At 60.8% G+C, this 113,778-nt stretch carries 108 protein-coding genes and 1 tRNA gene (1 of these 109 running past the window's edge); 43 read left to right on the forward strand and 66 right to left on the reverse strand.

What is annotated here, in order from left to right; all coding sequences use genetic code 11:
• Positions 1-206: 206 nt before the first annotated feature.
• The 17 genes from KW403_RS06455 to KW403_RS06535 all read right to left on the reverse strand — a co-directional run bounded on the left by KW403_RS06455 (position 207) and on the right by KW403_RS06535 (position 18,477).
• The gene (locus tag KW403_RS06455; protein ID WP_223021902.1) at positions 207-815 is read right to left on the reverse strand and encodes a dihydroxyacetone kinase subunit L; all 609 of its coding nucleotides are present in this window, start codon (positions 813-815) and stop codon (positions 207-209) included.
• A 9-nt stretch (positions 816-824) separates the two neighbouring features.
• On the reverse strand, positions 825-1,820 hold the full coding sequence (locus KW403_RS06460; RefSeq protein WP_223021903.1) for a dihydroxyacetone kinase subunit DhaK: 996 nt from the start codon (positions 1,818-1,820) through the stop codon (positions 825-827).
• Positions 1,821-1,857: 37 nt separating this feature from the next.
• The gene (locus tag KW403_RS06465) at positions 1,858-2,874 is read right to left on the reverse strand and encodes an ABC transporter permease (RefSeq protein WP_223021904.1); all 1,017 of its coding nucleotides are present in this window, start codon (positions 2,872-2,874) and stop codon (positions 1,858-1,860) included.
• On the reverse strand, positions 2,871-4,385 hold the full coding sequence (locus tag KW403_RS06470; protein ID WP_223021905.1) for a sugar ABC transporter ATP-binding protein: 1,515 nt from the start codon (positions 4,383-4,385) through the stop codon (positions 2,871-2,873). Before KW403_RS06470 ends, KW403_RS06465 begins: the two co-directional genes overlap by 4 nt.
• A 154-nt stretch (positions 4,386-4,539) precedes the next feature.
• Positions 4,540-5,538, reverse strand: a complete 999-nt coding sequence (locus tag KW403_RS06475) for an autoinducer 2 ABC transporter substrate-binding protein (RefSeq protein WP_223021906.1) — start codon at positions 5,536-5,538, stop codon at positions 4,540-4,542.
• Between the two features lie 54 nt (positions 5,539-5,592).
• Complete coding sequence (locus KW403_RS06480; RefSeq protein ID WP_223021907.1) at positions 5,593-7,107, reverse strand: FGGY-family carbohydrate kinase; 1,515 nt, start codon at positions 7,105-7,107, stop codon at positions 5,593-5,595.
• Complete coding sequence (locus KW403_RS06485; protein WP_223021908.1) at positions 7,107-8,207, reverse strand: M42 family metallopeptidase; 1,101 nt, start codon at positions 8,205-8,207, stop codon at positions 7,107-7,109. The genes KW403_RS06480 and KW403_RS06485 overlap by 1 nt, the downstream gene beginning before the upstream one ends.
• The gene (locus KW403_RS06490) at positions 8,204-9,187 is read right to left on the reverse strand and encodes an ABC transporter permease (RefSeq protein WP_223021909.1); all 984 of its coding nucleotides are present in this window, start codon (positions 9,185-9,187) and stop codon (positions 8,204-8,206) included. Before KW403_RS06490 ends, KW403_RS06485 begins: the two co-directional genes overlap by 4 nt.
• Positions 9,188-9,212: 25 nt before the next feature.
• Positions 9,213-10,022, reverse strand: a complete 810-nt coding sequence (locus KW403_RS06495) for a BtpA/SgcQ family protein (RefSeq protein WP_223021910.1) — start codon at positions 10,020-10,022, stop codon at positions 9,213-9,215.
• Positions 10,023-10,057: 35 nt separating this feature from the next.
• Complete coding sequence (locus tag KW403_RS06500; protein ID WP_223021911.1) at positions 10,058-10,822, reverse strand: DeoR/GlpR family DNA-binding transcription regulator; 765 nt, start codon at positions 10,820-10,822, stop codon at positions 10,058-10,060.
• 432 nt (positions 10,823-11,254) lie between these two features.
• Positions 11,255-12,394: a mandelate racemase/muconate lactonizing enzyme family protein gene (locus KW403_RS06505; protein WP_223021912.1), complete on the reverse strand. Its 1,140-nt coding sequence runs from the start codon at positions 12,392-12,394 to the stop codon at positions 11,255-11,257.
• A 4-nt stretch (positions 12,395-12,398) separates the two neighbouring features.
• On the reverse strand, positions 12,399-13,385 hold the full coding sequence (locus KW403_RS06510) for an NAD(P)-dependent oxidoreductase (RefSeq protein ID WP_223021913.1): 987 nt from the start codon (positions 13,383-13,385) through the stop codon (positions 12,399-12,401).
• Positions 13,378-14,280: a fumarylacetoacetate hydrolase family protein gene (locus KW403_RS06515; RefSeq protein ID WP_223021914.1), complete on the reverse strand. Its 903-nt coding sequence runs from the start codon at positions 14,278-14,280 to the stop codon at positions 13,378-13,380. The genes KW403_RS06510 and KW403_RS06515 overlap by 8 nt, the downstream gene beginning before the upstream one ends.
• Complete coding sequence (locus KW403_RS06520; RefSeq protein ID WP_223021915.1) at positions 14,280-15,419, reverse strand: mandelate racemase/muconate lactonizing enzyme family protein; 1,140 nt, start codon at positions 15,417-15,419, stop codon at positions 14,280-14,282. The genes KW403_RS06515 and KW403_RS06520 overlap by 1 nt, the downstream gene beginning before the upstream one ends.
• Before the next feature lie 10 nt (positions 15,420-15,429).
• Positions 15,430-16,947 carry a tripartite tricarboxylate transporter permease gene (locus tag KW403_RS06525; protein ID WP_223021916.1) on the reverse strand — a complete coding sequence of 506 codons (1,518 nt, stop codon included), beginning with the start codon at positions 16,945-16,947 and terminating at the stop codon, positions 15,430-15,432.
• Between the two features lie 5 nt (positions 16,948-16,952).
• Entirely contained in the window at positions 16,953-17,444 is a 492-nt protein-coding gene (locus tag KW403_RS06530) for a tripartite tricarboxylate transporter TctB family protein (protein WP_223021917.1), read from the reverse strand.
• A 64-nt stretch (positions 17,445-17,508) separates the two neighbouring features.
• The gene (locus KW403_RS06535) at positions 17,509-18,477 is read right to left on the reverse strand and encodes a Bug family tripartite tricarboxylate transporter substrate binding protein (RefSeq protein ID WP_223021918.1); all 969 of its coding nucleotides are present in this window, start codon (positions 18,475-18,477) and stop codon (positions 17,509-17,511) included.
• A gap of 117 nt (positions 18,478-18,594) precedes the next feature.
• On the opposite strand from KW403_RS06535, the gene KW403_RS06540 reads away from it, so the two are divergent.
• On the forward strand, positions 18,595-19,299 hold the full coding sequence (locus tag KW403_RS06540) for a GntR family transcriptional regulator (RefSeq protein ID WP_223021919.1): 705 nt from the start codon (positions 18,595-18,597) through the stop codon (positions 19,297-19,299).
• A gap of 67 nt (positions 19,300-19,366) precedes the next feature.
• Here the strand turns inward: KW403_RS06540 and KW403_RS06545 are convergent.
• Positions 19,367-19,456: transfer RNA gene (locus KW403_RS06545), tRNA-Ser, on the reverse strand.
• Positions 19,457-19,714: 258 nt separating this feature from the next.
• Between KW403_RS06545 and KW403_RS06550 the strand changes: the two genes are divergently transcribed.
• The 13 genes from KW403_RS06550 to KW403_RS06610 all read left to right on the forward strand — a co-directional run bounded on the left by KW403_RS06550 (position 19,715) and on the right by KW403_RS06610 (position 31,426).
• Positions 19,715-20,368 carry a 50S ribosomal protein L21 gene (locus tag KW403_RS06550; RefSeq protein ID WP_007009232.1) on the forward strand — a complete coding sequence of 218 codons (654 nt, stop codon included), beginning with the start codon at positions 19,715-19,717 and terminating at the stop codon, positions 20,366-20,368.
• 83 nt (positions 20,369-20,451) lie between these two features.
• On the forward strand, positions 20,452-20,721 hold the full coding sequence (rpmA, locus tag KW403_RS06555) for a 50S ribosomal protein L27 (RefSeq protein WP_223021920.1): 270 nt from the start codon (positions 20,452-20,454) through the stop codon (positions 20,719-20,721).
• 123 nt (positions 20,722-20,844) lie between these two features.
• Positions 20,845-21,438, forward strand: a complete 594-nt coding sequence (locus KW403_RS06560; protein ID WP_223021921.1) for a GNAT family N-acetyltransferase — start codon at positions 20,845-20,847, stop codon at positions 21,436-21,438.
• Positions 21,439-21,542: 104 nt separating this feature from the next.
• Complete coding sequence (gene obgE / locus KW403_RS06565; RefSeq protein WP_223021922.1) at positions 21,543-22,580, forward strand: GTPase ObgE; 1,038 nt, start codon at positions 21,543-21,545, stop codon at positions 22,578-22,580.
• An 11-nt stretch (positions 22,581-22,591) separates the two neighbouring features.
• Positions 22,592-23,746: a glutamate 5-kinase gene (proB, locus tag KW403_RS06570; protein WP_223021923.1), complete on the forward strand. Its 1,155-nt coding sequence runs from the start codon at positions 22,592-22,594 to the stop codon at positions 23,744-23,746.
• On the forward strand, positions 23,747-25,033 hold the full coding sequence (locus tag KW403_RS06575; protein WP_223021924.1) for a glutamate-5-semialdehyde dehydrogenase: 1,287 nt from the start codon (positions 23,747-23,749) through the stop codon (positions 25,031-25,033). It abuts the gene before it with no gap.
• Positions 25,034-25,095: 62 nt separating this feature from the next.
• On the forward strand, positions 25,096-25,689 hold the full coding sequence (locus tag KW403_RS06580) for a nicotinate-nucleotide adenylyltransferase (RefSeq protein ID WP_223022466.1): 594 nt from the start codon (positions 25,096-25,098) through the stop codon (positions 25,687-25,689).
• Between the two features lie 159 nt (positions 25,690-25,848).
• Positions 25,849-26,223 (forward strand): ribosome silencing factor, encoded by a 375-nt coding sequence (gene rsfS, locus KW403_RS06585; protein WP_223022467.1) that lies wholly within the window; start codon positions 25,849-25,851, stop codon positions 26,221-26,223.
• 60 nt (positions 26,224-26,283) lie between these two features.
• Positions 26,284-26,766 carry a 23S rRNA (pseudouridine(1915)-N(3))-methyltransferase RlmH gene (rlmH, locus tag KW403_RS06590; protein WP_223021925.1) on the forward strand — a complete coding sequence of 161 codons (483 nt, stop codon included), beginning with the start codon at positions 26,284-26,286 and terminating at the stop codon, positions 26,764-26,766.
• Positions 26,767-26,924: 158 nt separating this feature from the next.
• Positions 26,925-28,232, forward strand: a complete 1,308-nt coding sequence (locus tag KW403_RS06595) for a murein hydrolase activator EnvC family protein (protein ID WP_223021926.1) — start codon at positions 26,925-26,927, stop codon at positions 28,230-28,232.
• The gene (locus KW403_RS06600; protein WP_223021927.1) at positions 28,222-29,547 is read left to right on the forward strand and encodes a S41 family peptidase; all 1,326 of its coding nucleotides are present in this window, start codon (positions 28,222-28,224) and stop codon (positions 29,545-29,547) included. Before KW403_RS06595 ends, KW403_RS06600 begins: the two co-directional genes overlap by 11 nt.
• Before the next feature lie 149 nt (positions 29,548-29,696).
• On the forward strand, positions 29,697-30,887 hold the full coding sequence (locus KW403_RS06605) for a divergent polysaccharide deacetylase family protein (RefSeq protein ID WP_223021928.1): 1,191 nt from the start codon (positions 29,697-29,699) through the stop codon (positions 30,885-30,887).
• A 17-nt stretch (positions 30,888-30,904) separates the two neighbouring features.
• A complete protein-coding gene (locus KW403_RS06610) occupies positions 30,905-31,426 on the forward strand; it encodes an RNA pyrophosphohydrolase (protein WP_223021929.1) in 522 nt (173 codons plus the stop codon).
• 72 nt (positions 31,427-31,498) lie between these two features.
• Here KW403_RS06610 and KW403_RS06615 read toward each other — a convergent pair whose 3' ends face one another.
• The 8 genes from KW403_RS06615 to KW403_RS06650 all read right to left on the reverse strand — a co-directional run bounded on the left by KW403_RS06615 (position 31,499) and on the right by KW403_RS06650 (position 40,555).
• Positions 31,499-32,503, reverse strand: a complete 1,005-nt coding sequence (locus tag KW403_RS06615) for a M23 family metallopeptidase (protein ID WP_223021930.1) — start codon at positions 32,501-32,503, stop codon at positions 31,499-31,501.
• Between the two features lie 118 nt (positions 32,504-32,621).
• Entirely contained in the window at positions 32,622-33,026 is a 405-nt protein-coding gene (locus tag KW403_RS06620; RefSeq protein ID WP_223021931.1) for a F0F1 ATP synthase subunit epsilon, read from the reverse strand.
• A 65-nt stretch (positions 33,027-33,091) separates the two neighbouring features.
• Positions 33,092-34,642 (reverse strand): F0F1 ATP synthase subunit beta, encoded by a 1,551-nt coding sequence (gene atpD / locus KW403_RS06625; RefSeq protein ID WP_223021932.1) that lies wholly within the window; start codon positions 34,640-34,642, stop codon positions 33,092-33,094.
• A gap of 23 nt (positions 34,643-34,665) precedes the next feature.
• A complete protein-coding gene (locus tag KW403_RS06630) occupies positions 34,666-35,541 on the reverse strand; it encodes a F0F1 ATP synthase subunit gamma (RefSeq protein WP_223021933.1) in 876 nt (291 codons plus the stop codon).
• Between the two features lie 12 nt (positions 35,542-35,553).
• A complete protein-coding gene (gene atpA, locus KW403_RS06635; protein ID WP_223021934.1) occupies positions 35,554-37,083 on the reverse strand; it encodes a F0F1 ATP synthase subunit alpha in 1,530 nt (509 codons plus the stop codon).
• Positions 37,083-37,643: a F0F1 ATP synthase subunit delta gene (locus KW403_RS06640; RefSeq protein WP_223021935.1), complete on the reverse strand. Its 561-nt coding sequence runs from the start codon at positions 37,641-37,643 to the stop codon at positions 37,083-37,085. Before KW403_RS06640 ends, atpA begins: the two co-directional genes overlap by 1 nt.
• A gap of 226 nt (positions 37,644-37,869) precedes the next feature.
• Complete coding sequence (locus KW403_RS06645) at positions 37,870-38,265, reverse strand: AGROH133_08824 family phage infection protein (protein WP_223021936.1); 396 nt, start codon at positions 38,263-38,265, stop codon at positions 37,870-37,872.
• 103 nt (positions 38,266-38,368) lie between these two features.
• Complete coding sequence (locus KW403_RS06650) at positions 38,369-40,555, reverse strand: primosomal protein N' (protein ID WP_223021937.1); 2,187 nt, start codon at positions 40,553-40,555, stop codon at positions 38,369-38,371.
• 106 nt (positions 40,556-40,661) lie between these two features.
• Here KW403_RS06650 and fsa point away from each other — a divergent pair, with 106 nt between their 5' ends.
• Positions 40,662-41,315: a fructose-6-phosphate aldolase gene (fsa, locus tag KW403_RS06655; protein WP_223021938.1), complete on the forward strand. Its 654-nt coding sequence runs from the start codon at positions 40,662-40,664 to the stop codon at positions 41,313-41,315.
• 178 nt (positions 41,316-41,493) lie between these two features.
• On the opposite strand, the gene KW403_RS06660 is transcribed toward fsa, so the two are convergent.
• The 3 genes from KW403_RS06660 to leuS form a co-directional block, all read right to left on the reverse strand.
• Positions 41,494-42,399: a GNAT family N-acetyltransferase gene (locus KW403_RS06660; RefSeq protein ID WP_223021939.1), complete on the reverse strand. Its 906-nt coding sequence runs from the start codon at positions 42,397-42,399 to the stop codon at positions 41,494-41,496.
• Between the two features lie 211 nt (positions 42,400-42,610).
• On the reverse strand, positions 42,611-43,156 hold the full coding sequence (lptE, locus tag KW403_RS06665) for an LPS assembly lipoprotein LptE (protein WP_246637913.1): 546 nt from the start codon (positions 43,154-43,156) through the stop codon (positions 42,611-42,613).
• Positions 43,157-43,202: 46 nt separating this feature from the next.
• Positions 43,203-45,818 (reverse strand): leucine--tRNA ligase, encoded by a 2,616-nt coding sequence (gene leuS, locus KW403_RS06670; protein WP_223021941.1) that lies wholly within the window; start codon positions 45,816-45,818, stop codon positions 43,203-43,205.
• Positions 45,819-45,929: 111 nt separating this feature from the next.
• On the opposite strand from leuS, the gene KW403_RS06675 reads away from it, so the two are divergent.
• Positions 45,930-46,592: a YggS family pyridoxal phosphate-dependent enzyme gene (locus tag KW403_RS06675; protein ID WP_223021942.1), complete on the forward strand. Its 663-nt coding sequence runs from the start codon at positions 45,930-45,932 to the stop codon at positions 46,590-46,592.
• Between the two features lie 4 nt (positions 46,593-46,596).
• Here the strand turns inward: KW403_RS06675 and KW403_RS06680 are convergent, their stop codons facing one another.
• A complete protein-coding gene (locus KW403_RS06680) occupies positions 46,597-46,980 on the reverse strand; it encodes a hypothetical protein (protein ID WP_223021943.1) in 384 nt (127 codons plus the stop codon).
• A 130-nt stretch (positions 46,981-47,110) separates the two neighbouring features.
• On the reverse strand, positions 47,111-48,019 hold the full coding sequence (locus KW403_RS06685; protein WP_223021944.1) for a LysR family transcriptional regulator: 909 nt from the start codon (positions 48,017-48,019) through the stop codon (positions 47,111-47,113).
• A gap of 120 nt (positions 48,020-48,139) precedes the next feature.
• Between KW403_RS06685 and KW403_RS06690 the strand changes: the two genes are divergently transcribed.
• Together KW403_RS06690 and KW403_RS06695 are read left to right on the forward strand one after the other, a co-directional pair.
• Positions 48,140-49,327: an MFS transporter gene (locus KW403_RS06690; RefSeq protein ID WP_223021945.1), complete on the forward strand. Its 1,188-nt coding sequence runs from the start codon at positions 48,140-48,142 to the stop codon at positions 49,325-49,327.
• A gap of 38 nt (positions 49,328-49,365) precedes the next feature.
• Positions 49,366-50,400 (forward strand): aldo/keto reductase, encoded by a 1,035-nt coding sequence (locus KW403_RS06695; protein ID WP_223021946.1) that lies wholly within the window; start codon positions 49,366-49,368, stop codon positions 50,398-50,400.
• A gap of 103 nt (positions 50,401-50,503) precedes the next feature.
• On the opposite strand, the gene KW403_RS06700 is transcribed toward KW403_RS06695, so the two are convergent.
• The gene (locus KW403_RS06700) at positions 50,504-50,776 is read right to left on the reverse strand and encodes an usg protein (protein WP_223021947.1); all 273 of its coding nucleotides are present in this window, start codon (positions 50,774-50,776) and stop codon (positions 50,504-50,506) included.
• A gap of 296 nt (positions 50,777-51,072) precedes the next feature.
• On the opposite strand from KW403_RS06700, the gene acs reads away from it, so the two are divergent.
• The 3 genes from acs to KW403_RS06715 all read left to right on the forward strand — a co-directional run bounded on the left by acs (position 51,073) and on the right by KW403_RS06715 (position 54,269).
• Positions 51,073-53,028 (forward strand): acetate--CoA ligase, encoded by a 1,956-nt coding sequence (acs, locus tag KW403_RS06705; protein WP_223021948.1) that lies wholly within the window; start codon positions 51,073-51,075, stop codon positions 53,026-53,028.
• Positions 53,029-53,386: 358 nt separating this feature from the next.
• Positions 53,387-53,857, forward strand: a complete 471-nt coding sequence (locus KW403_RS06710; RefSeq protein ID WP_223021949.1) for a Panacea domain-containing protein — start codon at positions 53,387-53,389, stop codon at positions 53,855-53,857.
• Complete coding sequence (locus KW403_RS06715; protein WP_223021950.1) at positions 53,850-54,269, forward strand: hypothetical protein; 420 nt, start codon at positions 53,850-53,852, stop codon at positions 54,267-54,269. The genes KW403_RS06710 and KW403_RS06715 overlap by 8 nt, the downstream gene beginning before the upstream one ends.
• Positions 54,270-54,297: 28 nt before the next feature.
• On the opposite strand, the gene KW403_RS06720 is transcribed toward KW403_RS06715, so the two are convergent.
• Together KW403_RS06720 and KW403_RS06725 are read right to left on the reverse strand one after the other, a co-directional pair.
• Complete coding sequence (locus tag KW403_RS06720; protein WP_223021951.1) at positions 54,298-54,753, reverse strand: thermonuclease family protein; 456 nt, start codon at positions 54,751-54,753, stop codon at positions 54,298-54,300.
• A 42-nt stretch (positions 54,754-54,795) separates the two neighbouring features.
• Positions 54,796-55,002, reverse strand: a complete 207-nt coding sequence (locus tag KW403_RS06725; RefSeq protein WP_223021952.1) for a DUF1674 domain-containing protein — start codon at positions 55,000-55,002, stop codon at positions 54,796-54,798.
• A 122-nt stretch (positions 55,003-55,124) separates the two neighbouring features.
• On the opposite strand from KW403_RS06725, the gene htpX reads away from it, so the two are divergent.
• The 3 genes from htpX to KW403_RS06740 all read left to right on the forward strand — a co-directional run bounded on the left by htpX (position 55,125) and on the right by KW403_RS06740 (position 59,326).
• Complete coding sequence (htpX, locus tag KW403_RS06730; protein ID WP_223021953.1) at positions 55,125-56,123, forward strand: zinc metalloprotease HtpX; 999 nt, start codon at positions 55,125-55,127, stop codon at positions 56,121-56,123.
• On the forward strand, positions 56,120-57,499 hold the full coding sequence (locus KW403_RS06735) for an RsmB/NOP family class I SAM-dependent RNA methyltransferase (RefSeq protein WP_223021954.1): 1,380 nt from the start codon (positions 56,120-56,122) through the stop codon (positions 57,497-57,499). The genes htpX and KW403_RS06735 overlap by 4 nt, the downstream gene beginning before the upstream one ends.
• 105 nt (positions 57,500-57,604) lie before the next feature.
• On the forward strand, positions 57,605-59,326 hold the full coding sequence (locus KW403_RS06740; RefSeq protein WP_223021955.1) for a heparinase II/III family protein: 1,722 nt from the start codon (positions 57,605-57,607) through the stop codon (positions 59,324-59,326).
• Positions 59,327-59,528: 202 nt separating this feature from the next.
• Here the strand turns inward: KW403_RS06740 and KW403_RS06745 are convergent, their stop codons facing one another.
• Positions 59,529-60,548 carry an alpha/beta hydrolase family protein gene (locus KW403_RS06745; RefSeq protein ID WP_223021956.1) on the reverse strand — a complete coding sequence of 340 codons (1,020 nt, stop codon included), beginning with the start codon at positions 60,546-60,548 and terminating at the stop codon, positions 59,529-59,531.
• Between the two features lie 216 nt (positions 60,549-60,764).
• Here KW403_RS06745 and KW403_RS06750 point away from each other — a divergent pair, with 216 nt between their 5' ends.
• On the forward strand, positions 60,765-61,763 hold the full coding sequence (locus KW403_RS06750; RefSeq protein ID WP_223021957.1) for an AraC family transcriptional regulator: 999 nt from the start codon (positions 60,765-60,767) through the stop codon (positions 61,761-61,763).
• Here KW403_RS06750 and KW403_RS06755 read toward each other — a convergent pair.
• Genes KW403_RS06755 through KW403_RS06765 form a run of 3 tightly spaced genes read right to left on the reverse strand, consistent with a single transcriptional unit; the run spans position 61,754 to position 63,272 of the window.
• Complete coding sequence (locus KW403_RS06755) at positions 61,754-62,377, reverse strand: LysE family translocator (RefSeq protein ID WP_223021958.1); 624 nt, start codon at positions 62,375-62,377, stop codon at positions 61,754-61,756. The two genes, KW403_RS06750 and KW403_RS06755, sit on opposite strands and share 10 nt — an antisense overlap.
• Positions 62,378-62,381: 4 nt before the next feature.
• Positions 62,382-62,834, reverse strand: coding sequence for an Lrp/AsnC family transcriptional regulator (locus KW403_RS06760; RefSeq protein ID WP_223021959.1), 453 nt, complete (start codon positions 62,832-62,834; stop codon positions 62,382-62,384).
• A gap of 24 nt (positions 62,835-62,858) precedes the next feature.
• Positions 62,859-63,272, reverse strand: coding sequence for a hypothetical protein (locus KW403_RS06765; protein WP_223021960.1), 414 nt, complete (start codon positions 63,270-63,272; stop codon positions 62,859-62,861).
• 143 nt (positions 63,273-63,415) lie between these two features.
• On the opposite strand from KW403_RS06765, the gene purH reads away from it, so the two are divergent.
• Positions 63,416-65,032: a bifunctional phosphoribosylaminoimidazolecarboxamide formyltransferase/IMP cyclohydrolase gene (gene purH / locus KW403_RS06770; protein WP_223021961.1), complete on the forward strand. Its 1,617-nt coding sequence runs from the start codon at positions 63,416-63,418 to the stop codon at positions 65,030-65,032.
• Positions 65,033-65,050: 18 nt separating this feature from the next.
• On the opposite strand, the gene KW403_RS06775 is transcribed toward purH, so the two are convergent.
• Together KW403_RS06775 and KW403_RS06780 are read right to left on the reverse strand one after the other, a co-directional pair.
• The gene (locus KW403_RS06775) at positions 65,051-66,451 is read right to left on the reverse strand and encodes an MFS transporter (protein ID WP_223021962.1); all 1,401 of its coding nucleotides are present in this window, start codon (positions 66,449-66,451) and stop codon (positions 65,051-65,053) included.
• A 28-nt stretch (positions 66,452-66,479) separates the two neighbouring features.
• A complete protein-coding gene (locus KW403_RS06780) occupies positions 66,480-71,264 on the reverse strand; it encodes an NAD-glutamate dehydrogenase (RefSeq protein ID WP_223021963.1) in 4,785 nt (1,594 codons plus the stop codon).
• A gap of 124 nt (positions 71,265-71,388) precedes the next feature.
• On the opposite strand from KW403_RS06780, the gene KW403_RS06785 reads away from it, so the two are divergent.
• Positions 71,389-71,970 carry a peroxidase-related enzyme gene (locus KW403_RS06785; protein WP_223021964.1) on the forward strand — a complete coding sequence of 194 codons (582 nt, stop codon included), beginning with the start codon at positions 71,389-71,391 and terminating at the stop codon, positions 71,968-71,970.
• Positions 71,971-71,995: 25 nt separating this feature from the next.
• On the opposite strand, the gene KW403_RS06790 is transcribed toward KW403_RS06785, so the two are convergent.
• Entirely contained in the window at positions 71,996-72,544 is a 549-nt protein-coding gene (locus tag KW403_RS06790) for a L,D-transpeptidase family protein (RefSeq protein ID WP_223021965.1), read from the reverse strand.
• Between the two features lie 156 nt (positions 72,545-72,700).
• Here KW403_RS06790 and KW403_RS06795 point away from each other — a divergent pair, with 156 nt between their 5' ends.
• Together KW403_RS06795 and KW403_RS06800 are read left to right on the forward strand one after the other, a co-directional pair.
• Entirely contained in the window at positions 72,701-73,384 is a 684-nt protein-coding gene (locus KW403_RS06795; protein ID WP_025031550.1) for a response regulator transcription factor, read from the forward strand.
• 55 nt (positions 73,385-73,439) lie between these two features.
• On the forward strand, positions 73,440-73,895 hold the full coding sequence (locus KW403_RS06800; RefSeq protein WP_223021966.1) for a cyclic nucleotide-binding domain-containing protein: 456 nt from the start codon (positions 73,440-73,442) through the stop codon (positions 73,893-73,895).
• 88 nt (positions 73,896-73,983) lie between these two features.
• Here KW403_RS06800 and KW403_RS06805 read toward each other — a convergent pair whose 3' ends face one another.
• The 6 genes from KW403_RS06805 to tesB form a co-directional block, all read right to left on the reverse strand.
• Complete coding sequence (locus KW403_RS06805; protein ID WP_223021967.1) at positions 73,984-74,793, reverse strand: exodeoxyribonuclease III; 810 nt, start codon at positions 74,791-74,793, stop codon at positions 73,984-73,986.
• 135 nt (positions 74,794-74,928) lie between these two features.
• Positions 74,929-75,564 (reverse strand): outer membrane lipoprotein carrier protein LolA, encoded by a 636-nt coding sequence (locus KW403_RS06810; protein ID WP_223021968.1) that lies wholly within the window; start codon positions 75,562-75,564, stop codon positions 74,929-74,931.
• Positions 75,565-75,670: 106 nt separating this feature from the next.
• Positions 75,671-78,220 carry a DNA translocase FtsK gene (locus KW403_RS06815; protein WP_223021969.1) on the reverse strand — a complete coding sequence of 850 codons (2,550 nt, stop codon included), beginning with the start codon at positions 78,218-78,220 and terminating at the stop codon, positions 75,671-75,673.
• Between the two features lie 210 nt (positions 78,221-78,430).
• Positions 78,431-79,774: an ammonium transporter gene (locus KW403_RS06820; protein ID WP_223021970.1), complete on the reverse strand. Its 1,344-nt coding sequence runs from the start codon at positions 79,772-79,774 to the stop codon at positions 78,431-78,433.
• Positions 79,775-79,802: 28 nt separating this feature from the next.
• Positions 79,803-80,141, reverse strand: coding sequence for a P-II family nitrogen regulator (locus KW403_RS06825; protein WP_223021971.1), 339 nt, complete (start codon positions 80,139-80,141; stop codon positions 79,803-79,805).
• A gap of 218 nt (positions 80,142-80,359) precedes the next feature.
• Positions 80,360-81,226, reverse strand: a complete 867-nt coding sequence (gene tesB, locus KW403_RS06830) for an acyl-CoA thioesterase II (RefSeq protein ID WP_223021972.1) — start codon at positions 81,224-81,226, stop codon at positions 80,360-80,362.
• Between the two features lie 126 nt (positions 81,227-81,352).
• Here tesB and KW403_RS06835 point away from each other — a divergent pair, with 126 nt between their 5' ends.
• From KW403_RS06835 to KW403_RS06845, 3 genes are all read left to right on the forward strand, one after another.
• Positions 81,353-82,597 carry a ubiquinone biosynthesis hydroxylase gene (locus KW403_RS06835; protein WP_223021973.1) on the forward strand — a complete coding sequence of 415 codons (1,245 nt, stop codon included), beginning with the start codon at positions 81,353-81,355 and terminating at the stop codon, positions 82,595-82,597.
• Positions 82,598-82,643: 46 nt separating this feature from the next.
• Positions 82,644-83,081, forward strand: coding sequence for an OsmC family protein (locus KW403_RS06840; protein ID WP_223022468.1), 438 nt, complete (start codon positions 82,644-82,646; stop codon positions 83,079-83,081).
• A 129-nt stretch (positions 83,082-83,210) separates the two neighbouring features.
• Entirely contained in the window at positions 83,211-84,332 is a 1,122-nt protein-coding gene (locus tag KW403_RS06845; protein WP_223021974.1) for a Glu/Leu/Phe/Val family dehydrogenase, read from the forward strand.
• Positions 84,333-84,387: 55 nt separating this feature from the next.
• Here the strand turns inward: KW403_RS06845 and msrA are convergent, their stop codons facing one another.
• The 7 genes from msrA to KW403_RS06880 form a co-directional block, all read right to left on the reverse strand.
• Entirely contained in the window at positions 84,388-85,029 is a 642-nt protein-coding gene (gene msrA, locus KW403_RS06850) for a peptide-methionine (S)-S-oxide reductase MsrA (protein WP_223021975.1), read from the reverse strand.
• Between the two features lie 151 nt (positions 85,030-85,180).
• A complete protein-coding gene (locus tag KW403_RS06855) occupies positions 85,181-85,963 on the reverse strand; it encodes a succinate dehydrogenase iron-sulfur subunit (RefSeq protein ID WP_223021976.1) in 783 nt (260 codons plus the stop codon).
• Between the two features lie 12 nt (positions 85,964-85,975).
• The gene (gene sdhA, locus KW403_RS06860; RefSeq protein ID WP_223021977.1) at positions 85,976-87,826 is read right to left on the reverse strand and encodes a succinate dehydrogenase flavoprotein subunit; all 1,851 of its coding nucleotides are present in this window, start codon (positions 87,824-87,826) and stop codon (positions 85,976-85,978) included.
• 8 nt (positions 87,827-87,834) lie between these two features.
• Positions 87,835-88,218 (reverse strand): succinate dehydrogenase, hydrophobic membrane anchor protein, encoded by a 384-nt coding sequence (sdhD, locus tag KW403_RS06865; RefSeq protein WP_223021978.1) that lies wholly within the window; start codon positions 88,216-88,218, stop codon positions 87,835-87,837.
• A gap of 2 nt (positions 88,219-88,220) precedes the next feature.
• Entirely contained in the window at positions 88,221-88,628 is a 408-nt protein-coding gene (gene sdhC / locus KW403_RS06870) for a succinate dehydrogenase, cytochrome b556 subunit (RefSeq protein WP_223021979.1), read from the reverse strand.
• Between the two features lie 227 nt (positions 88,629-88,855).
• Positions 88,856-89,221: a hypothetical protein gene (locus KW403_RS06875; RefSeq protein WP_223021980.1), complete on the reverse strand. Its 366-nt coding sequence runs from the start codon at positions 89,219-89,221 to the stop codon at positions 88,856-88,858.
• Between the two features lie 10 nt (positions 89,222-89,231).
• A complete protein-coding gene (locus tag KW403_RS06880) occupies positions 89,232-89,723 on the reverse strand; it encodes a GNAT family N-acetyltransferase (protein WP_223021981.1) in 492 nt (163 codons plus the stop codon).
• 134 nt (positions 89,724-89,857) lie between these two features.
• Between KW403_RS06880 and KW403_RS06885 the strand changes: the two genes are divergently transcribed.
• Complete coding sequence (locus KW403_RS06885; protein ID WP_223021982.1) at positions 89,858-90,223, forward strand: hypothetical protein; 366 nt, start codon at positions 89,858-89,860, stop codon at positions 90,221-90,223.
• Positions 90,224-90,232: 9 nt separating this feature from the next.
• Complete coding sequence (locus KW403_RS06890; protein WP_223021983.1) at positions 90,233-91,024, forward strand: COG3904 family protein; 792 nt, start codon at positions 90,233-90,235, stop codon at positions 91,022-91,024.
• Positions 91,025-91,093: 69 nt separating this feature from the next.
• Here KW403_RS06890 and leuC read toward each other — a convergent pair whose 3' ends face one another.
• The 9 genes from leuC to KW403_RS06935 form a co-directional block, all read right to left on the reverse strand.
• Positions 91,094-92,509, reverse strand: coding sequence for a 3-isopropylmalate dehydratase large subunit (leuC, locus tag KW403_RS06895; RefSeq protein WP_223021984.1), 1,416 nt, complete (start codon positions 92,507-92,509; stop codon positions 91,094-91,096).
• A gap of 261 nt (positions 92,510-92,770) precedes the next feature.
• Entirely contained in the window at positions 92,771-93,292 is a 522-nt protein-coding gene (locus KW403_RS06900; RefSeq protein ID WP_223021985.1) for an MgtC/SapB family protein, read from the reverse strand.
• Positions 93,293-93,335: 43 nt separating this feature from the next.
• Positions 93,336-94,088: an amino acid ABC transporter permease gene (locus KW403_RS06905; protein ID WP_223022469.1), complete on the reverse strand. Its 753-nt coding sequence runs from the start codon at positions 94,086-94,088 to the stop codon at positions 93,336-93,338.
• 132 nt (positions 94,089-94,220) lie between these two features.
• Positions 94,221-95,027 carry a transporter substrate-binding domain-containing protein gene (locus tag KW403_RS06910; protein ID WP_223021986.1) on the reverse strand — a complete coding sequence of 269 codons (807 nt, stop codon included), beginning with the start codon at positions 95,025-95,027 and terminating at the stop codon, positions 94,221-94,223.
• Positions 95,028-95,200: 173 nt separating this feature from the next.
• Positions 95,201-95,725, reverse strand: coding sequence for a 50S ribosomal protein L19 (gene rplS, locus KW403_RS06915; RefSeq protein WP_223022470.1), 525 nt, complete (start codon positions 95,723-95,725; stop codon positions 95,201-95,203).
• 196 nt (positions 95,726-95,921) lie between these two features.
• Positions 95,922-96,620, reverse strand: coding sequence for a tRNA (guanosine(37)-N1)-methyltransferase TrmD (gene trmD, locus KW403_RS06920; RefSeq protein ID WP_223021987.1), 699 nt, complete (start codon positions 96,618-96,620; stop codon positions 95,922-95,924).
• Positions 96,617-97,180: a ribosome maturation factor RimM gene (gene rimM / locus KW403_RS06925; RefSeq protein ID WP_223021988.1), complete on the reverse strand. Its 564-nt coding sequence runs from the start codon at positions 97,178-97,180 to the stop codon at positions 96,617-96,619. Before rimM ends, trmD begins: the two co-directional genes overlap by 4 nt.
• 50 nt (positions 97,181-97,230) lie before the next feature.
• Complete coding sequence (locus tag KW403_RS06930; protein WP_223021989.1) at positions 97,231-97,593, reverse strand: cell division protein ZapA; 363 nt, start codon at positions 97,591-97,593, stop codon at positions 97,231-97,233.
• An 8-nt stretch (positions 97,594-97,601) separates the two neighbouring features.
• Entirely contained in the window at positions 97,602-97,874 is a 273-nt protein-coding gene (locus KW403_RS06935; protein WP_223021990.1) for a DUF4164 domain-containing protein, read from the reverse strand.
• 444 nt (positions 97,875-98,318) lie between these two features.
• On the opposite strand from KW403_RS06935, the gene tkt reads away from it, so the two are divergent.
• The 5 genes from tkt (at position 98,319) to KW403_RS06960 (ending at position 105,874) form a co-directional block, all read left to right on the forward strand.
• A complete protein-coding gene (gene tkt, locus KW403_RS06940; RefSeq protein WP_223021991.1) occupies positions 98,319-100,313 on the forward strand; it encodes a transketolase in 1,995 nt (664 codons plus the stop codon).
• 136 nt (positions 100,314-100,449) lie between these two features.
• On the forward strand, positions 100,450-101,457 hold the full coding sequence (gene gap / locus KW403_RS06945) for a type I glyceraldehyde-3-phosphate dehydrogenase (RefSeq protein WP_223021992.1): 1,008 nt from the start codon (positions 100,450-100,452) through the stop codon (positions 101,455-101,457).
• Positions 101,458-101,596: 139 nt separating this feature from the next.
• A complete protein-coding gene (locus KW403_RS06950) occupies positions 101,597-103,390 on the forward strand; it encodes a potassium/proton antiporter (RefSeq protein WP_223021993.1) in 1,794 nt (597 codons plus the stop codon).
• A 149-nt stretch (positions 103,391-103,539) separates the two neighbouring features.
• Complete coding sequence (locus tag KW403_RS06955) at positions 103,540-104,742, forward strand: phosphoglycerate kinase (RefSeq protein WP_223021994.1); 1,203 nt, start codon at positions 103,540-103,542, stop codon at positions 104,740-104,742.
• Between the two features lie 109 nt (positions 104,743-104,851).
• Entirely contained in the window at positions 104,852-105,874 is a 1,023-nt protein-coding gene (locus tag KW403_RS06960) for a class I fructose-bisphosphate aldolase (protein WP_223021995.1), read from the forward strand.
• Between the two features lie 82 nt (positions 105,875-105,956).
• Here the strand turns inward: KW403_RS06960 and KW403_RS06965 are convergent, their stop codons facing one another.
• Positions 105,957-106,118, reverse strand: a complete 162-nt coding sequence (locus KW403_RS06965) for a hypothetical protein (RefSeq protein ID WP_223021996.1) — start codon at positions 106,116-106,118, stop codon at positions 105,957-105,959.
• Between the two features lie 149 nt (positions 106,119-106,267).
• Between KW403_RS06965 and KW403_RS06970 the strand changes: the two genes are divergently transcribed.
• From KW403_RS06970 to KW403_RS06980, 3 genes are all read left to right on the forward strand, one after another.
• Positions 106,268-108,169 carry a propionyl-CoA synthetase gene (locus KW403_RS06970; RefSeq protein ID WP_223021997.1) on the forward strand — a complete coding sequence of 634 codons (1,902 nt, stop codon included), beginning with the start codon at positions 106,268-106,270 and terminating at the stop codon, positions 108,167-108,169.
• A gap of 82 nt (positions 108,170-108,251) precedes the next feature.
• Entirely contained in the window at positions 108,252-109,046 is a 795-nt protein-coding gene (locus KW403_RS06975; protein ID WP_223021998.1) for an SDR family NAD(P)-dependent oxidoreductase, read from the forward strand.
• A gap of 614 nt (positions 109,047-109,660) precedes the next feature.
• Positions 109,661-110,371 carry a helix-turn-helix transcriptional regulator gene (locus KW403_RS06980; protein WP_223021999.1) on the forward strand — a complete coding sequence of 237 codons (711 nt, stop codon included), beginning with the start codon at positions 109,661-109,663 and terminating at the stop codon, positions 110,369-110,371.
• Positions 110,372-110,417: 46 nt separating this feature from the next.
• Here the strand turns inward: KW403_RS06980 and KW403_RS06985 are convergent, their stop codons facing one another.
• On the reverse strand, positions 110,418-111,131 hold the full coding sequence (locus KW403_RS06985; RefSeq protein WP_223022000.1) for a DUF1013 domain-containing protein: 714 nt from the start codon (positions 111,129-111,131) through the stop codon (positions 110,418-110,420).
• Positions 111,132-111,359: 228 nt separating this feature from the next.
• On the opposite strand from KW403_RS06985, the gene KW403_RS06990 reads away from it, so the two are divergent.
• Positions 111,360-113,558, forward strand: coding sequence for an esterase-like activity of phytase family protein (locus tag KW403_RS06990; RefSeq protein WP_223022001.1), 2,199 nt, complete (start codon positions 111,360-111,362; stop codon positions 113,556-113,558).
• Positions 113,559-113,618: 60 nt separating this feature from the next.
• On the opposite strand, the gene KW403_RS06995 is transcribed toward KW403_RS06990, so the two are convergent.
• Positions 113,619-113,778, reverse strand: the end of a protein-coding gene (locus KW403_RS06995; RefSeq protein ID WP_223022002.1) for an NAD(P)H-quinone oxidoreductase. Its footprint extends 851 nt past the window's final position; the window shows 160 of its 1,011 coding nt (coding positions 852-1,011); the start codon falls outside the window, past its right edge — the gene reads right to left on this strand; the stop codon is at positions 113,619-113,621.

A 113,778-nucleotide genomic window follows, 5' to 3' on the forward strand; every position in this document is an offset into this window, starting at 1 on the left:
CGTCAGCTACTGGCAGTAACGATCGAGCGCGCCGTCTGAAGCACAGGGTCTTCCAGACTGTCCTTCAGCTCGGCGAAAACAAGCCGTGCGGGAGCGGCAGGCGCGATTGTTCGTTCATGAGATGAGGAAACCTCCGAGCGGCAATGTCATATGGATGACATTGCGCTCTTCTCCCATGAGGACACGGGTGACGAAGAAAACCGGATCTAGCCCTGGTGAGCCTCGCTTCGCAGTCCTTCCACAATGCGAAGAAATGCGAGCTGTCCAGGATCCGGCAAACCGACGCTCTTCTCACCAAACATGCGCGCGCGCCCCAGCTTGTTCGGCAGATCCCGATAGCGCTCCACAGTGTGCTCGGCTGCTTTGATCGTCGTCTCGACCATCACTTGCGGTGAAGTTCCCTCAAGCGCGCTGGCAACGGCATCGAGACTGTCGAGCACCGTTTTGTCACCCAGATTGCCCTTTCCGCGTGCCATCATGGCGTCACGCGCGGCAGCAACAAGGCCCGGTATCTCCTCGAGCTCTATCCCGGGTTTTCCTTTTTCACGTTTCGCCGCCGCCATGAATCCCGTGGCGAGCAGCGTACCGTAGGAGGACGATGAGACGCGCTGAAACGCCTTTGCCACTTCAAGGAGCGCCATGCCCACATCATCGGGAAGCTCTGCCGTTGCAGCCTCCGCAAACCCTTTTGACACGGTGATCCCAAGATCGCCGTCCCCGAGCGCACCGTCCGCAGCGCAAAGCTCGTCGCTAGCCGCAGCGGTATGGGATGCGATGCCTTTGAGAGCCTCTGAAATCGCCTTGCTGTCGATCATCGCCTGCTCCTAGACACGCCAGAAGGCGCATTCGGCCGGAGCCTTGAGCAAACCTTCCAGTTCATCGTCCAGCTTGATCACCGTGATCGTTGCGCCGGTCATTTCCATGGAGGTCGCATAACGGCCCACCAGCGGCATCACGATCTCGACGCCCAGAGCATCGAGCTTCTGCTTCGCATGCCGGTAGAGAATGTAGAGCTCTTCGGCCGGCGTCGCACCCAATGAGTTCACCAGAATCGAGATGCGGTCGCCTTTTGCGAGAGGCTGATCGGCCATGAGACGGTCCAGCATCTCTTCGGCGATCTCGTCGGCAGGCTTGATCGCATCGCGCCAGATGCCGGGCTCGCCATGGATGCCCATGCCCATTTCCATTTCCGTCTCGCCGATCTCGAAGGTCGGTTTGCCGGCCTGCGGAATCGTACAGGGCGTAAGCGCCATTCCGATGGATCGGCAGGCATCCGCCGTCTTCTGGGCGATGCGGGTGACTTCATCCAGGTCATCGCCGCGTTCGGCGGCCGCACCCGCAATCTTGAACGCGTAGACCATGCCCGCCACGCCGCGCCGCTTCTCGGCCTCTTCCTTTGGGGCCGACACGACATCGTCCGTCAGAAGCACGGTGGTGGTGCGGATGTCGTGTTCCATCTCGGCCATTTCACCGGCCATGTCGAAATTCATGACATCGCCGCCATAATTGCCGTAGAGGCGCAACACGCCCGCGCCGCCATCGGCCAGGCGGATCGCCTCGGCCATTTGTTCGGCCGAAGGGCTGGCAAACACGTCACCGATGGCACACGCATCGAGCAGGCCTGTGCCCACATAACCGGTAAAGACGGGCAGATGGCCTGAGCCGCCGCCGGTCACAATGCCGACCTTGCCCTTTTTGGCGCCCGCCGCCCGGGTGATCACGCGCCGCACAGGCTGCGCATAAATCTGAGGATGCGCGGCGGTCATGCCATCCAGCATCTCGTCCACATAGTCGGCGGGGTTGTTCAGGATCTTTTTCATGGCTTGTCCTCCCTGGGGATTTGAAGATGCATACCGATCAGGCCTCGAGCGGGCGCGCCATGCGGCGGCGATGCTTTGCGAGCCGATCGAAGATGATTGGCAAGCCCGTGCCAACGATGATGAGACAGCCGATCACGAACTTCTGCCAATAGGACGGAACGCCCACCATCAAAAGGGTCGTGTTGATCATGGTGATCACGAACACACCCAGAAGCGTGCCAAGCACGGTGCCGTGTCCGCCGGTGATGCGTGCACCGCCCAGAACCACGGCAGCGATCACGTTCAGCTCCATGCCGACCAGATCGAACGGATTTGCCATGCGCGACAGCGTGACATGCGTCATGCCTGCAAGGCCAGCGATGGCGCCGGCGATCACATAGATCATGACCTTCACACGCTTGATGCGGATGCCGATGCGCTGCGCTGCCTCTTCCGACCCGCCAATGGCGTAGACCTTGCGCCCGAACAGGGTGAAATTCATGATGATGGCAAGCACGATCGCCACCGCCACGAGCACGAGAAAGGAAGCGGGAAGCGACACCATCTGACCCACCGCATTCTCGATGCGGATCAGGATGGTGCGGGAAAAGTTGATCACCTCGCGCGGCACGGACGTGATGTAGGTGGTGCCAAGGAAGGTGAGCAGAGCGCCACGAAAGAAAGACAGCGTGCCGAGCGTGACTATGAGTGTGTTGAGCCCGAGCCCGCCGATCAGAAGCCCGTTAATCAGCCCGAGCCCCGCGCCGAGGGTAGCGGCGATGACGAAATAGGCGACGATAGGCAGGTCGAGATCGATGCCCAGAATGATCTTCATCGTGGCATACATGGCGAAGGCGCCAATGGCGGTGTGCGACACATCGATGCCGCCGGAGGCAAGAACCATCATAACGCCGAGTGCGAATATGCCGGTGACAAGCCCGTTGCGCGCCAGGTCGATCAGAGTCGACGGCGTGAAGAAAGCCGGGTTCAGCAGGCCCAGGACAACGGCGAACAAAACCGCGACAAGGAACACGATGCCCTGCGGGGTTGCAAAGATGCGGGCAAGGGCGCTCATGTCCTGTCCTCCCTGATCACTTCATCATAGAGTGTGTCTTCGTCCACCGTTGCGGCATCGAAACTCGCGGTGATGCGTCCGCGCACCATCACCAGAATACGGTCGGACAGCGCGATTGCCTCGGGTATGTCATCGGTGACCACCATCACGGCGGTGCCACTGCGGCTGAGCGAGACAAGCAATTCGTGGATCTCCCGCTTGGAACCGACATCGACACCCACCGTGGGCCCATTGAGGATGAGCAGTCTCGGTGCGCGTTCCATCCAGCGGGCAAGAACCACGCGCTGCTGGTTGCCGCCCGAAAGAGTTGCCACGGCCGGTGTGACGTCCGGCGTCTTGATCCGGAGGTTCTTCACCGCCTTGCGGGCGCGATCCAGCAGCGCGGTGGCATTGACGATGCCGAAGCTCGTGGATTTTTCCAGGCTCGAAACGGTTATGTTGTCGCCGATGGGCTGGTTGAGAAAGAGCCCTTCGGTCAGGCGGTCCTCCGGCACATAGGCGATGCCGTGAGCGATGGCGTCGTGCTGGCTGCCGAATTTGACGGTTTCACCCTCGATCTGGATGCGACCGGCATCCGGGTTCATGTAGCCGAAAAGCGTCTGTGCGAGTTCGGTGCGGCCCGAGCCAAGCAGGCCGACCACGGAGACGATCTCGCCCGGCCTCAGTTCCAGTTCCACCTCGGAGAAGTCTCCGCGACGGCCAAGACTGGATGCGGCCAGAAACGGCGGGTGAAGCGGGCTCTCTTCTCTGGGAAGGCGCTGGCTGTCCACGGAGCGGCCGGTCATGGCCTCCACCAGGCGCCCGGCGTCAAACTCGCCTATGGGGCCTTCCACCACGACGGAACCGTCACGCAATACGGTGACCGTGTCGCAGACGGCGAAGACCTCTTCGATCTTGTGGCTGACAAAGAGAAAGGAAACACCATCCTTCTTGAGAGCGTCGACAATCTCAAGAAGATGGGCCACCTCGCTGCGTGTAAGCGCTGTGGTCGGTTCGTCCATGACGATGATGCGCGCCTCATTGGCGAGTGCGCGGGCGATTGCCACCAATTGCTTGGAGGCGACGGGAAGAAGCTCCACCGGCGCATCGGGATCGATCTCCACCTGCATGCGCTTCAGTGTCTCGACGGCCTGTCTCCTGCGTGCGCGCGCCCTGTGGACCGCGTCCCCGGCGGTCACCGAGCGCAGGAAGCCGATATTCTCCCACACGGTGAGATTGGGGAAGAGCGAGAAATCCTGATAGATGACGGAGAGCCCGGCGGAGATCGCCCGCATGGGATCGTTCTTCAGGGTTTCTCCATTGAGGGTCACAGTTCCGGCATCCGCCTGCACGACACCGGACAGGATCTTGATCAGCGTCGATTTGCCGGAACCGTTTTCGCCGGCGAGACACCGCACCTCTCCCTCGCGCAGTTCCAGATTGACGTCTTCCAGCACGCGCACGGGACCATAGGCCTTGCGGATGTCTCGCATCTGCAGAATGGGCGCGCCTGGGTTCGCTTCCTCGTTCATGGGCAATCTCTTGTGTTCAGGCAAAGCCGCCGGGCATGGGTGCCCGGCGGCGTTTGAAACGGAAGGCGCGCAAGCGTCCGCCGGTCCTGAGACCAGGACCGCAGGCCGGCTGCGCATGTCTTCCCCTTCCGCTCATGTCGTCGATGTCCAAGCCTTAGAAGTCGTACTCGTCCATGTTCTCCGTGGTCACGTCCACCCAGGCCTGACCATAGAGCACCTTGCCGTCGAGCTTGATCTCGTTATAGCCCTCGACGCCGAGATCCATGCCGTCCGTTACCTCTTCACCCGCGATGGCCATGGAGGCAACCTTGTTCATGGCGATGCCGGCCTTCGCCGGATCCCAGAACGAGATCATGTCGATGGCGCCTGTCTCCAGATAGGGACCCGCGACCGAGACGAGGCTCGTGCCAACAATCTTGACCTTGCCGTCGAGACCGGCTTCTTCCACTGCCAGGGCTGCGCCCACGACATCTTCACCAGCCGAGCCCTGAATACCCTTCAGGTTCGGATAGGTGCGCAGGAGCTCCTTGGTCTTCTGATAGGCGGTCTGCTGCTGTTCGTTGCTCTCCAGCTTGTCGGTGACAAGCTTCATGTCCGGGTATTTTTCTTTCTGGTACTCGATGGCCGCGTCCACCCACTCATTGTGGGTCTTGGCTGTCAGGTGGCCGACGAAGACGGCATATTCGCCCTCACCGCCCATGGCCTGCGCCAGAGCTTCCATCAGGTGACGGCCATAAGCCGCATTGTCGAAGGCTTCCACGTCATAGGTGACGTTTTCGAGGCTGGACGCTTCGTGACCGATCACCTTGATGCCGGCATCGAGTGCCTTGCCGAGCACCGGCTCAAGCGCCTCTGGCGAGTTCGGAACGACGGTGATGGCGTCGACCTTCTTCGCGATAAGGTCTTCGATCATTTGCACCTGCAGGGCGGCGTCGGCAGAGGCCGGGCCCACCTGCGTGGCGTCATGCCCCGTCTCCGAAGCATATTCCGCGACACCATCTTCCATGCGGTTGAACCAGGCAATACCGGAGAGCTTCACCACCGTCACGATGGTGTGCTTGGCGTCCTGCGCGTGGGTAACGGCGCCGGCCCCGACGATCAGCGCGGCGCCAAGCGCCACTCCGGCGGTGAGTTTCCTTAAGTTCAAAGCCATGAGACTCCTCCTGTTACAGTTTGTCAGTGCCCCGACGGCCGGCATGGCCGCCTGTCAGGCTTCATCGGACGCCCGTTTTTCCGTTCCCCTCATGAGATCGTTGTTGCGGGCGTACAATTCCTTGAAAGTGCGATAGCGCGCGTCGTAGATGACGCGATTCTTCTGCTCGGGCGCAATGGATCGTTCTACCGGGTTCCATCGGCGAATGTCTTCGCGCCCGGCAGCGCCGACGGCCACGGCTGCCAGAAACGCATTGCCGAAGGCCGCGCCAACCGTGTTGGCTGCAACCTCCTGAACCTTGCCGCTGGCATCCGAGATAGCCTGCGACCACACGGCATTCTTGGTGCCGCCACCCACGGCAGCGATCCGGGCCAGGCCGGCGCCTGCTTCTTCATAGGTCTCGATGACCGAAGCCACGCCATAGGCGATGCCTTCCAGAAACCCGCGATAGACATCTGCCCTTGTGTGGGTGAGGTCGAGCCCGAAGATCATGCCGCGCGCATGGGGGTCGTGAATAGGGGTGCGCTCTCCCGAGAAATAGGGAAGCACCACGATCCCGTTTGCGCCCACCGGCGCGCGCGCTGCTTCTTCGGCCAGGAGCCGCAGCGCCTCGCTCTCATCCAGTTCGCGCGCAAACTGCTCCTGAAACCAGCGTGTGAGCGTGCCGCTCGTCGATGTGCCGGACATGCAGGCATGCTGACCCTCGAAGAGCCACGGCGCATACCAGAGCCGCCCATCTTCGACACGGTGATCGGTCACCAGAATGATGAACATGGTCGAGCCGTACATCATCATCATCTCGCCGGTGCCGAGAACCCCGACGCTGACAGCTTCCGATGCCGCATCGATGGTGCCCGCCGTGACCGGTGTTCCCGGCGCAAGTCCGGTTTCTTTCGCCGCCTGTTCCGTGACATGGCCGGCAATCTCGGTGCTCCACAGGAGCTCGGGAAGGCGTTCCGGTTCGATAATGCGCTCGGCATACCGGTCGGACCATCGGTTGGTGCGGATGTCATAGAGCGGGCTGGAGGACGACGCGGAATAATGGTCGATGACGAAGCGTCCCGTCAGCCGGTGCACGAGAAACGATGAAGAGTTCATCACCTTGTGAGTGCGGGCGTAGATCTCGGGCCTGTTCTTCTTCAGCCAGAGAATTTTCGGGCCGACGGACTGTGAACTGAGAGCGTTGCCGCATTCGACAAGAAGCGTTTCCTCGCCGATCTCTGCAGTCAGTTCCTCGATCTCTTCTGCCGCTCGGGTGTCGACGCCGTATAGCACCGCGTTCATCAGCGGCGTGCCCTCTTCATCAACCGGCAACATGCACGGACCGATACCACTGGCCGCCACGGCCTTGATGTCGCCGGGGACGATGCCCGCCGTGGCGATCAGCTCCTTGCTAATCACGCAGAAGTCGCCCCACCAGTCTTTCTCGGCGTCGTGCTCGGCCCAGCCGGGTTGCGGCACGATCATGTCGTGCCGCCGCTTGGCAGTCGCGAGAATGCGTCCCTCGGCGTCGGCGAGAACGCCCTTGGTCTCGAAGGTTCCGATGTCGATGCCGAGATAGCAATCCATCAGGTGTAGTCATCCCGGTTCAGGCTGAATTTCGCATCGACCCGGCGGATCGCGGCGATCAGCAGTTTCGTGAGGGCTTCCAGGTCGCGCAGGTCGCACATTTCGAGCGAGGTGTGCGTGTAGCGGCAGGGGAAGCACATATCGATACAGGCGACGCCCTCATTCACGAGCTGCACATAGGAGGAATCCGTCAGTGCGCCGGTGTGGGCCGTGCGCTGCAGGTTGATCCCCTCGGCTGAAGCCGTGTCGGAGAACAGCTTCGGCAGGGCCGGGTGCGGAATGGTGCCATTCAGAGTGCCGCGCCCATGGAACGAATAGAGGCTCATCGCCGGCCCGTTGCCGAGCGCAACTTCACCGCGCTGGGTCATGTCGGGCGTGTCGGCATTGAGCGCCAGATCGAGCTGGATGGCGATGTCGGGGTTGATCGCGCGGGCAGCGACCATCGCGCCCTGAAGATTGAACTCCTCGAGCACCGCGAAGACGAAATGTACCGTGGGGCGCGGACCCTCGGCGGCAAGTGCGCGGGCAACCTCGACGATGACTGCACAGCCGGCGCGATCATCCACCGACGTGCCGATGAGCCGGTTTTCATTGAGCTCGATAACACGCGGATCATAGACCACCGGCGTGCCGATCTCGATGCCCAGCGCCTTGACGCCCGCCGCGTCTTCCGCGCCCACATCGATGAACACCTCCTGGTAAGGGGTGACCTTGTATTTCTCTTCCGGCGGCGTGGCGTGATGGCTCTTGTTGGCGATGACGCCCTGCACGTCGCGGCCCTCGCCGACGCAGAACAGAACGGCCTGCGCAGGCAGGGCCTTCTCGGGGATGCCACCCAGCCGCTCGATGCGCACCAGGCCATTCTCCTCGATCTTGCGCACCATGAAGCCGAGCTGATCGGTGTGGGCGAAGAGCATGACCGAAGGCGCGCCTTCATCGCCTTCCAGTGTGGCGATCAGATTGCCGAGACGATCCGTTCGCAGGGCAAGCGGCAGATCGGCGAGCTCTTTTTCAATGCGGCGGCGCACGCGGTCTTCATGTCCGGAGAGACCCGGCGTCAGCATCAGGGTTTTGAGCAGTGAGCGGAGGCGCTCTTTCATGATTGGTGAGCCTTTCGTTTGAAGAACGCCTTGAGATCGAAAGAGCCGAATGCGGCCCGGTACGACATGACGGCGATCAGGAGACCGCCGAAGAACAGGTCGCGGGAGAAGGCGCTGAAGGAGAGGATGTTGAGCCCGCTGGAAATGAATTGCAGGCAGATCACGGCGAGAACGACACCGGTGACCGTGCCGAAACCGCCTGCCGGGCTGACACCGGCAAGAATGTTGATGAGAATGACAAGCAGCAGATAGGAGCTGCCGTAGTCGGCATTGGCCGAGTTCACGCGGGAAAGAACCACGAGCCCGGCAAGCGCCGCGATGAAACCTGCGATGGCGTAGATCTGAATGATCAGCTTCTTGCCGGGTACGCCGGCAAAACCTGCGGCCACGGGGTTGGCGCCAAAGAGGCGCAGACGCATGCCGACCGGTGTGCGGCGCAAAAGGAAGGCAAGACCCGAAGCGATGACCGCGAAGAGCACCAGCGGAAGCGGCAGCATGCCACCAATCGTCCAGTTCCCGAAGGCCGTATACCAGTCGGGCAGGCCGGTGATGGCCGGACCACGCGTGATGATGATGCCGATGCCGGCGAAAAGCTGCATGCTGCCAAGCGTTGCAAGAATGGGCGGCAGCCGCAGATAAGCGACGAGAAAACCGTTGAACGCGCCGCAGACGAGACCAACCGCAAGACCGGCGGGAACGGCGAGCCATGCCACTTCCGGGCCCGCTTTCATGGTCACCGCAGCCACGATCGAGGCCAGATTGGCGACGGCAACGACCGAAAGGTCGATGCCGCCGGAAATCATTGTCGGCAGGACGGCGAGCGACAAAAGCCCGAACTCGGGGAACTGGAAGCCCATGGACTGGAGGTTCGACGATGACAGGAATGTCGGGCTGGCGATTGCAAGCGCGACGAAAATCAACGCCGTCAGTATTCCGAGGCTTTTGAGGTGAGAGCCTGTCGTATCCTGTCTTGCGTCCATGAGCTTCTTCCCCTGATGCCGAAGATCAGCCGCCGCGGGCCGTTTTCACGATCTGCATGAATTCCTTGGCCCGCGCCGGGTCGACGGGGTTCCAGGTGTTTCCGTCGACCTTGAGCGACGAGCCGACGATGCAGCCATCGGCGATCTTGAGAATGTCTGCAACCGTGTTGTGACGAACTCCCGTATTGGCCAGAACCGGCGTGTCGGTGACTTTTTCCTTCACCGATTTGAGGTCGGCCATTTCTGCGGCCTCTCCGGTGATCGCGCCCGAAACGAGCACGGCATCCGGAATGGAAGAGAACACGGCAGAGCGAGCGCGGTCGGCCAGCGGCCGCTTGTCCATGGAATCGGCGAATTCAGCCGAGACGTTGTAGAGCATCACGAGATCGTCGCGACCGAGCCGGTTGCGATAGCGCATGGCTTCGCCTGCATTGGGCGTCCACGGCCCCATGTCGGAGGCATAGGTGCCGGTGAAGATTTCACGAACGAAAGAGGCGCCAGTGGCCGCAGCCAGCGCGACAGTGCTCATCGGGTCCCACAGCACATTCACGCCAAACGGCTTCCTGATCTCGTTGCGCAGCTGGCCGATCACAAAGGCCATTGCGGCGGTGGATGCCGTGTCCACCTGCAGCTCGTAGGGCCGGTCATTTTCATTGCCGAACATCACGGCATCGACATCGGCTTCCTGCAGCGCGATGAGATCCTTGCGCGCCGCGGCGACGATGCCATCGATGCCTGCATCCGCGTCATAAAGGGGCGAGCCGGGCATCGGCAGAAGATGCACCATCGAAATGATGGGTTTCTTGTCGCCGAAGAGCTGCTTGAACTTTGACATTCCGTGCCTTTCTTTCTTGGTCTTGGCCATGCCCGTTAAACGAGCGTGATGGCCGGTATGCGCGCCCGATAGGAAGCGGCGAGGTCCGCGCCGCCCCTGTCGGTGATCAGTTCGTCAACGGCATCGAGCCCGCAGACTTCTGCGAAGGCACGCTTGCCGAACTTGCTGTGATCGGTGATCACGACGATGCGTTTGGCCCGCTGCATGGCGAGTCGTTTTGTCTCTGCCTCCTCGAAGGTGGCGGTGGTTATGCCATCGTGGTCGACGGCGTCGGCAGCGAGGAAACAGATATCGGCCTTGATGCTCGACAGCGCGTCCTTCGCCCAGTTGCCCACGAGGCTGAAATAGCCGTTTCTCACGCGCCCTCCGACGAGGTGCACCTCGGTCGGGTCAATCGCGGCAGCCTCGGCGACCTTGAGGTCGATGGTCACGACGGTGACCCTGCGACCGGCAAGTGCATGAGCGGTCGCAAGCGCCGTCGTGCCGGAATCCAGAAGCACCACCTGGCCGTCCAGAACCTTGGAGGCGGCGGCCTGACCGATGCGTTGTTTAAGGTTCTGGTTCTGGCGAACCTTCTCCAGGAAAAGCGGCTCCGTGCCATCTTCGCCCGAACCGCGTGCGACCACGCCGCCATGGGTTCGCGTCACCACACCAGCCTGTTCCAGCACAACGAGGTCACGACGGACAGTGGGAAGTGAAATGCCCAGAATGGCAGACAGGTCCGCATTGCTCACGCGCTTGCGCTCGACAATGACGTCGATCATCTGCTGTTGACGCTTTTGCGGAAACCGATGCTGCATCCTGTCCTCCTTCTATGATCGTTAATGATCGATTTGAACGAGTCAATAGATAAACTTCAGTTTTCTGGCTGTTAGCGCAAAGCAGTTGTTTTCGTTGACCTGCTGCCGCGGTTTCACCTGTGGAGAATTTGAATGACCGGCAACGCGTCCACACCGCCCAATGGAAGACAGTCGTAAACGCAACAATCGGAAGGTGTGCACGAGGATCCTGACGGCTTCAAACCATCTGGCCAGCAGGACGTTGCCCGTCCTGACACCAGACACTTCGTCTCGGCCACCGGCTCAGGCGGAAAGTCAACACAACGCGGAAGGGGTGGGTGAACCGCACCCCTGTGCCTGCCGCTCATGCTCCGGGCGGCCTCCCCATTCAACGAAAGCACCACTGACGGGTAAGCTCAGGCCGATAGGTTCCAGCCTGAGACCTGTGACCCGTCAGACATAACACGGCCCTTCAATCAGCGGGTGCCTGGCGAGAAATTCCTCGTCTATGTCGATGCCCAGTCCGGCTCCGGTTTTAGGCCTCACGCAGCCCTCGCCGTCAAGCGTGTATGGCGCTCCGCAAACTTCGTCACGAAAAGGATTGTGATGCGCCAGATCGGCTTCAAAATATCCGGGATTATCGACAGAAGCCAACAAGTGAATCGTGGCGATCATGTTGATGCCCGTTGCCGAAGTATGCGGATTGAAGCTCATTTTCCAGGCAGAGCACAAGGTAGCAATCTTTGCACATTCGCTCAGCCCCCCTGCCTTGGACAGATCAGGCTGCGCGAAGGTCACGGCCCGGTCTTCAATCATGCGGGTGAAGTCGTATCGGGTAAAATGGTTTTCCCCGGCAGCCAACGGAACGCGACCCAGCTCTTTTGCCAGTTGGTATTCGCGATAATCGTGCGGCGGAAATGGCTCTTCCAGCCAACCCACTCCAAGCTCCTCAAAGGCAGGCATGGCCTGCCTGACATCATTAAGGCAGTAGCCGGTATTCGCGTCGACCAGAATGTCGATATCGTCCCCCACAGTCTGCCGCACGGCCCTGACCCGGGCGACATCAACGCGAACGGCATCGCCGACCCGCAGTTTCAGCGCGCGGTAGCCCTGCTCGACATAGGACTGCGCCTCCTCTGCCAGCGCCTCTGGCGGTTGCCAGCCCAGTGAAATTCCGCCGCCATACGCCTTGACCGGCCGATCAGCTCCACCCAACAGCTGGTATATCGGCCAACCCGCCGCCTTCCCCCGGATATCCCAAAGTGCGATATCGATGCCGGAAAGGGCCATTGCCGCAGCCGATCCCATGCCGTGGCTGGACAACTGCATCTTGTAAACTTTCGCCCAGATGCTCGACACGTCGAGCGGGTCCATGCCAACGACGAGCTCGGACATCGTGGTGTCGATCAGCTTTGCAATGGCACCGGGACACCGGCCGTGGTGAGCTTCACCCCATCCAACAATTCCTTCATCGGTAAGAACCTTGACCAGAACCGCATCGCGCTTGACCGCCCGTCCGATCCCGAGCCTGACATTCTTGCCCTCCGGAACACGAAAGGAGATCGGCACTGCCTTAATTTCGGTGATACGCATCGTGTTACTTGTCTCCCCTGGCCGCATTTTTCTGTGCGTCCCTGCTTTCGGGATTGACGAGATTGACGGGTGGCTCGCCCAGAAGGATACGCCGCATCTCTTCGGCTGCTCCCACACTCATGGCGCGCATGCTTGTGCCTGTGATTGCCGCCACATGCGGTGACAGCACCAGGTTGGGACAACCCAATAGGGGATCATTGTCAGGCAGGGGTTGCCGTTCGAAAACATCAAGGGCCGCGCCGGCGATGCGGTTCTCGTGAAGAGCATCCATCAACGCCTGTGTTTCGACAACCGCTCCACGAGAAACATTTATGAGAACCGATGTCGGTTTCATGCTCGAAATGCGCCGGACGTCGGCAAGACCCCGCGTATCCTCCGTGAGCGCACAGCTGAGCACGACCACGTCGGCTTCGGAGAAAAGCCTGTCCAAATCCACTTCTTCCACGAATTGCGGCATGTTCCCCTTGCGCCGGGACGATCCGATCACACGCATCCCGAAGCCGTTTGAAGCGATATGGGCGATGCGGGAGCCGATCGCGCCAACGCCGACAATCCCCATCGTCCCGGAGCTGATCTCTTCGGTATTGTTCGCAAGTGCCCTCGCCTCGTCCCAACCGCTGGCTCTCAACGTTGTATCAAACCGGGCATGATCCCGCTTCAGACGCAGCAACGAGGCGAAAACGAATTCCGCAACCGCATTGGTGTTGCTACCCGGTAGATTGGCCACAGCCACGCCCAGTCTGGTGGCACTCGAAACCGGAATGAAATCCAGCCCTACGCCATGCCTGACCATGCCTTTGAGGCGCGGCGCATGATCGAGAATGTCATCCGGCAATTTCGCCCGCACGATGATGCCATCCGCCTCGCTTGCCATGCGGCGCAGCGTTTCGGGATTGGTATCCGGTGCAACCACAAGGGTCGCTACATCCCTCAGAATGGCTTCGCCATCCGGATGAATGGGATTGGTCAGTAGCACCTGTTGCTCAGCCATGAATGGTGTCCTCGCCCATGATCGGATTGGTCAGACGTCCCAACCCTTCAATCTCGACCGTCATGACACTTCCTGCCTTGAGCCACGAAGGCGGTGTTTTCATCGCCGCCACGCCGGCCGGCGTGCCAGTTGCGATCACGGTTCCAGGAGCCAGTGGAGCATCCTGCGAAATCCGGGAAATCAGGTCGGCTATTCCGAAGATGAGGTCCGAGATTGACCCGTCCTGCTGTCTATCGCCATCAATGGACAGGGTAATGCGGTGCTCACCGGCCGGATCGAACGCGTCCGGCGTCGCAAGCCAGGGTCCCATCGGTCCGAAGGTGGAGAAGTTCTTTCCCCTCTCGAAATTGCCATCGGCCTTGATGATCTCGCTGGCGCTGACATCATTGAAGAGTGTGTAGCCGGCAACGTGATCCATTGCGGCATCGGGCGAAACTCGGTGGGCGCGCTTTCCAATCACCACCGCCAGTTCCGCCTCATAGGTGACGCCCCCTGCGCCGGCGGGCAAAACCACCGGCGAGCCGGACCCCACGACCGTGCGCTGCAGTTTCTCGAACAGGACCGGTGCGTCCGGGGAATTCAGTCCCCTTTCGGCAACCGCGCAGCGGTAATTGTGCGCAGCCCCGACAATCCGGGGCGGACTGGGCAGCGGCGCGAGCAAGCGCACACTCTCAAGCGGTAGCACTGCGTCGTCAGGCAGCATGTCCGGGTCTGGCATCCGTCGACAAATGTCGCTCAATCCGGCTTCGATCATCGCCAGAAGGTCTGCCGGAGTGCCTGCCAGACAGTCCACCAAACTGCGATGGGCCAGATCGAGCACACGCTCACCACCATCCACAAGGACAAGAACACCGGCGCGTGGTCCGGCCTCGCTCTCGAAAGTCACGAACCGCATCAGGCTACCCTGTATTTCGCGATGATCTCCCGATCGATCTCTATCCCGAGACCGGGTCCTTGCGGGACTGGTACGACGCCGCCTGTCTGCACGATCGGATCGACGGCAAGGAAGTCGCGGAACGGGTTCTCTTCCTGCTCGAACTCCAGCAAGACGGGCTGCGGCATGAGACACGGAGGCTGATCGGGCAGCGAGGCGAGGAAGTGGATGGTCGCGGATAGACCCACCGCCGAGCCCCATGCATGCGGCACGCATTCAACGCCATGAGTTGCGGCCAGTGCCGCGATCTTCTTGCACTCGGTGAGGCCGCCGGCCGCACACACATCCGGCTGCACAATATCCATCGCCTTGCGCACGATCTTGTCGCGAAACCCCCAACGGGTGAAGTCGTTCTCGCCACCGGCCACCGCCATGTCGAGCGCGCGCGTCACCTCGACATAGCCATCCACGTCCTCAGGCGAAATCGGCTCTTCGAACCAGTCGATGTCGAACTCTTCCAGCATACGCCCCAGACGAATGGCGTTGGGCACCGAATAGCAATGGTTCGCATCCACCATGAGGCGAACATCCGGGCCGATCGCCTCGCGAACCGCCGCCACCCTCTGGATGTCCTTCTTGTGAGAGCCAAGGCCGATCTTCATCTTGATTGCGCGAAAACCTTCGGCGACAAATTTCTCGGCTTCCTCAACCGATTCTTCGATCACCTTGTCCATGTCGATGAAATAAAGTCCGGTCGCATAGGCCTGCACCTCTGATCGGAATGCACCGCCAATCAGCTTGTGAACGGGTTTGCCACAGACTTTGCCGATGATGTCCCAGAGCGCGATGTCGATGCCGCTGATGGCGGCGATGGCCATTCCGGTTTGGCCATAGTCCTTGATACGATTGTAGAGATGCTCCCAGATGACTTCGACATCGAAAGGGTCTCGACCGATGATCTGACTGCCGAGCTGGGTCTCAATGAAGGAACGAGCCACCGCGGAAGGGCCATAGCATTCGCCCCAACCCACAACACCATCGTCTGTTTCGATCTCCACCAGGCACGTATTGCGGGTGGTGTAGAGCCACCCCCTTGAGGAAGTGAAGGGACGCTCGACCGGTGCGCTCAACCAATGACACGTAACTTTCTTGATCTTCACTCTTCACTCCTCAGTTTATATCGGTGGCAGAGGCTGAACGGTCAGCGCGCATCTGCCTGAGTTTCATTAGGGATGGCAGGACAAGAACGGCGATCGCCAGACAAACCAGCACCGCCGAAACAGGGCGTGTCAGGAAGGTTGTCCAATCGCCTCCGCTGATAACGAGTGCCCGCCGCGTCTCACTTTCGAGCAAGGGCCCGAGGATCACCCCGATCACCATCGGATAGACGGGAATGGTGGCCAGCGTTGCAAAGAAGCCGAACACGCCCAGCCCAAGCATGATGACGACATCAAACCAGCTGTTGGACAGGGAATAGGTGCCAACGACTGCGAGCACGAAAAGTGCCGGCGCCAAGAGATGTTTGGGTACATCCAGAACCTTGACGAAAAACCGAAAGCCGATGGCACCCACGACGATGATCGCCATATTGGCAAGAAGCACCGCGGCCAGAATGTTCCACACAATGTCACCGCTGGTTTCGAAGAGCCGGGGACCTGGCTGCAAGCCGTGGATCATCAACCCACCCAGGAGCATGGCGGTCACGGTGTCGCCGGGAATGCCCAACGTCAGGAGCGGAATGAGCGCCCCACCGGTGACGCCATTGTTGGCGCTCTCCGAGGCGACCACGCCTCCCGGCGCACCCTTGCCATATTCAGCTTGATTGCCGGAAAAACGCCTTGCCTGATCATATGCGATAAGTGCGCCCACACTGCCACCCAAAGCAGGGATGATGCCGGTCGCCACCCCGATGATGGATGAACGAAGCATGTTGATCGATTGACCCATGAAAGCCTTGATCGTGGGAAACATGCCTTTCAGGGACCGCGGGGCCACCACCTGGGCATCGCGCTGGAACAACGTAGCCATCAATTCAGGTATGACCAGCAAACCGATCAGGGCGGGCATGATGCCGATGCCGCGCGTCAATTGAAGACTGTCAAACGTCCAGCGCCCCTCACCGGTGATCTGATCGAAACCGACGACCGAAAGCCCGAGACCGATGACGGTGGCCAGCACGCCTTTGACGAGCGGTGCGGAGACCACCGAGGAAATGATGGCCAGGCCGAGAAAGGCGACCGCAGCGTATTCGGCAGAACCCAGCTTCAATGCCAGACGCGCCAGGGCGGGTGCTAGTGATACGAGAGCCACCCAGGCAACAATTCCGCCCACCACCGAGGCAACGAGCGCCCAGCCATAGGCCTCCGCCGCGCGACCGTTTCGCGTCATGGGATAGCCGTCGATGGTCGTCACGACGGCGGAAGGTGTACCGGGAATGTTAATCAGAATAGCGGGAATGGCACCGCCAGCCATGGACCCGCAATAGAGCGCGATCATCATGCTGATGGCCATATCGGCTGGCAATGGAAACGTCAGCGGAATGAACAGCGCCACGCCCATCGTGGCGGTCAGCCCCGGCGTTGCGCCGAAGGTGAAGCCTACCATCACACCCACCAGGATCAACGCAAGTGAAACGGGGCTGGAAAACTCGTTGCTGAACGCAACTGCGAGATTCGTCAGAATATCCATGAGGCTTACCGCAACGGCACTTTGAGTATGTATGTGAACACAAGCCACACACCCAGCGAGAAAAGGACCGAGGTGAGTGCGATGATCGTGAGGCCCCTCGGTGTGCGGGCGGAAGGCGGGGCCACGATCCAACTCACCAGAGCGACAAAAACGATCGTGATGACCGGAAAGGGTAGCGGTCGCCAGGCAAAGACGTAGAGAGCAAGCAATGCAAGCACGCCACCGCCGACCTTGAGCACCTGATCGGGGGAGGCAAAGGCCTCTTCCTGCTGGCTGGCGTCGGTGCGGGTAACCCACCACCGCCGAAGGTCGCTGACCGCTGAAATGACAGCCAACACAGCCACCACCACAACCACGAACTGGGGCAATGCACCAGCATGCAATCCGCCGCGAGGCCCAAAGCCCGTAAGATCAAAGGCGGGCCCGGCCAAAACGACCGAAAGTCCCAGCAAAAAGGCACTGACACCGAGGCTGGCGATGAGATGCAATGTTGGCATGATGACGCTCCCCAGGCGTCAGACCCTGATTGCCCAGAGTCTGACACGAGGTTGCTGAAGACGATTACTGAGAGAAAATCTGGCTTGCGACTTCGGCGATTGCGCCTGCAACCCCATCCACTTCCGCATCCAGCTCATCGCCCCGGATAGGATCGATGACGAAACCATTCTTGGCGGCGAACTCCTTGAACTTGTCGCTCGTCAAGGCAGCTTCGAAAGCATCCGCCATCTTCTCTTCAACCGCGGGATCAAGTCCTGCCGGGGCCTGAATATATGCCATCTGCACCACCGGGCCATAGGGAAACACATCGACGCCGGCCTCGGCAAAGGTGGGCACGTCCGGCAGAACATCGAGACGTTCCTTCGAGAAGGCACCAAGCGCCTTGAGCTCACCGGCCTTGATCTGCTCGATTGTCTCGGATGGCTTCAAGACGCCGGCATCGACCTGGTTACCCATCAGCTCGGCGACCACACGAGACCCGCCAGGGAACGGAACGTGGCGATATTCGACGCCTGCACCGCGGGCGGTCATGGCTGCGAAAATATGGTTCAGATTGTTGGTGCCCGGCGTGCCGATGGAGACCTCGCCGGCGTTCTCCTTCATGTGAGCGAGAAACGCATCGAGGCTGTCATGCTCGCTGTTTCCCGGCACCACCAGAATCAGCGGATCCACCGAGACACGGATAACGTTGGTGAAGTCGCTGTTTTTGAGCGGCGCCTTCTTCTGGGCGATGATTGCCAGCGTGGAGCTCGTGCCATTGCCCATCGTGTAGCCATCCGGCTGCGAGGTCGCGACCTCTCCCATACCGACTGCGCCGGTTCCTCCGGGAAGGTTTTCGATGACCACGGACATGCCCTGCTCTGCAAGGATCGGCTGCAGGAACCGCGCCATGATGTCGTTGGAGCCTCCAGCATTCCAGGGAATGATCCAGCGGACTTCCTTGGAGGGATAGTCCTGCGCAACGGCCGGGGCGGCCCCGGCGGTAGCGATCACTGCAGCAGCGGCGACGGACCAGACGGATTTGGTAAACATGCATTTTCCTCCCTTTGTTGTTTGTTATAACAAGCATGATGTAATAAGTTTGTCAAACCGGAATCAACTCGTGTAGGTTCACACATGCGAGGAACGAAAACCGATGGACCGTGTGCAGTGAAAACGTTCGAGAAAATTGAGACGGCCCCTCTCTGGAACCGGGTTCGGGGACAGATCAAGGACGCGCTGCTGGCTGGCCGTTTTGAACCGGGGCAGACCCTCACACTTCGATCTCTTGCGGAAATGTTCGGTACATCCGTCACGCCGGTACGCGATGCCATCAACCATCTGGTCGCTCAGGGCGTTCTGGAGGCAGGACCAAGAAATGCCGCGGTGGTGCCGGATGTCGCGAGCGGCCTCCTTAAGGAGATCATCTTCGTCCGTGCGGAACTGGAAGGCCGCGCTGCACGTGAAGCGGCGATCCGCAAATCACCTGAGCTGATTGACGCACTCAGCGCAAAGCTGGAGTCGATGCGAAGCCTGATCAGACAGCGGCAATTGGACACCTATCTCGATGTTCACCGCGACTTCCACTTCACGATCTACGAGAGCGCGGGCATCCCGTTGTTGTATGAAATGATCGAGAACCTGTGGCTGCGCACCGGTCCTATCCTGACCTATGTCATTCCCGACTACGTGGTATCGTTGAGAGGCAGCGACCACCATCAGAAGATCGTGGCTGCAATCGAGGCCGGCGACGGACCGACTGCGGAAGCGGAGATTGTCTCTGATATCGAGGAGGCAGCAAACTATCTGTTGAGCTGCGCCGACGAATACGGCCGGATCCGACGCGGCCAGAAGCTCGCGCACCACGCCGGATAATCGCGCCCGACACCATCCATCTGACACTGTCGTTTCACAAAAAAACTAGGGGAAGCAAAAATAGCTATGGCGGAGAGGGAGGGATTCGAACCCCCGATACCCTTGCGAGTATGCCGCATTTCGAGTGCGGTGCTTTCAACCACTCAGCCACCTCTCCGCGAGATGCTGGTCTGCTGTTGCCAGCGCGGCGCACTAGATAACCGGTGATCGGTTTCGATACAAGGGCCAATCGAAGCCGATCTGCCGCATTTTTCCCGCCTCTGCTTGACCTTCAAGACCTCTTCCGTTATGGACACGCGACCTGCGGCGCGGGAAAACCCCTGCGCCGTTTGTCATTTAACCATCCAGACTGGCAAAAAGACGGCAGGCCGCACCATGCGGACCCAAGCCGGACCGGACACTGAAAGGCAAAAAGATGTTCGCAGTCATCAAGACCGGCGGTAAGCAGTACCGCGTTTCCGCAAACGACCTGCTTCAGGTCGAGCGCGTCACCGGCGAGCCCGGTGAGATCATTCAGTTTGCAGACGTTCTGGCCGTTGGCGAGGGCGAGGACGTGACCATTGGCGCACCGCTCGTCGATGGCGCCAGCGTGGCCGCCGAAGTGGTCGAGCAGGGCCGCGGCAAGAAGGTCATCGCCTTCAAGAAGCGTCGCCGCCAGAATTCGCGCCGCAAGCGCGGCCATCGTCAGCTTCTCACCACCGTACGGATCTCCGAGATCCTGACCGGCGGCGCGAAGCCCTCGAAGAAGGCCGCTGCGAAGCCGGCTGCCAAGGCCGAGGAAAAGCCTGCCAAGAAGGAGGCTGCTCCCAAAAAGGCAGAGGCAAAGACGGAAGCGCCGGCAGCGGCCGCTCCGCTCTTCACCGCTCCGGCTGGCGAGCCCGACGATCTGACCAAGATCAAGGGCATCGGCCCGGTTGCCGCCGGCCAGCTCGCCGAGCAGGGCATCACCACCTATGCACAGGTGGCCGCCCTCACCGACGAGGACGTGGTGCGCATCGACGAGGCCATGCCGTTCAGCGCCGACCAGATCAAGGACTGGCGCGAGCAGGCCAAGGAACTGGCGAAATAATCATTCGCCAATGGGTTGAAATTCAGCGCCTGACAGCGCATTAGGAATGCAAGCGCTCTGATCGGGCGCAAAGGAGCAAGATTATGGCACACAAAAAAGCTGGTGGTTCGTCGCGCAACGGTCGCGATTCCGAGTCCAAACGCCTTGGTGTGAAGAAGTTCGGCGGCGAGAAGGTTATCGCCGGCAACATCATTATCCGTCAACGCGGCACGAAATGGCATCCCGGCGTCAATGTCGGCATGGGCAAGGATCATACGATTTTTGCGAAAGAGGCAGGTGCTGTCTCCTTTGCAAAGAAAGCCAATGGTCGAACCTACGTGTCCGTAAACCCAATTACGGAGGCAGCGGAGTAGCCGGTCCGCTTCACCAACACCGGCGACCCATCTCGGGGACCGGTGTCTGGACAGTCCGGAAATAGGTTCGAAAGGGGAGATGGGTCGCCATCTCCCCTTTCTTTTTGTCCGGAGGAACAAGCGATGGTTGCCGAAAGTGAAGACATCGAGAGTGAAAGTCCCAGAGTCGAGATAGATTGCCCGGTTCTCGTTACCGAGCGCCTCGTTCTGCGCATCCCGCGCGACGATGACGTGACCGAACTGGTGGAACTTGCCAACAACCGGCGCCTGGCCGAGATGCTTGGCCGCATGCCCAATCCCTACCGCGTGAACGACGCGCACAGTTTCCTGAGCCGCATTCGCGCCGGCGAGATCAATGGCTGCACCTATGCGGTCACGCTGTCCGAAACCGGTGCCTTCATCGGCTGCGCCGGCTTGGAGAACCGATCCAACGGCCTGGAGATTGGCTATTGGATTGGCGAACCCTATTGGGGCCGCGGATATGCCACCGAGGCGGCACACGCACTTGTCGACCTTGCCTTTCGTGCCACGGATATTGATCGGTTGAACGTGTCCTGCCGCGTCACCAACACGGCTTCGCGCCGCGTGATCCACAAATGCGGCTTCCAATATGCCGGTCAGGGCATGATGGATTCCGTTGTCGCCGGGAAGGTGGCTGTCGAGCGATACCAGCTCGATCGCAGCACCTGGGTGAGCCTCAGAAGCTGGGGCGCCTGAACCGAAAGGAGAACAGACGGGCCTGAAACCCCGTCTGCTCTCGCACTTCGACGAATGATGCTGTAGACGGTTCTGCGCAACGATACGGAAAGACGGTCAACACCATGAAGTTTCTCGATCAGGCCAAGGTCTATATCCGCTCCGGCGATGGCGGCGCGGGCTCCGTTTCGTTCCGACGCGAGAAATATATCGAGTTCGGCGGCCCCGATGGCGGGGATGGCGGGCGTGGCGGCGATGTCTGGGTCGAGGCAGTGCAGGGCCTGAACACGCTCATCGACTATCGCTATCAGCAGCATTTCAAGGCCAAAACCGGCGTGCACGGCATGGGCCGAAACCGCACCGGCGCCAAGGGCGAGGACGCGATCCTCAAAGTGCCGGTGGGCACGCAGATCTACGAGGAAGACAATGAGACGCTCATCTGCGACCTGACCGAAATTGGCCAGCGCTTCAAGCTGGCTAGCGGCGGCAATGGCGGTTTCGGCAACCAGCATTTCAAATCCTCCACCAATCAGGCCCCGCGCCGCGCCAATCCCGGCCTGCCCGGCCAAGAAGCGTGGATCTGGCTGCGCCTGAAGCTGATCGCCGATGCCGGGCTCGTCGGCCTGCCCAATGCCGGCAAGTCCACATTCCTCGCCACCGTCACTGCGGCCAAGCCCAAGATCGCCGACTATCCCTTCACCACGCTGCATCCCAATCTGGGCGTGGTCCGCATCGACGCACGCGAATTCGTGATGGCCGACATCCCCGGCCTCATCGAGGGCGCCCATGCGGGCGTGGGCATTGGCGACCGGTTCCTCGGCCATGTGGAACGCACCCGCGTTCTGCTCCATCTCGTCTCCGCGCGCGAGGAAGACCCGGCTGCCGTCTACAACACGATACGCGGTGAACTTGCCGCCTATGGCCATGGTCTCACCGACAAGGCAGAGATCGTCGCACTCAGCCAGGTGGACCTTCTGGACGACGACGCGCGGGCGGAAAAGCAGGCGGCCCTTGCGGAAGCCTGCGGAAGAAAACCCCTCCTCCTCTCCTCCGCCACCGGCGAGGGCGTGCAGGATGTGCTGCGCGCGCTGATGAAGATCATTGAGGACGCGCGCGCCGAAGAAGAAGACGCAGAAGCGGCTGACGACCGCTGGCAGAAATAGGCAAATCCCGCATGACCCGCCCCGCGCTCAGCAGCCACCGCCGCATCACGGTCAAGATCGGCTCTGCCCTTCTGGTGGACCGCAAGAAAGGTTTGAAACGCGAATGGCTTTCCGCGCTGGTCGATGACATTGCGGCACTCAATGCCGATGGCGTAGAGGTGCTGGTGGTCTCTTCCGGAGCCATCGCGCTTGGCCGCACAATCCTCGGAATTGAACGGCGCACGCTCAAGCTGGAGGAAAGCCAGGCCGCCGCCTCGGTCGGCCAGATCGCGCTCGCCGGCGCATGGGATGAAGAGCTGCGCAAGCGCGGGCTCAAATCCGGACAGATTTTGGTGACGCTCGGTGATACGGAAGAGCGCCGCCGCTATCTCAATGTGCGCGCCACGGTTTCCACGCTTCTCAAGATGGGCGTCGTTCCCGTCATCAACGAAAACGACACGGTCGCCACAAGCGAAATTCGCTATGGCGACAATGATCGCCTTGCCGCCCGCATCGCCACCATGCTCGGCGCAGACCTTCTGGTTCTGCTGTCCGATGTGGACGGGCTCTATACGGCCCCCCCCGCAAGCGACCCCGACGCGCGTTTCATCCCCGTGGTCGAGGCCATCACACCCGACATAGAGGCCATGGCCGGCGCTGCGGCATCGGAATTGTCGCGCGGCGGCATGCGCACCAAGCTCGATGCAGGCCGCATTGCCACGGCAGCAGGAACCGCGATGGTGATCGCCTCGGGCACGCGCCTCAATCCGCTTGCGGCAATCGACAATGGCGCACGCTCCACCCTCTTCAGGGCGAGCGACACACCCGTGCGCGCCTACAAGACCTGGATCGCCGGCCAGCTGGAGCCGGCAGGCACCATCACGGTAGATGCTGGCGCGGTTCTGGCGCTTGCGGCTGGAAACTCGCTCCTGCCGATTGGCGTCACCCATGTCTCGGGCAGTTTCGCCCGCGGCGACACGGTGGCCATCCACGGGCCCGACGGGCGCGAGGTGGCGCGCGGGCTGGTTGCCTACGACGCGGCCGATGCCGTAAGAATCGCCGGTCTGAAAAGCGGCGACATTGCCGATGTGCTTGGATACGAAGCGCGCGCTGCCATGGTGCATCGCGACGATCTGGTGACCGCGCCCCATGCGCGCCACCACCTGACGGAAAAGGCGGAGGGCTGAATGCTGACGGAAAGCAAGCAGGGTAGCGCGGACATTGCCGCGCTGATGAACGACCTCGGTACGCGCGCCCGCGCTGCCGCGAGCCCTCTGTCCATTGCCTCACCGGAAATCAAAAACGCCGCACTGGAAGCCATGGCCAAAGCGCTTACGCGCAATGAGGCGGCGATCCTCGAGGCCAACCGCGAAGACATGGCGCGCGGTGAAGAGGCCGGCCTGTCGCCCGCCCTGCTCGACCGACTGAAGCTCGATCCCGCGCGCATCGCCGGCATGGCCGAAGGCATTCGCGCCATCGCCGCGCTGAAAGATCCGGTCGGCGATGTGATCGCCGCTTGGGGGCGTCCGAACGGTCTTGAGATCGAGCGTGTGCGCACGCCGCTCGGCGTCATCGGTGTCATTTATGAAAGCCGCCCCAACGTGACCGCCGATGCAGGTGCGCTCTGCCTCAAGGCCGGCAATGCGGTCATCCTGCGCGGTGGGTCCGACTCCGCCCGTTCGTCCGCCGCCATCCATGCCTGCCTCGTCGAGGGGCTGGAAAAGGCGGGCCTGCCCGCCGATGCCATCCAGCGCGTGCCGGTCACCGACCGCGCCGCCGTTGGCGAAATGCTGAAAGGCCTTGGCGGCAATGTCGACGTGATCGTCCCACGCGGTGGACGCAGCCTCGTCGAGCGCGTGCAGAGCGATGCACGCGTCCCCGTCTTTTCGCATCTGGAAGGCATCTGCCATCTTTATCTCGACCGCTCGGCCGACACCGACATGGCGGTGTCCATCGCCGTCAATGCCAAGATGCGGCGGACCGGCATCTGTGGCGCCGCCGAAACCCTGCTCGTGGATCGGGAAGCAGCCGACCGGATTCTGCTTCCGGTTCTCTCCGCCCTGGAAGAAGCCGGCTGTGCCATTCGCGGCGATGAAGATGTCTGCGCTCGCTTCCCCTCGGCAACACCCGCGACCGAGGAAGACTGGGCTACGGAATATCTCGATGCAATCATCTCTGTGAAGCTGGTCGATGGCGTCGATGAGGCGATCCGCCATATCGGCGCATGGTCCTCGCACCACACCGAGGCAATCGTCGCGGAGGATGCAGAAGCCGTGGAGCGGTTCTTCAACGAGATCGATTCGGCCATTCTTCTGCACAATGCCTCCACCCAGTTCGCCGATGGCGGCGAATTCGGCATGGGCGCGGAGATCGGAATTGCCACCGGCAAGATGCATGCGCGTGGTCCGGTGGGCGTTGAACAGCTCACCTCGTTCAAATACCGCGTTCGCGGCTCCGGCCAGACACGACCGTGAGCCCGAACAACACGATGCACACGCCTGTTCCGCCCCCTTCCCTGCCGGCACGCTATCTGCGTATGCCCCATGTGGAGCCGGGCATGGCGGTGGGGCTTTTCGGGGGGTCGTTCAACCCTCCCCATGCGGGTCACGCGCTGGTGGCCGAGATCGCTATGCGGCGCCTGAGGCTCGATCAGCTCTGGTGGATCGTCACGCCGGGCAACCCGCTCAAGAGCCATCGCGAGCTTGCACCGCTTTCCGAACGGGTCGCACTTTCGGAGAAATGTACCAGCGATCCACGCGTAAAGGTGACAGCCTTCGAGGCCGGTCACCGGATTCGCTACACTGCAGACACGATCGATCTTGTTCAAACGCGCAATCGCGGTGTCGATTTTGTCTGGATCATGGGCGCCGACAGCCTGCGCGACTTTCACCGCTGGGAGCGCTGGCGCGACATCGTGCGCTCCATGCCCATCGCCGTGATCGACCGCCCCGGCGCGACGCTCGCCTTCCTGTCCTCCACCATGGCGAAGACTTTCGACCATGCCCGGATCGACGAGGATGACGCGCCGATTCTTGCGCGAAGCAACCCGCCGGCTTGGACATTCATCCACGGCCCACGCTCCTCGCTGTCCTCAACAGCCATCAGAAATGCGGCGAAAGAGGCCAGGTGATCGCTAAACTCCGTTCAAACATGTGAACGGCCATGTCTTGAAACTGTTAACAGACTCTGCCTATCTATTGGGTATCGTCGGCATAATCGCCGATGGTGAGCTTGTTCTTATTGGAAAGGAAAGACACTGAGAACAGCAATGACGAAGAAGGCTGACATGATGCCTTCGCCGGCCGAGGCCAGTCGGAATCTGGTTTCCCAGGCCGTTGAAACAGCCCTCGCGAGTCTGGAAGACTCCAAGGCGGAAAACATCATCTCCATCGACATTCAGGGCAAATCCCCGCTCGCCGATCACATGATCATTGCGTCGGGGCGTTCGCACCGCCATGTGGCGGCTGTGGCGGATCATCTGATCCGTGCGCTCAAGGAGGCCGGTCTTGGCAATGCCAAGGTCGAGGGTCTGAGCGGCGCCGACTGGGTGTTGATCGATACGGGCGACATTGTCGTTCACGTCTTCCGCCCTGAGGTTCGGGAGTTTTACAACATCGAAAAGATGTGGCAGGCCCCCGATCTGGAGGATGAAACGGTTCACTGAGCACCGTCTGCTGCAACGGCGTCTTTGAGCCACCTCCGCCCAGTGGGCAGAGAGGCTGGAATGCATATTGCCATTTGCGCCGTGGGCCGGATGAAGGCCGGCCCCGAGAGGGATTTGACGGACCGTTATCTGGAACGGTTCGCCAAAGGCGGCCCAGCTGTGGGCCTCGAGTTTTCCGGAGTCAGTGAGATCGTCGAGAGTCGCGGCAAGTCCGCTGAAGAGCGATGTCGCGAGGAAAGTCGCAAGATCGCACAGATGCGCCCGGAGGGATCAGCGCTCTTCCTGCTCGACGAACGCGGGAAGAATCTCACATCAAGGCAATTGAGCGAAGCCATCGCGGATCTGCGCGATCAGGGCCGCCGCAATCTCTCGATCGTCATCGGCGGACCAGACGGGCACGATGATGGACTGCGCCAGGCAGCCGACCGAACCATCGCCTTCGGAGCGCAGACATGGCCGCATCAGATCGTTCGCCTGATGCTTGCTGAACAACTTTACCGAACCTCGACCATCCTTTCGGGCCACCCCTATCACCGGGATTGAACCTCGCGCAGCCTCTGTTTTCACAGACGCGCATTGACGCCCGGCAAAATACAACCAAAAATTGCAGACGGTTACCACATGGTTGATGTTTCCTTAAGGAAACTTGGCCTATGCTCTCTCTGAACGACCTTCACTTCGCGTAGAACGGCAGACCAGGGATGAAGAATGCGCTCGCGCCGCGCCCATATCTCACCCGTCTCGGGACGGCCGCTGCTGCTATGGCTATCTTCTGCTCTCTGCCCGCCCCCGCCGCCGCACAGGACGGTATTCAGGTTCTCGAGACCCAGCACAACAAGAGCCAGGTCGAATTTGAGGACATCAATCGTGAGATTGCGCTGACGGAGAAGCGGCTGGCCGAGATCGCCTCGGAGATAGACGCCATCAAGGACGACAACGCCGCAATCACGGCAGCCCTCATCCAGGCCGCCAAAACGGAACGCAAGCTGAGCGAGGATATCGACACGATTTCGCTGCGGCTGAGCAAGCTGCGTCATGAAGAGAGCTACCTGCGCGAATCGCTCCAGTCGCGCCGCGGCGTTCTGGCCGAAGTGCTCGGTGCTCTTCAACGCATGGGGCTCAACCCGCCGCCGGCCATTCTCGTGCGCCCCGAAGACGCCTTGGCTTCGGTCCGCAGTGCCATTCTTCTTGGTGCGGTGGTGCCGGAGCTGCGTGCGGAAACGGAAATTCTGATTGGAGATCTGCGCGATCTTTCCCGTATCGTCACCTCGATCGAGGGCGAGCGCGACAAGCTTCAAAAAACCGTGATCGAACAGACTGAAGAGAAGAAGCGACTGGCCCTTTTGCTGGACGAGAAGAAGCGTTTGCAGCAGGAAGCCGAAAATCGCATGGCAGAAGAACAGCAACAGGCCGAGACGCTGGCGGCGCGCGCCACCAGCCTGCAAGAGCTGATCGGGTCGCTGGAAAACGAGATCGCCTCACTCCGCAAGGCCGAAGCCGACCGCGCAAGACGGCTCAATGAGCCGACTTCGCCCGAGAATCGCCTCGGTGCTGGCGCCTCCTTCGCCCAGCGGACCGGCGGAGTGGCTTTGCCCGTTAACGGTCAGTTCGTGGCCAGGTTCGGCGAAGACGACGACACCGGCGCGCCGTTGCAAGGCGACATTCTAAGAACACAATCCGGCGCAATCGTTACCGCACCCGCGGGGGCGACGGTACTGTACGCAGGACCGTTTCGTTCCTATGGTCAGCTATTGATACTCAATGCCGGCGACGGTTATCATATCGTGCTTGCCGGCTTGGATAAGGTAAGCGTGACGCTGGGGCAATCCGTTTTGGCGGGCGAACCAATCGGCATGATGGGGGAAGCTCGTCTGGCAAGCATCGCAGGCCCGGGGACTGAAGACCTTACTCCCGAGCTGTATGTCGAGTTCAGGAAGAACGGAAAACCGATCGATCCTAAACCCTGGTGGGCTCCGGGACACTCTGGAAGGACAGGAAATGAAACGTAACTTGTCGCTATTGTTTGCCGGCGCCCTGATGGGCGCAACTGCGGTTTCGCTGTTCCACGGTACGAGCGGTTTCTCGGCAAACGCCGCTGGTTCGGAAACCTACCGGCAACTTGCTATCTTCGGCGACATCTTCGAGCGCGTGCGCGCCCAGTATGTAACCCCGCCGGACGACAAGAAGCTGGTGGAGAGCGCCATCAACGGCATGCTCACTTCGCTCGATCCGCACTCGTCCTACCTGGATGCAGAAGCCGCAAAGGACATGCGGGTGCAGACCAAGGGCGAGTTTGGTGGCCTGGGTATCGAAGTGACCATGGACAATGAACTCGTAAAGGTCGTCTCCCCCATCGACGACACACCTGCCTCACGCGCTGGCGTCCTCGCAGGCGACCTGATCTCCGCCATCGACGGCGAAGAGGTGCGCGGCATGTCGCTCAACGACGCCGTGGACAAGATGCGTGGCCCGGTCAACACACCGATCGAACTCACCATCCTGCGCGAGGGTGCAGACAAGCCGATCGAGCTGACCATCGTGCGCGACATCATCAAGGTGAAAGCGGTCAAGTATCGTGTGGAGGAGGATGTCGGCTATCTGAAGATCACGTCCTTTACCGAAAAGACCTTCGACGACCTGATGAGCGCCATCGATACGATCAGCGAAGAAGTGCCCGACGACAAGTTGAAAGGCTATGTGCTCGATCTGCGCCTCAATCCGGGCGGTCTGCTCGATCAGGCGGTCAGCGTCTCCGATGCCTTGCTCGATCGCGGCGAAATTGTTTCGACACGCGGACGCGACGCCAACGACATTGCGCGCTTCGATTCGCGTCCCGGAGATGTGCTCAACGGCAAGCCTGTGATCGTTCTGATCAACGGCGGCTCTGCTAGCGCCTCCGAGATTGTCGCCGGCGCGCTGCAGGATCATCGCCGTGCCACGGTGCTCGGCACCCAGTCCTTCGGCAAGGGTTCAGTGCAGACCATCATCCCGCTCGGCGAGAACGGTGCGTTGCGCCTGACAACCGCCCTCTATTACACGCCGTCGGGAGAATCGATCCAGGGCAAGGGCATCACGCCCGACATCAAGGTCGATCAGCCATTGCCGGAAGAGTTACAGGGCCGCGATCTGCGCCGGGGCGAATCGGATCTCCGTGGGCACATCAAGGGTGAGGAGGAAAACGAGGAGGGCTCCGGCTCGATCGCCTACGTCCCGCCGGATGCCAAGGACGACGTCCAGCTCAAGGCGGCACTTGAATTGCTCCGTGGCGAAAAAACCGACCCTGCCTTTCCGCCAAACCCTGACAAAGCGGTCATGAATCAGTAAATATCGATCGACCATCGCCGGTTTCAACGAATCGGCGATGGCGCCCGGCAACACGATGTGCCGGGAATCTGAATACAAGAGCGGCAATCCTTCCATGAGGGAGGAGACCGGTCTGGATTTTTGGCCCTCGGCCATCGTAACGGGTGGGTATGATTTCGGGGAACAGAGACATTGACCGGCCGCTCGGCCGCGATGACCGGCCAAAAAAGCCGAAGCGCCATGGCTTCTTCACCAGCGAACGCATAGCGCTGAGCCTTGCCGCGATCGCCGTTCTTGGTGTTTCCACTGCCGTGTCGCTGCGCGACCGTCCTTTTCGTTCACCTGCCGCGATCGCCATCACGGAGCCGGTGGAACAGACAGTCGCCGAAACAACCACGCCTGAACCAGCGACAGATGCTCCGCAGCAGGGCGCTCCGAACGCTTCGATCACGCGGCTCGGCCCCAAAGAGCCCGATGAAAACGGGACGCCCGAAAACGGCGTGATCGTCATCCGCGATCCGTCGGCCGTGGGACAGCATCCAAGACTTGCGCATCTGCCCGACCGCGCTCTGATTGAGGAATCGGAGACGGGTCCCCTGCCCGTGCGTGATGCAGGCGGTCGTCGTCCATTCGATGTGTATGCCCGGGCATGGTCTGGTGCGCGCGGAGCGAGAATCGCCATCATCATCGGTGGTTTGGGCCTTTCCCAGACAACCACCCAGGAGGCGATAGAGACACTCCGTCCCGAAATCACTCTTGCCTTCGCTCCATCTGGCAACAGTCTGGGGCGCTGGATGCAGACAGCGCGCAAAGAAGGGCACGAGATTGTTCTTCAGGTTCCGATGGAACCCTTCGGCTATCCTTCGCCGAATCCCGGTCGGAACACGCTTACCGTCGATGCCTCACCGGCGGAGAATCTTACCCGGCTTCGCTGGGCGCTCTCAAGGATCACGAATTACACCGGCATCATGAATTACATGGGTGGGCGTTTCACCGCAGAAGCCGAGCCGATGGACGAGATCATGGCCGAGCTCGGCCAACGTGGCCTGATGTATGTCGACGACGGGACCTCCGCACGCAGCGTCGCTCAGGACCTTGCGCTCCAGGAAGGCGTGCCGTTTGCCGCATCGGATGTGCTGATCGACCCCACCGGAAACAACCGCCGACCAGACCGCGGTGAGATTCTCAAGAAACTCGATGAATTGGAGCGCATTTCCCGCGCACGTGGCTTCGCCATAGGCACCGGTTCGGCGTTCGATGAAACCATCGAGACCGTCGCCGAATGGGCCGCTGAGGTGTCCGCGCGCGGCATAGAACTTGTGCCCATCTCAGCGCTCGCCGCTGACCCCCAGCCCCGATAAGATTGGAAAGCCCGGCAATGGCCAGAAACACTATTTCTGCAGGTGACCTGCCCTATCGCCCATGCGTGGGCATCATGGTGCTGAACGACCGGGGCCTTGCCTGGGCGGGCCGGCGCATCGTGCAACCCGAAGCCCACGAGCTTTCCGGTGCGACCCAGCTTTGGCAGATGCCGCAAGGCGGTGTCGACAAGGGCGAAGACCCGCGCGACGCAGCTTATCGTGAGCTCTACGAGGAAACAGGCATGAAGTCGGTTTCGTTCCTCGCGGAAACGCCCGAATGGATCACTTATGATTTGCCCGAACATCTCATTGGTGTGGCATTGAAGGGCAAGTATCGTGGGCAGAAGCAGAAATGGTTCGCTCTCCGGTTCGAAGGACCGGAAACCGAGATTGCCATCAACCCGCCTCCTGGTGGCCATGAGGCTGAATTCGACATGTGGGCCTGGAAACCCATGACGGAACTGCCAGAGCTGATCGTGCCTTTCAAACGCAAGGTCTATGACAGCGTCGTCGACGCCTTCCGTCACCTTGCTGCTTGAAGTGGTCTCACCAAGGCAATGCGCCCGGACCACCGGGCCCGAAATCACCGTGCTCGCTCGGGTGCCAGCACCTCAATTCCCAACAGTCACTGTCTCCCCGCGCACCGGCTCTCCGCGTTCCTGCAAGACCCCATCGGCTTTATAGTTCCGGAACTGAGCCGGAAGCCCTTCGCCGGCTGTAAGGTTCGGCGTCGTCTGCAGGTGCATATGCAGATGCGGTTCCGACGTGTTTCCACTGTTGCCACAACGACCGATTTCCTGACCGCTTCGCACCCGCTCACCCGTCTCGACCGTCACCGAGCCACGGCGCAGATGTGCGAGGAAAACGAACTCGCCCTCCCCTAGGTCAAGCACCACATGATTGCCGGCCGGTCGGCGCGCATCCGTTTCACCGATTGCCTGGTCAGGCAGGTCATCCACGCTTGCAAACACCGTTCCGCCCGCCGGCGCGAGGATCGGGCGATCCCAGCAATGGTAGTCCGTAAGTCTGGCGCCACTCCCACCATGCGATTTCCCGTCTTTGTAAACCACGAAGTCGTAGGCAAAACGCTGGGCCGGGTTTTCGGCGTGGTAGTTTTCCTCGAGAGTGCGGCCGCCCCAGAAGACATGCCATTCACCGTCAAAGGGCAGACGAAGCTCGGCGCGGGTTTCGTACTCCAGATATTCAGACGCGGCTTCCTCGGGTACACGCCGCACATAAAACCCCTCAATTCTGTCGTCCGGGCCGAAACTCCACTGCCAAACGACCTCCGCCCCGCTCGCGTGGGTGGCATGACGGCGATAGGTCCGGACCGCGCCATGACGCTCCGTCTGCTCATCGAGCATTTCCGTCTGCGGGCCGAATGTCAGCCTCACCGACGCCTGAAAGCCTGTGAGTTGATCAAGGCTACCGAGCGCAGCCTGCATCTCCTCCGACATCCGCGACCAGACGTCGCCCGCAGAACCTGTTTGAAAAATCGTGGTAAAATGCCGGCCAAGCCGCAGCGTCTCGAAATCCGGTTCCTGAGCGCACACTCCGCTACCGGCCGCAACCACCGCGAGACCAGATAACAGGCCAGTTAACTTGCGCAATATCATCGAAATCGCTCCAGATCACAATCCGCGCCAGAATACGTCAGCAATCTCACGTCGATGGACCATGATCAAACAAAAAAGCCGGGCGCTAAGCCCGGCTTTTTGAGGAAACTGTGGTTGATCAGGCCGGCAGGATAGCGCCTTCCAGCGTCGTCAGCTGATGCAGGAATTCCTCGGCGCGCATGCGCGACTCGTGATCCTTGGCGTCCTCGATATCTTCGCGGGCATCCTGGATGCGGCGCGTCAGATCTACGCGATTGATATCGTCCACATGCACGGCCGATTCCGCAAGAACCGTGCAGCTGTCGGGAAGAATGTCGGCGAAGCCGCCAAACACAACGTAGCGCTCCGTCTTGCCTTCGGCAGAAACGGCCACCACACCCGGCTTGATGCTGGTCATGGTCGGCGCGTGAGTCGCCATGACGGTCAGTTCACCCTCGGTGCCGGGAATGACAACCGATTCGACGTCCTGCGAAACCAGGAGCCGCTCGGGCGAGACCAGATCGAATTTGAAGGATTGAGCCATCGTGTCCTACCGGATTGGGCATGAGGACGGAAGGCCCCGGAGGAGCCTTCCGATCATTGCGTGAATCAGGCTGCTTCCGCTGCCAGCTTCTGGGCTTTCTCGACGGCATCCTCGATGGTGCCGACCATGTAGAATGCCGCCTCCGGCAGGTGATCGTATTCACCATTGCAGAGGCCCGTGAACGAACGGATCGTGTCTTCGAGATCGACGAAGAGGCCCGGCGCGCCGGTGAAGACCTCGGCCACGTGGAACGGCTGCGAGAGGAAGCGCTCGATCTTGCGTGCGCGGGCAACCGTGAGCTTGTCCTCTTCGGAAAGCTCGTCCATGCCCAGAATGGCGATGATGTCCTGAAGCGACTTGTAGCGCTGAAGGATTTCCTGCACCTGGCGGGCCACCCGATAGTGCTCTTCACCAACGATCATCGGGTCAAGCATGCGCGAGGTGGAGTCGAGCGGATCCACGGCCGGGTAAATACCTTTTTCCGCGATCGAGCGGTTCAGCGTGGTCGTTGCGTCCAGGTGGGCGAACGAGGTTGCCGGTGCCGGATCGGTCAGGTCGTCGGCGGGCACGTAAATGGCCTGCACCGAGGTGATCGAGCCCTTGGTCGTGGTGGTGATGCGCTCCTGCAGGGCGCCCATGTCGGTCGCCAGCGTTGGTTGATAGCCCACGGCCGAAGGAATACGGCCGAGAAGCGCCGACACCTCGGAACCTGCCTGTGTGAAGCGGAAGATGTTGTCGACGAAGAACAGAACGTCCTGGCCCTGGTCGCGGAAGTGCTCGGCGACCGTAAGGCCGGTCAGGGCAACACGGGCACGCGCACCGGGCGGCTCGTTCATCTGGCCGAACACGAGAGCGCATTTGGAGCCTTCGGTCGAGCCGTTGTTCTTGGCCGGATCCTGGTTCACGCCGGATTCGATCATCTCGTGATAGAGATCGTTGCCCTCACGGGTACGCTCACCGACGCCGGCGAAGACGGAGTAACCACCATGCGCCTTGGCGACGTTGTTGATCAGCTCCTGAATGAGAACGGTCTTGCCCACACCGGCGCCGCCGAACAGGCCAATCTTGCCGCCCTTGGCATAGGGAGCCAGAAGGTCAACGACCTTGATGCCCGTAATGAGGATCTCGGCTTCAGTGGACTGGTCCACATAGTCGGGAGCCGGCTGGTGGATGGCGCGATTGCCTTCGCCTTTGACCGGGCCGGCTTCGTCAATGGCTTCGCCAACCACGTTCATGATGCGGCCAAGCGTTGCTTCACCGACCGGAACGGTGATCGGGCTGCCCGCGTCGCGAACTTCCATGCCGCGAACCAGACCCTCGGTGGAGTCCATGGCGATGCAGCGAACCGTGTTCTCACCCAGATGCTGCGCCACTTCGAGCACAAGGCGGTTGCCTTGGTTCTCGGTCTCCAGCGCGTTCAGGATCGCCGGCAGGTGATCCTCGAACTGCACGTCGACAACCGCGCCGATAACCTGACGGATCGTGCCGACTGCGCCGGTTGCCTTCTTTGCAGTGCTGCGGGTCGATGCTGCGCGGGTGGAAGCCGTCTTGCGTGCCGGAGCCGCCTTCTTTGCGGCAGTCGCGGACGCCGTCTTCGGGGTCGCTGCTTTGGCCATGTTCGTTTAACCTCTTCGGTCCGTTAGAGCGCTTCCGCGCCCGAAATGATTTCGATCAGTTCCTTGGTGATCTGCGCCTGGCGCTGACGGTTGTAGGTGATCGACAGCTTGTCGATCATCTCACCTGCGTTGCGCGTCGCGCTGTCCATGGCGGTCATCTTGGCGCCCATCTCACCGGCTGTGTTCTCAAGAAGCGCCCGGAAGATCTGCACCGAAATGTTGCGCGGGATCAGATCGGCAAGAATGGAAGGTGCATCCGGCTCGTATTCGTAAACCGCATCCGATCCCTCACCGGCCTCATCTGCTGGAACCGCGGCAGGAATGATCTGCTGCGCGGTCGGCACCTGAGACATCACCGAGTGGAATTCGGAGTAGAACAGCGTGCAGATATCGAACTCGCCCTTCTCGAACAGGCCGATCACCTGACGGGCGATCTCATGCGCGTTCTCGAAGCCGATCTTCTTCACCTCGCGCAAATCCACGCGATCGATGATCAGGTCGCCATGGTCACGACGCAGAATGTCATAACCCTTCTTGCCGACGCAGAGCACCTTCACCGTCTTGCCGTCCCGCAGAAGCGCACGGATATGCTCGCGCGCCTTCTTGGCGATCTGGCTGTTGAAGCCGCCGCAAAGACCACGTTCGGCCGTCGCGACGACAAGCAGATGCACGTCATCCTTGCCGGTGCCGGCCATCAGCGGCGGCGCGTCGGTGCCTGACACGGCGCCGGCGATGTTGGCGAGCACGGTTCCCATGCGTTCGGCATAGGGCCGCGCAGCCTCGGCCGCCTCCTGGGCGCGCTTCAATTTCGCCGCGGCGACCATCTGCATCGCCTTGGTGATTTTCTGCGTCGCCTTGACCGAGGCGATCCGGTTGCGAAGTTCCTTGAGGGAAGCCATGCTCGCTCAGCCTCAGGCGAAGTTCTTGGCGAATGCGTCGATCTGTGCCTTGAGCTTCTCACGCAGATCGTCGGAAAGCGCCTTTTCCTTGCGGATCGCTTCCAGCACTTCCTTGCCGTCCGCACGCATGTGCGAAAGCAGGCCCTGCTCGAAACGGGTGACGTCGCCAAGCGGCAGCTTGTCGAGATAGCCGTTCACACCGGCAAAGATCACGGCAACCTGCTCTTCCGTCTTCAGCGGCGAGAACTGCGGCTGCTTCAGAAGTTCGGTCAGGCGTGCACCGCGATTGAGCAGGCGCTGGGTGGAGGCGTCGAGATCAGAACCGAACTGCGCGAATGCAGCCATTTCACGGTACTGGGCGAGCTCACCCTTGATGGAGCCGGCAACCTGCTTCATGGCCTTGATCTGAGCTGCGGAGCCGACACGCGACACCGACAGACCGACGTTCACGGCCGGGCGGATACCCTGGAAGAACAGGTTGGTCTCGAGGAAGATCTGACCGTCGGTGATCGAAATCACGTTGGTCGGAATGTAGGCCGACACGTCGTTCGCCTGCGTCTCGATGACCGGCAGAGCGGTGAGCGAGCCGGAGCCCTGCTCGTCGTTCATCTTCGCCGCGCGCTCGAGCAGACGGGAGTGCAGGTAGAAAACGTCACCCGGGTAAGCTTCACGGCCCGGCGGGCGGCGCAGCAGGAGCGACATCTGACGATAGGCGACGGCCTGCTTGGACAGATCGTCATAGGCGATCACGGCATGCTTGCCGTTGTCGCGGAAGTATTCGCCCATGGCGCAGCCGGCGAACGGAGCCAGGAACTGCATCGGAGCGGCGTCGGAAGCGGTCGCGGCAACGACGATCGAGTATTCGAGAGCGCCGCGCTCTTCCAGAACCTTCACGAGCTGTGCAACCGTGGAGCGCTTCTGGCCAACGGCGACATAGACGCAGTAGAGCTTCTGGCTCTCGTCGTCACCGTCGTTGAGCGGCTTCTGGTTGAGGAAGGTGTCGAGAACGATGGCGGTCTTGCCGGTCTGGCGATCGCCAATGATCAGCTCGCGCTGGCCACGACCGATCGGGATCAGCGCGTCAACGGACTTCAGGCCGGTCGACATCGGCTCGTGAACCGATTTACGCGGGATGATGCCCGGCGCCTTGACGTCGACGCGCGCGCGCTTCTTGGTCTTGATCGGGCCCTTGCCGTCGATCGGGTTGCCGAGCGCGTCAACGACGCGACCAAGCAGTTCCGGACCGACCGGAACGTCCACGATGGCGCCCGTGCGCTTCACCGTGTCGCCTTCTTTAATGTCGCGGTCGCTACCGAAAATAACGACGCCGACATTGTCGACTTCCAGGTTCAGCGCCATACCGCGAATGCCGCCGGGGAATTCCACCATCTCACCGGCCTGGACATTGTCCAGACCATAGACGCGGGCAATGCCGTCGCCCACGGAGAGCACCTGGCCAACTTCTGAAACTTCGGCTTCCTTGCCGAAGTTCTTAATCTGATCCTTCAGAATTGCGGAAATTTCCGCCGCACGGATGTCCATCAGCCGACCTCTTTCAGTGCAAGCTTGAGCGAATTGAGTTTGGTTTTGAGCGATGTGTCGATCTGGCGCGAGCCCATCTTGACCACCAGCCCGCCGAGAATGGAGGGATCAACGGTTACGTTGATTGAAACGTCCTTGCCAGCCACCGATTTGAGTGCGGCCTTCAGTTCCTTCTCCTGCGTCGCGTTGAGTGCGTGTGCCGCGGTCACGTCCGCCGAGGTCTCGCCGCGGTCTTCAGCCGCGATCTGGCGGAAGGCACGGATCATCTGCGGAACGGCGAACAAGCGCCGGTTCTTCGCCACGACACGCAGGAAATTGCCGACCAGACCAGTGATCTTGGCCTTTTCAAGAACGGCGCCGACAGCCTTCAACTGATCGTCAGCGGAAAACACCGGGCTTTCGACCAGGCGCTGAAGATCCGTGCTGCCTTCGAGCAGCTTCTCGAAACGGCCGAGATCAGCCTCGACTGTGGAAATTGCCTTGGCTTCCTTCGCCAGTTCGAAAAGCGAACCAGCGTAGCGCCCTGCCATTCCGGAAATCATGGAGCCAGATTGTGCCACGGGATGGTCATCTCTCACGCCTAGAAGGCCAAAAGATTTTGTGCTGGAGCGCCGAGCTCGGGCTAAATCTCTGACCTGATTGAATTTTTCCCCTCGCAGAAAGACACGGGAAATGCCCTTCCGCTGAAAGCCGATTGCCGTCTAGCACAGGCTTCCGAGAGTCGCAACACGCATAGGCACAAGCAAACCGGCTGCATTGTCGCAGTTTCGACGCATTTTTGGACCGTCAGGCGACGAATCCCATGACGAAGGCCAGCGGCAACACCGCCAGAACCAGCGACAGGAGCAAAAACAGCCAGCTATAAAGCGCCTTCGCTCCGTCCGAGAGCATCGAGATCAGGCAACCGAATGCCGATACCGCCCAGGCCGCTCCAAGCGCCAGATAGATGAAGGGCTGCGCCAGCATCATCGCCGCCAGTCCGAAGCCTATATAGAACCCGCCAATGATGGCGCGCGGCACCACCAGCATTTCCGTACGCTCTGTAGCCGGTTGCAGGCGGAAAAGTTTCAGTGCCAGCCTGGGCATGAACATGACGAACAGTCCGATAAAGATCGTCAACGCCGCCGCCGACCACGCCAGCCATTCGCCCTGGGTTACCGGCCATGGAAAGGAGAACTGCATCTGAAACCCCCGTTTGCGGTTTGCGGCCCAAAAGGGCCAATTTCAAGCTTCGGCTCTCTTATCCTGTTTCAACCCCCGGACGGCATAGTGCGCCAGCCACACTTCACAGAAAACTCTGCGGGTCGACGTCCACCTGCACCCGCACCGAGCCGCGCGGCTTCGGCCCCGCCTTGATCATGTCGCGCAGAAATCCCTGAATGTCCGCTCGGCGCGCGCCATGCACCAGAAGCCGAAACCGGTGCCGCCCGGCGACCAGCGCCAGCGGCGCCTCTGCCGGACCGAGCACGTCCACCTCATCGGCGCGGGGTGCTGCCTGTCGCAGGGCCCGCGCATGGCTTTCGGCCTCCTGGCGCGTGGCAGCACTCACGATGATACCGGCCAGACGACCGAAGGGGGGAAGCCCCGCCCGTTCGCGTTCACCCGTCTCGCGCTCATAAAACGCTTCGGCATCACCCGTCACGATCGCTCGCATCACCGGGTGCTCGGGCTGATAGGTCTGAAGGAGACCGAGACTCTTGCGTCCGGTGCGCCCGGCACGCCCGGTCACCTGCGCCAGAAGCTGAAAGGTGCGTTCGGCTGCGCGCGGGTCGCCATTGGCGAGGCCAAGGTCCGCATCGATCACACCCACCAGCGTCATACCGGGAAAATTATGCCCCTTGGCCACAAGCTGCGTGCCGATGATGATGTCGGCTTCACCTTTCGCAATGGCTTCCAGTTCCAGCCGCAACCGCTTCACGCCCCCCATCATGTCGGAGGAGAGCATGATCGTGCGCGCATCGGGGAAAAGCTGGTCCACCTCTTCGGTAATGCGCTCCACACCGGGCCCGCAGGCCACCAGATGATCGAGCGTGCCGCATTCGGGGCAGGCTTCCGGCCGTGGCTCATTGTAGCCGCAGTGATGGCACACAAGCTGGCGGCGAAAACGGTGCTCAACCAGCCAGCTCGAACAATCCGGACACTGGAAGCGATGCCCGCACACCCGGCACAGCGTCAGCGGTGCATAGCCGCGCCGGTTGAGAAACAGAAGCGATTGCTCGCCCCGTGCCAGCGTCTTCTTCATCTCCTCGATCAGCACCGGGGAGAGAAAGCCGCCGCGCTCTGGCGCCGCCTTGCGCATGTCGATCGTGGCCAGATCCGGCAGCGCCGCATCGGCAAAGCGCGAGGACAGCACGATCCGCTCATAGCGCCCCTGATTGGCATTGACCCGGCTTTCGAGCGATGGCGTTGCAGACGCAAGCACCACCGGAAATCCGCCAATGTGTCCACGCACCACGCCCATGTCGCGCGCATTGTAGAAGACCCGGTCTTCCTGCTTGTAGGCGGGGTCGTGTTCCTCATCGATGACGATCAGGCCAAGCTCGCGAAAGGGCAGGAAAAGCGCCGAGCGCGCACCAGCCACCACACGCAATTGCCCCTCCGCCACCTGCCGCCACACCCGCTCGCGCTTTTTCGGCGCAAGGTCGGAGTGCCATTCGGCGGGCTTCGCACCGAACCGGTCGTGAAAGCGTTCGAGGAATGCCTGCGTCAGCGCAATTTCGGGGATCAGGATCAGCACCTGCTTGCCGCGCTCCAGCGCCGCCGCCACCGCTTCGAAATAGACTTCCGTCTTGCCCGAGCCCGTCACACCGTCGAGCAGCGTTACGCTGAAAGCATCGGTGCCGGCCTTTTCGCGCAGGCGTTGGGCCGCTTCGGCCTGCCCGTCGGTCAGCGTCGCGCGTCCGAATGTCGGATCAGGCGCGGCCACAAGAGGACGCGGCGGGATCGAGACCGTCTCGAACACGCCCTGCGAACGCAGCCCCTCGATCACGCTGGATGAGACGCCGGATGCATGGGCAAGCCCGGCTTTTGTCCAGGCCTGGCCGTCGGCGGCCATTTCCAGAACACGCTCGCGCGCTGCCGTCATCCGGTCAGGCCCCGCCCCCTCCACCAGCCGCAGCCCTTCCGTCGGCGACTCGGGATCGAACGCCGCCGGCGCACGCAACAGCATCCGCGCCACCATGCCCGGCGGCGAAAGCGTGTAGCTTGCCACCCAGTCGACGAAACGACGCATCTCTTCGGGAATCGGAGGGCAGTCGAAAACTTCGGCAATCGCCCGAAGCCTATTCGCCGCCACCGCCTCGCCCGGCCCGTCCCAGACAATCCCCGCCACCTCGCGCGGGCCCAGCGGCACGCGCACGATCGAGCCCGGCTCCACGCGCAGGCCCTCGGGCACCGCGTAGGAGTAGGGTCGCTCGGCCGGCATTGGCACCATGACCGGCACGACGGAACTCATTGGCGAATCTTTTGTCATCGGGCGTGACCTTGCCCTGTTCTTGCATTAGAGCAAAGACCGAACATATGGAGGATGTAACCCCATCCTCTCAATCCCCGCCTTCGGACTGCCTAAGGAGTTTGCCATGAAGTTCTTCGTCGATACCGCCGACGTCAATGAAATCCGCGAGTTGAGCGATACCGGTCTGCTCGATGGTGTCACCACGAACCCGTCGCTGATCATGAAGTCCGGCCGCGACATCATGGAAGTGACCAAGGAAATCTGCGACATCGTCGAGGGCCCGGTTTCCGCGGAAGTTACCGCGACCGACTTCGATGGCATGATGAAAGAGGCAGAAGTTCTTTCCAAGATCGCGGACAACATCTGCATCAAGGTGCCGCTCACCATGGACGGTCTGCGTGCGTGCAAGGCGATCACCTCTTCGGGCCGTCTCGTCAACGTCACCCTCTGCTTCTCGGCCAATCAGGCGCTGCTCGCTGCCAAGGCCGGCGCGACCTTCATCTCGCCCTTCATCGGCCGTCTCGACGACATGGGCATCGATGGCATGGACCTGATCGCCGAAATCCGCACCATCTACGACAATTACGATTTCGGCACCGAGATCCTCGCAGCCTCCATCCGCACCGTGAACCACGTGAAACAGGCCGCCCTGATCGGCTCCGACGTGGCAACCGTGCCGCCGTCCGTTTTGAAGGCGCTGGTCAAGCATCCGCTCACCGACAAGGGCCTGGAAGCATTCCTCGCCGACTGGGCCAAGACCGGCCAGAAGATCGGCTGAGGCTCTTCGCGCTCGAAACATCGGTGCAGAAAGAACACCAGCATCGAAACCCTTCTCCCCGCCCATGGGGAGAAGGTCAGAATGAGGGGCAAAGCGCCAGCATTAACGGCAGGCGCGCCACTCTTCTCCGAAAAATGATATTACCGTCGCACGCCAATCGGCACGCTCGCCGCAAATCCTAAAAGGTCGCGTCCGGGTCTTCGCGCAGCCGATCCACCGTGTGTTCCTGAAGACGCGCTGCCACGTCCGCCGGCTCACCCTCGCCCAGCGCTTCGGGTGCGATGGGCTTGCCGATCACCATGTTGATCGCGCGCCCCTTCTTGTTCAGAAGCTCGTGAAAAAGCGTCATGTCACGCAACTCGTTCGAATAACGCGACAGAAGGTAGAAGAGCCCCGAATTGCGCGCCGTCATGTTCATGGGAATGACCGGCACCTGATAGCGCCGCGCCAATGCGACAATGGAGGGCTGCCAGGGGCGTTCCGTCAGCTTGTCCTTGTTCCAGAAAGCGATTCGCCCCGAGGGAAATAGGACGATGGCCTTTTCGGCATTGAACGCCTTGGCGGTCATTTCCAGTGTATCGCGGCTCTTGGCATGGGATTTTTCACCCGCCCGCCATTCCACCGGAATGATGAGGTCGCGGAAGCGCGTGTTGACACGCAGCGCATCCCGATTGGCAAAAAATGCCATATCCGGGCGAACAGTCTTCATCATGTCGTAGACGGCAATACCGTCGGCAATGCCCGTCGGATGATTCGGTGCAAGAATGAAACCACCCTTGGCCGGAATATTCTCCAGCCCACTCGCCGAGATTTCCAGCGAAAGAAGCCGACTGATATAGGCGAAAGCCTCCCAGCCAGACAGTTCGGCCACCTCGTCGGCCATGACCACGGCCTGCCGATAATGCAGGAAGCGGTAGAGAAAAGGCTGCGCCAGCGGCCACAGCATGTTCTGCGAAAGATGCGTGGTGCGTTCGGCAATCAGCTGATCAACGACATGAGGGGTTTCGGGAGCGTAGACATCGCGGCCCAGGACCCGGCTGCCGAGAACTGCAGCCACCGATGTCAGCGTCGTGTTCAAAGCCATGGACGAACTGCTCCCTGAAGCATTTCGGTTTTGGTCATGACCGTCATCCCGCTCCTTCGTCTTGCCGGAAGATGACCTTCCACGAAAATAGGGCAACATTCAGAGATCACGCCTCACAGGCTGTTTCACCGAATACTGTGACGACGCAATGACACGAATGCAAGATTACAGCGTCCATTTGCAACGAAATCACAAGCTTGAAAGCCCACGGTTATGAACCGTTACCAGACCGTGCGAGATCCTGTCCCAACGCCAGGCGCAATTGTTCGGCAAGTTCACGGGCGGCGCGGTTCTCGGCATCGCGCTCGGCACGTAGCGACGCGAACTCCTGCCGCGGCACGTCATAGGCCGACGAGATCTGCCGCTGCCCATTAGCGACCACCTGTCCGGTGCCGCTGTCCTTGAGCGTGTAGCGTGCCGTCATGGTCAGAAGGCTGGAGGTCGGTTCATTGTCGGTGCGCACCTGAACGCGCGCCGCTGCAGAGCTTGTCCGCGTGACCGCCAGATCAAGCGTATAGCGCGCGCTCGCGGGTTGCCCGGCACCACCATTTAGAAGGAAGATCAAGTGGTTTCGCACCTCCTGAGCATATCGCGTGTCAACCGGTGCAATCGCGATGGAGGACAGGGCCGGCGAGGAGGCGAGGCCTCCAGGCGTCACATCCGGCGTCGCCATCAGGGGGCGTACGGTGCAGCCAGAGGCCACAGCCAATGAGAGAGCCAGACCGGCCAGAAGCGAAACGCGAAACGTCGGGTTCAAGCTTTCCCCCTGTTTTCCAAACAGCATCAATCGACGCCCCACCACATCATGCAACGATATTGACGATCCGCTGCGGGACGACGATCACCTTACGTGGCTGCGAGCCGTTCAGCGCCTTCTGGACGAAGTCGAGCTGAAGCACCGCATCTTCGACGGCAGATTGATCTGCGTCGCGCGCAATTGTCAAATCACCACGCTTCTTTCCGTTGATCTGAACGGGCAGAACGATTTCATTGTCCACCACAAGTGCGGGATCGAAGGTCGGCCAGGCGCTGGCTGCAACCAACCCCTCTCCACCGATCTCGGCCCAGCATTCTTCGGCCAGATGTGGCATGAAGGGAGCAACCAGATGAATGAGAATTTCCACCGCTTCGCGCGCAGTGGCCTTCGCAACATCATCCGCGCCCGTCAGCGCCGATAGCGGCTCCTGCAGGTCGTTGACGAGTTGATGGACGCGCGCGATGGCGCGGTTGAACGCCAGCTTTTCAATGTCCTCGCCCACGGCCTTCAAAGCCTTATGCGCCGCTTTTGAGGCCGCAACCGCCGCACCCTCATGTGCAGGCTTGGGTGTCACACCCCGCACATGGTCGGCAGCTTCGGAAACCAGACGCCACACACGCTGCACAAAGCGATGCGCGCCGGTCGCGCCATCATCCGTCCATTCCACATCGCGCTCGGGCGGGGAATCGGACAGCATGAACCAGCGTGCGGTATCCGCGCCGAAGGACTCGATGATGTCCTCTGGGCTCACCGTGTTCTTCTTCGACTTCGACATCTTTTCGAGCGAGCCGATGGATGCGGGCCCGCCCGTAGCGATTTCCACAGCCTTGCGGCCATCGCCGGAGCCGGTGATCTCCACCTCATTCGGCGCCAGCCAGCGGCCATCTTCGGCACGATAGGTCTCGTGCACCACCATGCCTTGCGTGAAGAGGCCTTTGAAGGGCTCGGCCACGTCGAGATGGCCAGTCGCGCTCATAGCGCGGGCAAAGAAGCGCGAATAGAGCAGGTGCAGGATCGCATGCTCGATGCCGCCGATATACTGGTCGACAGGCAGCCATTCATTTGCGGCCTTCGGATCGGTCGGGTCATTCTCCCACGGCGCGGTGAAACGCGCGAAATACCAGGACGAATCGACAAACGTGTCCATCGTGTCCGTCTCGCGCCGCGCATCCCCACCGCATTTCGGGCACTTCACATGCTTCCAGGTCGGATGCCTGTCCAGCGGATTGCCGGGACGGTCGAACTCGATATCGTCGGGCAGCTTGACCGGCATGTCGGCTTTCGGCACCGGTACGACACCGCAATCGTCGCAGTGGATCATCGGGATCGGGCAGCCCCAGTAGCGCTGGCGCGAAACGCCCCAGTCGCGCAGGCGGAAATTCACCTTGCGCTCGCCCATCGGGCGGCCATTGATCGTCTCCGAGGAAAGGCGCTTTGCCACCTCCTCGAACGCCGCCTTCGGCTTCATGCCGTCGAGGAAGCGCGAATTGATCATCACGCCGTCATCCGTATAGGCCTCTTCCGTGATCTGGAAGGTCGCGGCATCCGCGCCCTCCGGCATCACCACCGGCGTCACCGGCAGGCCGTATTTGTTGGCGAAGTCCAGGTCGCGCTGGTCACCCGAGGGGCAGCCGAAGATCGCGCCCGTGCCGTAGTCCATCAGCACGAAATTGGCCACATAGACCGGCAGGGTCCATTCCGGATCGAAGGGATGACGCACGCGCACACCGGTATCGAAGCCCTTCTTCTCCGCCGTCTCCAGCGCCGCCGCGGATGTGCCCATGCGACGGCATTCTTCGCAGAACGCGGCAAGCTGCGCATTCTCGGCAGCCAGCTTCTTCGCCAGCGGATGATCGGCGGCAATCGCCATGAAGGATGCGCCAAACAGCGTGTCGGGCCGGGTCGTGTAGACCTCCAGCTCGGTTTCGCCCTCAGGCGCCGTGTCTGCCGCCAGCGCCCAGCGGATCAGCATGCCTTCCGAACGGCCGATCCAGTTGCGCTGCATAAGGCGCACCTTCTCCGGCCACTGGTCGAGATCGTCGATGGCGTCGACCAGGTCCTGCGCATAGTCGGTGATCTTGAAGAACCACTGCGCCAGCTCACGCTGTTCCACTTCCGCGCCGGAACGCCAGCCGCGACCGTCGATCACCTGCTCATTGGCAAGCACGGTCTGGTCCACCGGGTCCCAGTTGACCTTGGAGGTCTTGCGCGTCACCAGCCCCTTCTCGAAGAAGTCGACAAAAAGCATCTGCTGGCGGTGGTAATAGTCCACGTCGCAGGTCGCGAACTCACGGCTCCAGTCGAGCGACAGTCCGAAGGTCTTCAGCTGATCGCGCATTACCGCGATGTTCTGATAGGTCCACTCCTTGGGATGCACCTTGTTCTGCATCGCCGCGTTTTCCGCCGGCATGCCGAACGCGTCCCAGCCCATCGGGTGCAGAACATTGTAGCCCTTGGCGCGCTTGTAGCGCGCGACCACGTCGCCCATCGTGTAATTGCGCGTGTGGCCGATGTGAATGCGCCCGGATGGATAGGGAAACATCTCGAGCACATAGTATTTTGGCCGCCCGTCATCATTGCTGGCTTCGAACAGCTTTGCCTCGTCCCAGGCTTTCTGCCAGCGGGGTTCTGCGACACGGGGATTGTAACGTTCGGTTGCCATGGCCGGATTTTCACAAGATAAGAAGCGGAAATGATGTTGGCGGACCTTCACCATGGTTTCGCCGAAGCGTCAACTCCAAGAGGCTTTTTTGGAAGAGGGATCAGCGAACCGATGAGCCACGCCGTCGAGAATCTGCAGGATGTCAAAGCGAAGATCGCAGCCGCGGAGAAGGCCGCCCGCCGGTCCGGCGAAAGTGTCACGCTGGTCGCCGTTTCCAAGACGTTCGATGCAGATCAGATCCGCCCGGTCATCGAGGCCGGTCAGCGTGTGTTCGGCGAAAACCGCGTCCAGGAAGCCCAGGGCAAATGGCCCGCGCTGAAAGAAGCGCATTCAGATATCGAACTGCGCCTCATCGGCCCGCTCCAGTCCAACAAGGCCGCCGATGCCGTTGCCCTTTTCGACGTGATCGAGAGCATCGACCGCGAAAAAATCGCCCGTGCGCTTTCAGCCGAGATGAAAAAGCAGGACCGGCGCCCGCGTCTTTATGTCCAGGTCAACACCGGCCTCGAAGAACAGAAAGCCGGCATCGATCCGCGCCAGGCCGTCACCTTCGTCAAACATTGCCGCGAGGAATACGGCCTCGCCATCGAAGGGCTGATGTGCATCCCCCCGCTTGATGAAAACCCTGGCCCGCATTTCGCACTGCTGAAGAAACTCGCCACCGAGGCAGGCCTCGAGAAATGCTCCATGGGCATGTCCAGCGACTTCGAGAAAGCGATCGCCTTCGGTGCCACCAGCGTGCGCGTCGGATCGGCTATCTTCGGCGCGCGCTGAAATATCAGGCGCCTGCCGCCGACCGGCCCGTCCCACGCACCACGATCACCAGAAAAAGCAGCGCGGAAAGCAGGATAAGCACCGATCCCGCTTTCGCCAGCCCCTCGCCTGTTCCCGAAATCGCGAAAACGATGCCCGGAACGATGACAATCACCCCAAGCTGCGCGATCAGCACCTGCAGCTTGGCAAGCCGGCTCGCTGCCGCCTCCGGCACCAGCGTGTAGAACGCGCCATAAAGCGCTATCGTCACCCAACCCAGGAGGTTCAGATGCCCATGCGCCGGGGAGAGGGTGTGATCACCCGACGCCGACATGTAAATTCCGAAAACCATTTCAAGAACCGCATAAAGCGGAGCCGTAATCCAGCAAACTCTCGCAAGCCCGTTCATTGCTGCCCCTTCCGCCACGACACGCGGCAACCGAACTCACAGCGAACCCGGTTCCGCCGCAACCTGTTTGGGCAAACAATCTACATCACCGCAGAAGGAGTAGGAATATAGGCACAAAGATGAGCGCCGCTTAGCCTATCTGCACCTTCTCTGCGAGAAAATCGAGAAAGGCGCGCACACGCGCCGGCAAAAATTTTCCCTGCCCGACATAGACCGCATGGACGCCCTCCAGGTCTCCCGGGTTGAAATTCTCCAGGAGCGTCACAAGCCGCCCTGCATCAATGTCGGGCTGGACATGCCAGCGGGCGTGACGGGCGATGCCAGTGCCCGCCAGGGCCATCAGCCGCATGGCCTCTCCATCGCTTACCAATGTCCCGCCAGCGGGGAGGACACTGATCTTCTCACCGTTTTCGCCGATGAACGGCCACCCTTCATGGATGCGCGAAAAACAGAAACCCAGAAGCGCATGGCCAGCAAGATCGGCGGGAGCCTCCGGCCGACCGTGCGCTTCAAGATAGGAGGGCGCAGCCACCACGACCATGCGGCTCTCTCCGAGCTTGCGCGCGATGAGGCTCGATTCGGCCAGTGCCCCGGCGCGTATGGCAACATCCGCCCTCTCCTCGAACAAATCGACCACCCGATCCGTCAAAACCAGATCGACAGCCACGTCCGGATAACGGGCCGCGAATTCGGGCAAAAGCGGGATCAGCCGGTTCTGGCCGAACGGCACGTTCGAGTTGACCCTCAAGCGCCCGCGGGGCGCGGCACCTGCCGCTGCTTCCTGCTCTGCCGCCTGGATGTCCGCCAGAATGCGCACGCCGCTTTGAAAGAATGCGCTCCCTTCTGGGGTGAGCTGGAGCCGGCGCGTGGAGCGGCGCAGAAGCCGCGTTCCCAGCCGGGCCTCAAGGCGGGCCACCAGCTTGCTGACTGCGGACGGCGTCATCTTCAGATCGCGCGCGGCGGCGGAGAAACTCTCCAGCTCCACCACCCGCACGAAAACCTCGATCTCTCCTGAGCGGTTTACTTCGATACGCGCCATCTGTGATTTCAATTCCAAGATGATTTTATTTCTCGAAGTCTAAATCATCAATCGCAAGAGGTCCATGTAAGGAAGCAACGCAATTCCAATCTCGCATTCGCGACGACACGAGCCTTTGCCATGCCCCTTGCCCTCTACGCCCTCACCGCCGGCGCTTTCGGTATCGGCGTTACCGAATTCGTCATCATGGGACTGCTTCTTGAGGTCAGCGCCGACCTTAACGTCAGCATTTCCGCTGCCGGCCTCCTCATTTCCGGCTATGCGCTCGGCGTAGTGGCCGGCGCGCCTATTCTGAGCGCTCTTACCGGCCGCTGGTCCCGCACGACCCTGCTGATTGCCCTGATGGTCGTTTTCACACTCGGCAATCTCGCCTGCGCGCTTGCGCCCGACTACTGGTCACTGATGGCCGCCCGCGTGTTGACAGCGTTTGCGCACGCCTCGTTCTTCGGCGTCGGCTCCGTCGTCGCCACCGGCCTCGTTGCTTCAGAAAAACGTGCCTCGGCCATCGCCATCATGTTTACCGGCCTCACAGTGGCAAACATTCTCGGCGTGCCGTTCGGCACCTGGCTTGGTCAGGCATTCGGCTGGCGCTCCACATTCTGGGCGGTCACACTGGTGGGGCTCGTGGCGCTGGCGATCATCGTCACCCTGGTGCCCCGCGATGACGGTTCTTCCAGCAAGGAAGACAACGGAAGCGCGCTTGCAGTTCTCGCGCGCCCGCAGGTGCTTCTCGGTCTTTTGACAACGGTGCTGAGCTGGGTCGGCGTGTTTGCAGCCTTCACCTATATCGCGCCAATCCTCACACGCATCACCGGCTTCTCCGAAAGCGCGGTCTCGCCCATCCTGCTCGTGTTCGGCGGCGGTCTCATCGCCGGAAACCTCCTCGGCGGTAGGTTCGCCGACCGATGGCTTGCACAATCCGTTCTCGGCTCCCTCGCCCTGCTCTCGCTCGTTCTTTTCGCCATGGGCTGCGCCGTCCATGAAGAAATCACCGCCGTCATCGCCATCGGCCTGTTTGGCACTGCCGCCTTTGCCACCGTACCACCCCTGCAGATGTGGGTGCTCGAAAAAGCCGAAGGCGCCGGCCAGGGCCTCGCCTCCTCCTTCAACATCGCCGCATTCAATCTCGGCAATGCGATTGGTGCGGGGCTCGGCGGACTGGTGATCGAACGCGGTCCCGGTCTTGGCGCCGTCATCTGGATCGCCGGTCTCGTACCCATCACAGCCTTCGCCGTCGCCTTCACGGCTCAGCGTATGGAGCACCGCCGCACCACGCGGGAAGCCGTCTGTGACCCAGCAGCATCCTGACTCATCACTCTCCCTTCCTCGCAACAAAGGAGCACACCATGGAATACAGAAATCTCGGCGCATCGGGCCTCAAGGTTCCCGTCTTGAGTTTTGGCACGGGGACCTTCGGCGGCACTGGCCCCCTGTTCGGTGCCTGGGGCACCACTGACGCAAATGAAGCCCGCCGTCTCATCGACATCTGCCTCGATGCAGGGCTCAATCTCTTCGATACGGCGGATGTCTATTCAGACGGCGCTTCCGAAACGGTTCTGGGCGAAGCGATCAGGGGCCGGCGCGATGGGGTGCTGATCTCGACCAAAACCGCGCTGCCCATGGGCGAGGGACCGTCCGATGCCGGCACGTCGCGCGCACGCCTCATTCGCACGGTCGACGCGGCGCTGAAACGCCTCGGCACCGACTACATCGACCTCCTGCAACTCCACGCCTTCGATGCCGCAACGCCCGTCGAGGAAGTGTTGTCGACGCTCGATGAGCTCGTAAGCGCCGGCAAGCTGCGCTATCTCGGCGTGTCCAACTTTTCCGGTTGGCAAGTCATGAAGTCTTTGGCGGTCTCGGAGCGGAATGGCTGGCAGCGTTACGTCGCCCATCAGGTCTACTATTCGCTGGTCGGCCGCGATTACGAGTGGGAATTGATGCCACTCGGCCTCGATCAGGGTGTCGGCGCGCTGGTCTGGAGCCCGCTTGGCTGGGGTCGGCTGACCGGCAAGATCCGCCGTGGCGCGCCCCTGCCCGAGGGCAGCCGCCTGCATGACACGGCGAGCTTTGGCCCACCCGTCGATCAGGATCGCCTCTATCGCGTGGTGGATGCGCTCGAAGAACTATCCAGCGAAACCGGGAAATCAGTCCCCCAAGTGGCAATCAACTGGCTCACACGCCGGCCAAGCGTCTCCTCCGTCATCATCGGTGCCCGCAACGAGGAGCAGCTTCGCCAGAATCTCGGGGCAATCGGCTGGACCTTGTCTGATGAACAGGTGGCCAGGCTGGATACGGCAAGCCTCACCGATGCCGCCTACCCCTACTTTCCCTATCGCCGCCAGGAAGCCTTCGCGCGTCTCAGCCCTCCTGCCGTCTGATCCGGCACTGCTACCGGACATGGAGCGAGGAGGAGGCTCCATGTCCGGCTCATGTCCGGCTCATGTCTGGCTCATGTCCGGCAGCGGCCTGCCCCAACAGTCATCAATGCAGAACGAGTTCTCCAGCGACGCTGCGCCACTCGCTGGGAGAGATCAGCTTTCGGTGTGTGTAGGTCACCGAATGGAGCGGGCCGTCCAGCGTCTCGTTCCAGAAATCGATGAACCGGTAAAGCGCCGGAAAGTCCGGTGCGGTGTCGTAGTGCTGCCATAGAAAACTCTGCAAGATCGTCGGGTGATCAGGCAGATGGTAGAGAAACTCCGCTGTCGTCAGCCCATACCCCCGGAGCATCAGCTCCATTTCGCCCGTCTGCTGCATGTGCTTCCTTCCCGAATCAGGTTTCGGATGAGGAAATTGTGCGGCGAAAGCCATTTTTCGTCCAGCGCCATCGCGTCACTCATGCGTAAATTTATCGTGTGAATACAAATTGTTAGCAGCATAACCCCATCGGTGCTAACGCTCTGGTCCATGCAATTTGTACCGGCTCTGCCGCTGCCACCAAATGTCTAATGTTGTAGCAGAAGGCAGAATGGTAATAATGCGCGCGAGCCAGCGGGAGCTGCGTTGAACAACGCAGGTCGAGTCCCGGCAAGCGCATATCCGGAGGAGGAAAAATGTCCGAAGTGCATGTTCACCGCGTCAAATCCGCGTGGAAGAAAAACGCGCTCATCGACGATGAGACCTATCTGAAGTGGTACAAGGACAGCGTCAAGGATCCGGAGAAATTCTGGAAAAAGCACGGCAAGCGCATCGACTGGTTCAAACCCTACACCAAAGTGAAGAACACCTCTTTCAACGGCAAGGTGTCCATCAAATGGTTCGAGGATGGCGTCACCAATGTCGCCTACAATTGCATCGATCGCCATCTGAAGAAGCGTGGTAACCAGACCGCCATCATCTGGGAAGGCGACAATCCTTATGACGACAAGAAAATCACATATAACGAGCTTTACGAGCATGTCTGCCGGCTCGCCAATGTGATGAAGTCGCGCGGCGTCAAGAAGGGCGACCGCGTCACCATCTACATGCCAATGATCCCGGAAGCCACCTATGCGATGCTGGCCTGCGCCCGCATCGGCGCGGTGCACTCGGTCGTGTTCGGCGGGTTCTCGCCCGATTCACTTGCCGGCCGCATCGAGGACTGCCAGTCCGACTTCGTCATCACCGCCGATGAAGGCCTGCGCGGCGGCAAGAAGATCCCGCTCAAGGAAAACACCGACAAGGCCGTGGCGCTTGCCGAAAAGGCAGGCGCGAAAGTGCGCCACGTGCTGGTTGTCCAGCGCACAGCGGGCAAGATCGGTTGGTCCGAGGGGCGCGATCTCTGGTATCACGAGGAAACCGCCAAGGCGAAGCCGGACTGCAAACCGGAGAAGATGAAGGCAGAAGACCCGCTTTTCATCCTCTACACCTCCGGCTCCACCGGCAAGCCCAAGGGCGTGTTGCACACGACGGGCGGCTACCTCGTCTATGCCTCGATGACGCATGAATATGTCTTCGACTACCATGACGGCGACGTTTACTGGTGCACCGCCGATGTGGGCTGGGTCACCGGCCACAGCTACATCGTCTACGGACCGCTCGCCAATGGCGCCATCACCCTGATGTTCGAGGGCGTGCCGAACTATCCGGATGCCTCGCGCTTCTGGCAGGTGGTCGACAAGCACAATGTCAACATCTTCTACACTGCCCCCACCGCGATCCGCGCCCTGATGGGCGCCGGCGACGAATTCGTCTCCCGCGCCTCGCGCAAGTCCTTACGCATTCTGGGTTCCGTCGGCGAGCCGATCAATCCGGAAGCCTGGGAGTGGTATTACAAAGTCGTCGGCGACAAGAAATCCCCCATTGTCGACACCTGGTGGCAGACGGAAACGGGCGGCATCCTCATCACGCCGCTTCCTGGGGCGACGGACCTCAAGGCCGGATCGGCCACGCGCCCGTTCTTCGGCGTCCAGCCACAGCTCGTCGATGGCGAAGGACAGGTTCTGGAAGGCGCGACCAGCGGCAATCTGTGCATCACGGATTCCTGGCCGGGCCAGATGCGCTCCGTTTATGGCGATCATGAGCGCTTCATCCAGACCTATTTCTCCAGCTACAAGGGCAAATATTTCACCGGTGACGGCTGCCGCCGCGATGAGGACGGCTATTACTGGATCACCGGGCGCGTGGATGATGTCATAAACGTGTCTGGCCACCGCATGGGTACGGCGGAAGTGGAATCCGCGCTGGTCAGCCACGACAAGGTGTCGGAGGCTGCCGTGGTCGGCTACCCGCACGATGTGAAGGGCCAGGGCATCTACTGCTACGTCACCCTCATGGCCGGCGAGGAAGGCTCCGAGGATCTCAAGAAAGAGCTCGTCGCCCATGTGCGCAGCGAGATCGGTCCCATCGCCTCGCCCGACAAGATCCAGTTTGCTCCGGGCCTCCCCAAAACGCGTTCGGGCAAGATCATGCGGCGCATCCTGCGCAAGATCGCCGAGGACGATTACGGCGCGCTTGGCGATACGTCCACACTCGCCGACCCCGCCGTGGTCGAGGATCTGGTCGAAAACCGACAGAACAAGAAGGGCTGACAGTCCAGAACGCCGCGCATCTCTCGCGCGGTGTTTCTGTGCCACCCCTTGCAGAACCGGACGATCGCCTCCACATTGGGTGTGTCGTCAACGAACCGAAAGGAGGTGATCCAATGTCGAGTGATTTCCGTTCAAACGTGGTCTCGATGGATTGCCTTCGCGGGGAGCAGTCTTCCCGCTGAAGCGCATGAAGCGCGGATGGACTGCCTTCGCAGCCCAGCCTTGACCGCGTGAGAATTCGAAAACACGGGGCCGTTCCTTCGGGAACGGCCTTTTGTTTTTGCCTCGAACGAACCATGTACAAAGCGTGACTGAATTTCATTCCAATCTACGGGTACAAATGCTAGGGTACTAAACGATGGGATACGACGCTCGCCAAATTGCTAATTGGTTTGTTGCCCGCTCCAAGCGAGACGGGAAGCGTTTGTCTATCATGTCGCTTCTCAAACTCACCTATATTGCGCATGGCTGGCATCTGGAAACACAGAATGCACCGCTATTTCTCAACAGGATTGAGGCTTGGCAGTATGGCCCTGTAATTCCCGATGTATATCGGGCATTCCGAAACCAAGGCATCAATGTTACTCATCCGATTCCTGTGTCCGAGGCCCCCATCGAACCAAGCGATGAAAAATTTCTCGATGAAATCTATACAAAATACGGGAAACTTGACGCTTTCACGCTATCCGACCTGACGCATATACAGGGTGGCCCCTGGGACATCGCCACCAAAACAGGCGGTTATTATGCCCCTATTCCCGACGAGCTGATCAAGCAGCACTACATTCACAAACGCTCGGAATTCAACAACAAGGCCGCCAATGCCTGATGATATTCCTCCGATTGATCCAGATTTGAAGGCTGGAAATGAGGAAAGGCATGCGCGCCATGAAGAAGTTGAATTTGAATTATTAAAGACTGAAGCCGCTCTTCGAATCCTCTCCAAACGTGAGATAGGGCAACGCTATATAATAAAATGGGTAGCGGTCGGCGCCGGAGTGCTCGTTATATTTGGGATGGCCTTGGCTTTGTGGCATATGATGCACAATATATTCTGGGGCCCATTTGTATTTGTAACACCTGCCCTTTCCGTCGCTATGATCGTAGCCCCTGTCATATCAATAACAACGATCACGGTTGCGCTGTTTGTCGGTGCCTTTCGCAAGTTTGACGATAAGGACTTGGATACGGTTGGGAGCGGCGTGAATGGCGTGACCAGTACAATGCGCGGCATTTATTGACGATCTAACCGATCCAACTCTGCCTCCCTTAACACACAAACGAAACCCGCCGTCCGCCCCCATAGGCCGTCACCAACTGCGCATCGAGCAGACGCGAAGCTACATCGCCGCCCGGTTCCGTCGCTACATCGGCAAGCACGCGCCCGTAATACTTGCCGCCACTGATGTCGCTGATCCAGACGGCCCCTTCGGCCAAAAGGCGCTCCAGCGCTTTTCTCGCCTCGCGTGCCACAGTCTTCTCGGCAGCGCAGCGGCTGCGCATTTCGGGCGCATCAACACCGCGAATCCGCACCCCGACCGTGATGCGCTGCCCAGGCCAGACATGTGCTTCGGCAACAAAGGTATCGCCGTCGATCACACGCACGACACGCGCCTCGACCGGTCCGGCGATCATGTCCCTGCGTGCGGCAAAAGCTGTCTGTTGCGCGATCAGCGCGCAGGCAAACAACAGTGAAAACAGAAATCTGGAGATGAGGGGGCGCATAAGAGGAATATATTCCTCTTTTCTGAAATACGCAACCTGAGATCAGAAATCGGTGGCGATGCCCTTCACTTCCCAATCGCCATAGCGCGCCGGGTCCTGCCCGCCGCGTCCGCCCAACTCCTTCGGCGCTCTGGAAGCCTTGGCCTGATAGGCCTTGCGCCTTTCTTCAGCTTCCGCCAGTGCACGCCTTGCCGCAGGCGTCAGTACCTTCTTCGGCTGCTCTGCCTGTCTGTCCGTCTCGTCTTTCACGGCAAATTCCTCTCGAAAACGGGGAAATATTGAATACACGAAGCGCGTTCCCCATCATATAAGCGATTGGTCGCGCCATGGAATACGCTGGTGCAGCCTTGTTTCTGGAGCTTGAGACAACGATGAACATGATACGCACCGCGATGCTCCTGGCCGTGATGACGGCGCTCTTCATGGGCGTTGGCTATCTGATCGGGGGCACCGGCGGCATGATGATCGCCTTCGTGATCGCTGCGGCCATGAACCTCTTCAGCTACTGGAACGCCGACAAGATGGTGTTGCGGATGCACCATGCCGTCGAGGTGGACGAGCGCAACGCGCCGGAGTATTTCGGCATCGTGCGTGATCTGGCCGCCCGTGCCGGCCTTCCCATGCCGCGCGTCTATCTCATCCAGAACGACCAGCCCAACGCGTTTGCCACCGGCCGCAACCCACAGAACGCGGCTGTGGCCGCCACCACAGGTCTGCTCGACCGGCTCAGCTACGAGGAAGTCGCAGGCGTCATGGCGCATGAGCTTGCCCATGTGCAGAACCGCGACACGCTCACCATGACCATCACCGCGACGCTCGCCGGCGCGATTTCCATGCTCGGCAATTTTGCCCTGTTCTTCGGCGGAAACCGCGACAACAACAACCCGTTCGGCTTCGTCGGCATTCTTGTGGCGATGATCGTCGCCCCTTTTGCCGCCATGATGGTGCAGATGGCGATCAGCCGCACCCGCGAATACTCCGCTGACCGGCGTGGTGCGGAGATCTGTGGCAATCCGCTATGGCTCGCCTCCGCGCTCGACAAGATCGCCCGGCGCGCCAAGAAGGTCGTCAACCAGGATGCCGAGCGCAACCCCGCAACCGCGCACATGTTCATCATCAACCCGCTGTCGGGCGAGCGCATGGACAATCTGTTCTCCACCCACCCGGACACGGACAACCGCATCGCCGCGCTTCAGGCGATGGCCGGAGAAATACGCTCCACGCCTGAGCCACAGCCCCGCGAGGAAAACCACGGTCCATGGGGAGCGCGAACCGAAGCGCCCGAATCCCGGCCGCAACCGAAATCCGAGCCGAAATCCGAGCCCCGTTGGGGTCGTGATGCCAATGGGCGCAAAGGCCCTTGGTCGTGAGCCGCCCCAAAGTGCGCCGCACCACCGGCGAAAATCGTCCCACCTCCGAGTCTCTCGACAAACCCGGCCTTGAGACGCGCCGCGTGGCGGCCAAGCTGCTCGCCGCCGTGGTGGATGCCCACGCCTCGCTCGACGGGCTCACCGACCCCGCCAACGGCCAGCCCAATTTCCGTGCGCTCGATGCGCGGGACCGCTCGCTTGTTCGCGCTATCCTGATGAGTGCGCTGCGCCATCGCAGCACGATCGAAGCCCTGCTTGCGCGCCGTCTGGAGCGCCCCCTGCCCGCCAATGCCCGCGCGCTGTCGCACGCGCTTCACGTCGCCGCGGCGCAAATCCTGTTTCTCGATGTCCCCGACAGCGCCGCCGTCGACCTCGCCGTAACACAGGCGAAAAGCGACCCGCGCCTTGCCCGCTTTGCCGGCCTCGTCAACGCCGTTTTACGCAACCTCGTTCGCGTGAAGGCGCGCGCGCTTCCCGCCGCGCTGGCCCAGACACGCGAAGCGCCCGACTGGTTTGCCGAGCGGCTGGACCAAGCCTATGGCGCGGAAAAGACCGCCGCCATCCTCGCCATGCACCGGCTCGAACCGCCGGTGGACTTCACCGTCAGGCAGGACCCGCAACGCTGGGCCGAGGCGCTTGGCGGCATCGTCCTGCCCACAGGCACTGTCCGCATCGCAAAACTTGAAGCCGGCGTCGACACGCTGCCGGGCTTCGAGGAAGGGGCGTGGTGGGTGCAGGACGCAGCCGCCAGCCTGCCCGCGAAACTGCTCGGCGACATTGCCGGCACCCGCGTGGCAGACCTCTGCGCGGCCCCCGGCGGCAAGACGGCACAGCTCATTCATGCGGGCGCAGACGTCACCGCCGTCGACCTTTCGAAAAGCCGGCTCAAGCGGCTTTCCGAAAATCTCAAACGCCTCCGCCTCGATGCAAAGATCGTCGAATCCGACATTCGCAAGTTCGAGCCCGACACCCTGTTCGACGCCATCCTCATCGATGCGCCCTGTTCGTCCACCGGCACGGTGCGGCGGCATCCTGATGTGCCGTGGACCAAGACACCGGAAGACATCGAGAAACTTGCCGCCCTCCAGCGCGCGCTGCTCGAACATGCGGTCACCTTGCTTAAACCCGGCGGCCGGCTCGTCTTTTCCAACTGTTCTCTGGATCCTGTGGAAGGCGAAGCGATGCTCAACGCGTTTCTTGCTGAAACGTCAGAGGTCTCGCTCGATCCGATCAAGCCGGACGAAATACCCGGCATCAACACCTTCGTCACCCCGGAAGGCTTTCTGCGAACCACGCCTGCGGATGGTTTTGGTGAAGCTCCTCTCGCCCGGGGTCTCGACGGCTTCTTCGCCGCCCGTCTGATACGCACGCCCTGAGCTGGCCCTGCCATCTGTGCGCACTGTTATATTTCAACTTCGCACAAATCCTTGAATCAACTAGACTCTCAGCTGATTTGGGGTCACGGAAAGAAAAGTCGGTCGGTGGATCAAGCACGGGGACATTCCCCCCACGAGCTGTGGGGCCTTGTTGCGCGGCAGGCATGGGCGCGCCTGCGGCGGCGTCTGCGCGCGGGTCCATCCTATCGCTGGCGCTATTCCGGCCGCACGCCGGAACGTGTGCTGATTGCGCCGCCGGACCTGCGCATCGCTGACCCCCAGGTTGCGCGTGACATCTATCACGGCCAGTTCCTCCTGGCCGGCCAGCTCGTTGAAACGCGCGGCCAGTCACCCTTCCGCATGCCGATCACTGACCTCGCCTGGCAGGACGCGCTGCACAGTTTTCGCTGGTTGCGCCATATGCGCGCCGCCCAAAGCGATCTCGCCTCAGCCAATGCCCGCGCGCTTGTGGAAGAATGGATGTCCCTCCACGGCAAGCGTATCTCCGGGGTACCATGGGAACCCGGCACCACCTCCCGGCGCGTCATCGCATGGCTGCAGCATTCTTCCGTCGTGTTGCAGGGCGCCGAACTCCCGTTCTACCGTCAGTTCCTGAAAATGCTCGCTGTGCAGATGCGCTATCTGCGCACAAATGCCCGGGAGATGCCCGACGGCGAAGACCGATTGCGCGCGCGCATCGCGCTGGCATACTGTGCGCTATCGCTGCCCGCACCCGCCACGGCGGTGAAGGCCGCGAGCCGCAATCTTGCCCAGGAGCTGGAGCGACAGATCCTTGCCGATGGTGGCCATGTCTCGCGCAATCCACGCGCAATCATGGAGCTTCTGACCGACCTTCTACCGCTTCGGCAGACCTATACGAACCAGGCCGAACAGCCCCCGCAGGCGCTCATCGACGCCGTCGAACGCATGCTTCCGGCTTTGCGCTTCTTTCGCCATCGCGATGGGTCCATCGCCCGTTTCAACGGCATGGGTATCACCCAGCACGACAGTGTCGCCGCCATCCTGCGCTACGACGATACCGGCGGTGCACCGCTTCTGCATGCGCCGCATTCAGGCTACGAGCGTCTGGCGCTTGGTGCCACCACCGTCATCGCCGACACGGCCGCGCCGCCACCTGCCGACCTTTCCCATTTCGCCCATGCGGGTTGCCTGTCGTTCGAGTTGTCGTCCGGCCGCCATCAGTTTGTGGTCAACAGCGGTATCGACAATTACGGCGACGACAGCTACCGCCCGCTGGCGCGGACAACGGCGGCGCACTCGACAATCACGCTCAACGACACGTCACAGGCACGCTTCAGCCTTTCATCGCAGTGGAGCGACCTGATTGGCACGCCGTTGATCGGCGGTCCGCGCAAGGTCGAATGCCGGCGCGACGACGGGGCCGGTGCCCAGCGCTTCACCGCCAGTCACAACGGCTATGTCTCACGCTTCGGGCTCATCCACGAACGCGCCCTGTCCTTGTCGGAGGAAGGCGCAGTGCTCGAAGGCGTGGACCGTGTGGTCAGGCCCGACGGCTCTGCTTCGACAGCAATCGGCAACGACGCGGTGGCCGTGCGTTTTCATATCCACCCCGACATCGACATTTTCCGTGATCCGGAAGGGCGTCACATTCTCGCCGGTGAGGCCACCGACACTTGGCTCTTCACCGTTGAAGGCATCGTCCCGGTGGTCGAGGAATCGATCTTCTTCGCCGGCCTTGGCGGCCCCCGCAGGAGCCGCCAGATCGTTCTCTACACCACAGCCTCCGAGCATCCAGAGATCCGATGGCAATTGCGCAAGACACACGCCATCAACGGCAACAGCTAGTTCAGCCCAGATTGGGCGTGGTGGGTGGTTCGACAAGCTCACCATGAGGGGCGGGGATGCTGCTTCGAGGGTGCCGCGGAACGAACCGACAAGCCGTGGTGCGGGTTTGCCAGCCACCACCACCCTCATGGTGAGCTTGTCGGACCACACACCACGGCAATGCAGCAATGCCTGCTCAAACTCCCCACATGATCCGGCCAGATCAAAGCCCGGAAAACGCCGCGATCTCATCGACAATCGCCTCGTGAACCGCTGCCCGATCGGTCCCTTCGGGATCGTCGCACACAGGGTCGTCCTTCTCCGCGGCCAGCATAGCCGCGCCTTCCGCCTTGCACTCCGCGAGGAATGTGAAGTGATGGGCGGGCGCAATCGTCTTGAGCAGCGCCGAGGGCAATCGTCTGGCCAGATCGCTCCCGTCCGGCCCCACATCCGCAGCCTTGAACAGATTCGCTTCACCGAGATTGATGAGCAGCACGGGCGTCTTCATTCTGCCGATGCTTGCGGACGTGGCGGCATACGTCATGCCCGGATCGATGGCGATGGCCCGCGTGATGCGATCATCGCGCATGTCGGCGGCGAACCCCTCGGGAAGCGCCGCGAGATCCACGCCCCCCTTGGCGAAGAACACACAGTCCTGACCGTGCTCGCCTATTCGCGCGCAATAGTCCTCATAGGCATCGCGGTCGAAACGCAGCCCGGCAAGGTTCAGCGCCGTGGCGCCGCCGAGCGAAAAACCAAGCGATGCAATGCGCGACCGATCCACGTGTTCGGCAAACGTGCGCTCGCCAAGCAATGTGTCGAGTGCCGCGCTGAGGTCGGCTGCCCGCTCGTCGAGTTGCAGTGAACGCCGGGGAGAAGAATCGCCCGATGTGCTGCCGGGATGATTGATCGCCAGCACCATCGCCCCGCGAAGGACAAGAGCGGAGGAAAGCCAGGAAATGGCGTCCATGTTGCCACCCGAGCCATGCGAGAGCACGAAGAGCGGAAACGTTCCTTCCGCCACCGCCGCACCCACATAGGCGGATGTGCCTTCAAACACGGCATTGTCTCCCACCAGCCCCCGATAGGTGGGCGTCCCCGCCGGATACCACACCGAGGCCGCCAGCACGGAGGGCCGGTGATCCGCCTTCACCGTCAGCCTGTCATATCCGGCATAGGGTTCGCCCATGGCTGCGCCCGTCAGGCCCATGCTGATGAGAAAAGCCGAAAGCAGTTCTTTCATATCCGTCATCCTTTCATCTGGATGACGTCAATCTGCTCAGCCCGCACCTCTTCCGCGTCCTGAAACCGGTTTCAGGACGCGCAAATCCGGTTTTCGGACCATGGTTTCCCAATGGGCGTGTGTGCTTGCTAAACCACCAGCGCTTCGGCAAACATTGCCACCGGACGGCACCGATGGCACAAGCCAAACCCTTGCAGCAACGAGCGAACACGATCCATGCTGGCTCTTCCCATTCCAATGATCGTTGCACTCGTCCTCGGCGGGCTACTGATCCGGATCGCCACGTCCAGCGAACGCCCACCATTTCTGATGACGCTGCTCGTGGCCTGCGCAGTGCAAAGCCTCATCGTGTCTCTGCGCCAGCACTACGGCGTTGCGGCTCTTCTGCCTTTTCAGCCCATCACAGCCACATTCGTGCCGCCGCTGACATGGCTGGCGTTTCAGACGGCCTCCTTCCGCCCATTCTCATTGCCACGCGATCTCGTGCATTTGTTGCCGCCGGGCTTCGCGGCCTTCTGTGTGATTTTCGCGCCCGACACTCTGGACATGGTGGTGCCTGCCATCTTCGTTCTGTACGGCTTCGCAATCCTTGCGAGGCTACACCGAAGTTGCGAAGATCTGCCTCTTGCACGCCTCGAGTCTGGACGCCTGCCGGCCCGTATCTGGCGTGGCATTGCCCTCGCTCTCATCCTGTCGGCGCTGAGCGACGCACTTATAGCTTTGGCCTTCATAACCGGAGAAGCTTGGCTGCCGCCGATCATCGTCAGCGTGTTTTCGTCGGCCGCGCTTCTTGCCATAGGCCTGCTCGCAGTTTCGCCAAGTGCAATCGGCGAGGCAGAGCCCCAGCGGCCTGAACAGGCACAGAACCCGAGCGAACAGGACGCCCATCTCGTCCAACGGCTCGATGCCCTTCTTCAGGCTGACCGGCTCTATCTCGATCCGTCTCTCACGCTTTCGCGGCTTGCCCGGCGGCTGCACGTACCGGCGAAGCAGCTCTCCTCGGCCATCAACCTGGTAAGCGGCGAAAACGTTTCGCGCTATATCAACCGGCATCGCATCCACCACGCCTGCCGCGCGCTGGAAGGTGGTGCAAATGTCACCGAGGCCATGCTCTCGAGCGGCTTCCACACGAAATCCAATTTCAATCGCGAGTTTCGACGCATCACCGGCACCACGCCCAGCGAATGGCAATCTGACAAAGACCGTCAGAGATAATTTCGCATCACGGAGCCTATCGCGAAAGCCGCAAATGCCAGCAGGATCAAACCGGAGATCCGCGATACCCATAGCGAAACGGCGTCAGGCAACCGTGCGCGCGCCAATGCCACGCCACCGCTCAGAAAGAACCACCAGAGAAGCGAGCCCAGAAAGACCCCTGTCACCACGACCGCCGCATCTGCGGGCTGTGGAGAATCTGCCAGTCCAAGACCAGCAAACATGGCCGCAAAGGCCAAAATGGTCATTGGATTGGTGATCGTCAGAAAAAAGGTGGCGGCAGCGGTCCCGAAGAGATTGCTGGCCCGCACTGTGGCCGCTGCCCGCAGGGGTGCGGGCGAAAAGCTTTTCCACCCAAGCCACGCCAGAAACGCTCCGCCGACAAGCTTGAGCGGCACATCGACCACCGCGAGAGCCGCAGCAAAGGCTGCAAATCCGATCGCCGCCAGCGCCGCATAGACAGCATCGGCAAGGGCCGTGCCCAGACCGCCAGCCATACCTGCCCAAAGGCCATGTTCCAGCGTTCTGTTCACGCATAGAGCACCGATCGGACCGAGCGGCGCCGCGACGGCCAGCCCGAGCAGGAGGCTCTTGCCGAAAAGCAGCGCGTCCAAGATGTCAGCCCTTTTCGACCGGCGCGAAGGATCCCGGCTCTACCGTCGACAGGGCGACGACAGACTCGCTGCGGGCCAGGAACCCATGCTTCTTCATGTCTTCGAGAACGCTTTCCACATCGGAGAGCGATGGCACGCGTGCCTTGATGAGATAGGACCACGGCCCCGTCACATGATGGCATTCCTCCACTGCCTTGTGCGCAGCGGCAAACACCCGGAAAGCCTCTTCATTGACGTTCTGAACCAGCGACACCCAGATGAAGACGAGCACCGGACAGCCCAGCGCCGCCGGATCGGCATCGACCGTAAAGCGCCGGATCACGCCACTGGCGACCAGCCGCCGGATCCGTTCATTGACGGCTGACGCGGAAAGCCCCACCACGCCACCAATATCGGCGAGCGAGCGGCGCGCATCCTCAGCCAGCAGGGTCACGATTTTTTGGTCGATCTGATCCATGGCAATTCTTCCGCAAATCCAATTTCAGGATAATTTGCAGAAATTTGACATATAGTCAACAAAATATGCGGATAAATTCCGATTGCGCCGCAAAATTTTTATATCAACTGTCGAAAGTCGGGCTTTGATTGCCATAGGCATCCGCCATTGTCGAGTAGGCCGATCCTCGCTCCTGCGCTTTCGAAGACACGGCAAGATCGGAGAGATAGGCACACCACGAAAAGTCTGTCGCACGACGGGCGAGCCCACGAGCGGCTTTTCTTTCACATTTCGCCGCGCGGTCACGATGAGCCCGGCACCCGCGATCATGCGCTTAAGTCGTGCTTCATCGTCAATGGGTCCGATCGCGGCAAGCCCTAATTCCTGCAGCACCCGTCCAAACGCGCGGGCCTCAAGGTCTGGCTCACTGGCATAGAGGATCTCAGGTTTTTCGCTCATGCCGAGCGCCAGTGCCCTTTTTCACAGCCGATGCAAGCCGATAATGAGCCAAAATAGCCAATCGCCTGCTGCCAAGCTTGATTTGAACTCCGCCTGCCGGTACGTCCCCCACATTCTTTCCCCGAAAGCCGGAGCCGCCTCGCATGTCCGTTGCCGCCAAGAATATTCCCGCACCCGATCTCGTTCCCGTCCGCCGTGCGCTTCTGTCGGTCTCCGACAAGAGCGGCATCGTCGATTTCGCCCGCGCGCTTTCGGGCCGCAATGTCGAGATTGTCTCCACCGGCGGCACGTCCAAGACGCTCTCCGGCGAAGGCATTCCCGTGCGCGACGTTTCAGAGCTGACCGGCTTTCCCGAGATCATGGACGGGCGCGTGAAGACACTGCACCCGGGGGTTCATGGCGGCCTGCTCGGGATTCGTGACGATGCAGACCATGCGAGCGCGATGAAGGAACACGAGATTGCCGCTATCGACCTTCTGGTCATCAATCTCTACCCGTTCGAAGAGGTGCGGTTCGGTGGCGGCGATTATCCAACCACGGTCGAGAACATCGACATTGGCGGCCCGGCCATGCTGCGCGCGGCAGCCAAGAACCACGCCTATGTGGCCGTGGTGACCGAACCCGCCGACTATGCCCGTATTCTTGAAGCGCTCGCCGAAAACGATGGCGCCCTGCCCTACCGCCTGCGCCAGGAGCTCGCCGCCAAGGCATTCGCCCGCACCGCTGCCTATGACGCGGCAATCTCCGGCTGGTTCGCTGAAGCGCTCGAGGTCAATGCACCGGATTTCCGCGCTGTCGGTGGCAGGCTCAGGGAAGTGATGCGCTACGGCGAGAATCCGCACCAGACGGCTGGCTTCTATGTCACCGGCGACAGCCGGCCCGGCGTCGCCACCGCGACCCAGCTTCAGGGCAAACAGCTCTCCTACAACAACATCAACGATACGGACGCCGCCTTCGAGCTCGTCTCCGAATTTTCGCCGGAACGCTCCGCCGCCGTTGCCATCATCAAACACGCCAATCCCTGCGGCGTGGCCGAAGGCGCGACGCTGCGCGAGGCCTATGAGAAGGCGCTCGCCTGCGATCCCGTCTCCGCCTTCGGCGGCATCGTCGCGCTCAACCGCCCCCTCGACGCGGAAGCGGCCACCGAGATCGTCAAGATCTTCACCGAGGTCATCATCGCGCCCGATGCGAGCGAAGAGGCCCGCGCCATCGTCGCCGCCAAGAAGAACCTGCGCCTCCTCGTCACAGGCGGGCTTGCCGATCCGCGCGCACCCGGTCTTGCGGTCAAGACCGTTGCTGGGGGCCTGCTCGTCCAGTCGCGCGACAATGGCGTTGTCGACGATCTCGACCTCAAGGTCGTGACCAAGCGCGCGCCGAGCGAAAAGGAAATGGCCGATCTCGTCTTCGCCTTCCGCGTCGCCAAACACGTGAAATCGAACGCCATCGTCTATGTGCGCGATGGCGCGACCGTGGGCGTGGGTGCCGGCCAGATGAGCCGTGTCGATTCCGCCCGCATCGCTGCCCGCAAGGCCGAAGACGCAGCAGAAGCTGCTGGCAATTCCGAGCCGTTGACGAAAGGCTCCGTTGTCGCGTCGGATGCGTTCTTCCCCTTTGCCGACGGGCTTCTCTCCGCAGTCGAGGCCGGCGCCACTGCGGTCATCCAGCCGGGCGGCTCCATGCGCGACGACGAGGTCATCGCCGCCGCCGATGAGCATGGCATCGCCATGGTCATGACCGGCATGCGCCACTTCCGCCACTAGAGCATTGACTACCAAGGATCAGGAGGCGCCCGCCTCCTGATGGCGGCTCTCGACAAGCGGCAGAAGCACAAGCCCGATGAGGAACAGCGCCAGGATCGGCGTCACGCCGAGCCGCTGCGCATCCTCGACGGAAAGCCCAAAGGCTTCCGAGGCGAAATATCCCGTGGCAATTGCAATGGCGAACGGCCCGATAAAGGTCGTCGCCTTGCCCGACAGCGCGTAAAGCCCGAACGCCTCCGTCACCCGCTCGCGCGAAACCTGATCGACCAGCAGCGTGCGCGACGCGGCCTGGATCGACCCGCCCGCAGCGCCGATGAAAGCTCCTGCCACGAAGAAGGCGATATCCGGCAGGCTGCTTGCGCCAGCCCCGCTGATCGGCATGAACAAAAGCTCATCGCGCGTGGTGGAAATCACCAGAAGCGCGCATAAGGTCAGCACCACGATGGACACGCTCACCACGAGCTTGGGGCCGAAACGCCTGTCCAACCGCCCGCCCAGCCACGCGCCCAGCGCACCGGTGACATTAGCGAGAATCCCGAAAAGCCCGATCTGCGTGATCGACCAGTTGAGCACCCCCGCCGCATAGATGCCGCCGAAGGCATAAAGCGCGTTCAGCGCATCGCGGTAAAACATGGACGACAGAAGAAAGCTGAAATAGCTGCGCTCGCCCGGCAGCCGCTTCAGCGTGGCGCCCAAGCGGCCAAGCCCTTCGCGGATCGCCCCTGCCGCCGCCTTGCGGCGTGGCGCATCGGGCGTGAAGAGGAACATCGGCAACACGAAAAGCGCATACCATAGGCCCGTCAGCGGCCCCGCCGCCCGGTCGCCCTCCCGTGCGGCCGCATCGAGCCCGAAGACCGGCTCCAGCCCCAGAAGCGTGCGGCCCGTATCGGGCTGTGCCGCCATGAAGCCGAGCACGAGCACCAGCGACAGGAGCCCACCGAGATACCCCAGCCCCCAGGCAGAGCCCGAAAGCCGCCCCAGCTCCGAGCGCGGCACGAGATCGGGCATCATCGCATTGTTGAAGACGGCGGCAAACTCCATGCCAAACACGGCCAGCGCCACAGCCAGAAGAACAAGGCCCACATGCCCGCCTCCCGGCGCGGCAAACCAGAGCGAAGCGCAGGCCAGAACCCCAATCACCGAGAACACCAGGGTCCACGGCTTGCGCGGCCCCGTAGCATCGGCAATCGCGCCCAGAACCGGCGAGGAAAGCGCGATGGCGAGCCCGCCAATTCCCGTGGCGAGCCCCCACAATTCCTGCCCCCGTGCCGCATCGGGCGCGACGGCGGAAGCGAAATAGGGCGCGAAGACAAAGGTGATGATGAGCGTGTGAAAGGGCTGTTGCGCCCAGTCGAACAACATCCATCCCCAGATACCACGGCGGGGCACGGTTCCATGCTCCACCGGTCGAGGGCTCATCCCGGCGTCTTCCGGCGCCCCGGCGCGATCAGACACTCAGATCGCTCATCAGACCGGAGGCCACGGTAAGGCGCGAAACGCTGATATCGCCCCCTTCCACGAGGGACTGCAGCCGCTCGCGCACCCGCACCACATGCTCGCCACCGGCCTCGACCCACTTCTCCGCCGGATCCTCCTCCTTGCCGTAGTCGTTCAAGGCCGCGATCGTCATCCCGCGACGCGCCGCGCTGATCATGTCGGTCGCGCGGAACAGCGCCAGCCCGTCATAATAGTCCGAAGGCACGATCGTGTGCGCCGCATCCTCGATGCGCCCGATTCGAAATGCATCTGTAATGCCGAAAAACGCTTTCGCCGCCTTTTCCAGCGGCGCACCGGCTTTCTCCGCCACCAGTTCGATATCCGGCACCATCTCCGCGACCGATAGGGAGGCAAGTTTCTTCGCCAGATCCTCCGGCGCTCCCAACGTCACGAGCTGCCCCCGCCGCGTTTCCAGGCGTTCGCGCATGAAGGCCGGCAGCATCGGCATGAGCTTGCCTTCCAGCGCCTTTCGCGCCGCCCGTAGCCGGTCGATCCGCGCGCCTACAGCCTCCTTGTCACTGTGGTTCTTGAGCTGCCAGGAAGTCGCCGAATAGATCAGACGCCAGACGAACTGGTAGAGATCGAGCTGCGCCATTCCGTCGATCTGGTTGTCGAGCGCGTCGATGGCCTTGTAAATCCTGCGCAGTTCAAACCCCTCGCGCACCACCGCGAAGGCCGCGACGATATCGGCGGCCGGACGGCCTGTCAGGTCCTGCAGCCGGGTCACGAAACTCGGCCCCCCGCGATTGATCACGTCATTGGCCAGTTCCGTGGCAATGATCTCGCGCTTCAGCCGATGCGAACGGATTTCGCCTTCGTATTTCTTCGCCATGCGGCTTGGGAAATAGGCGAAAAGATCCCCCTCCAGATGGGGCGCATCCGGCACCTCGCTGGCGACGATCTCGTCGAAGAGCACGATTTTCGCATAGGCCAGAAGCACGCCCACTTCGGCGCGAGTCAAAGGCTCGCCCCGGCTTTCCCGGTCCGCCAGTTCCTGCGGCCCGGGCAGAAACTCCACCGCGCGGTCCAGCAGCCCGCGCTGCTCGAACAGGGTCATCATCCGCGCCTGATGCGGCATTTCCGGCATGCCACGCTTCTGCACCTGCGAGATCGCCAGCGTCTGCTGGTAGTTGTTGGCGAGAACCAGCTCGGCAACCTCGTCGGTCATCTCGGCCAGAAGCTTGTCACGTGCCGGCCGCGCCAGCGCGCCCGAACGCATGGCTGCCGCCAGCGCGATCTTGATGTTCACCTCCACGTCAGAGGAGTTCACGCCGCCGGAATTGTCGATGGCGTCGGAATTGCAACGCCCGCCATTCAGGCCGAATTCGATGCGCGCAAGCTGCGTCATGCCCAGATTGGCGCCCTCGCCAATCACTTTTGCACCCACTTCACGCGCGGTCACGCGGATCGCGTCATTGGCCCGGTCACCCACCTCCTGGTTGCTCTCATTGTGCGAGCGGACATAGGTGCCAATGCCACCAAACCACAGGAGATCGACCGGCGCCTTCAGGATCGCGGTCATGATCTCGGTCGGCGAGGCGGTGGTCTTGTCGAGCCCTATGGCGTCGGCAGCCGCCTTGCTGAGCGTGATCGATTTCTGGGCCCGCGAAACGATGATGCCGCCCTTGGACAGCTTGCTCTGGTCGTAGTCCTGCCAGCTCGAACGCCCCATGTCGAAGAGACGCTTGCGCTCGGCATAGGACACGGCCGGATCGGGATCAGGATCGATGAAGATGTCCCGGTGGTCGAACGCCGCCACCACCTTGGTGCAGGTCGACAGCAGCATGCCATTGCCGAACACGTCGCCGGACATGTCGCCCACGCCAACGGCGGTGAAGGATTCCGACTGAATGTCACGGTTCATCTCGCGGAAATGCCGCTTCACGGCTTCCCACGCGCCACGCGCGGTGATGCCCATCTTCTTGTGGTCATAACCGGCAGAACCGCCGGAGGCGAAAGCGTCATCCAGCCAGAAGTCATGCGCCTGGCTGATCGCATTGGCCGTGTCGGAGAAGGTCGCCGTCCCCTTGTCCGCCGCCACCACGAAATACGGATCATTGCCATCGTGGCGGACCACACCTTCTGGCGGAATGACCTTGTCTCCATCCAGATTGTCGGTCAGCGACAGAAGGCTGGAGATGAAGTTGATATAGGCCGCACGTCCTGCTTCGAACACCTCCTGACGGCTGCCATTCTCCGGCAGGCGACGCGGGTAGAACCCGCCCTTCGCTCCCACTGGCACGATCACCGCATTCTTCACCTGCTGCGCCTTCACGAGACCCAGCACCTCGGTGCGATAATCCTGCGCCCGGTCAGACCAGCGCAGGCCGCCGCGTGCCACCGGCCCAAAGCGAAGGTGAACACCCTCCACCTCCGGCCCGTAGACGAAAATCTCGCGCCACGGTCGAGGCTGCGGCAGGCCGGTGATCGCGCGAGAATCGAATTTCAATGCCAGCGAACGCACCGCATCATCGGCCTTCGGTCGATAATGATTGGTCCGCAGCGTCGCCTCGATCAGGTTGAGGAAACGCCGGACGATCGTATCGTCGTCCAGGTTGGGCACCGCATCCAGATCCGCCTCGATCGCAGCTTTCAACGCCGAAATCTCATCGCGCACCTTGGACTTGCCGGCCTTCGCCGGATCGAAGCGCAACACGAACAGTTCGAACAGCTTCCGCGCAATGTGCGGATAGCGGTTCATTGTCGCCGCAATGAAGTCCTGACTTTGCGGGATGCTCGCCTGGTGCAGGTAGCGGCTATAGGCCCGCAATATCGCGATTTCATCGACGCGCAGTCGTGCCGTCTGCGCCAATGCGTTCAGCCGGTCATTGTCGTGTTCACCGCGCCAGACCGAAAGAAACATTTCCTCGAAAAGCGTGCCGCTGTCGGAGAGATCAATCGGCCCATCAAAGGCATTTTCCAGCTCCATGTCGTGGATGAAGATCTGCGCGCTATCCTCATCATCGGCATCCCCCATCTCGAAGGTGCGCTCGGAGATGACCTTGAAACCCATGTTTTCAAGCAGCGGTACACGCTCGGTCAAAGGCACGGGCGTTCCGAAGTGATAGATCTTGAGTGCGGCCTGCGTCTCGCCCTGGTCTTCATGACGATGAAAATCGATGGCAATGGAATTGTCCGCCGACAGCGTCGCCATGCGGCCAGCGTCGATCAGCGCCGAACTCGCGGAAAACCCGTTGCGGTAGCTTTCAGGGAAGGATCCGGCGATCACCGCCAGCCCGCGATCGGCACCGGATTCCTCAAGCGCCTCCTGGAGCGCATCATCCCAGGTCCGGACAATCTTGCGGATGCCGTCTTCAAGTGTGTCGGTATCGATGCGCGGCGTCTTGCCACCCGAGCGCCCGATGATGAAGTGAACGCGCGCCAGCGATCCTTCCGGAAAGGCCGGGTAATAGGCCGAAACGCGCCCCTTGAAGAGGGTCTTGAGATACTGACCGATCTCGATGCGCACCTGTGAATCATAGCGGTCGCGCGGAACGAAAACGATGACGGAGACAAACCGGTCGAACTGGTCGATGCGATACAGCGCACGGACACGCGGACGCTCGCCCAGAGCGAGAATTGCCTCGGCGTGTTTGCGCAGTATCGGCAGACCTATCTGGAAAAGCTCGTCGCGCGGATAGGATTCCAGAACGTTGATCAACGCCTTGCCGGAATGGTCGGTCGGTGCGAACCCGGATTTGGCGATCACCGTTTCAGCCTTGGAGCGCAGATAGGGTATCTTCATTACCGACCGCGTGTAGGCGGTGGAGGTGAACAGGCCGACTATGCGCAGCTCGCCTGTCAGCTTGCCTTTGTCGTCAAAGGTCTTGATCCCGATATAGTCGAGGTAGGCGCGGCGATGGACCACCGATTTGGCGTTCGCCTTGGTCACAATGAACGGATCTGGACCATGGAGGAATGCGCGGATTTCAGGGGTGGTGGAAACCGCTTCCTTGCCCCGACGCAACACAAGCACATCCGGATCGGCCAGAATGCCAAGCCCTTTCTTGTTGGCGCGCTCCAGCGTGCCGCTTTCAGCACCGCCCGAATAGCGGAACTCGCGCATGCCAAGGAACGTGAAATTGTCATCGCGCAACCATTCCAGGAAGGCTACGGCTTCAGCGACCGCATCCTTTTCCAGCGGTACCGGCGCATAACGCAATTCCGTGATCTGCTGGTCGAGCCGCGCAAGCATCGGCTTCCAGTCCACGACTGCCGCACGGACCTGCGCCAGTGTCGCGTTGAGGCGCGTTTCCAGCTCCCTGCATTGATCATCGGACAATCTGGGAAGATGCACGTGAATGAGGCTGATCTTATCCTCATCGGCTGCGGGTTTCGTACCGGCTGCATCGCCAACGATATCCTCGACGCCCTTCTTGCCATGTCGAACCAGAAGAACCGGATGGGCAACGAGTATCGCCTCGACGCCGAAATCGCTCAATTCACCCAGGACCGAGTCGAACAGGAACGGCATATTGTCGTTCACGACCGTCAAAAGGCTCACCGCCCGCCCCAACCGCTCAACCCCGGAGGCGTTGTCGATCCGGACAACGCTGGTTCCCGGCTTGTGCGCCTTGATCGCGGACACCGCATCCTCGGCGGCGCGCAACAGCGCTGCATCGTCATATGGGCGCAGATCCTCCGCCGGGGTCCGCGCGCTGATGATCTCTTGCAGCACCTTGCCCATCGGCGCGCCCTTTTTTGCGGTCTTGGAGGTCTTGGCTTTGGCTACCATGCCGAAAATCCCTGTTGGTTGACCAAACTGGCCCATCGTATTCAGACAAAAGCGGTTTGACGACCCGTCATTCCACCGTGCACGCTGATTACAAATTTATTCCTATCGAAAGGGTGTCTGCATCATGACGAAACCGGTCACTGCCCTTCATTTTCCTCCACTCGAAACGCTGAGCGACGAAACCCGGGCCTATTTCGAAAAATGCGAGGAGAAGCTCGGGCTCGTACCCAATGTGCTGCGCGCCTACGCGTTCGACGAAAACAAGCTTCGCGCGTTCACGCAGATGTACAACGATCTTATGCTGGGTGATTCGGGTCTGACGAAGCTCGAACGCGAAATGATCGCCGTCGCGGTCTCAAGCATCAACCACTGCTTCTACTGCCTCACCGCACATGGAGCGGCCGTGCGCCAACTGTCCGGAAACCCGGTGCTTGGCGAACTCATGGTGATGAATTATCGCGCGGCGAAGCTGGAACCGCGACAAAAGGCGATGCTCGATTTCGCCGTGAAGCTTACGGAAACTCCCGCCAGGATCGAGGAAGCGGATCGGCAGGCTTTGCGCGATGCCGGTTTCTCTGAGCGAGACATCTGGGACATCGCCTCCGTGGCGAGCTTCTTCAACATGTCCAACCGGATGGCAGCTGCCGTGGATATGCATCCCAACGAGGAGTATCACGCAATGGCCCGGCAACCGGCTGGAGACTGATACACATCGGCCACCGAAAAGCCGGTTACCGATGAATCCTGATTCGGGTTGACGGGCCAATGAGCAGCAGAATACGCGCCATGGCCCGTGGCGATACGGCTATGCAGCCCTCGGTCGGCGGGAAACCGGGCTTTGCGATGTGAAAGAAGATCGCACTGCCGCGATTGCGGATCGCCGGCCGCATGTTCCAGTCCGACACCATGCAGATATCGTAGAGACGGTCCTCGCGCGTCATGCGTTCATGGCTGGCCCGGTAGGGCAACTTGACCGGGCGGTTGTAATTGCGATCGCCCGAGGCGTCGCACCACCCATCTCCGGCTTTGATCTGCCGAAGCGAAAAACGGCACTTGGGTGGTCCGGAAGGGGATCTGTCACCACGAAAATAGCCGTAAAGGAGCTGCAATTCTCCGACCGGAGTTGCACCATCCCCTTCGTGCTTCAGCATCGTCGTGCCCGTTCGTCCCAGCGCGCATGGGAAGACGAAGGGGCCCACCCTCATCAATCCCTCGGTCGGCCTCCCCGGTCTGCGACGCACCTCGATCAGATGAATCGATTTGCCGGCTTTACACATCATCTTGAGGAAAACCCACCTGTCAGCTTACGTTAAATTGATTGGAACAAATGTTCGCCATTGTGTTTTCGCACTGTTAGGTTCCGCATAAAGCGGGAACGGTCAACACTGCAATTCCATTTGAATCGGCAGTCTTTTTCCTGGATAGTGGATACAATCATGACGTCACGCACCATCCTAATCGTCGATGATGACGAAGACCTGAGGACGACACTCGTCGAGCAACTGTCGCTCTACGAGGAATTCGATATTCTTCAGGAGAACACGGCGACGAAGGGCATTCAGTCTGCGCGCAACGCGATTGTCGATCTGCTCATCATGGATGTCGGCCTGCCGGATATGGATGGGCGTGAGGCGGTCAAGCTTCTGCGCAAGGGCGGTTACCGCGCGCCGATCATCATGCTGACCGCGCAAGACACCGATTCGGACACGATCCTTGGCCTTGAAGCCGGCGCCAACGACTATGTGACCAAGCCATTCCGGTTTGCGGTGCTTCTCGCTCGCATCCGCGCCCAGCTGCGCCAGCACGAGCAAAGCGAGGATGCCACGTTCGCCGTTGGCCCCTACACATTCAAGCCCTCGCAGAAACTGCTTATCGATGAACGCGGTGGCAAGATCCGCCTGACGGAGAAGGAAGCCGCGATCATCAAATACCTCTATCGCGCCGAACAGAAAGTGGTGACGCGCGACATCCTTCTGGAAGAGGTATGGGGATACAATTCCGGCGTTACCACTCACACGCTCGAGACCCATGTCTACCGTCTTCGGCAAAAGATCGAACGCGATCCTTCCAAAGCTGAAATTCTTGTGACAGAAAGCGGTGGTTATAAGCTCGTTCCGTGAATCTGCGCCATGAAGGCGTTCGGGGATCGCCAGGAACGAGCCGGGGACAACGTCAATGGCGCTGGACGATGACATTCGCATTCTGTCCGGCGTGGGTCTGTTTGAGGGATTCACGCGCGAACAGTTGCGCCTTATGGCATTCGGCGCCGAAAGCATGACGCTTCCCGCCGGACGGGACATCTATGCCGAAGGAGCCCCCGCCGATTGCGCCTTCATCGTCGCGTCGGGCAACGTTGCGCTGTTCACGGAAAGGGATGGCGAACGCCAGATTGTCGAAAGGCTCGGCCCGGGCGACATGATAGGCGAATTCGCGCTCATTGCCGAAGGCCGCCGCATGACAAATGCTGTCGCCGAAAGTGAAACCCGCCTGGTGAGGATCAGCCGCTCGAGCTTTCACCGGATCCTCGAAGAGTTCCCCGAAACGGCAATTCGCCTGCATGAGAGAATTGCCGAAAACTTGCAGCTCATGATCTCCCGGATGGAGAGAATTGCGGATCGATTCACCGACTGATTTTTCGGAAGAATCAGGAAGCGATTCGCCCCTTTTCGCTCAAAAACGAGCTTTTTCCCGAGAAACAGACGAAACGGCGGAAAACCGATCAGCCGAAATCAAAGCCTGCAATGACAGGCACATGGTCTGATGGGCGATCCCACCCACGCGCCTCGCGCAGCACTTCGATCCGGTTCAACGCCGGTGAAAGATTGGGTGACGACCAGATATGGTCGAGCCTGCGTCCACGGTCGGAGAGCGCCCAATCCTTGGCGCGGTAGCTCCACCATGTAAAGATTTTCTCTTCTGGCGGAATTATCTGCCGCATCAAATCCACCCATCCGCCTTCCCTGCGCAGGCGTTCAAGACCTTCAGTCTCGACCGGTGTATGGCTGACCACCTTGAGAAGCTGTTTATGCGACCAGACATCGGTCTCGAGCGGTGCGATATTGAGATCGCCGACGAGAATGGTTCCCAAACTTTCGCTCTGCTCGGCCCGAAGCGCATGCATCTCTGCCAGAAAGTCGAGCTTGTGGCGAAACTTCGGATTGATCTCCGGGTCCGGCTCATCGCCACCGGCCGGCACGTAGAAATTGTGCAAAAGGACGGAGTGCCCCGCGCCCGCATCCAGAGAAACGGAGACGTGTCGGCTATCGCCCATCCCGCAAAACGCGCGCTTTTCAACGAGTTTCAGCGGACGGCGGGCGATCGTGGCGACACCGTGATAGCCCTTCTGGCCATGGATCGCCATGTGCTCATATCCAGCCTTCCGGAAAGCGGCGGCGGGAAACTGGTCATCAGCGCACTTGGTTTCCTGAAGACACAAAACGTCCGGACTATACCGCTCCAGAAACTGCTCGACGAGCGGCATACGCAGCCGCACGGAGTTGATGTTCCAGGTAGCAATGGTGAAAGGCATGAAGGCAGTCCGGGCTAGAAAGCTTGCAGGAAGCGCAAAACTGCCCGGAACGGCGGAGAATGACAAGCGGATCGGCCTGTCAGAAAGGAAAAGGCCGGACTGTCCACAGCCCGGCCAGATCTCAATTCTTCGATATCAGCGTTTGTTACGGCTCATCGCGTCGACCCGGCGGTAGTCAATCTTGAAAACGCTCGGGTCGAAGGTCACGCCCTGCTGAACGTTAAAAATCATGACCGTCGTGTCCTTGCCCTGTGCATCGGTGATCGTCCACTGACGAAGGTCGTATGAATTCGTGTCGAACATCATGGTAATGGTCGAATCTCCGAAGACCGACTTGTCCGACATCTTGATCGTCGTCAGGTCATTGTCCTCACGCACGGTCTGAACCTTGTCGCCCGAAAGGTCGATGCGTTCGTCAAGAAGCAGCTTCAACGGCGTTTTCGAAAGGGGGTAAAGGTCCGCCGTGTTGAGCTTCTTGTTCATGATGACCACTGAACTGCCATCGGAGGTGACGCGGAAGCCGGACGGTTCCTCGTAGTCGAAACGGATCTTGCCTGGCCGTTCGATGTAAAACTTGCCGCCGGTCTGCTCGCCCCGCGGTCCGAACTGCACGAACTCGCCCATCATGGTGCGCACGCTGGAAAAATGCGCCGCGATCTGGTCGGCGCCCTGGGCAGCCTGGGCTGCTATTGGCGCAGCGCAAAGCGTCGCCAAAGCCATCGCTGCAACGGCAATCTGCCGCGCCAGAAAGTCGGTTACCCCAAAATTCATCGTGTTCGATCTCCACATTTGCCCTTCTGGATAACCAACCAGTAGGGCCGAAATTTGGCTGCCAAATAACGGCCAGCGCCGACACCGGTTCCAGCACCGGGCAAGATCAGACTTCGTCCTGCTCCGTCGGCACGAGAATCTCGCGCTTGCCGGCGTGGTTGGCGGGACCGACAATGCCCTCATCCTCCATGCGCTCGATAATCGACGCGGCGCGGTTGTATCCAATCCCCAAACGGCGCTGGATATAGCTGGTGGATGCTTTTCCATCGCGGAGAACCACTGCAACCGCCTGATCGTAGGGATCGGCAGAATCGCCCAGATTGCCGCCTCCAGATCCACCGCTGCCGCCGGCTGAGCCGCCATCCTCTTCGTCATCATCCTCAGTGACAGCGTCGAGATAGTCCGGCACACCCTGCATCTTCAGATGATTGACGATGCTTTCCACCTCGCCATCGGAAACGAACGGGCCGTGGACACGCTGGATACGGCCACCGCCTGCCATGTAGAGCATGTCACCCATACCCAGAAGCTGCTCTGCGCCCTGCTCTCCCAGAATGGTGCGGCTGTCGATCTTCGACGTCACCTGGAAGGAGATACGCGTCGGGAAGTTGGCCTTGATCGTGCCCGTGATGACGTCCACCGAAGGACGCTGCGTGGCCATGATCACATGGATGCCGGCAGCACGCGCCATCTGCGCCAGACGCTGCACCGCACCTTCGATATCCTTGCCGGCGACCATCATCAAATCGGCCATCTCGTCGATGATGACGACGATGAACGGCATCGGTTCGAGATCCAGATCCTCGCTCTCGTAGATCGCCTCGCCCGTCTCGCGGTCGAAGCCGGTCTGGACGGTGCGTTTGATCGTCTCGCCCTTCTTCTTGGCGGCGACGACACGCTGGTTGAAGCCTTCGATGTTGCGCACACCGACCTTGGACATCTTGCGGTAGCGGTCTTCCATTTCCCGCACGGTCCATTTCAGCGCGACGACCGCCTTCTTGGGGTCGGTCACGACCGGAGTGAGAAGGTGCGGAATGCCGTCATAGATGGACAGTTCCAGCATCTTCGGGTCGATCATGATCAGGCGGCACTGCTCGGGCGTCATGCGGTATAGCAGTGAGAGGATCATGGTGTTGATGGCAACCGACTTGCCGGAACCGGTGGTGCCGGCCACCAGAAGGTGAGGCATTTTTGCAAGATCGGCGATCACCGCTTCGCCATTGATGGTCTTGCCGAGCGAAAGTGCCAGTTTCGCCTTGCTCGCCTCGAAGTCGCGGCTTGCGAGCAATTCGCGCAGATAAACGGTTTCGCGCGTGGAATTCGGCAGCTCGATGCCGATTGCGTTGCGGCCGGGAACAACCGCCACACGAGCCGCTATGGCGCTCATGGAGCGAGCAATGTCGTCTGCAAGGCCGATAACGCGCGACGATTTGATACCCGGAGCCGGCTCCAGCTCGTAGAGTGTGACCACCGGACCGGGACGCACATGGATGATCTCGCCCTTGACGCCGAAATCCTCCAGAACGCCTTCGAGAAGACGGGCATTCTGTTCCAGCGCATCTCTGGAGAGTGAAGGGTCCTTTGTCGAGGTCTTCGGCTCCGCCAGCAAATGCAGTTCTGGCAATTCAAATGTTCCGCTGTCGAGGAAGGATGGCTGCGCCTCGCGGCGCACACGTGCGCCTTCCGCAGGTCGCGGAGCGGGATTCTCCACCCTTTGCTGCGGTGGGGCGGGCACTGCCTGCCGCGTTGGTGCTGCAGCAGGCTGCGGTGCCGGGGCGTCAAAATCGGGTTCGACGCGCATGCGTTGTGCTGCCGGTGCCTCTTCGAAATCCGGCTCAACCCGGGCTTCCATATCGAAATTGTCGAAGGTCGCCTCGTCATCTTCATCCAGATCCAACGCACGCTTCCGATGGCTATCGCGCGAACCTGAACCCACAAGGTTGCGGCGGAAGAATGCACAGAAGGACAGCCATCCATGGGCCATATAGCCAAGGATGACCGAGCCTCCGCTTTCATCATCCTCATCCAACGGATCGAAGGCAGCGTCGTCTTCCATCTCCTCGATGAAATCGTCAGCTCCGGGACGGGACAACAAGCCAGCGCCGAAGGCAAGGAGCCAGCAAGCCGGCATTCCAAGGATTGCAGCGATCACGAAACCCGCAAAGCCACGTGGATATGCGCCAAGGAACTTGGCGGGGACGGAGAGGATCATGTCGCCCAGAACGCCGCCAAGGCCGGTGGGCAAAGGCCAGGTTGGCGGCGGTGCGAAAGCACCGACTATGCCGGCAGCCAGCACCGCACCCAGGAACCATGCACCGGCGCGCTTTACGCCACGATCAATCTGACGCCCGAGCAAAAGGAGAGCACCCCAGCAAACCGCCGGAACGAGCCCGATCAGCGCCGCCAGTCCATAAAACTGCATGGCAAGATCGGAGAAAACCGCGCCGGGATATCCCATCGCGTTGGTGACAGGATTGGCAGTGGCATGGCTGAAGCTTGGATCAGCGACGTTCCAGGTGGCTAGCGCCGCCACCCCAAACGCCACGAAGGCGAGAAGCGCCAATCCGCCCGCACGTGCTGCCTGTCGGCGCAGGAAAGCCTGCAGACCGTAGCTGTTTTCATCCATCGCCAAGAATGCCGAAGACCCGGAACTCATGCGCTCAATTCTCCGCTCGCGCGTTGCTTTCGACGCGAAACGCGCCGTGATGACTCGCCCGTGACCCTAGCGAGCGGATGGTTAAGACGGCATTAACCATGGACCGATGGGTTGCATTTTCTCCGGCCGACAAAAAAGGGCCCGGCGAACCGGACCCTTTCAGGAAGGCAACCGACCCAAGGGCCGGTTGTCAGGCAAGCGTTTGCGCGATCAGCGCCCGTGCATGGGCATGAACTCGGGGTAGGCTTCGACGCCTACCTCGGCCACGTCCAGTCCGCTCATCTCGTCTTCCGGGCTTACCCGCAGGCCCATCGTGGCCTTGAGGATCATCCAGACCACAAAGGAGACCGCGAAGGTGAAGGCGCCATAGGCGACAATGCCAACGATCTGAACACCGAAGCTGGCGTCGCTGTTGGTGAGCGGAACGGCAAGCGTCCCCCAGATACCGGCAATCAAGTGAACCGGGATCGCACCGACAACATCATCAATCTTCAGCTTGTCGAGAAGCGGCACGGTGAGCACCACGATCACACCACCGATCGCACCAATGACAATGGCCATGAAGGGGCTTGGCGTGAGCGGTTCAGCTGTGATCGACACGAGACCGGCCAACGCGCCATTGAGCACGAATGTGATGTCGACCTTCTTGTAGAGGATCTGCGTAAGGATTAGCGCGGCGACAACACCGGCAGCGGCTGCCAGATTGGTATTGGCGAAGATCCGGCTGATGTCGGATGCATCGGCATTGGAGCCCATGGCAAGCTGCGAAGCACCATTGAAGCCGAACCAGCCGAGCCAGAGAATGAAAGTGCCAAGTGTTGCTAGGGCCATGTTGGAGCCCGGGATCGGCGAAACCTTGCCGTCGGAGGAAAACTTGCCATTGCGTGCACCCAGAAGGATGGCACCGGCAAGAGCCGCCCAGCCGCCCACCGAGTGGACCAGCGTGGAGCCGGCAAAATCCTGGAAGCCCATGGCATCGAGCCAACCGGCACCCCACTTCCACGAACCCGCTATCGGATAAATGAAGCCGGTGAGCACGACCACAAAGATGAGAAACGGCCACAGCTTGATACGCTCGGCCAACGTGCCCGAGACGATGGAGGCCGCGGTAGCCACAAAGACCATCTGGAAGAACCAGTCGGAGGCCACCGAATAGTCGCCCTCGTTGGCCGTGCCAGCAGCGGGCCAGCTATAGGGCGCGAAGGTTCCGATATAGCTCGAAACATCCACATACATCAGGCTGTAACCCACCACCCAGTACATGATGCCGGCGATGGAATAGAGCGCGACGTTTTTCAAAAGCTGCATGGAGACGTTCTTGGTCCGCACCATGCCAGCTTCGAGCATGGCGAATCCTGCCGCCATCCACATGACGAGGAAGCCGCCAATGAGAAAGAGCAGCGTGTTGAAAATAAACGCTGTTTCGGAAGCCGAGGCAAACTCCGGGGCCGCCTCGGCGGAATCCTGTGCCAGAGCCGGAAAGGTCATGGCGGCCAGCGCGAGCCCGCCCAGCGCCAGCGGACCTGCCGCGCCTTTGAGTGTTCGATACATCATATGATTCTCCATCGGAATATTCTGCCGCTTAAAGCGCTTCGACACCGGATTCGCCGGTACGGATGCGCACCGCCTTGTCGAGCGCATGGACGAAGACCTTGCCGTCGCCGATCTGACCCGTGCGGGCGGCCTCGACGATGGCCTCGACCACCTGGTCGACCATGTCGGTATCGACCGCCACCTCGATCTTGACCTTGGGCAGGAACGTCACAGCGTATTCAGCGCCGCGATAGATTTCCGTGTGTCCTTTCTGTCGTCCGTAGCCCTTCACCTCCGTCACGGTGAGGCCTTGTATGCCAAGACCGGTGAGCGCTTCGCGCACGGCCTCCAGCTTGAAGGGCTTGACGATTGCCATCACAATTTTCATGGCAGTTCACCTTTGCTGTTGCGGGGTCCCGCGGGTTGCCTGCATCGCGCGAACCGCCATGCGGACCGCGACAGCAAAGGAGAATCAAATGCCGTGCCAGTTTGGCCAAACAGAGCTCAAACCATTGTTATAAATAGATTTTATAAGAACCGCCCTGGCGCAGGATTTCGTTAACCCTGGCTCAATTGATTAATAAATAGGCATAAAATCAAAATTGCCTATTTTGTACGCAGCCTAACAAGGCCTTCCTGCGCAACGGAAGCGACCAGCGTACCGTCCAGTGCATACAGGCTACCGCGAGAGAAACCGCGTGCGCCCTGAGCGGAAGGGCTGTCCTGGGTGTATAGCAGCCATTCGTCCAGCCGATGCGGGCGATGGAACCACATGGCATGATCAAGACTTGCCATCTGAATATCGGGATCGAACCCGTTTCGACCATGGGCAAACGTGGAGGTGTCGAGCAGCGTCATGTCAGAAAGATAGGCCAGCACCGCAGCCTGAAGAGCACGATCATCCGGCACCGGCCCCGTGGCGCGGATCCACACATCCTGGCGCGGCGGCAGCTTGTCGCGGCTGGTGTAGTGCTCAATGATGACCGGTCGCACCTCGATGGGACGCTCACGCGCCCAATACCGACGGATGTTTTCCGGCACACGCTCGCCAAACTCGGCCAGAAACTCGCGCTGGGTGCGCAGGTTTTCCGGAGGCGTGACGCCTTGAGGCATGGGAAGCTGATGGTCGAGCCCTGGCTCTTCCTTCTGGAAAGAGGCAGAGAGGGAAAAGATCGCATGGCCATGCTGAATGGCAACCACACGGCGGGTGGTGAAGCTACCGCCATCGCGGATCCGGTCCACTTCGTAGATGATTGGAACGGCAGGATCGCCCGGCCGCATGAAATAGCAGTGGAGCGAGTGGACATGGCGGGAGCTATCGACGGTACGCTGGGCAGCGACAAGGGCTTGGCCAATAACCTGCCCGCCGAAAACGCGCTGCCAAGCCGATTGCGGACTGCGACCACGAAACAGATTGTGTTCGAGCGTCTCAAGATCGAGTATGGCAAGCAGGTCTTGCATGGCCGATGACATCAATGACTTCCTCCGGAAGCGAAATATATTGCTGACGGGTTTCCAAGACGAAGGCGTGGCGCAAGTCAAGCGCATCTGGTGCGGACAGCGACACACAGGTCCTGTGTAGATGAACGAGGTGGCGTTATGGCCAGGAACACAACACACAAAGCCGAACGCGAACTGGACATCCTGATCGCCGGAGCCGGCTATGTGGGACTGGCGACGGCGGTGTCCATCGCCCGCGCCCAGCCCGGCCTGACGGTGGCGCTGGTGGATGCAGCGCCAGAAGGGGTGTGGCAGCGGGACGGACGCGCCTCGGCAATCGCGGCTGCGGCCTGCCGGATGCTCAAACGCCTCGACTGCTGGACGGAGATCGAGCCGGAGGCGCAGCCCATCACCGAGATGGAGATCACCGATTCGCGCACCGCCGATGTGCTGCGGCCGGTTTTCCTCACCTTTGGCGGCGAAGCCGCGGAGGGCGAACCCTTTGCCCATATGGTGCCGAACCGGGTAATGAATGGTGCGTTGCGTGCCCGCGCCGCCGAAAGCGGCATCGAGATCATCGAGGGTGTCGCGGTCGACGGTTTCACCAATTTGGGTGGGTATGTGACGGTGAGCTTCGCTGACGGCACAACCTGCCGCACACGGCTTCTCGTCGCTGCCGATGGCGTGCGCTCGCGTCTGCGCGACATGGCCGGCATCAAGACGTTGAAATGGGATTACGGTCAGTCGGGAATTGTCTGCACCGTGGCGCATGAGCGTCCGCATAATGGCCGCGCCGAAGAGCATTTCCTGCCCGCTGGCCCGTTTGCCACGCTGCCTTTGACCGGCAACCGCTCGTCCATCGTGTGGACCGAGCGCACGGACGATGCGGAGCGGCTGGTCAAGGAAGATGACCTCGTCTTCGAGCAGGAACTGGAGCTGCGCTTTGGCCTGAAACTGGGCGAAATCCGGGTGGAAGGCCCACGCCGCGCCTGGCCGTTGGGACTGACGCTGGCGCGCGAATTCGTGAAGCCGCGCTTCGCTCTGGCGGGCGATGCAGCCCATGGCATCCACCCGATCGCGGGACAGGGGCTCAATCTGGGCTTCAAGGACGCGGCAGCGCTGGCCGAGGTGATCGTCGAGGGCGGACGGCTGGGCGAGGATATCGGCGCCCTCGACGTGCTTCAGCGCTATGAGCGCTGGCGGCGCTTCGACACCGTTCAGATGGGCGTGACGACCGACGTTTTGAACCGGCTGTTCTCCAACGACATCGGCCCGGTGCGGGCGCTACGCGATTTTGGTCTTGGCCTGGTTGAACGAATGCCAGTCATGAAGCGTTACTTCATCCAGCAGGCCTCTGGCAACGCCCCTGGCACACCAAGACTGCTCCGCGGGGAGGCGATCTAGCCTTTCCGCGATAACGCACTATTTCCACTAGGAGAAGACGATGGCTATGAAACGGCACGCAAATGTCACCTGGAAGGGATCGCTGGTTGAAGGTTCGGGTAGCCTGGACACGCAGAGCGGCGCGCTTTCTGCCCTGCCCCTCGGCTTCAAAGCCCGGTTTGAGGACGAAAGCGGCAAGACGGGTACAAACCCCGAAGAGTTGATCGCGGGTGCTCATGCCGGCTGTTTCGCCATGCAATTGTCGCACATGTTGGCAGAAGGCGGCACACCTGCAGAGAAGCTTGATGTTCGCTCGGACGTGACTGTACAGCCGGCGGATGGCGGCGGCTTCGAGATCACGAAAAGCGCGCTTACGCTTGTGGCCAACGTTCCCGATCTCGATGAGGCAAAGTTCATTGAGATTGCCGAGAAGGCAAAAGCTTCCTGCCCCGTCTCGAAGGCACTCGGAGCCATCGAGATTACGCTGGAAGCCAAATACGGCTGACGACACATTCGCGATGAAAAACCGTCGGCCGGCGCAATGGAAGGTCGTTCGATGGCAACACTTCGCAACCAAAAATCAGACGATGCAGCTAGAATTTCCTTACGAAACAAGTCGTTCGGGAGGAATGACATGCTGCAGACGCACACACCGCGGACCCTGAAGCCGGCGACACGGAAGTCCACACTTGCCATCGCCGACATCACAGCCGAAGCTGCGAAGCTGGACGCCTTCGACAATCACGAACGCGTCTGGCACGGCCGCGACGAAGAACGCGGGCTGAACGCCATCGTGGCCATCCACAACACGGTGCTTGGCCCCGGCCTCGGTGGCACGCGCGTGTGGCCGCACGAGACGTTCGAGGCTGGGCTGACCGACGTATTGCGCCTGTCGCGGGGGATGACCTTCAAGTCAGCCGTGGCAGGCATGGATTTTGGCGGCGGCAAGGCGCTGATCATCGCCAATTCGAAAACCGACAAGACGCCGGCCCTTCTCGAAGCCTATGCAGAAATGCTGATGGCTCTGAATGGCCAGTATTTTACCGGCGAAGATGTCGGCTTCACCGTTGCTGATGCAGATTTTTTGCGCAAGCGCACCCCCAATGTGACGGGCACAACCGTGGGCGGCAGCGGCAATCCCTCGCCCGTGACAGCCCATGGCGTGTTTCTGGGGATCAAGGCCGCGCTGAAACACCGGGGCATCGCCACGCTCGACGGCGTGCATGTGGCTGTGCAGGGACTTGGCTCGGTAGGCTGGACCCTGTGCCAAAAGCTTCATGCGGAAGGCGCGCGGCTTTCGGTGACAGATATCGATGCGGCCCGGATGGAGGAAGCACAAAAGGTCTTTAAAGCAACACCGGTTGCGCTGGACGCCATTCTGAAAGTGGAGGCCGACGTGTTCGCGCCATGCGCACTGGGTGGCGTTCTTTCGGCGGAAAACATACCCATGCTCGGCGCGAAGATCGTTGCGGGGGCGGCCAACAACCCGCTCGTGCGGCACGAGGATGCCCGGCTCATGATGGAGCGCGGTGTGCTCTATGCACCGGATTATGTGATCAATGCCGGCGGGCTTTTGAACGTGGCCGCCGAGCTCGCGCCTGGCGGATACGACCGTGAAGCGACGATGGCGAAAGTGGCGAAGATACCGGAAACGCTCGCAGACATCTTCGCCCGCGCCGAGGCACAAAAGCGCCCCACCAATGATATCGCCGCAGAGCTCGCGTTCGAGCGGATCAACGCAGCGCGGCGGGACTGAATAGCCAAGAGGGTTGCGCGCTCGATGGGCGCAACCCTCTTCATTCAAACGCGGATCACTTGATCCCCGTGAACGCCGCCTCGCCCCAGACCTGACGAACGCGAGCATCGCGACCGCAGCCCTCGCGGTAGCCCTTGTAGGCGTCTTTCTTCTTCACCAGCCCAAAGCGGGAGAGGATGCGCTCGTCGCTCTGATAATAGTTCTGGTGGTAATCCTCGGCCGGCCAGAATTTTGCAGCCCCAAGTACTGGAGTGACGACCTTGCCGCTCAGTGCGGCATTCGCTTCCTGTTTGGCTTTCTCCGCTGCTGTCTTCTGCGCATCGTCAAGCGCATAGACTGCCGTTGAATAGCTCTCGCCCCGGTCGCAGAACTGACCGCCGGCATCGGTCGGATCAACCGAGCGGAAGAAGATTTCCAGAAGCCGGTCATAGCTGACCTTCGCATCGTCAAACTCGATCTTGACCACCTCGCGGTGCCCACCCGACGTGTGGTTGCGGTAGGTCGGGTTTTCGGTGCGTCCGCCGGCATAGCCCGATACCGTGTCCAGCACGCCTGGAACCTTGTCGAAATCGGCCTCGACGCACCAGAAGCAGCCACCGGCGAAAATGGCGGTCTGCTTTTCAGCCATCGCCGGCTGTGAAACTGCCACCATGGCGGTGAGGGAAAAGGCCGCGGCCAAAAGGGAACGTCGCAACATCAATGTCTCTCCTGTGTTCGCCACAGAGCTACCGCGCCGGGCGGCAAATTCAAATCAAGCCGCTACACGCTTGCGTGAGGTGATTGAAACTGGAGAGAGGGAGCAGCAATCCTCCCTGCTCGACGTAGCGACGAGCAGGGAGAAAAATTTATTAAACGCGGCGCTCGACCATCATCTTCTTGATGTTGGCGATGGCCTTGGCAGGGTTCAGCCCCTTGGGGCAGGCCTGGGTGCAGTTCATGATCGTGTGGCAGCGATAGAGCCGGAAGGGGTCTTCCAGATTGTCGAGACGCTCGCCCGTCTTCTCGTCGCGCGAATCGATCAGCCAGCGATAGGCCTGAAGCAGCACGGCAGGGCCGAGATAACGTTCGCCATTCCACCAGTAGCTCGGGCACGAGGTCTGGCAGCAGAAGCACAGAATGCACTCGTAAAGCCCGTCGAGCTTGGTGCGGTCCTCATGGCTCTGCTTCCATTCGGTCGCGGGCTCCGGGGTGATCGTCTGCAGCCACGGCTCGATCGAAGAAAGCTGGGCGTAGGGCACAGAAAGATCCGGCACCAGATCTTTGACCACCGGCATGTGCGGCAGCGGGTAGATCTTGACCGCATCCTGCGCCACCTCGTCCATGCCCTTGGTGCAGGCCAGCGTGTTGGTGCCGTCGATGTTCATCGCGCAGGAGCCGCAAATGCCCTCGCGGCAGGAGCGGCGGAAGGTCAGCGTCGGGTCGATCTTGTTCTTGATGTAGATCAGCCCGTCGAGAACCATCGGCCCACAATCGTCCGCATCGACATAATAGGTGTCGAGACGGGGGTTTTCTTCATCGTCCGGCGACCAGCGATAGATCTTGTATTCGCGCAGATTGGTCGCGCCCTCGGGCTTCGGCCAGACCTTGCCCTCCTTGACGCGGGAATTCTTGGGAAGGGTGATTTCGACCATGACTTCCTCGGCTCAGTAAACCCGCGCCTTGGGCGCGATTTTCTTGGGATCGATGCCGCCGTCTTCAAGCTTCAGCATCGGGTCGGTGTGGACGGGACGATAGTCGAGCGTGACCTTGCCGCTCTCATCGACCCATGACAGGGTGTGCTTTCGCCAGTCCTCGTCGTTGCGGCCGCCCATCGGACCATCCTTGTAGTCCTCGCGGGCGTGGGCGCCGCGGCTCTCCTTGCGCGCCTCGGCTGCGTAAACCGTGGTGATGGCGTTGGCCATCAGGTTTTCCAGCTCCAGCGTCTCCATGAGATCGGAGTTCCAGATCATCGAACGGTCGGAGACCTTGACGTCGGGAAGCTCTTTCCAGACGGCACTGATGCGCTCGCAGCCCTGCTCCAGCGATTCCTGCGTGCGGAACACGGCAGCATCTTCCTGCATGGCGCGCTGCATCTTTTCGCGTAGCTCCGCCGTGGGCGTGGAGCCGGAAGCATGACGCAGACGGTCGAAGCGCTCCATGATCTTTTCGCAGGCTGCCTCGTTGAGCGCCGGAACCGGTGCCTCACGGTCGACCACCTCGCCGGCGCGGATGGCAGCGGCACGACCAAAGACCACCAGATCGATCAGCGAGTTGGAACCGAGACGGTTGGCGCCATGCACGGAGGCGCAGGCCGCCTCGCCAACGGCCATCAGGCCGGGCGCTACCGCATCGGGATTGTCCTTGGTCGGGTTCAGCACCTCACCCCAGTAATTGGTCGGAATGCCGCCCATATTGTAATGGACAGTCGGCAGGACCGGGATCGGCTCGCGGGTCACATCGACACCGGCGAAGATGCGGGCCGATTCGGCGATGCCGGGCAGGCGCTCGTGGATGACCGCCGGGTCCAGATGGTCGAGATGCAGGAAGATGTGATCCTTGTTCTTGCCGACGCCGCGGCCTTCACGGATCTCCATGGTCATGCAGCGCGAGACAACGTCGCGGGAGGCAAGGTCCTTGGCCGATGGCGCATAGCGCTCCATGAAGCGCTCGCCCTCGGAATTGACCAGATAGCCACCTTCGCCACGCACGCCTTCGGTGATGAGGCAGCCGGCCCCATAAATGCCGGTCGGGTGGAACTGCACGAACTCCATATCCTGCAGCGGCAGGCCGGCGCGGGCAATCATGCCATTGCCGTCGCCCGTGCAGGTGTGGGCGGAGGTGCAGGAGAAATAGGCGCGGCCATAGCCGCCCGTCGCCAGAACCACCATCTTGGCGGAGAAGCGGTGGATCGTGCCGTCCTCAAGGTTCCACGCAACGACCCCCGTGCACACACCATCGTCGGACATGATGAGATCGAGCGCGAAATACTCGATGAAGAACTCGGCGTGATTCTTGACGGACTGGCCGTAGAGCGTGTGCAGGATGGCATGACCGGTACGGTCTGCCGCAGCACAGGTGCGCTGCACGGGCGGGCCGTCGCCAAAATTCTGCATGTGGCCGCCGAAGGGCCGCTGGTAGATCTTGCCTTCCTCGGTGCGCGAGAATGGCACGCCGTAATGCTCGAGCTCGTAGACGGCGGCGGGCGCCTCACGGGCGAGGTATTCCATGGCGTCGACATCGCCGAGCCAGTCGGAGCCCTTCACCGTGTCATAAAGGTGCCACTGCCAGTGATCGGGACCCATATTCTTGAGCGAAGCCGCGATGCCACCCTGCGCCGCCACCGTGTGCGAGCGGGTCGGGAAGACCTTGGTGATACAGGCCGTCTTGAGCCCCTGCTCGGCCATGCCGAGCGTGGCGCGCAGTCCGGCACCACCGGCACCGACGACGACGACGTCGAACTTGTGGTCGACATAGGTGTAGGCGTCTGCCGCCTTTTTATCTGTTGCCTTTGCCATAACCGGGTTCAGCCTCCGAGGGCGATCTTGACGAGGGCGAAGAGAGAAACGACGCCCAGAATGAGAGTGAAGAAGATGTTGCCGATCAGAAGCGCGACCTTGCTGCCCTCACCATGGACATAGTCCTCGATGATGACCTGCATGCCGAGCTTCATGTGGTAGAGCACCGACAGGACTGCGAAGGCCAGCAACACGGTGACGACCGGATTGCCGACCGCTGCGCGGACCTCTTCATAGGATGCGCCATTGTTGGCGATGACGAAGCCGATGAAGAAGATGACAAGCGGAATGTTGGCGATGGCCGTGAGGCGCTGACGCCAGAAGTGATCCGTGCCTTCCTTGGCCGAACCGAGACCGCGAACGCGGTTGAGCGGTGTGCGCATGTCGCTCATGATCAAAACCCTCCACGAACGGCATAGCCGATGATCCAGACCAGAATGGTCAGCACGATGGAGACGGCGATGGTGGCCTTGGCCATTTTCGTGGCCGTCGCCTTTTCAAGGCCGCGCCCCGTGTCCCACACAAGATGGCGAAGCCCGCCGACCAGATGATGGATCATGGCCCAGGTGAAGCCGAACAGGACGAGTCGGCCGAACCACGACCCGTAGATACCATTGACCGTGTCGAAGGTTTCCTTCGAGCCGGCGGCTGCGGCAAGCCAGATGACGAAAAGCACCATGCCAAAATAAAGCGCGCCACCGGTGATGCGGTGCACGATCGACATAAGCATTGTCGGAATGAGACGATAGACTTGCAGGTGAGGCGAAAGCGGCCTGGCCTTCACAGTTGCGGTTTTGCTCATGGCTTCCCCAATTCGATACCGGCGCGGCGGGGTGGCTGTTGCGAGAGCGACATCGGGTCCCGAACTCGCGCCCTGCGGCTGTGGCTTTCTAATGCGGTTTTTGCAGTGCGTCAAAGCCGCAAAAGCAATCCTTTGGCCGAATATATTGCGACGCACTCACAGGACGCCCGGCATTGTGCGACTTCAAACGATTGAAGGCTTTTTTGCCCGTCGTCGCGGCAGCCCTTCTAACGGCGGCAGGTGATCGGCACCTTGCCGCTGACCATCCACAATGCCTCACTGCCCTCGATGACGACTGCATAGAGCGATTCTCCGTATCGCACGCTTTGCCCCGGCGGCGATGCCGGCAGATCCAGCTCCAGACCTCGAGGACTGACCACGAAGATGCCGTCCCGCTTTGGAGAGATCGTCATCTCCATATCATCATCGCAAGCCAGCTTGACCGGCCCCGAAAAGGCCAGCCCGGCGCTCTTGTTCTCTTCCTGAGATGAGGGCGCAACACAACCCGCCAGCCCCAACACAGATGCAGTGATCAAGAGATCGAGCATGCCGAGTTGGCGCGTCCGCCCAAAAGACGGTTCTGAAAACCTCATTATAAAGCCTCTATTTCGGCTCTGAAGCCGGCATGCGTTCGCTGGACTGCTCAAAACGGATGACATGTGTCGTCCAGTCAGCAGGAGCAGCCAGCGCCTCGTAGAGCTTGCGCCCTTCATCCGGCTGGCGCGGTGCATTGAGCGCCAACCGCGCCCAGCCGCGCTCTTCGGCCTGGTCTGCAATCACATCGACCAATGCCTTACCGATTCCCTTACGACGATGATCGTGATGCACATACAGATGGTCCACCAGGCCGTGGCGCATGCCAGACACCGGATCCGGCAGGTCGTAGAAAAGCGCGAACCCCACCAGTTCGCCGTCGAGACTGGCTCCGACCACTTCCACGGCGCGATCCTGCAACAGCGTTTCGGCATAGTAGTCGTCCGGCCGGCGCGGCGCACCGCGCTTCAACGACTGGGTGTAAGCCGCCAGCAGGGGTGCCAGAACATGCGCATCGTTGAGGCGCAGCGGATTGATGTCGATCTGATGATTCTCGCCCATGGAGCACCCTTCCCCGAAATTAACCACGTCTGTCAATCGGCATGTTCAAGAAGCATGCTCCACGTGACAAAGGTTAAGAAAGGATTAATGTATAAAGAATGAGGAGGCCGCGAGGATTCAAGGAGCGATGGCGCATGCCTTTACGATCTCTATTCGTGGCAACGGCCCTTGCGGTCGCAGCGATCACTGTCCCGGCAGCAGCCGGAAGTTTTCATGACGCAGGCGGCGGCCGGGTCTATTCGGATGCCTATGGCAATCTGGTGATTCATAGCCGCGCCGGTTTCAAGCGCATACTGGTCGGCAAGGGGCATCTTGCCGATGACTATCGTGCGCTCGGCATCGAGGCACCGCGCGAGACGGCCTATCTGGAACGCAGCGGCGGCAAGCTCTATCTGCGCCGCGCCGCTCCATGCAGCGCCGGTGTTCTGGTGAAGGGTCGCGGCTACATGTACGGGCTCTCTGACGGCGAGCTTCCCATTCTGACCTCCCCCTGCGACTAGTCTCGACTCATGCACCAGCAACTGGCGACAACGGCGGACCGGCTTGTCACTCCCTTTGGCGCCCCCATCTGGAAGGCTGCGCTTTTTGGCGCGTTGATCGGGACGGCCGTCGTGCTCGGCATGGAGATGCGTGACCTGACAGACCGGCATGGTGGCCTGCACGCCAGTATGCGCAAGGTCATCACGCAAGCCGTGCAATTATCGCCGGAGACGGAGAACGCCGCTGCCGGTCACCCGCTTTGGCAAAAGCCGATACGCAAATCCGTGCAGCGAGCACGTCCCGCGGACGCCAAGCCTGCCCTATCGCTCACGTTGAACGGCAGTGGCGAACTAGCGCTAGACGGATATATTCTGCCAGGCAGCGCCAACCGTCTGCGGGATATGCTGGAAACGTCGACGTCTCCGATCATCCGGGTTTCGCTCAATTCCCCTGGAGGGTCGCTGAACGACGCCATGGCCATGGCGTCGTTGATCCGCCAGCGCCGGCTTTCAACCATTGTGGAGGCCGATGCGGTCTGCGGCTCGTCCTGTCCACTTGTGCTGGCAGGCGGCATTGAACGCCAAGTGGAGCGAGGAGCAACCGTCGCTGTCCATCAATTCTACAGCCCTGGCAGCCTTTCAGACCCGCGGCAGGCTCTTTCGGATGCTCAATTGGTCACAGCCCGCATCGCACGGCATCTTGACAAAATGGGGGTCGATCCAGCCCTGTGGCTGCACGCTCTCGACACGCCACCGCGCGCGCTCTACCGCCTCTCCGAAGGAGAGCTTGGCGCATATCGGCTGGCAACGGTCGTGAACTGAAAAGCTGGCATGCAGGGATCCCCCGCCTTGGCGGCGAGGGACCGTGCGAACAGAATGGTCAGCCCTTGGTCAGCCCTTGGGCCACTCGCGAATATCCACGAAGTGACCGGCAATAGCCGCCGCAGCGGCCATGGCCGGCGAAACCAAGTGGGTACGGCCCTTGAAGCCCTGACGGCCCTCGAAATTGCGGTTCGAGGTGGAGGCGCAGCGCTCACCAGGCTTCAGGCGGTCGTCGTTCATGGCAAGGCACATGGAACAGCCCGGCTCACGCCAGTCGAAACCGGCCGCCTTGAAGATCTTGTCCAGACCTTCGGCCTCGGCCTGTGCCTTAACGAGGCCAGAGCCTGGCACGATCATGGCATCAAGGCCGTCCCTGACCTTCTGACCTTCGGCGATCTTTGCAGCTTCACGCAGATCCTCGATGCGGCCATTGGTGCAGGAGCCGATAAAGACCCGGTCGACAGCGATGTCCGTGATCTTCGTACCCGGCGTGAGGCCCATATATTCGAGCGCCCGTTTCTTCGAGAGACGCTTGGTTTCCTCGGGAATATCGTCCGGGTTCGGAACCACACCGGTGACGGAGATGACGTCTTCCGGCGATGACCCCCAGGTGACAATGGGTGGCAGATTGGCAGCGTCCAGCTTGACAACGCGATCATACTCCGCGCCCTCGTCGGTGCGCAGGGAATCCCAGTAGGCAAGCGCCATGTCCCAAGCCTTGCCTTTCGGCGCGCGAGGGCGATCCTTGATATAGGCGTAGGTGGTCTCGTCCGGTGCGATGAGACCGGCGCGAGCGCCGCCTTCAATGGACATGTTGCAGACGGTCATGCGGCCTTCCATGGAGAGCGCACGGATCGCCTCGCCCGCATATTCCATGACATGGCCGGTGCCGCCGGCCGTGCCGATCTCACCGATAATGGCGAGGATGATGTCTTTCGCGGTGACGCCGTCGGGCAGCATCCCGTCCACCTCGATCAGCATGTTCTTGGCGCGACGCTGAATGAGCGTCTGCGTGGCGAGCACATGCTCGACCTCGGACGTGCCGATACCGTGCGCCAGCGCACCGAAAGCGCCATGGGTGGAGGTGTGGCTATCGCCGCAAACGATGGTCATGCCCGGTAGAGTGAAACCCTGTTCGGGACCGACAATGTGCACAATTCCCTGACGCTCATCATTGGCGTCGTAATACTCAATGCCGAAATCGGCTGCATTCTTTGCCAGTGCTTCGACCTGGATGCGGCTTTCCGGATTCTTGATCCCGAATTTGCGGTCGGGCGAGGTCGGCACATTGTGATCGACCACGGCGAGCGTCTTTTCCGGATGGCGCACATTGCGGCTGGCCATGCGCAGGCCTTCAAAGGCCTGTGGGCTCGTCACTTCATGCACCAGGTGGCGGTCGATATAGAGCAGGCAGGTGCCGTCATCCTGCTGATCGACCAGATGGTCGTCGAAAATCTTGTCGTAGAGCGTGCGTGCTTTGGTCATTTTGTTCATCCCTAGCGGAGCGAAATGGAAGGCTGGCCGGCTAATCTTGTGTCTCGTTGCATTCCCGCAAGGTGGGGTGGGAATGTCGAGCCGGTTGGCGTGTCCGCCTAAGGCAGTCGGCTCAGAAGCGAGCCGGAAACCCGCGCAAAAAAGCGGCTCGGCAGGCGCTTGACGTCCTGCAGAACAAAGTTCTTATAAGCCGGGTTTCCAAAAAGTGCTTCCATGAGAGGGCTAATACCAGCCTTTCATGGGATCGGCAATCTATCCGTCTTTAGACCCGGATTGACCATTGCCCTTGTCTTTCGGTTTCTTCAGCTCGAGGCCAGTCTCTAGCCGCTGCATGAGCGCCAGAACGAGTGCGCCAAGAAAGCATGCCAGGCCGGCAATGACCCAGAGACCAAGCCCTGCTGCCAGTCCAGTGGCTGAGGCAAGCCACATTCCGGCCCCTGTGGTCAGACCGCGAATTTCACCCCGCTTAAAAATGATAAAGCCTGCGGCGAGAAAGGCGACGCCCGCGGTGATCGCCTCCACGAGGCGGATGGGGTCGGCCTTCACCTGATCATCGCTAAAGATAGGCATGGCGACAATCTCGAGCGCGATGATTGCAAAAACGGCAGAGGCCAGACAAACAAGCATGTGCGTTCGCAGACCGGCAGGTCTGTCGGCCATTTCACGCTCGAACCCCAAGATCCCGCCGAGCAGCACCGCCATAGCGAGCCGCGCCGCGATGACCTGCCATTGCAAAGTGGTCTGGGGGGTGAATTCGGCAAGCAGAGCATCCATGGGACATGAATGCTCTGGAAGCGGCAAAGTTCCCGTCGCAGCCCTAACGCTGCTGCTGGCTCCTGCGCATGCGCTGTTCAAGTGCACGGAGCGCAAGCGAAAGGCCGACTGTCAGGATCAGGTAGATATAGGCGACGATCGAATAAGTCTCGAAAAAGCGGAAAGAGCCGGATGCATAAATCTTGCCCATCTGGGTGATGTCGGCGACGCCAAGCACGGAGACAAGCGACGAATCCTTCACCATCGCTACAAAATCGTTCCCAAGCGGCGGTAGGATTGTTCGGATCGCCTGCGGTAGTATGATCAGACGAAAGCGCTGGAAACGCGAAAGGCCGAGCGCTTTGGCGGCTTCGACCTGCCCCTCATCGACCGACTGGATACCCGCGCGAAATACCTCGGCGATGAACGCGGAATAACCGATGGTGAGAGCGATGATTGCGCGCCACAAAAGCGAGATGTCGCGGACTTTGAGCTCATCAAGAAGACCGGCCTCTTGCAATGACGCAGTCATCGCATTCCATCCGGTCACCACAATGGGCACACCGGCAAAAGCGATCCAGAAAAGGAGAACAAGTACCGGCACGCCACGAATGATCTCCACGTAAAAACGCGCAATCTGACGCAGCGCGAGCGAACCGGAAAGGCTCATCAGGGCGATGCCGAGCCCGACCGCTGTGGCAAGCATGAAACCCACCACGGTAACGAAAACGGTGATGCCGATGCCCCTGGAGACGATTGTGAAGACCTGCGCATAGAGTTCGCTGGCGGCAATCAGAATCGCAACGATCAGAGCCATCCCCCCGGCAGCAACCAGCCACCAGGGAAAATCCCGCTTGGCTGTGGGCCGGGGAGACGTCACCGCCACTTGCTCGAAAAGCTTCTCGAAAGACAGGCGGACAGGCCGGCAGAACGAGGACCAACCAAAGCCCTATTCACCCATCTTGTATTCGAGGAACCATGTCCTGTTGAGTGCCTCCAGCGTGCCATCCGCCTTCATCGATGCGATAGCCGTGTTGATGGGCGCGACGAGATCGGATCCCTTGGCGAAAATGAAACCGAAATCTTCCGAACCCAGGGGCTCGCCGAGAAGCTTCAAGGTTCCGTTCGAGGCATCCACATAGCCCTGTCCACCCGTGCTGTCGGTCAAAACCACATCCACATCACCCGCACGCAGAGCCTGTACGGACGCGCCAAAAGTTTCGAACAGCTTGATGCGTGGGTTGGCCTCATCGCCGTCGAGCACCTCGTAGACGCCAGTGTAGAATGGCGATGTTCCGGGTTGCGCGCCCATCAAACCATCTTCATAGGCAGCGAAGCTTTTCGCGTCGGAGAAATTTTTCTCGTCGCTGCGCACGAGCATGTACATTTCGGAGCGCATGTAGGGGTCAGAGAAGTCCACCTTTTCCTTGCGGTCGTCGCGGATGGTGATACCCGTCATACCCATATCGTACTGTCCGTCGGAAACAGATTGGATCATCGCGTCCCAACTCGTGTTCTGGTAGGTGACCTTGAAGTTGAGCCGCTTGGCGATCTCGTTCACTGCATCATATTCCCAGCCGACCTGCTCGCCTGAGTTGGGATCGATGAACTGCAGTGGCGGATATGCGTTCTCGGTGACCACGACGACCTCGCGGCCTTCAAGATCCGGCAGATCCTCGGCAAACGCAGAATAACCAGAGACCGCGAAAACTGAAGCCGCGAAGGACGCAGCCAGAAGGGGCGTACGCAACGTCATAACCAATCTCCCTGTGACGGGCCGATGCACGGCCGGGTGATTGCTTTTCCTTAAAGCAGAGTGTTTTCGAGTAAAAGAGCCAGAGAGGCGTCAAAAGCTGGGGAAGCGGGATCTCCAAATGCAAAAAGGCGCACCGAAGCGCGCCTTTTCGAGAATTTCGATAACGAGTCTGACTATTCAGCGTTGTTCTCAGCGGCAGCAGCTTCCTGTGCCTTGGCAGCATCTTCAGCAGCCTTCTCGGCGGCGAGCGCCTCGGCTGCAGCAACCTTCTCGGCCTCGATGCGGGCTTTTTCTTCGGCCGCGGCCTGACGCACGGCGTCGTTCAGGCGGCGTGCGCGCACGCTGGTGTTCTCGGTGATACGAGCCGACTTGCCGCGGCGATCGCGCAGGTAGTAGAGCTTCGCACGGCGAACCTTACCGCGGCGAACCACCTCGACACCCTCGACGAGAGGGGAGTAAACTGGGAACACACGCTCGACGCCTTCACCATAGGAAATCTTGCGAACGGTGAAATTTTCCTGGAAGCCGGAACCGGAACGGGCAATGCAAACGCCTTCATAGGCCTGAACGCGGGTGCGCGTGCCTTCGGTGATGCGCACCAGAACGCGAACCGTGTCGCCGGGCTGGAATTCGGGAAGCTGACGCTGTGCAGCAATCTTCTCGGCCTGCTCGGCCTCGAGCTGACGGATAATGTCCATCTCTGTGTCCTCTTGTTCTTCGCGAACCGTCAGAGCGCTCATCCCAAGGGCAGTCTCAAGACCGCCTGAAGAGTGCCCTCCAGAAGGAGGAACAGGAGCGAATTCACGTTTCTTTGATTAAATCCAAACCGGCCATGGCCGTTTACGTGCGGCGCACATACACGACATTCCCGCCGGAATCAACATGAGAGACGCCTCAATCGCGGTTTTCGTAGCGTTCCCAGAGGTCCGCGCGACGCTCTCGCGTCAGCCTTTCCGCCTCGCCGCGGCGCCACCCCGCGATTTTCGCATGATTGCCGGAAAGCAGAACATCAGGGATTGGCCGCCCCTCGAAAATCTGCGGGCGCGTGTACTGAGGATGCTCCAGAAGCCCGCCTTCAAAGCTCTCCTCCTCGCCCGACGCGTTATTGCCCATGACGCCCGGCAGAAGACGGATCACAGCATCGAGCAGGACCAGAGCCGCCGGTTCCCCTCCCGACAATATGTAATCGCCGATGGAAACTTCTTCCAGATCACGCGCTTCGATCACGCGCTGGTCGACCCCCTCAAACCGCCCGCACAGGATCATTGCTCCTGGCCCAGAAGCCAGTTCCCGCACCCGCTTCTGGTCGAGGGGACGCCCTCGCGGGCTCATCAAGAGGCGCGGACGCGGGTCATCAGCCGGGGCGGCATGATCGATGGCGCGTGCAAGAACGTCGGCACGCATCACCATGCCGGCCCCACCGCCGGCGGGCGTGTCATCCACATTGCGGTGTCTCGTAGTGGCAAAGTCGCGGATCTGGACCGTTTCCAGCGACCATTTGCCATCCTCGCGCGCCTTTCCTGCGAGCGAGAGATCGAGTGATCCTGGGAACATTTCTGGATAAAGCGTGAGAATGGTCGCGCGGAACGTCACGAGCTGTCTCCCTCACGCGGCATCTCGGGATCTTCGACTTCTATCAGGCCAGCCGCAACGAGGTCGATCTCGATTTCGCCCTTTGAAACACGGACGTTGGGCACAGCCGCATGGGTGAATGGAACCATCGCCGAGCCGCCTTCGGACAGCAAAACTTCGAGAATGTCACCGCCCCCGAAATTGTGCAGCGCTCGCACCTTACCGACATGCTCTCCCGCACCATCGACAACCGCGATCCCGATCAGATCGGTGTGATAAAATTCCTCTTCCTCGAGATCATCCGGCAACGCCTCGCGCTCGACATACAAGCTCGTTCCGTTCAAGGCCTCCGCGGCGTTGCGGTCGCTAATGTCGGCAAAGCGCACCACAACCACGTTCTTCGCTGACCTCACATTGAGAATGGTCAGAGTACGCCCATCGTCCGTGGTCAGCGGCCCATAATCTCCGATAGCCAGAGGGTCGGCGGTGAAGGCCTTGACGCGCACCTCTCCACGCAAGCCCTGCGGGGCACCGACTACACCGAGCTGAATGCGGGTATCGCTTGTCTTCTGTTTGTTCATTTGCCTGATTTGCCACGACGCCGTTTGGAAAAACAGGCTTATGCGCCGTTTTACGGCTTTCCGGCAAGCTTTCCGGCGAGACTTTCCATGCGCGCGGCGAGATCGTTGAGCGCGCCGGTCACTGCCGCATCGTTCTTGCCGGATTGGCTGAGCGCCTCGTCACGGGTCTTGCGCAGGGACGCGACCTCTCCCTCCATGGTGCGCATCCGCTTCTGCAGCTCCGAGAGCTCGTCCATCACCATGATCCCGGCCATGACTGCCAACCGGTGGTCTCCGATCTCACCGAAGGAATCTTTCAGATGCGTGATGTATCGGTCGAAGCGCTGCGCAAGATTAACGAGGTGATCTTCCTGCCCCTCATCGCAGGCCATGCGATAGGACTTACCGTCGATCGTGACTGTAACCTGTGCCATCGCCCGCCCTACCGATCCAGCACGGCACGGATTGTCTCCATAGCCGTGACCAAACGCCGCGAGACTTCGCGGTTTACCTCTTCGAGACGCTTGGCGCGTGCCTCGGACTTATCGATCTCTTGAGCGAGACGCGCGCGGTCCGTGTTCATGCGCTGCAATTCGGCATCGGAATCCGCGACAGCGCGATCCCGTTCCATGCGCGCATCTACTGCATCCTCCAGCGAAGACAACGCCTTGCTCAGGCGGTCGATCGCTTCTTTGGGCGTGCTTTCACCACTCATGGTCGCCACCCCCCGTCGCACATTCCGGAGACAAGCCAGCCACCCATGCGGCCGAGGCATGCGGTCTCAGGAAATGTTTTGACACAGGCAATCTTGCTTACTCTCATCCGCCCAGTGACGCACCCGGACCTGTGCCGGCAGACAAATGCACGACAGCTTTCAGGAAGCCTCGGCTGCGAATCGCTGGCCTTACTAACCAGTTACGCCGAAAAGATTAGGCGCCGTGTGAACGTTCCGTCAACAAAACACGTCGGCTAATCCCCCAAAATGCTGTAACAAGGTTGATACAAAATTCCCCTTCCCCAGCGGTAGGAAAACGCCTGCAAACCGTCCCTTTGTTGACTTCAAGGCCGCAACTGCTATGTGTCGCCTGCTTTTTCCAAAGGGCCCGGACTGCCTGAGCAGTCTGCCCGACAACTGCCGAAAGCGGACCAGCGAGCAATCATGATCTCACGCGACAAACACGACCGGATGGCCAATGCGATCCGCTTCCTTTCTATGGACGCGGTGGAGAAGGCCAATTCGGGCCACCCCGGCCTGCCGATGGGGGCTGCAGACATTGCCACCGTGCTTTTCACCCGCTTCATGAAGCACGATCCCAAGAACCCGGATTGGGCCGACCGCGACCGGTTCGTCCTGTCCGCCGGTCACGGGTCTATGCTCCTTTATTCTCTGCTTTACCTGCTTGGCTATGAAGATATCACGATCGATGAGATCAAGAACTTTCGCCAACTCGGCTCGCGCACGGCCGGCCATCCTGAGTTTGGTCACGCGGCCGGCATCGAAACGACGACCGGGCCGCTCGGCCAAGGCCTGGCGAATTCCGTCGGTATGGCGATCGCCGAACGCATTCTGAATGCGCGCTTCGGCGATGATCTCGTTGACCATTACACCTATGTTCTGGCCGGCGACGGCTGCCTGATGGAGGGCATTAGCCAAGAAGCGCTGACGCTTGCCGGGCACCTCAAGCTCAGCAAGTTGATCGTCCTGTTCGACGACAACCAGATCTCCATCGACGGTTCCACCTCGCTGACAGACTCCACCGACCAGTGCGAACGCTTCGAGGCTTCGGGCTGGAACACAATGCGCATCGACGGACATGACCCGGATGCGATTGCCGGTGCCATCGAAGCTGCGAAGAAGGCCGACAAACCAACCCTGATCGCCTGCCGCACGACCATCGGCTTCGGCGCGCCGTCCAAATCCGGCACCGCAAAGGTGCACGGCTCCCCGCTCGGCTCAGAGGAGATCGCCGGCGCACGCAAGGCGCTTGGCTGGGACGCCGAACCTTTCGTTGTTCCTTCCGACATTCTCGACGACTGGCGCCTGGCTGGTCTCCATTCGGCCAAGGAGCGCAAGGCCTGGGAAGACCGTCTAGCGGCTGCAGACGCGGAGACACGCGGCGAATTCGAGCGCCGCATGCGCGGAGACCTGCCAGAAACCTTCTCGACTGCCATGCTCGAATACAAGGAAAAGCTTGCAGCCGAGCCTCCAAAGGTGGCGAGCCGAAAGGCTTCGGAAATGGCACTCGAGGCCATCAACGCCGTGCTGCCTGAGACCATCGGCGGCTCCGCGGATCTGACCGGCTCGAACAACACCAAGACCAGTCAGACCGGCCCCATCAGCGCCGACGACTTTTCCGGCCGCTATGTCCATTATGGCATCCGCGAGCACGGCATGGCCGCCGCCATGAACGGCATGACGCTGCATGGTGGAATCATCCCTTATGGCGGCACCTTCCTGACTTTTTCGGACTACGCCCGCCCGGCGATGCGTCTCGCCTCACTGATGCAGATCCGTTCCATCTTCGTGATGACGCATGATTCCATCGGTCTCGGCGAGGACGGCCCGACCCACCAGCCGGTGGAACATCTGGCCGCGCTACGCGCAATCCCCAACCATCTCGTGTTTCGCCCGGCGGACGCGATCGAAACCGCGGAATGCTGGCAAGTGGCCATCGAAAGCCGCGATGCACCATCCACACTCGCCCTCTCGCGCCAGAACCTCGCGCCTGTACGAACCAGCCACGAGGCTGACAATCTCAGCGCGCGCGGCGCCTACGAGCTCGCAGGTTCGGAAGACGACGCCAAGGTGACACTCTTCGCCACCGGCTCGGAAGTGGAAGCGGCGATGAAGGCAAAGGCTCTGCTTGATGCCGCCGGTCATCCGGCCCGCGTTGTCTCCGTGCCCTGTTTCGAATTGTTCGAGCAGCAAAGCGATGATTACCGCAAGGCGGTGATCGGCGACGCCCCGGTGAAGGTGGCAATCGAAGCCGGTATCCGTCAGGGCTGGGACGCAATCATCGGTTCTGACGGTATCTTCATCGGCATGACGGGGTTCGGCGCCAGCGGGCCCGCTCCGGAACTCTACAAGCATTTCGGCATCACCGCTGAGGCTGCTGCAAACGCCGCTCAGAAGCGCCTGACAGAAGTCGGTTGAAACCGATATCAGGCTTGTGCCCTCTCGGGGCGGACGAATGCCCGCCCCAGCATCTGGATTCTCGACGCGGACGCCGCTATGAAACGGCGTCTCCTTCCGTGCCTGTGCACGGCCACCCACTCCCCGGAGGAAGTTCATGACCGTCAAAGTTGCCATCAACGGATTTGGCCGCATCGGCCGCAATGTCGTTCGCGCCATTTACGAATCGGGCCGCAAGGACATCGACATCGTTGCGATCAACGATCTCGGCCCCGTCGAAACCAATGCCCACCTTTTGCGCTATGATAGTGTGCATGGCCGCTTTCCCTCAGAGGTGAAGGTCGATGGTGACGCGATCAACATTGGCTCCGATTCTTTCAAAGTCTTTTCCGAGCGTGATCCCTCTAAGCTCCCCTGGGGTGAGCTCGGTGTCGATATCGTGATGGAATGCACGGGTATCTTCACGGCCAAGGAAAAGGCAGCGCTCCACCTCGACGCCGGCGCCAAGCGCGTGCTGGTTTCGGCTCCGGCATCGGGCGCCGATCTGACGGTGGTATACGGCGTCAACCATGACAAGCTTTCGAGCGAACACCGGGTCGTCTCCAACGCTTCCTGCACCACCAACTGCCTGGCACCGGTCGCCAAGGTCCTCAACGATGCTTTCGGTATCGAAAAAGGCTTCATGACCACGATCCACGCCTATACGGGCGATCAGCCAACGCTGGACACGATGCACAAGGATCTCTACCGCGCCCGTGCTGCGGCCATGTCCATGATCCCGACATCGACGGGTGCCGCCAAGGCTGTCGGTCTCGTTCTGCCAGAACTCAATGGCAAGCTGGACGGCGTTTCCATCCGCGTCCCGACCCCGAATGTCTCGGTCATCGACTTCAAATTCGTGCCGAAGAAGAAGGTGACTGTCGAGGAGGTCAATCAGGCCCTCGTCGCTGCCGCCGACGGCGGGTTGAAAGGCATTCTGGCCTACACCAACGAGCCGCTCGTCTCGATTGACATGAATCACAACCCCGCTTCTTCCACCTTCGCGCTAGACCAGACCAAGGTGATTGAAGGCGATCTGGTTCGCGTCATGTCCTGGTACGACAATGAATGGGGCTTTTCGAACCGCATGGCCGACACGGCCGTGGCATTCGGAAAGACGATCTGAACGACTCCACATGCCTTTTCGAACGCCCGGCCGTCGCGCCGGGCGTTTTTCTTTTGGCCCGGCTCTTGCATCTCACTTCCGCCGCACCTTTTATGGAAACAGAACAGCAACTTGAGGCAGGCGGGATTTCGGGAAGCGGATGGATCAGGGCATCTACCTTATAACGTTGGTGGGCACGACACTCGTGCTGTTTGCCGCGTTTTCGAGCCTGATTGCCTTTCGTTTCGGCGCTCCACTGCTTCTCATCTTCCTGGGCATCGGTCTGGCGGCTGGCACGGACGGGCTCGGACTTGATTTCGACAACGCATCGGTTGCCTATTTCATCTGCTCGCTGGCGCTCGCGGTCATCCTGTTTGATTCGGGGTTCGGCACGTCCATCTCAGCCTTTCGGCAGGCGGCGGCGCCCGCCGTCACGCTAGCAACGGTCGGCGTTTTGCTGACAGCCGGTCTTGTGGGTGTCGCGGCATACTATGTGACGGGCTTCAGCTGGCTTGAGTCGTTCCTGCTTGGCGCCACGGTGGCATCCACCGACGCCGCCGCCGTTTTCTTCCTTCTGCGTGTTGGAAACATCTCCGTGCGGGAGCGTGTGCGCTCGACACTCGAAGTGGAATCGGGATCGAACGACCCGATCGCAATCTTTCTCACGCTCTCTCTGGTCGGGCTCATTGCCGGCGGTGAAGCGATAAAGGCAGGCGAACTCGCCACCGACGTGGCGCTTGGGTTCCTGCAGCAGATGGGCATCGGTCTCCTGGCCGGACTCGTCGGCGGCTGGAGCATCGTTCGGCTGGTCATCCGTCTCCGGCTGGAGCAGGGATTGTTGCCGATTTTCGTGCTGGCACTTTCACTCCTGGTCTTCGCACTTGCCGGCGCGATAGGCGGCTCCGGCTTTCTTGCCGTTTATGTGGCGGGGCTGATTGCCGGAAATGCAAAGCTGCGCTCCACAGCGATGCTCAAACGCTTTCAGGATGGCGTGACCTGGCTTGCACAGATCATCATGTTTCTTGTGCTCGGCCTCTTTGCCACACCTTCGCAGTTTGCCGAAATTGCGCTACCGGCTCTTTTCATCGGCTTGTTCCTAATCTTCGTTGCTCGTCCGTTGGCCGTGACACTGTGCCTGATGCCATTCCGCTTCTCGCCAGCCGAGAATGCCTTCATTTCGTGGGTGGGACTGCGCGGTGCGGTGTCGATCCTTCTTGCGATCACCCCGCTCATCGACGAGTTGCCCAATGGGCGTCCGTTGTTCAACATCGTGTTCATCATCGTGCTGGTCTCGCTGATCGTTCAGGGCTGGACAGTGGGACCGCTGGCGCGCCGGCTGGGGCTGACGCTTCCGCCGCGGATGGGACCTCTGAACAAAGTGGAATTGGAGTTGCCCGGCTCGGCCCGCCACGAACTTCTCGCCTATCGCGTGGTGGCGGGAAGCCCCGTGGAACGCGGTCAACGCATTCCACGCTGGGCAAAACCTTCCCTTGTTGTGCGCGATGGCCGATCCATGACCTACCAGTACGCCGGCCGACTTTCCGCTGGTGATCATGTCTATATTTTCGTGCCTGACCGCTACCCCCGCCTGCTTGACCGTCTGTTCGCCAGCCCGGTGGAGATGGACCCTGAAGATGCAGAGTTTTTTGGAGCCTTTGCGGTCGACCCGGAACGGCCGGCATCCGACATTGAGGCTGCCTATGCGACGGGTCTAAACGAAGAAGACCAGAAGAAAACAATCGCCGATCTCCTGCGGGAGCGGCTGGGTGGCCGCGCGGAATATGGTGACCGGACGACACTGGGCGAGATCGAGCTGATTGTGCGCGACGTGGATGAAAACGGACGAATCAGCGCTGTCGGCCTTTCAATGGAGCCACAGCCTGTCGAGCCCAGCCTGCCGCTTCTTCTGTTGAGCCCGCGTGAGCTGTTGCGACGCCTGCTTCGCAAAATTTAGCAGAGCCGGCCGAGGGCGCACGCGCCATCTTGCACACAGCGTGCGGCACTGTATGGTCGCCAACGAAAATGCACCAAGATTCCATCAGCGGTTCGGGACGGGCAGCCCCTGATCCAAAGCGAACCCCTCACAGGAGACATCGACGCGCCATGCCGGACTTCAAGACCCTTGACGATCTCAACGACATTGCAGGCAAACGTGTGCTGGTGCGTGTTGACCTGAACGTGCCGGTGAAGGATGGCAAGGTGAGCGACACCACGCGCATCGAACGCGTCGCGCCGACCATCCAGGAGCTTTCCAGCAAGGGTGCCAAGGTGATCCTGATGGCGCATTTCGGCCGTCCGAAGGGAAAGCCCGATCCGGCAGCATCGCTGGAGCCCATTGCCTATGCAGTGGAGAGTGTGCTCGATCATCGAGTGCATTTCGCCAAGGACTGCATCGGCACGCCGACTGCAAACGCAATCAACGAGATGGCGGGAGGAGACATTCTGCTTCTCGAAAACACGCGTTTCCATGAAGGCGAAGAGAAGAACGACCCGGATTTTGCAAAGGCTCTGGCGGAGAATGGCGACGTCTATGTCAACGATGCTTTCTCAGCCGCCCATCGCGCCCACGCCTCGACAGAGGGGCTCGCCCATCTGCTGCCGGCCTATGCGGGCCGCACCATGCAGGCGGAGCTGGAAGCGCTGGAGAAAGGCCTTGGCAAACCGGCCAAACCCGTGCTCGCCATTGTCGGCGGTGCGAAGGTTTCCACCAAGATCGATCTGCTGATGAATCTGGTGAAGAAGGTCGACGCACTGGTGATCGGCGGCGGCATGGCCAACACGTTCCTTGCCGCGCGTGGCACGGAGGTCGGAAAATCGCTGTGCGAACACGACCTGGCGCAAACTGCGAAGCAGATCATGATCGAAGCCGCAGAATCCGGCTGTGCGCTCGTCCTTCCCGTGGATGGCGTGGTCGCGCGTGAATTCAAGGCAGGCGCAGAGAGCGAAACGGTCGACATCGAAAGCGTTCCGTCAGACGCCATGATCCTCGATGTAGGACCGAAGAGTGTCGAGAAGGTGAATGAGTGGCTTGACCGCGCTGACACCGTGGTCTGGAACGGCCCGCTGGGCGCTTTCGAGATCGAACCATTCGACGCGGCAACCGTGGCGGCGGCAAAACACGCGGCACACCGAACCATTGAGGGATTGCTCGTTTCGGTAGCCGGCGGCGGCGACACGGTGGCAGCACTGAACCACGCCGGTGTGGCCGAGGAGTTTTCCTACGTGTCCACTGCAGGCGGCGCGTTTCTTGAATGGATGGAAGGCAAGAAACTGCCGGGCGTGGAGGCACTTTCGAACAACCGTTAAGCAAAATGTGAATAGTCTGTCATTTCAATCGATTAGGGGTCTTGAGGGCGCATTCCGTTTGTCATCGGCATCTGCTATCGCCCGGTCATGACAAGACAGGAGACCTGAAATGAGCGAACGCCTTGAGGATATTGCAGCTGCCATGGTGATCCCCGGACAGGGGATTCTGGCGGCGGATGAAAGCTCCGGCACCATCAAGAAGCGCTTCGACACGATCGGGCTGGAATCGACGGAAGAGAACCGGCGTGACTATCGCGAGATGATGTTCCGCGCCGATGCGGCGATGAAGGATTGCATCTCCGGCGTCATCCTCTACGACGAGACGATCCGCCAGAAGGCTGCCGACGGCACACCGCTGGTCGATGTCATCAAGGCCTCCGGCGCCGTGCCGGGCATCAAGGTCGATGGCGGCGCCAAGCCGCTCGCCGGCTTCGATGGTGAGACCATCACCGAAGGCCTCGACGGCCTGCGCGAGCGCCTGGCCGAATATTATGGCCTTGGCGCACGTTTCGCCAAATGGCGCGGCGTGATCTCCATCTCGAACGACCTGCCAAACTGGGGAGCTCTGAAGCAGAACGCACAGGCGCTTGCCCGCTATGCCGCACTCTGCCAGGAAGCCGGCATTGTGCCGATCGTCGAGCCTGAAGTGCTGATGGACGGCAAACCGGGCGATCATTCCATCGACCGCTGCTACCAGGTGACTGAGTGGGTTCTGAAGACCGTCTTTGCCGAGCTCTACGATGCGCGTGTTTCGCTTGAGGGCATCGTCTTGAAGCCGAACATGGTGATCGACGGCAAGAACGCCCGCAAGGCGAGCCGCGAGGAAGTGGCGGAGAAGACCGTGCGCTGCCTGAAATCGACCGTGCCGGCCGCGGTGCCCGGCATCGCCTTCCTGTCCGGCGGCCAGTCGGACGAGGAAGCGACGGCGCATCTCTCGCTCATGAATGCCGGCTTCGACATGCCGTGGGCGCTGACCTTCTCTTACGGTCGCGCGCTGCAGGCTGCCGCGCTCAAGACCTGGGCCGGCAAGAAGGAAAACGTGGCAGCAGCGCAGAAGGCTTTCGCGCACCGTGCGAAGATGAACAGTCTCGCCGCCACCGGCCAGTGGAAGCAGGACCTCGAGGCTGCCTGATCAGTCAGGCACATAGAGAACGCATATCGCGGCCCGTCAACGAAGGTTGGCGGGCCATTTTCTTTGCAGCGAGCGAGAAGCACTACTCTCCTCCACGCAGAAGGATGGTGAGCGAGACCGCAGCCAGCGCGATCAGGGCCAGCTTCCAGAAATCGGCGCGACGCCTCAGGCCCGGAAGGCCAAGCGGCTTGATGATGTGCACCACCATCATCGCCAGAATGAGAAGAAGCAGGATCTTGGTCATGAAGGCCCGATTCGCGAAGTCAGACCCTCTTGTGCCTTTCCGCCTGCCGCCTGTCAAAACGGCGTGTTCTCCGCAAGTCTGATTTACGTGCAGCCTCCCGATCCGCTAACCTCTTTGGAAAGAGGCTCAAACCGCAGGGAGGAGGCGGGATGACGTCGCGCTATCACGAGGTCTATTCGGGCTGGCAGCAGGATCCCGAAGGATTCTGGGCGAAAGCCGCTGCCGAGATTGACTGGTTCAGTCCCTGGGAAAAGGTGTTCGACGCAAAGGCGGGTGTCTATGGACACTGGTTTCCCGGCGCGACCTGCAACACGTGTTTCAATGCGGTGGACCGGCATGTGGAGGGCGGGCGCAAGGATCAGCCCGCCCTCATCCACGACAGCCCCATCAGCGGCCGGAAGAAAAGCTTCACCTATGGCGAGCTGAAAGACGAGGTTTCGGCGCTGGCGTCCGTGCTTAAGGATTTCGGTGTCGGCAAGGGCGACCGCGTGGTCATCTACATGCCCATGGTGCCGGAGGCGGTGTTCGCCATGCTGGCCTGCGCGCGCATCGGCGCGGTGCATTCGGTGGTGTTCGGCGGATTCGCCGCCCGCGAACTGGCCGCACGCATCGACGACGCGGCGCCAAAGGCAATCATATCGGCCTCCTGTGGGCTGGAGCCCGGCCGCGTGGTGGCCTACAAGCCGCTGCTTGACGAGGCGATCCGCCTCTGTGCCGCGAAGCCGGAGGCCTGCCTGATCCTGCAGCGGGAGGAACAGCGCTGCGACCTGACGGAAGGCCGCGACCATGATTACGCGGCGCTTGTGGACGCAGCGCGCTCGGCAGGCCGCGCGGTGGACTGCGAACCGGTGCTCGCAACCGACCCGCTCTATATCCTCTACACGTCGGGCACGACGGGACGGCCAAAGGGCGTGGTGCGCGACAATGGCGGCCACATGGTGCGGCTGAAATGGTCGATGTTCAACGAGTTCGGCATAGAACCCGGCGAGACATTCTGGGCGGCCTCGGATGTAGGCTGGGTGGTGGGCCATTCCTACATCGTCTATGCGCCGTTACTTCACGGCTGCACCACGGTGCTTTTCGAAGGAAAGCCGGTCGGTACGCCCGACGCCGGGGTGTTCTGGCGGGTGATCGCGGAGCACAATGTGGCCGCTCTCTTCACCGCGCCGACCGCGTTTCGCGCGATCCGCACGGCCGACCCGGACGCAGAGATGCTGGCCCCACACAACCTCACCGCTTTCCGCACACTTTTCCTGGCCGGCGAAAGAGCCGATCCCGACACGGTAAAATGGGCGGAGAAGACACTGGGTGTTCCGGTCATCGATCACTGGTGGCAAACAGAAACCGGCGCGCCGATCAGCCAGGATCCGGTCGGGCTTGGCATGCTGCCGGTAAAATACGGTTCGCCCGGTGTCCCGATGCCGGGTTATGATGTTCGGGTTCTGGACGATGCTGGGTTTCCGGTGCCCGCAGGCACACTTGGCAACGTGGTGGTGAAACTGCCATTGCCGCCCGGCGCACTACCGACACTCTGGAACGATGACAAACGTTTTCGCGATGCCTATCTCGCCGAGTTTCCCGGATATTACAAAACGGCAGACGCCGGCATGCTGGACGAAGATGGCTATCTCTTCATCATGGCGCGCACCGACGACATCATCAACGTGGCGGGCCATCGGCTTTCCACCGGCGGCATGGAAGAAGTGGTGGCCGAACATCCAGCCGTCGCCGAATGCGCGGTGATCGGCATTGCCGATCCGCTCAAAGGACAAGTGCCCTGCGGCTTCGTGGTGCTGCACGGAAGGGCGCAGACCGATATGGGCACCGTGGAGCAGGAGCTGATCGCCATGGTGCGCGAGCGGATCGGGCCTGTCGCGGCCTTCAAGAAGGTGGTGGCTGTGAAACGCCTGCCCAAAACACGTTCCGGCAAGATCTTGCGCGCAACCATGCAGAAGATCGCCGACCGTCAGGAGTGGACCATGCCCGCCACCATTGATGACCCGAGCATACTGGACGAAATCGGCGAGGCACTTGGCAAAACGCCGGGCTGAACCCCGGTGATCCCGTCTTCGGGACTTGACCTTCCCAAGCCTGCGGCGCAGGGTCCAGCCGTTTTCAGCATGAGGGCTCAACATGGCACTGGACGGCAAGACGGCAATCGTAACGGGCGGCGCGGGCGGCATAGGCTATGCAATCGCCGAGCGGTTCCTGCGCCATGGCGTCAAGGTCGTGATCGCCGATCTGGAGGGGGAGAAAGGTGCGCGGGCTCTATCCGACCTGGAAAGGCTTGGGGATGCGCGCTTCGTGAAAGCGGATGTGAGCAAGCGTCTCGACGTGCACAACCTCCTGGCGGAAACGATCGACGCCTTTGGCGATGTCGACATTCTCGTCAACAATGCCGGGGTTGTGCACGCGGCGGATTTCCTGGATCTAAAGGAAGAAGATTTCAACCGGGTTCTCGACACCAATCTCAAAGGCACCTTCCTCACCGGGCAAGCCGTTGCACGCTATATGGTTGAAAAGGTCGAAGGCGGCGGTGCCGCGGGAACCATCATCAACATGTCGTCGATCAATGCCATTCTCGCCATACCCGAGCAGATCGCCTACACGGTATCCAAGGGGGGCGTCAGCCAGCTTACCCGCGTCATGGCACTGGCGCTTGCGCCCTATGGCATCCGCGTCAATGCCATTGGACCGGGTTCAATTGCGACCGACATGCTCGCCAGCGTGAACAACGATCAGTCGGCTCGCAACCGTATGCTGTCGCGCACCCCGCTCGGGCGTGTTGGAGAACCGGGCGAAATCGCATCGATAGCGACCTTTCTGGCCGACGACGATTCCAGCTATGTGACCGGCCAGACCATCTATGCCGACGGTGGCCGGCTGCCGTTGAACTACACGGTCGAGGTGAAGCCGGAGATCTCCTGACAAAACGCTGTCACCACCACGAAGCGATAATACTTCTGCCAGAATCAGGAGATTGTCGCCATGCCAGACTTCCTCGGAAGCTTCATTCGTGCCGTCCGCCGTTGGGCCGATCAAACCGGCGATCTTCGGCGGAAGTTGACAAGACGAATGCTGAACGACCTGCCGAACACGTTACAACGCGACATTGACTGGGATCCGACCAGTCGAGACCGGCTATAAACCTCTAAAGATCTCGGGTAACAGCTTCGCAGCCCTCCTGACGCAATGTTGTCAGGAGGGCTGTGTCATTGTCAGCATTCGACAATGGAGGGTTGTGAAACATGTCCGATACGTTGCCACTGAACGCAGTGGTCTGGGCAGAGATTCCTGATACCGACCTCGATCGCGCGGGGGCTGCTGATCCCGCCGCGGTCCCGGACGAGCCAGTTCCGCGCGAGGATGAGCCGAAAAGTTAACTGGCCGTCCCTGCCTCGTCGGAAGGTGCCATGGAGCGTGTCACAACAAATGGTGGCGAACTGGTATCATCCATAATCACTATTCCTGACGGTCGTTTCGTGTATTGTCTCGACCCCGACGGAAACAGCTTCGGAATTTTTGCGTGAGGAGAAATACGCATGCGCCGTGCTGACCGACTTTTCCAAATCGTCCAGCATTTGCGGGGCGGGCGCCTGGTTACGGCGCGACTTTTGAGCGAACGCCTCGAGGTTTCCGAGCGAACGATCTATCGCGATATTGCCGATCTTCAGTCCACCGGAGTACCAATCGACGGTGAGGCTGGCGTCGGATATTTGATGCGGGAGGGCTTCGAACTCCCGCCCCTTATGTTCACGCGAAACGAGATCGTGGCCCTGGTGGCGGGCGCTCGTATGGTTCGCGCCTTTGGCGGCGCGGCCATGGCCCGTGCGGCGGAAGAGGCGCTGGTGAAGATAGGAACCGTCCTGCCGGAGCCGGAACGCGACCGCATTTCACGCACCGAGATCCATACCCCGCGCTGGGTGGTGAGCGATATCGAGCGCGAGGCCATCGACACGCTGGAACGCTCAGTGGATACACGGGACGTGCTGTCCATAGACTACCGGGACGAAGCCGGGCGCACCTCGAAGCGCGACGTTCGTCCACTTGGTCTTTGGTTCTGGGGAAAAGTGTGGACGCTGGTAGCGTGGTGTGAGTTACGCGGAGATTTTCGCACGTTCCGCATCGACCGGATAGCCGCCATGACTCTTGCCGGGCGAACGTTCCGCCCCGAGCGCGGCAAGCAGCTGGCGGACTTCTACAGGCGGATGGAAATGCACGAGGCCATGATGGGCAGGGCCTGCGCCAGCTGAGGCGATACTCCCCGGCCGGCGGCCGGGGAGTATCTCAGTCGTCAGATCAGGACCGCTCGTCCTCATCTTCTTCGTCCGGATCGCTGGACTTCAGCGATGACAACTTGGCAAAGACTGCGTCCGCGTCCAGTTCCTGCTCATCGGAAGATGCGTCGGAGACGGCCTGCCCACCGAGAGGCAGATCTTCGGTCTCTGAAGCCGGGAGCAGGGTTTCACCGGTGCTCTCCTGCGGCGGGAGGTATTTTGCCGCGCGCTGCACTTCCAGATCGAGATCAATCTGAGAGCAAAGCCCAAGCGTAACCGGATCCATGGGAACAAGGTTCGCCGAGTTCCAGTGCGTGCGCTCACGGATAGCTTCGATGGTCGATTTTGTGGTGCCCACAAGACGCGAAATCTGCGCATCCTTGAGTTCAGGATGATTGCGCACCAGCCAGAGAATGGCATTCGGGCGATCCTGACGCTTGGAGAGCGGCGTGTAACGCGGCCCCTTACGCTTGGCCTCCGGCACGCGAACCTTCGGCTCCGAAAGACGCAGTTTGTGGTTCGGATTTTCCTCCCCGAGAGCGATCTCCTCGCGGGTAAGCTGTCCGGTCATCACCGGGTCCATACCCTTGATGCCCTGCGCAGCGTCACCATCAGCGATGGCACCTACTTCGAGAGGGTGCAGTTTGCAGAATTCGGCGATCTGATCAAAGCTCAGCGCCGTATTGTCGACCAGCCAAACGGCGGTGGCCTTGGGCATGAGAAGCGTGTTGGCCATGTTTCAAGAATCCTCTTCCTTCGCCCGCGTCCCTGGCGCGGGCGGTGGTCATAACCACCGATGTTGGGAAATATCGTCCGCGTTATAAACTGAAACACAAGGCGGACGCAACAAATTGCGCGTTCCCTCAATTGGGGAGTGTCACCGAACCGTCATTGATGTGTCATCGGGTTGAAATCATCCCTCTCGATTGTGCCGCTCCTATGGGTCTTGAGGGAGTTTTCAGACATGGGACGCAAAGCAATCATTCTAGGCCTGCTGGCAAGCACGGCAGCCGTTTTTCCTGCGCATGCCGATATGGCATTCAACCGTATCGCGACGTTTCCGGTGGCAGAAAACCTGCCGGCCGAGACGGACGCGGCCACCGAAACCTCTTCGGAGATCATCGCGCGCAGCGCTGACGGCAACACTTTGATCTACTCCGACAGCCCGCTGGGTGGCGTGGGGTTCGTCGACATCAGCGATGCCAACGCGCCGAAGGCCGGCGGCGTGCTCAAATTGGAGGGTGAGCCGACCTCTGTGGGTGTGGCTGGCCAGAAAGCCATCGCGGCCGTGAACACATCCGAGAGCTACACCAGCCCTTCGGGGAACCTCGTCGTGATCGACATGGCCACGAAAACCGCCGAAGAGTCCTGCGAACTGGGTGGCCAACCGGATTCTGTCGCCGTCAGCAATGATGGCCGCTTCCTTGCCGTCGCCATCGAGAACGAGCGCGACGAGGACCTTAACGACGGTGTAATTCCACAGATGCCCGCCGGGGACCTCAAGATCTTCAATCTCACCGACGGCGCGCCGGACTGCGGCAGCATGAAGACCGTTTCCCTGAGCGGCCTTGCAGAGATTGCACCAGAAGACCCGGAGCCTGAATTCGTCGATTTCAATGAAAACGGCGACATCGTTGTGACACTACAGGAAAACAACCATATCGCTGTGGTTTCAGCTGAAAGCGGCGAAGTGACAAGCCATTTCTCCGCTGGCCAGATCAACCTTGAGAACATCGACACGCTGGACAATGGCGCGATCGATTTCAATCAGACAGCCAATGCGCTGAAGCGCGAACCCGATGCCGTAAAATGGCTGGACGATGATCGCTTCGTGACTGCCAACGAAGGCGATTACGAGGGCGGATCGCGCAGCTTCACCATTTTCAGCAAGTCGGGTGAGGTTCTGTTCGACAGCGGCAAAGACCTCGAGTTTCGCGCCGCCGCTGTCGGCCACTATCCCGACAAACGCTCCGACGCCAAGGGAACGGAACCCGAAGGTCTTGAAGTCGCGAGCTTTGGCGATCAGCGGTATATTTTCGTGGCGCTTGAGCGCGCTTCGCTCGTCGTGGTCTACCGCGACACCGGCGCCGAACCGGAATTCGTCCAGGTCCTCCCCTCCGGCATCGGTCCGGAAGGCCTCGTGGCAATACCCGAACGTAACCTGCTCGTTACCGCAAACGAGACCGATCTGGTGGAAGACGGTGCGGCCCGCTCCCACGTGATGGTCTACGAACTGACCGAAGGAACGCCTGTCTATCCGACCATCGAATCGGCGCGTGACGACAACGGCGCTCCGCTTGCCTGGGGTGCCCTCTCCGGCCTCGTGGCAGATCGTGAAAAGCCGGGTACGCTTTACGCCGTGTCCGATTCCTTCTACGGCAATCAGCCCAGCATCTTCACCATCGACGCGAACGAGAAGCCGGCCCGCATCACCGCCAAGGCCATCGTCACGCGTGACGGCATGGCGGCCCAGAAGCTCGACCTCGAGGGTATCGCCAATGACGGTGAAGGTGGTTTCTGGCTCGCTTCGGAAGGCCGCACCGACCGTCTTACCCCACATGCTCTTTTCCGCATTGACGCCGCCGGCGAGATACAGGACGAGATCGCACTTCCCGCCGAGCTTCTCGCAGTCGAGAAGCGCTTCGGAATGGAAGGCGTGACGGTGGTCGGTGAAGGTGACGACCAGATGCTGGTCGTGGCCATTCAGCGTGAATGGGGCGACGACCCTAAAGGACAGGTGAAGCTGGTAAGCTACAAACCCGTTTCCGGCGAGTGGGCCGCAGTGCGGTACCCGCTCGATGCAAGCGAAAAAGGCTGGGTCGGTCTCTCCGAGATCACCGCTCACGATGGCAAACTCTACATCGTCGAGCGTGACAACCAAATCGGTACATCCGCGAAGATCAAGAAGCTCTACAGCGTCTCGCTTGAGAGCTTTCAGACGGCGTCGCTCGATGCAGATCTACCCCTGGTCGAAAAGACGCTGGTGCGAGACCTCGTGCCCGACATGAAAGCCGCCACCAATGGCTATGTCGTCGATAAAATCGAGGGCTTCGCAATCGACGTTGAAGGAACGGCCTACTTCGTGACCGACAATGATGGTGTGGACGATTCTTCCGGCGAAACGATTTTCGTCAATCTCGGCAAACTAGACGCCACCAACTGACACCGCCTCCTCCCAAGGCGGGGAAGCTCCGGCGCCAGCGCCGGAGCTTCCTTTTTCATGTCAGGCGACATTGAGCACGATCTTGCCTATATGCGCCCCATCTTCCATACGCTCATGCGCACGCCATGCCTCTTCCAGAGGGAAGGCCTCGTCCATGACCGGAGAAATGCGACCTGCAGCCAAAAGCGGCCAGACATGCGCTTCAAGTTCGGTGGCAATA

This window comes from Nitratireductor kimnyeongensis, from assembly GCF_019891395.1.
Taxonomy (GTDB): domain Bacteria; phylum Pseudomonadota; class Alphaproteobacteria; order Rhizobiales; family Rhizobiaceae; genus Nitratireductor; species Nitratireductor kimnyeongensis.

Excerpts from the sequence above, each read along its gene's own strand:
- KW403_RS06765 (WP_223021960.1), bottom strand. The coding sequence starts at position 63,272 with ATGAGCGAAAAACCTGAGATCCTCTATGCCAGTGAGCCAGACCTTGAG.
- KW403_RS06475 (WP_223021906.1), bottom strand. The coding sequence starts at position 5,538 with ATGGCTTTGAACTTAAGGAAACTCACCGCCGGAGTGGCGCTTGGCGCC.
- KW403_RS06775 (WP_223021962.1), bottom strand. The coding sequence starts at position 66,451 with ATGAGCCCTCGACCGGTGGAGCATGGAACCGTGCCCCGCCGTGGTATC.
- KW403_RS06595 (WP_223021926.1), top strand. The coding sequence starts at position 26,925 with ATGAAGAATGCGCTCGCGCCGCGCCCATATCTCACCCGTCTCGGGACG.
- leuS (WP_223021941.1), bottom strand. The coding sequence starts at position 45,818 with ATGGCAACCGAACGTTACAATCCCCGTGTCGCAGAACCCCGCTGGCAG.
- obgE (WP_223021922.1), top strand. The coding sequence starts at position 21,543 with ATGAAGTTTCTCGATCAGGCCAAGGTCTATATCCGCTCCGGCGATGGC.
- KW403_RS06515 (WP_223021914.1), bottom strand. The coding sequence starts at position 14,280 with ATGCGGTTCGTGACTTTCGAGAGCGAGGCCGGACCACGCGCCGGTGTT.
- KW403_RS06750 (WP_223021957.1), top strand. The coding sequence starts at position 60,765 with ATGCTGGCTCTTCCCATTCCAATGATCGTTGCACTCGTCCTCGGCGGG.
- KW403_RS06960 (WP_223021995.1), top strand. The coding sequence starts at position 104,852 with ATGAGCGAACGCCTTGAGGATATTGCAGCTGCCATGGTGATCCCCGGA.
- KW403_RS06490 (WP_223021909.1), bottom strand. The coding sequence starts at position 9,187 with ATGGACGCAAGACAGGATACGACAGGCTCTCACCTCAAAAGCCTCGGA.
- KW403_RS06910 (WP_223021986.1), bottom strand. The coding sequence starts at position 95,027 with ATGACGTTGCGTACGCCCCTTCTGGCTGCGTCCTTCGCGGCTTCAGTT.
- KW403_RS06455 (WP_223021902.1), bottom strand. The coding sequence starts at position 815 with ATGATCGACAGCAAGGCGATTTCAGAGGCTCTCAAAGGCATCGCATCC.
- KW403_RS06885 (WP_223021982.1), top strand. The coding sequence starts at position 89,858 with ATGCCTTTACGATCTCTATTCGTGGCAACGGCCCTTGCGGTCGCAGCG.
- KW403_RS06680 (WP_223021943.1), bottom strand. The coding sequence starts at position 46,980 with ATGAACGGGCTTGCGAGAGTTTGCTGGATTACGGCTCCGCTTTATGCG.
- KW403_RS06615 (WP_223021930.1), bottom strand. The coding sequence starts at position 32,503 with ATGATATTGCGCAAGTTAACTGGCCTGTTATCTGGTCTCGCGGTGGTT.
- KW403_RS06675 (WP_223021942.1), top strand. The coding sequence starts at position 45,930 with ATGAGCCACGCCGTCGAGAATCTGCAGGATGTCAAAGCGAAGATCGCA.
- proB (WP_223021923.1), top strand. The coding sequence starts at position 22,592 with ATGACCCGCCCCGCGCTCAGCAGCCACCGCCGCATCACGGTCAAGATC.
- rimM (WP_223021988.1), bottom strand. The coding sequence starts at position 97,180 with ATGAACAAACAGAAGACAAGCGATACCCGCATTCAGCTCGGTGTAGTC.
- KW403_RS06820 (WP_223021970.1), bottom strand. The coding sequence starts at position 79,774 with ATGATGTATCGAACACTCAAAGGCGCGGCAGGTCCGCTGGCGCTGGGC.
- KW403_RS06630 (WP_223021933.1), bottom strand. The coding sequence starts at position 35,541 with ATGGCTTCCCTCAAGGAACTTCGCAACCGGATCGCCTCGGTCAAGGCG.
- htpX (WP_223021953.1), top strand. The coding sequence starts at position 55,125 with ATGAACATGATACGCACCGCGATGCTCCTGGCCGTGATGACGGCGCTC.
- sdhA (WP_223021977.1), bottom strand. The coding sequence starts at position 87,826 with ATGGCAAAGGCAACAGATAAAAAGGCGGCAGACGCCTACACCTATGTC.
- tkt (WP_223021991.1), top strand. The coding sequence starts at position 98,319 with ATGATCTCACGCGACAAACACGACCGGATGGCCAATGCGATCCGCTTC.
- KW403_RS06580 (WP_223022466.1), top strand. The coding sequence starts at position 25,096 with ATGCCCCATGTGGAGCCGGGCATGGCGGTGGGGCTTTTCGGGGGGTCG.
- KW403_RS06560 (WP_223021921.1), top strand. The coding sequence starts at position 20,845 with ATGGTTGCCGAAAGTGAAGACATCGAGAGTGAAAGTCCCAGAGTCGAG.
- KW403_RS06605 (WP_223021928.1), top strand. The coding sequence starts at position 29,697 with ATGATTTCGGGGAACAGAGACATTGACCGGCCGCTCGGCCGCGATGAC.
- rsfS (WP_223022467.1), top strand. The coding sequence starts at position 25,849 with ATGCCTTCGCCGGCCGAGGCCAGTCGGAATCTGGTTTCCCAGGCCGTT.
- KW403_RS06855 (WP_223021976.1), bottom strand. The coding sequence starts at position 85,963 with ATGGTCGAAATCACCCTTCCCAAGAATTCCCGCGTCAAGGAGGGCAAG.
- KW403_RS06825 (WP_223021971.1), bottom strand. The coding sequence starts at position 80,141 with ATGAAAATTGTGATGGCAATCGTCAAGCCCTTCAAGCTGGAGGCCGTG.
- KW403_RS06550 (WP_007009232.1), top strand. The coding sequence starts at position 19,715 with ATGTTCGCAGTCATCAAGACCGGCGGTAAGCAGTACCGCGTTTCCGCA.
- KW403_RS06480 (WP_223021907.1), bottom strand. The coding sequence starts at position 7,107 with ATGGATTGCTATCTCGGCATCGACATCGGAACCTTCGAGACCAAGGGC.
- KW403_RS06465 (WP_223021904.1), bottom strand. The coding sequence starts at position 2,874 with ATGAGCGCCCTTGCCCGCATCTTTGCAACCCCGCAGGGCATCGTGTTC.
- KW403_RS06510 (WP_223021913.1), bottom strand. The coding sequence starts at position 13,385 with ATGGCTGAGCAACAGGTGCTACTGACCAATCCCATTCATCCGGATGGC.
- KW403_RS06690 (WP_223021945.1), top strand. The coding sequence starts at position 48,140 with ATGCCCCTTGCCCTCTACGCCCTCACCGCCGGCGCTTTCGGTATCGGC.
- sdhD (WP_223021978.1), bottom strand. The coding sequence starts at position 88,218 with ATGAGCGACATGCGCACACCGCTCAACCGCGTTCGCGGTCTCGGTTCG.
- KW403_RS06800 (WP_223021966.1), top strand. The coding sequence starts at position 73,440 with ATGGCGCTGGACGATGACATTCGCATTCTGTCCGGCGTGGGTCTGTTT.
- purH (WP_223021961.1), top strand. The coding sequence starts at position 63,416 with ATGTCCGTTGCCGCCAAGAATATTCCCGCACCCGATCTCGTTCCCGTC.
- KW403_RS06525 (WP_223021916.1), bottom strand. The coding sequence starts at position 16,947 with ATGGATATTCTGACGAATCTCGCAGTTGCGTTCAGCAACGAGTTTTCC.
- KW403_RS06695 (WP_223021946.1), top strand. The coding sequence starts at position 49,366 with ATGGAATACAGAAATCTCGGCGCATCGGGCCTCAAGGTTCCCGTCTTG.
- KW403_RS06650 (WP_223021937.1), bottom strand. The coding sequence starts at position 40,555 with ATGACAAAAGATTCGCCAATGAGTTCCGTCGTGCCGGTCATGGTGCCA.
- tesB (WP_223021972.1), bottom strand. The coding sequence starts at position 81,226 with ATGTCATCGGCCATGCAAGACCTGCTTGCCATACTCGATCTTGAGACG.
- KW403_RS06815 (WP_223021969.1), bottom strand. The coding sequence starts at position 78,220 with ATGAGTTCCGGGTCTTCGGCATTCTTGGCGATGGATGAAAACAGCTAC.
- sdhC (WP_223021979.1), bottom strand. The coding sequence starts at position 88,628 with ATGAGCAAAACCGCAACTGTGAAGGCCAGGCCGCTTTCGCCTCACCTG.
- msrA (WP_223021975.1), bottom strand. The coding sequence starts at position 85,029 with ATGTTGCGACGTTCCCTTTTGGCCGCGGCCTTTTCCCTCACCGCCATG.
- KW403_RS06745 (WP_223021956.1), bottom strand. The coding sequence starts at position 60,548 with ATGAAAGAACTGCTTTCGGCTTTTCTCATCAGCATGGGCCTGACGGGC.
- KW403_RS06845 (WP_223021974.1), top strand. The coding sequence starts at position 83,211 with ATGCTGCAGACGCACACACCGCGGACCCTGAAGCCGGCGACACGGAAG.
- KW403_RS06985 (WP_223022000.1), bottom strand. The coding sequence starts at position 111,131 with ATGGCCAACACGCTTCTCATGCCCAAGGCCACCGCCGTTTGGCTGGTC.
- KW403_RS06840 (WP_223022468.1), top strand. The coding sequence starts at position 82,644 with ATGAAACGGCACGCAAATGTCACCTGGAAGGGATCGCTGGTTGAAGGT.
- KW403_RS06835 (WP_223021973.1), top strand. The coding sequence starts at position 81,353 with ATGGCCAGGAACACAACACACAAAGCCGAACGCGAACTGGACATCCTG.
- KW403_RS06980 (WP_223021999.1), top strand. The coding sequence starts at position 109,661 with ATGCGCCGTGCTGACCGACTTTTCCAAATCGTCCAGCATTTGCGGGGC.
- atpD (WP_223021932.1), bottom strand. The coding sequence starts at position 34,642 with ATGGCCAAAGCAGCGACCCCGAAGACGGCGTCCGCGACTGCCGCAAAG.
- KW403_RS06955 (WP_223021994.1), top strand. The coding sequence starts at position 103,540 with ATGCCGGACTTCAAGACCCTTGACGATCTCAACGACATTGCAGGCAAA.
- KW403_RS06685 (WP_223021944.1), bottom strand. The coding sequence starts at position 48,019 with ATGGCGCGTATCGAAGTAAACCGCTCAGGAGAGATCGAGGTTTTCGTG.
- leuC (WP_223021984.1), bottom strand. The coding sequence starts at position 92,509 with ATGACCAAAGCACGCACGCTCTACGACAAGATTTTCGACGACCATCTG.
- KW403_RS06620 (WP_223021931.1), bottom strand. The coding sequence starts at position 33,026 with ATGGCTCAATCCTTCAAATTCGATCTGGTCTCGCCCGAGCGGCTCCTG.
- KW403_RS06905 (WP_223022469.1), bottom strand. The coding sequence starts at position 94,088 with ATGGCTCTGATCGTTGCGATTCTGATTGCCGCCAGCGAACTCTATGCG.
- KW403_RS06930 (WP_223021989.1), bottom strand. The coding sequence starts at position 97,593 with ATGGCACAGGTTACAGTCACGATCGACGGTAAGTCCTATCGCATGGCC.
- KW403_RS06780 (WP_223021963.1), bottom strand. The coding sequence starts at position 71,264 with ATGGTAGCCAAAGCCAAGACCTCCAAGACCGCAAAAAAGGGCGCGCCG.
- KW403_RS06720 (WP_223021951.1), bottom strand. The coding sequence starts at position 54,753 with ATGCGCCCCCTCATCTCCAGATTTCTGTTTTCACTGTTGTTTGCCTGC.
- KW403_RS06495 (WP_223021910.1), bottom strand. The coding sequence starts at position 10,022 with ATGTCAAAGTTCAAGCAGCTCTTCGGCGACAAGAAACCCATCATTTCG.
- KW403_RS06950 (WP_223021993.1), top strand. The coding sequence starts at position 101,597 with ATGGATCAGGGCATCTACCTTATAACGTTGGTGGGCACGACACTCGTG.
- fsa (WP_223021938.1), top strand. The coding sequence starts at position 40,662 with ATGAAGTTCTTCGTCGATACCGCCGACGTCAATGAAATCCGCGAGTTG.
- rpmA (WP_223021920.1), top strand. The coding sequence starts at position 20,452 with ATGGCACACAAAAAAGCTGGTGGTTCGTCGCGCAACGGTCGCGATTCC.
- KW403_RS06975 (WP_223021998.1), top strand. The coding sequence starts at position 108,252 with ATGGCACTGGACGGCAAGACGGCAATCGTAACGGGCGGCGCGGGCGGC.
- KW403_RS06935 (WP_223021990.1), bottom strand. The coding sequence starts at position 97,874 with ATGAGTGGTGAAAGCACGCCCAAAGAAGCGATCGACCGCCTGAGCAAG.
- KW403_RS06485 (WP_223021908.1), bottom strand. The coding sequence starts at position 8,207 with ATGAAAGAGCGCCTCCGCTCACTGCTCAAAACCCTGATGCTGACGCCG.
- KW403_RS06965 (WP_223021996.1), bottom strand. The coding sequence starts at position 106,118 with ATGACCAAGATCCTGCTTCTTCTCATTCTGGCGATGATGGTGGTGCAC.
- atpA (WP_223021934.1), bottom strand. The coding sequence starts at position 37,083 with ATGGACATCCGTGCGGCGGAAATTTCCGCAATTCTGAAGGATCAGATT.
- KW403_RS06535 (WP_223021918.1), bottom strand. The coding sequence starts at position 18,477 with ATGTTTACCAAATCCGTCTGGTCCGTCGCCGCTGCTGCAGTGATCGCT.
- rplS (WP_223022470.1), bottom strand. The coding sequence starts at position 95,725 with ATGGACATTATCCGTCAGCTCGAGGCCGAGCAGGCCGAGAAGATTGCT.
- KW403_RS06970 (WP_223021997.1), top strand. The coding sequence starts at position 106,268 with ATGACGTCGCGCTATCACGAGGTCTATTCGGGCTGGCAGCAGGATCCC.
- KW403_RS06575 (WP_223021924.1), top strand. The coding sequence starts at position 23,747 with ATGCTGACGGAAAGCAAGCAGGGTAGCGCGGACATTGCCGCGCTGATG.
- KW403_RS06470 (WP_223021905.1), bottom strand. The coding sequence starts at position 4,385 with ATGAACGAGGAAGCGAACCCAGGCGCGCCCATTCTGCAGATGCGAGAC.
- KW403_RS06645 (WP_223021936.1), bottom strand. The coding sequence starts at position 38,265 with ATGCAGTTCTCCTTTCCATGGCCGGTAACCCAGGGCGAATGGCTGGCG.
- acs (WP_223021948.1), top strand. The coding sequence starts at position 51,073 with ATGTCCGAAGTGCATGTTCACCGCGTCAAATCCGCGTGGAAGAAAAAC.
- KW403_RS06600 (WP_223021927.1), top strand. The coding sequence starts at position 28,222 with ATGAAACGTAACTTGTCGCTATTGTTTGCCGGCGCCCTGATGGGCGCA.
- KW403_RS06700 (WP_223021947.1), bottom strand. The coding sequence starts at position 50,776 with ATGCAGCAGACGGGCGAAATGGAGCTGATGCTCCGGGGGTATGGGCTG.
- KW403_RS06880 (WP_223021981.1), bottom strand. The coding sequence starts at position 89,723 with ATGGGCGAGAATCATCAGATCGACATCAATCCGCTGCGCCTCAACGAT.
- KW403_RS06990 (WP_223022001.1), top strand. The coding sequence starts at position 111,360 with ATGGGACGCAAAGCAATCATTCTAGGCCTGCTGGCAAGCACGGCAGCC.
- KW403_RS06810 (WP_223021968.1), bottom strand. The coding sequence starts at position 75,564 with ATGAATTTTGGGGTAACCGACTTTCTGGCGCGGCAGATTGCCGTTGCA.
- rlmH (WP_223021925.1), top strand. The coding sequence starts at position 26,284 with ATGCATATTGCCATTTGCGCCGTGGGCCGGATGAAGGCCGGCCCCGAG.
- KW403_RS06660 (WP_223021939.1), bottom strand. The coding sequence starts at position 42,399 with ATGGCTTTGAACACGACGCTGACATCGGTGGCTGCAGTTCTCGGCAGC.
- KW403_RS06805 (WP_223021967.1), bottom strand. The coding sequence starts at position 74,793 with ATGCCTTTCACCATTGCTACCTGGAACATCAACTCCGTGCGGCTGCGT.
- KW403_RS06760 (WP_223021959.1), bottom strand. The coding sequence starts at position 62,834 with ATGGATCAGATCGACCAAAAAATCGTGACCCTGCTGGCTGAGGATGCG.
- KW403_RS06610 (WP_223021929.1), top strand. The coding sequence starts at position 30,905 with ATGGCCAGAAACACTATTTCTGCAGGTGACCTGCCCTATCGCCCATGC.
- KW403_RS06710 (WP_223021949.1), top strand. The coding sequence starts at position 53,387 with ATGGGATACGACGCTCGCCAAATTGCTAATTGGTTTGTTGCCCGCTCC.
- KW403_RS06530 (WP_223021917.1), bottom strand. The coding sequence starts at position 17,444 with ATGCCAACATTGCATCTCATCGCCAGCCTCGGTGTCAGTGCCTTTTTG.
- KW403_RS06795 (WP_025031550.1), top strand. The coding sequence starts at position 72,701 with ATGACGTCACGCACCATCCTAATCGTCGATGATGACGAAGACCTGAGG.
- gap (WP_223021992.1), top strand. The coding sequence starts at position 100,450 with ATGACCGTCAAAGTTGCCATCAACGGATTTGGCCGCATCGGCCGCAAT.
- KW403_RS06500 (WP_223021911.1), bottom strand. The coding sequence starts at position 10,822 with ATGCAGCATCGGTTTCCGCAAAAGCGTCAACAGCAGATGATCGACGTC.
- KW403_RS06505 (WP_223021912.1), bottom strand. The coding sequence starts at position 12,394 with ATGCGTATCACCGAAATTAAGGCAGTGCCGATCTCCTTTCGTGTTCCG.
- KW403_RS06715 (WP_223021950.1), top strand. The coding sequence starts at position 53,850 with ATGCCTGATGATATTCCTCCGATTGATCCAGATTTGAAGGCTGGAAAT.
- KW403_RS06790 (WP_223021965.1), bottom strand. The coding sequence starts at position 72,544 with ATGATGTGTAAAGCCGGCAAATCGATTCATCTGATCGAGGTGCGTCGC.
- KW403_RS06875 (WP_223021980.1), bottom strand. The coding sequence starts at position 89,221 with ATGAGGTTTTCAGAACCGTCTTTTGGGCGGACGCGCCAACTCGGCATG.
- KW403_RS06900 (WP_223021985.1), bottom strand. The coding sequence starts at position 93,292 with ATGGATGCTCTGCTTGCCGAATTCACCCCCCAGACCACTTTGCAATGG.
- KW403_RS06785 (WP_223021964.1), top strand. The coding sequence starts at position 71,389 with ATGACGAAACCGGTCACTGCCCTTCATTTTCCTCCACTCGAAACGCTG.
- KW403_RS06460 (WP_223021903.1), bottom strand. The coding sequence starts at position 1,820 with ATGAAAAAGATCCTGAACAACCCCGCCGACTATGTGGACGAGATGCTG.
- KW403_RS06890 (WP_223021983.1), top strand. The coding sequence starts at position 90,233 with ATGCACCAGCAACTGGCGACAACGGCGGACCGGCTTGTCACTCCCTTT.